This is a genomic window from Streptomyces sp. R41 (assembly GCF_041053055.1).
Classification (GTDB): domain Bacteria; phylum Actinomycetota; class Actinomycetes; order Streptomycetales; family Streptomycetaceae; genus Streptomyces.
In genome coordinates, this window is sequence record NZ_CP163443.1 from 1017240 (window position 1) to 1132582 (window position 115343).

Sequence of the window (115343 nt, forward strand, 5' to 3'; positions counted from 1 at the left end):
CCAGTGCCGCGGCGGGAAGTCCGCGAACGCGGTCAGATCCTCCTTCGCCTCCAGCAGCATCGCTTTGACCTTGGGGAACTGGGTGCCGAGCATGTCTGCGACGGTGTCCAGCTGCGTGCGCACGAGGCCGGCGGTGGGCTGGGTGAAGATCGTGCGGATCGTCGCGGCGACCATTTCACCGGAATCCCGGTCGATCACGCTGAAGGCATTTCGCAGGAAATGAACCCTGCACCGCTGCCAGGCGGCGCCGAGCATCACCTTGCGGACCGCAGCGACCAGCCCGGCGTGCTGGTCGGTGATGACCAGGCGAACCCCGGACAGGCCGCGCTCTCGCAGCGAGCGCAGGAATTCCTTCCAGAACGCCTCGCTCTCGCTGTCGCCGACCATCAGGCCCAGGACCTCGCGGTTGCCGTCCTCGGTGATGCCGGTGGCGACGACCACGGCCCGGGAGACGATCTGATGGTTCACCCGCGCCTTGCAGTAGGTCGCGTCCAAGTAGACGTAGGGGAAGCGGACGTGGTCCAGCGGGCGGGTGCGGAATGCGGTCAGCGGCTCATCCAGCATCGTGCAGATCCGCGAGACCTCGGACTTGGAGATCCCGCTGTCCCCGCCCAGGGCTTTGACCAGGTCATCGACGCTGCGAGTGGAGACGCCATGCACGTATGCCTCCATGATGACCGCGTAGAGGGCCTGGTCGATGCGGCGCCGGCGCTCCAGCAGGCTGGGGAAGAAGCTGCCGGTGCGGACCTTGGGGATCTCCAGGTCCAGGTCGCCGGCCAGCGTGGTCAGCACCTTCTCGCGGTGCCCGTTGCGGACGTTGGTCCGCGTCGGCGTGCGCTCGTTCCACTCCGCACCGATGTGAGCACTCGCCTCGGCCTCGATCAACTCCTGCACCATTCGCTCGGCGATGGCGCGGATGAGCTCGATTCCGTCGGTCGAGCGTAGTGACTCAAGCAGCCGTATCAGTTCAGACTGGGACAGGGCCATCGTGCACTCCTCGTGGTTGAACTGGGCGTTCACCAAGGAGAGTTACGCGATGGCCCACCTCCTGTTCAGGGAGCGGTCCTCACCCGTGGAAGTGCGCCCCGGGCAGACGCCCGCGCACTCCCAGCCACTGATCCCGTACACCACGACAAGGGACACCATCGCAGCCACGTAGTCCGAGTCGTCGATGTCTGCCGATCCTGCCGCGGCGATCAGCACGATCTCCTCCAGCATCGCCTGGGTCTCCCGCTGGTAGCCGCACGCCTCGCACAGGCCGGCCGACCGCTGTGCGCCGCAGTCCGCGCACGGCCGTGCCTGCCGGGCCGCCTCAGCGGCCTGGACGGCCGTGCGCTCCTGCTCCACCCGGATCTGCGCCACCCGCCTGCCCTACCGCGAGCGACGCGCCCGGCTGGAGGGGTGTTCGAGCGGCCCACTGCCGGAGACCTGCTCGCCGGGGGCGTGGCAGGACTGAGCCAGGTCCCGCCGGCCTGCTCGACCACCTCGGTGGACAGGATCTGCGGCGGCTTCCGGTGACTGGTCGGCCCGAGCCCGTTCGCGCTGCGCCGAGGCGAACGAACCGCGTGTGCGGGCTACTACGCCCACTGGCATGAGGCGACGGGTGTTACTTCTCGGCCGTACCGGGTTCCCCGCTGATGGACTCCTGATAGACGTCCGCATAGGTGCGTGAGTCCTTGACCAGGTCGTCGCAGAACGCGGCGACATCGTTGCCGATGAGTTCCAATACCCCCTTGCCCGCGGCGACGCCCTCCTCGAAGAAGTCGACGATCCCGGGGAGCAGGGGCCCGTCAGGCAGGTCGACCGGTCCGACCTTGAACAGGTACTTCTGCATCTCCTTGTAGACGATCTGGTAGTCCGGCGGGAGCGCCTTGACCCGAGCCATATGCGCCCGCCACTGCTTCTTGCCCTCGATGATGTCCTGGATGCCCACGTCAGCCTCCCAGCCGGTTCAGTTTCCTTGCGACGTTCCTGTTCAACTGCTCGCGCCACCGGTCGCGATAGGTTCGAGCCCCTTCTCCACCGGCCAGCGCCCTGCAAAAGCCTCGGATGTCGTCGCCGAGGACCTCGTGGACGCTCTGCCCGTCCGCCGCTGTTTCTTCGAGCAGCCCCAGGGCGGCATCGAGGATCGGCATCAGGTTGCGGCCGGTGAAGTCCCCATGGGGAAAGAGGTGGGCCTTGATCTGTTCCCACGCCGCCCGGTAGTCGTCTGGCAGGGCCTCGGCCCGGGCTTCGAACGCCTTCCAATCCCTGGTGAGATCGCTGCCTGTGATGGTCTCCCAGAAGTTCATCTCCCGCCCCCCTTGAGCCTGTCGATGCGTGATGAGACGTACTGCCATTTCGCCCAGAACTTCGCGAGTTCCTCGCGTCCGGCTTCGTTGAGCGCGTAGAACTTGCGTGGCGGACCGACCCCGGATGGTCGTTTCGTCACCTGGACGAGTTTGTTCCTCTCCAGTCGCAGCAAGATGGTGTACACCGTCCCCTCGATGACGTCGGCGAAGCCGATCTCGTTCAGCTGACGAGTGATGGCGTATCCGTAGGTTTCCTCGGTGCCGATGATTTCGAGCACGCACCCTTCGAGCGTGCCCTTCAGCATCTCCGTCAGGTCGTCCATCGCGAGTCCTCCTCGGCCTAGCAGTACTGCGTAGTACCGAGTACCACTATACGGTATCACCGAGTAGTGGAGGATGTCAGCGCGGCAGTCTTGCCTTCTGCAGGCTTGGGGCTTCCCCTACCGCAACACGCTGAACTTGACAGAGAATCCGCCGGCTGGGGCACCAAAGACACACTCGACACCACCCTTGTCGAACCCGAGATGGTCGTAGAGGTGAGCGCCGACATCTCCCTGGACGCGAGCGGACGGTGGCGGCACCCCGTCCGGCTCGAGCGCAACCAGGCCCGACCTGACCGCCGCCGACGTGGCCCCGTGGACTGCTTTCCCCCAGGGGTGGCGGCAGCCGCGCCGCCCTTCAGCGCAATCTTCAGCTCCAGGACCTGCCCTGATCACGTCGGCCCTGTCAGGGGCGGCCACCTGAGCGACGCCGCGACGGCACAGAGGGTGCATCGGCGCTGTCCGGGGCAGGGCGCGCATCCGGTCCTCGACGCGGGGCGTGACTACGGCGCCCCCGCGATCTGGCCGCCGGCTTTGTCCGAGGTGGGGACTACTCTCGCTCGTATGACCGACGCCTCCGCATCCGACCCGTTCGATTTCCCGGCAGACCTGATCAAGGCGCAGAAGGAGGCGGCCGACGCCCACGCGAAGCTGCACGGCCTCGTTGCCGTGGTCGCGCGAACCGCATGACGGGTGGGAGGCGCCGGAACCGGCGCACGGCGGCGTCCTGCACGGCTATCAGTCGTCACGCCCGGCCACCAAGGGATGGACACAGGCGGAGACAGCCGAGTACGCCCGGCTGTGGGAACAGTGGCGAGAGACCGCCGCTCGCGTCTACACGCACCAGTACTGGCAGCACCATCGCGGCGAGGACGCCATCAAGGCCCGCCAAGCCCTCAAGCAGGAACCCGGCGCGCAGCCCGTCCTGGAAGTCGAGGCCTCCAAGCCCGGCCAGGACGATTTCGCCGCCACTGGCTGACTTCAACCCCCGGCGCCTATGGGACGTCGCGTTGTTCGTACACCAGCACAGGCACCTCGGGGGCAAACGCGCGACGTTCGGGGCGGCGCCGACCAGATGGTCGGCGCCCCCGTCATGACCAGCGACGATAGCGAGATCCGGGGCCACACCGGACAGACCCGACGGAAAGGGCATGGCCCGTCGCTACGGGGGAGAGCGACGGGCCATGCCTGTCTCCACGGTGCCACGCGCACCTCGGGCGTGTGCGGTTCTGGGTGAGCTCGCCTGTCCTCACCCGCCATCACGGAACCGAGCGGCGCGATCGAGGGGACCTGGTGCTCTGCGAGGCACCGCTGAGCTTGGTCTTAGTAAGAAACGTGAGGGCTCGTGAGTGCGGCTCCGAAGTAGCCCTTGGTGCTACGGACGGTGATGCCGGCGCTCTTGCCGCACAGGTTGACCGAGCCGCTGAGGACGGGGCCGGAGGCCGAGCCGCGGGCGATCCACAGGCAGCCGTCGCTGTTCTCCCTGGGAACGCCGACGACCGTCTCGGCCTTGCCGTCCTTGTTGAGATCGGCGAGGTGGACGGCCGCGCCGAACAGGTCGCCGCTCTCGGCGGTGCCGGGCACGCCCGCCGTGTCCTGGGTGTATCCGACAGCCTTGGCCGTGGTCAGGCCGGAGGCGGAACCGCGCAGCAGGACGGCCGTCCCTGCATACACGCGTGTGCCAACCGCCTCGCTGGGGGAGCCGACGAGGACGTCGGCGTACCCGTCGGCGTTGACGTCACCGACGCTGAGCGACTGGCCGAACTGGTCGCCGTCCTCCGCGGTGCCAGGGACGCCCGCCGTGTCCTGGTGGAAGACCTTTGGACGCTGGTCGGCGGTGATGCCCTGCGCACTGCCGTAGAGGACCTGGATCTCGCCGCCGCGGTGTGCGGCGCCGGTCGCGTTCAGGAGGGAGTCGTCGTCCGCGATGCCAGTGACCAGGTCGCCGTAGCCGTCGCCGTTGATGTCGCCGATCTGGCCGGTGTGGCCGTCGGCGTAGGGGAGTTTGGTGAGGCCGGGCGGTGCCGAGTCCCCGTCGCCGGCGCCGTGGTAGAAGGACACCGGCCCGCGGAGATCGCCGGTCGTGGCGCCGGGCAGCCAGAACTGCTCCGCCTTGCCGTCGCCGTTGACGTCGCCCATCACGACGCCGCGGGTCTCCCCGAAGTACGAATCCCGGTAGCTGTAGGCGGCCTTGCCGGTGCGCGTGAAAGGCCCGCCGTAGGAGGCACCCTCGCAGCGCGAGCCGATACCCACCTCCGGATCACCGTCGCCGTCCATGTCGCCCGTGGCCAGGGACATCCCGAAGCCGCAGTACGTCCTGCCGTCCCCGTACCCGGCGGGCGGGGAAATGCTGGTGCCGCCCTGCAGCCCACTGGGCCCGCCCCACACGACGGTCACGGAGCCCCGGGAGTTTTTGCCGCCGACGCCTTCATCGGGCGTGCCGACGAGCAGATCCGCATACCCGTCCCGGTCCAGGTCGGCACTGGCGACTGTCGTACCGAAGGCATCCCATTCCTCGGGGTCGCCGGGGATCCCGGAGGTGGCCTGCGTGATGACCGCCCGGCGCGTGGTGCTCACCGATGACGCCGCCCCGTACAGGACGACGACGGCGCCCGCTTCCTCCACCGATCCGTTGGCAGCGTAGGGCGCGCCCACGACCAGGTCTCGGTAGCCGTCACCGTTGAAGTCGTCTTGGACAGCAGCGGTGTTGGCCCCCTTGTAAGGCGCAGTTGCGGAAGCCGTCGCCGGAGTGAGGGTGACGGCGAGGAGGGGGGCGAGCACGGCCGCGACCGTGACTGCTCTGTGCAACGGAACTCCTTGGCGGGGCGGCGGGGACTACAGAGTGACGAGAGCGACGGAGCCTGAAACTCAGTCGCCCCACTGGACACACGAAAGCCCCTCAAGGTTGTGCGCGACTGCCTACCCTCTCAGGGACGCATCCGCTCACTCAGACCATAGAGAACAAGCTAAGTGGGGCACCCGATACGTCTTTTAGAGGCGGCGGACGAGGCCGGCGGTGAACCACTGCACGAGGGTGACGGCGAGATGGACAGCCATCTCTGCCTGCTGCTGAGTTTCGTGCTGCGTGGGGTTCCTGACTGCTGCGGGTTTCGTCATCGAATCTCAGCGATTCTCAACTTCTGTTACAGCCGGGGTGTTGTCGGTGGCGGTCGGTAGGCTGACCGGGTGATCGTTACGCATGCCTACCGGTTCGCTTTGGACCCGACGGCTGGCCAGGTCGGGGCGCTACTGCGGCATGCGGGTGCGGGTCGGGTGGCGTTCAACTGGGGTCTTGCGCGGGTGAAGGCGAACCTCTCCCAGCGGGAGGCTGAGCGATGGTGTCCCTTGTCGTGGTGTACGGGATCAGTGGCTGGGAGTGCGCGGGCGTCTGCCCGGGGCGCACTTCCACGGGTGAGGACCGCTCCCTGAACAGGAGGTGGGCCATCGCGTAACTCTCCTTGGTGAACGCCCAGTTCAACCACGAGGAGTGCACGATGGCCCTGTCCCAGTCTGAACTGATACGGCTGCTTGAGTCACTACGCTCGACCGACGGAATCGAGCTCATCCGCGCCATCGCCGAGCGAATGGTGCAGGAGTTGATCGAGGCCGAGGCGAGTGCTCACATCGGTGCGGAGTGGAACGAGCGCACGCCGACGCGGACCAACGTCCGCAACGGGCACCGCGAGAAGGTGCTGACCACGCTGGCCGGCGACCTGGACCTGGAGATCCCCAAGGTCCGCACCGGCAGCTTCTTCCCCAGCCTGCTGGAGCGCCGGCGCCGCATCGACCAGGCCCTCTACGCGGTCATCATGGAGGCATACGTGCATGGCGTCTCCACTCGCAGCGTCGATGACCTGGTCAAAGCCCTGGGCGGGGACAGCGGGATCTCCAAGTCCGAGGTCTCGCGGATCTGCACGATGCTGGATGAGCCGCTGACCGCATTCCGCACCCGCCCGCTGGACCACGTCCGCTTCCCCTACGTCTACTTGGACGCGACCTACTGCAAGGCGCGGGTGAACCATCAGATCGTCTCCCGGGCCGTGGTCGTCGCCACCGGCATCACCGAGGACGGCAACCGCGAGGTCCTGGGCCTGATGGTCGGCGACAGCGAGAGCGAGGCGTTCTGGAAGGAATTCCTGCGCTCGCTGCGAGAGCGCGGCCTGTCCGGGGTTCGCCTGGTCATCACCGACCAGCACGCCGGGCTGGTCGCTGCGGTCCGCAAGGTGATGCTCGGCGCCGCCTGGCAGCGGTGCAGGGTTCATTTCCTGCGAAATGCCTTCAGCGTGATCGACCGGGATTCCGGTGAAATGGTCGCCGCGACGATCCGCACGATCTTCACCCAGCCCACCGCCGGCCTCGTGCGCACGCAGCTGGACACCGTCGCAGACATGCTCGGCACCCAGTTCCCCAAGGTCAAAGCGATGCTGCTGGAGGCGAAGGAGGATCTGACCGCGTTCGCGGACTTCCCGCCGCGGCACTGGAAGAAGATCCAGTCGACGAACCCGCTGGAACGGGTGAACCGGGAGATCAAGCGCAGGATCGATGTCGTCCAGGTCTTTCCCAACGACGACGCGCTCATCCGGCTGGTCACCGCCGTGCTCTTCGAGATGCACGACGAATGGATCGCCTTTCCCCGCCGCTACCTCCCCGAAGGCAGCATGGGCGAGATCTACCGCGAACTCCCCGAAAGCGACCCGGCGCTGCCCAACACTCCAAACACGCCCGCCAGTTGATCCCCAACACCACGACGAGGGACACGACCGGCTGAGCGCTCCTACGGCGTCCCGGATGGCTGACAGGGTCCGTCGATCTCGGCGGACCCAGCCCAGCCGTATGGAGGCCGTAACCTCTATCTCTATGCGCGGGGCTTGTCTGAGGCACGGGCGTACAGCCGCTCATAGAGCGTGCTGTGAGCTTGTGTGTCAGACCTGCGCGAGGCCTCGATCAGGTCTCGGGCACAAGCCTGGCTATGTTCACGAGTTACGGGTTCTGGCACAGATCTTGGGGAGCTGTCGCGGAGAGTGACGGTGTGTTCGATTGGAGGGAAGGTATACGAGCTCCAGGCACGTCAGCGTTCACGCATTCTGGTCCACCACCAGCCGAACGTCGCCAACTCGATGTAGTTGGGTTCAGGCAAAGTGCGGCGCTCGAATTCCTCATCGATGCGCGTGATCAGTCGGCCCAAGTCCCGCTTGGCTCCCAGAGGAAGGTGCCGCATCGCCCACTCCAGGTCATCACGGGCATCGTTTATCCCGGGCGAGCAGAACGCGGAGGCATCCAGGTATCGGCCAGGTTGCTCGAAAGCCCACTCGATACGAGAGAGCGCGTTAGCGACCGCGTTGGGCCACATCTCTTGGTCTTCGACCCTGCGGATCGCTGCACGAGTCCGCGCGGAGACACCGTGGACCTTCAGGACCGGACACTGCCATCGTGGCCGGCACCGCTCTGCGCGGACGGCCTTGGGACGCCTACGCGGCATCGCCCTTTCGGATCAACATGAGACCATCCTGCCACGGCTGGGCACCTACCTGGGCCTCGATCCGCACGCCCGCCGCAGGTGTTCCTGCTATCGGTCCCGGCGTAGATCTTGGGTGGCGTCTCGGGTTGCTATTGGAGCAGGATCATCTTGCGGAGTAGTTCGAATCCGGCTCGTCCGTAGAGCTGCCTCTTGATCTTCTTGATGCGATTTACCGCCCCCTCGATGCTGCCGGAGCTCCAGTCGAGGGTGAGTCCTGCTGTCACTGCGTCGAGGTCTCGGAGCAGGTGGAGTGCGAAGCCGGTGAGGCCGGGTAGTTGGCTGGCGTCGACCGCGTCGATCCAGGCAGGGAGCCTGGCCCCCAGACGGTCGCTGAGTATCTCGCCGAAGTCACGGACATGCCCGGCAGCCGTGTCCAGTTCGGGGCAGCGTGCCAGGACATCCTTCAGGCCGGCACGGTCGTCCTCGCTCAGCGCGGTGGGGTGCCGGGTGAGCCAGCCGGTCATCTGGCGCACCGTCGGAGGCCGGGGCGGCGCGCCGGTCGGAGCCCCGCGGAGGGTGGCGACGTGGGCGCGGACCATCTGGTAGGTGACGGGCGCGTTGTTGGCAACGAGTTCGCTGTGTAGGCGGGTGACGCTGGTGCATCCCTCGGCGAATCGGCGCTCCAGATAGGGCTTGTAGGGGTCCAGCCTGCTGGGTCGGGGACGGTTGTCGCGGATGGTGTCCTGCCAGCGCGTGGCGCTCGCGTACCGGAGTACGGTGTTCAGGCCCCAGCCCAGGTGCCGGGCGATCGCCCGGCGTGAGTGGCCTTGGGCGAGCATCTCGTGGACCAGGGTGTGCGCGGCCTTCTTACGTTCGGCCCGCCGGCCGAGGGGTCCCGAGCCGCTCAGCGGCCGGCCGGACTCCGGGCAGGTCGCCTCCGGCAGTGTGCCGCTGGTCGACGGGCTGCGCAGACAGTCTCGGTGGGCGGCGACACAGGTCTCCACGGCCCGGCCGAGGCCCTGCCACAAGTGAAACCGGTCAGCGACCTGCAGAGCGTCGGGGGCGCCGCGCCGGGCCCCCTCGGCGTAGGCGCCTGCCCGGTCCCGGCAGATGATCTCCACTCCTGAGTGACGGACCAGCCACGCGGCCAGCGGCCCGGCTGCACGTGTCGGGAGGACATCGACCACGCGATGGTCTTCGACGCTGGTCAAGACGGTGGAGTAGGTTTGGCCGCGCCGGATCGCGAAGTCGTCCACGCCCAGCACACGCGGCGTGCTGAACTGCGGATCGGGCAGTGCCATGACCCTGCGTAACAAGGTCATCCGTCCCGCGCCGAAGCCCAGCTGAGCAGCCAGCCGAGCACCGGCCCGCCCGGCCAGGGCGAGCCCCACTCGCTCCAGGGCATGGTTGAGCCGAGTGGTGAACCGTGCGTGCGGGGCGGCCAGCCGGGAGAACGGCTCGGCGAACGTCCGACGCGGGCAGTCCGCCGACCCACAGATGAAGCGCCGGACTGTCAGCCGGATCACAAAGCCCTGCTCAGCGAGCGGAAGGTCCTTCAGCCTGCGCAGATAACGGTCGTGGACACGGTCCGAGAAGCGGCTGCAGTCCGGACATGCAGCCCCGGCCGCGCGGCCTCTCGCCACCACCTCGACCATGCCGAACGCGGCCGTCATCGCCTCGACATCCACCTCGTCGATCCCCTCGAACACCAGCGAGTCCCAGAACAGTGCATCGGTCGACATGACCAGCACCATCACCGTCCACAGCCGACCACGGCAGAGACGGCCCAGCGATTGACGGAGCGTCAGTTCTGTCTTCTTGACGGCAAGGCGTACGCGGTCTCACGCGACCCAGCCCCTCGCAATCGAACACCGAGGTGACGCTCCGCAACTACTCCCCAAGATCGGTGCCTGATCCCGGTTTCGACAGCAGTTGTTCAGTGCTTCGGGAGGCACCCGGGCCGCGGCGTGTTCGATGTTCACGAGAAGCGACAGCACTCGCGCACGCCGATGAGGCGTTGCCGCTCCAGGCAGACCCTACGAACTACGGGATGCTCCAGCGGTGCGGATGGTCGGGATCGGTGGGCAAGCGAAGACGTTGAGCTCGCCGGAGCGGCCCACGGTGACCTCGGTGGGGGTTGCGGACCGAAAGGCGGGCCGGTCTCGGTCCTAGCGGCCGGCCCTCGGGTGCCACTCGCGGCGGAGGAGGCCGAAGACCCAGGAGTCGGAGACGTCGCCGTTGACGACGCAGTCCTCGCGGAGGGTGCCTTCGCGGACGAAGCCGAGCTTCTCCAGGACCCGGGCGCACGCCACGTTGCGGGTGTCGGTCTCGGCCTGGACGCGGTTCAGGTCCAGGGTGTCGAACGCCCACCGCAGGACGGCGTGCGCGGTCTCCGTGGCGTAGCCGTGGCCCCACGCGGCGGCGTCGAAGACGTAGCCCAGGGACGCGCTGCGGAAGTCCGGGTTCCAGCTGGTCAGGCCGCACCAGCCGATGAACGCGCCGTCGGAGAGGCGGTCGACGGCCACCCGCGATCCCGTGCCTTCCTCCTCGATCGTCCGGCAGGTCGCGATGAAGCGCTGGGCGCGGGCCGGTTCGGTCCACGGCGGGGAGTCCCAGTAGCGCAGCACGTTGGCGCTGCTGTGCAGCGCGTAGAGCGACGCCGCGTCGGCGTCGGTGAACGGCCGCAGTCGCAGGCGGGCGGTGTGCAGCTCGGGGGTGGGCAAGGTCATGCGGGGCATCCTGCCGCGTCCCGCTCACCCCCGACCATCCGTTTATCCGGACGGTCGGGGCCGCGTACGGCCGCGGTGACGCCGGACGCGCCGGATGGGCGGTGAGTGCATGGCGAGCAAACGGCGGCCGTACTGGCGCGCCTTCGGGACGCCGACCAGCCTCGTCCTGTACCGGACCCCGGACGGATGGAGGTACGCCGTCCACTTCACCGGGCCGGCCGGGATCGCCGACGGTACTCTTGCCGGTCCTCCGCCCTCGATCGAGCCGGACATCGCGCAGGCGGCCCTGGTTCAGAAGGTGGAGGAACTCATCCACCGCCGGCTCGACGTCCTCTGGCACGCACCCGATCAACCGGATTGGTGGACCGGCACGGTCACCGTCGCAGGGCCGCTTCCACCTGCCTGAAGCCGGCGCACCGATGCAGTCGGAGCACTAGACCCCGACGGCGTCGGCCATCGCACCCCAGCAGCAACTCTCCGTGCCAGTGCTGCTGTCGAAACCCGTGAACATTTCGATTCCCTCTCGGGCGGCGGCTGCCTCCCAAACCGGTGTACATCCGCTGCCCGTTCTCGGGCTCTGGTCCACTTCGTGTGGTCGCGTACGCAGCGTGACTGTCGATCTTCTCGTGATGGTGGCTGAGATAGCCCGAAAATCGCCCGGCCGGTGTGCAGTGTGGCCGACAGTGCTGCGCCGTGAACGAAGTACGGCCGCAACTCGCAGAGTTACTGTTCCCCTCGCTGCAGAACGTGTTGGTGGAGTCGGTCGAGGTGACCGACAGGGTCGTCCGAGTCGAGGCCCTGAGCACTGCCCGGCAAGCGACCTGCCCGGGCTGCGAGCGTCCCTCAGGGCGAATACACGGCTCCTATCTGCGCTTTCCCCATGACCTGCCAACTGCGGGCAAGTCCGTCGTGGTGGCATTGAGGGTGCGCCGGTTCGTCTGCGCGGAAGCCTCCTGTCCGCGCAAGACTTTCGCCGAGCAGGTGCCGGGACTCACCCGCCGGTTCGGCCGGCGGACGGAACGGCTGCGATCGACGCTCATCTCGGTCGGCCTCGCGCTCGCGGGCCGAGCCTGGGCTCGCATGACGGACATCTTCGGGACGCCGGTCAGTCGGAACACCCTGCTGAGGCTGATCGCCTCACTCCCGGATCCGCCCACTGTCACGCCCCGCGTGGTCGGCGTGGACGAATACGCCCAGCGCAAGGGACGGATCTACGGAACTGTGCTCATCGACGTCGAAACACGTCGTCCGATCGACCTCCTGCCCGACCGGCAGGCGGACACGCTCGCGGCCTGGCTCGCCGAGCGGCCCGGCATCGAGATCGTCTGCCGTGACCGAGCTCCCTTCTTCGCCGACGGCGCCACCCGCGGCGCCCCACAGGCCCTCCAGGTCGCCGACCGGTGGCATCTCTGGCACAACCTGGGCGAAGCCGCCGAGAAGTGCGTCTACCGGCACCGCGGCTGCTTGCGCCCCACGCCAGAACAGCCGGAGGAACCCCGGGAGGAGCCGGAGTCGGCCACGTCATCGCCCTGGCCGACAGGGCACCGGTTTGCCGAACGCACCCGCGCCAAGCACGCCACCATCCACGCTCTCCTCGCCGCCGGTCACAGCAAGCGGTCCGTCGCCCGACAGCTCGGCATGACCGGCAACACGATCTTGCGTTTCGCCCGCGCCGCCACCCCGGAGGAGCTGTTCACCGGCCAGTGGCAAAACCGTGCGACCAGGCTCGACGCCTATAAGCCCTACCTCGATCAGCGCTGGCAGGAAGGCTGCACCAACGCCTGGAAATTATGGGAGGAGATCAAGGAACAGGGCTATCCCCGCGGTTACGCCGGCGTCCGCGACTACGTCAGCAGGAACCTTCGCGGCAAACCCCAACCCATCGGCCCTCGTCCGCCGTCGGCCCGCGCCGTCACCCGCTGGATCCTCACCCACCCCGATGCCCTGCCCGAAGGCGACCCGATTCAGCTCAAGGCCGTCCTGGCCAACTGCCCCGAACTGACCGCACTTGTCGACTACGTGCGTTCTTTCGCCCACATGGTCACCGAACTGCAAGGCGACCGACTGCCGGAGTGGATCGCATCCGCCCGAACCACCACCGACCTGCCAAGCCTCAGCCGATTCGCCCAGCACCTCGAACGCGACCTTGACGCGGTCATCGCCGGCCTGACCCTGCCATGGAGCTCAGGCGTCGTCGAAGGACACGTCAACAGGATCAAGATGCTGTCGAGTAGCCGGGGGCATTTCAGCCCCCGGCCCTCACAGAACCGTACGTAACGATCTCTCGTTATACGGCTCTTGCTGCCCTGGTCACCAGACGACGGGGACTGTTGGTACCCAGGCCCAGTGGGCGAAGAACCGGGGCCGCTGGGTAACGGTCCTGTTCCACGCTTCCTGCGCCTTCTTCCGTCCCCGCAGTCGTTTGTATTTCTTGCGGATCCAGCGCATCAGGTAGGCGTTGATGCGCCCCAGGAGGGGATACAGCGCCGACCGGTAGAAGGCACCGTAGTACTGCATCCAACCTCGCACGACTGGATTGATAAGCCGGGCGAGATCCGCTTCAGAGACCTCAGTGTGCAAGTGCAGCCGCCAGGACCGCACCCGCCTACTGATCTTGTTCAGGGCGTCGTTGCTGATCGCCGGATTGAAGCCGGTGAACATTTTCCCGGTCTTCAACCGCACCTGACGGGCCCGGAACGTGAACCCGAGGAACGTGAACGCGGTGTGCTCGTGGGAGCCGCGCCGGTTGCTGTCCTTGCAGTACACGACCCTGGTTTTATCCGGGTGCAGTTCCAGTCCGACCTCGCCCATCCGCTGCTGAAGTGCCGCGAGCACATGGTGTGCTTGGGCCTCGCTGACGCAGTGGACCACCGCGTCGTCCACATAGCGTTCGAAGACGACGCCGGGGAATTCCCGGGTCATCCATGCATCGAACGCATAGTGCAGAAACAGATTCGCGAGCACGGGCGAGACCGCGGAACCTTGCGGGGTTCCCCGGTCCCGGACCTGCAACGAGCCGTCGGGCAGCATCATCGGCGCTTCCAGCCACCGCTTGACATACAGCACCACCCACGGCAACTCGGTGTTCGCCTCGACCGCCTTGACGACCAGGTCCCACGGCACAGTGTCGAAGAACTTCCGGATGTCCAGATCGATCACCCAGTCCGTCCTCCAGCACCGCTGTCGGCAGGCCATCACCGCGTCGAGCGCGGACCGCTGGGGACGATAGCCATAGGAGTCCGGATGGAAGATCGTCTCGACCTTCGCCTCCAGTTCCTGGGCCACGACCGTCTGCGCGATCCGGTCGGCAACCGACGGCACGCCGAGGATTCTCATGCCACCGCCGTGCGCCTTCTCGATCTCCACCGCGCGCACCGGCTGCGGGAAGTACGACCCTGAAGACATCCGATTCCAGATCTTGTAGAGATTGTTCTTCAGATCGGCCCCGAACTCCGCGATCGTCTGTCCATCCACTCCGGGTGCGCCCTTGTTCGCCTTGACCTTCTCCCACGCCTCCCAGACCGCCCGCTTCGAAATCTCGAACGGCTTGTCTGGTGCTTTCAGCTTGTTCACACGACTCCTCCCGGATCACTTCCGGTTGATCGAACAAACCAGCCACGGACAACCCGGTCCCTTCGCTCCACCCCCATTACAGGGACTTCACCGCTACTACGAACCAGTCCGCCGGCGCGCTCGGCGACGGTACTCAATCCCTTACGGGGTCACCGCTTGGGACACTCCCTCTCCCCCGCCCACACGGGCAGGGCATATCCGGGCGCGCCTTCTCCTGTTCCACACGGAAGCCGCAGACCGGGCTCACGTCGTCTACATGCCGGACACCGCCTGGCCAGTAAGCGGAACACCCGCCAGACTCCTCCCGGGATCCGCTTGACACCCCGGTTTTGATGTCGTCGGTATCTGTTTCGACACGTCAGCAACGATTCACTTGCGTTCGTCTTCCCGATCCCCACCTGACGCCTCATGGGCGCCTTTTCCTCATCGCTCACCACGACGGTCTTCAGCCAACGCAGCATGAGGTGGTTTGGAGCCTCCCTCCGCAGGGCGACTCCGAAGGGCCAAAACCTTCATCATCCGTGCAGCACCGCATCAAGAACTCGACCTACATCGACTCCCCTCTGCGTTCAGGACACACCAAGCGGCAGATGTACGGTCGCGCGGGCTTCAAGCTCCTGCGCAAGCGGGTACTGCTTGCCTCCTGACCTCACTGTCGGTGGCCAATGCGACGATCTCCCGACGGCCAAGCGAGGAGAGAAATGGGCACCTGGGACATCGGCCCCTTCGATAACGACACCGCCGCCGACTTCGGAGGTGACCTGGACGAGGCAGCACTGGAAGAACGCGAAGCCATGATCCGCAGCGCGCTCAAACGCGCCGCTGACCCTGCGGACTTCCTGGATGCCTCCGCCGGCGAGCGAGCAGTGGCCGCGGCCGCCCTAGTCGCTGCCCAGCACCCGGATGGCGAACTGACATGTTCCAACTACGGTCCGTCAGAGCCGCTGCCAGAGTTGTCCGCAGACCTTCGAACACTCGCCGTCGACGCTCTGGACCAAGTAGCCTCCGAGCGGTCTGAACTCGCCGAACTTTGGGACGACGCTGCGAACGGCTCGAAGTGGCGCCACGACATCACCCGCCTTCGCTACGTCCTTGACCCTCCGGTCCCTCCACAAGAGGAAACCCTCTTCGACGTCTAAGCGATCACCCACAGTGTCGGGTCACAGAAATCGGACCAGAGCCCGTTCTCGCGGACAGAGCCACATAGGGATGTCAGGCTTCTGTGTCATTGCCAGGAAGCGTTCGCAGGGTTCCAGTGTCCTTGCGCGCTGCCGTCGAGCAGCGGGTTCAGGAACGTCTCGGCAGCCTGGGCCGCTTCGGGGAAGGTGCCGCATCCTTGCAGCCCGATGACCAGTGCGGCGGCGGCTGGGTAGTTGTCGTGCCAGGCGGGCCCCGGCGCTTCGAAGGACTTGGGCAAGGTGAGGTCGATGCTGCGCTGGCAGCGTTGGTCGGCCTCCCGGTGAAGGTCTTGATAGACCGCCCGCCCGTTGACCTCCTCCTGCTGGCTGATCAGCAGCAGGTCGGCCAGGTCGCGGTAGCGGCTGGATGTCCCATCACCATGGCGCTCGTACAAGGCGCAGATCTTGTCGGCGATGTGGTCGATGAGGGGGTAGAGACGGAGACGAACAGTGGGCCAGTCGACGGGCCACGGCAGGTCGCCGGCGGAGGCCAGAGGACTGATTTCAGGGGTGCCGGCGAGGGAGCGGCGGACCGTGATGTCGACCTTGACGCTGTCGACTCGGGTGGGGCCAAGGAAGACCTGGAAGTGCTGCGAGCCTCCGCGGGCGGGGTCGGCTGCGGAGGTGCACTTGCCGGGTGCGAAGCGGAGGAAATCGTTGAGCGCGCAGGCGGCAGCCTCCAGGACGCGCTTGCGTGCCTCGTCCGGGGTCAGGTCGGGATGGGCGGCCTGCAGGTCTCTGTCGCCGCTGAGGCGGGCGGCTCCCCGGTAGCGGACGAGGAGAGCCTGGCCGCCTTTGATAAGCCATCCGTCGGGGTCCTGGGTGAAAACCCGGGCTGCGAGGCGGTTGAAGTAGAAGATCCGCATGAGGTCGGAGACGTTCATGCCCGTCTTGACATCTTCTTCGCTGACTGGTTCAGCGCAGCTCTGAAGGCCGTTGGAGTCGAGTAGGTCTTGCCCATCAATCGCCCCCCCTGGCGTGCTGACTTGAGTCCGCAGACTCTACGCCGGGGGGTGACCGTCGCTCAGCTTGGCTTCGTAGGTGACGGTTGACGCCACTTGTAGGTCAGTTCTGACTCCACCCGGTGCGTGGGGGTGCTGATTTTGTAGGTGAGAAATGACTCCACCTGGCGGCCCCGCTGTGGCGGGTTGAGCCCGTGTCGGGTCACCACTGGGTGACGAGCGGTGTGTCCGGTCCGTGCTGCCGCCAGGTTTCGGTGAGGCGGGCGAGGCGGGTGGGGGTGGCGATGCCGCGCACGGTTGCGATCCTGCCGCCTGTAATGTCGAATGTCACGGCGCCGATGACCTGGTCGCCGATCACGAAGAGAATGGCGGGGGCGCCGTTGACGAGCGCGTAGTGGATGGCGGGCATGCCGCCGGCAAGTCTCCGTTTCGCGGGTGTGGGTTTGAAACCGGCCCGTGCGATGGCGGCGATGCGCTGCGGAGTGTCGTACCGCAGCAGCGTCTTGGCCGGGCCGGCGGCGTTGGAGTCGGCGATCGCGGTCGCGTCGTCGGTGAGCAGAGCCACCAGACGTTCGGTGCGGCCCGAGGAGGCAGCGGCGAGGAATTCCTCGACGATCCTGCGGGCGGATGCCGGGTCGACTTCGCCGCCGCTAGGGCGCGCGGCGGTGATGCGGTGCCGGGCCCGGTGGAGGTGCTGCTGGCTTGCGGATTCGGTGATGTCGAGGATTTCGGCGATCTCGGCGTGGCTGTGGGAGAACGCTTCGCGCAGGACGTAGACGGCCCGCTCGAGGGGTGACAGGCGTTCCATGAGCGTCAGCACGGCCAGGGAGACCGATTCGCGCTGCTCGAACGTGTCGGCCGGGCCGAGCATCGGGTCGCCGTCCAGGAGCGGTTCGGGCAGCCAGGCGCCGACGGTGCGTTCGCGGCGGGCCTGTGCCGAGCGGAGCCGGTCGAGGCACAGGTTGGTGACGACCTTGGTCAGCCATGCTTCCGGCACCTTGATCCACTGCCGGTCGGTGGCCTGCCAGTGCAGGAACGCGTCCTGCACGGCGTCTTCGGCGTCGGCGGCGGAGCCCAGCAGCCGGTACGCCAGCGAGGCCAGCCGGTTCCGGCTGGCCTCGAACCGGTTGGTGTCGAAGCGATCAGTGGCGGTGCTGTCCACGCGGACCTTCCTCGTCAGGCGGCTACGCGACCGTCCTCTCGGCTGCCGCATCCGGTACGGCGGCCAGGTGGCGCTTGAGCTTGGGCAGGCCGAAGGTCGGGTGCGAGGTGGTCCACAGTGACATCTTGAGGATGCCCGCCTTGATCCGCGCGGCCTTGCGGCCGCCCACATACTTCGGCTTTGCTTGCGCTTCGTTGTCGACGATCTGCAGGATCCCGTCCCGCCGCCCGAGGCTGATGTGGTTGCCCAGGTACTCCAGCTTGGTGTTCGGGATCTTGCGGCCGGTCAGGCGTCCCACGATCGCGGCCGTGGCCTGCATGCCGGTGTAGCCGGCCGAAGCGCAGGACATCGGCAGCGGCCGGCCGTTGTCGCCGATGGCGTAGGCACTGTCGCCAGCGGCGTAGACGTTCGGGTGCGAGACCGACCGCATGGTGCGATCGACGACGATCCGACCGTTCTCGGTGACCTCCAGCCCGCTGGCGGAGGCGATGGGGCTGACCGCGAACCCGGCCGTCCACACGGTTGTATCGGATGCCAGGGCGATGCCGTCGGCGCACAGCACCCGCGTCGCTTCGACGGCTTCGACGCTGATGTGCTCCAGGACGGTGACGCCCAGCCGGTCGCAGGCCCGGCGCAGGTGGCCGCGGGCTCCGGCGGAGAGCGGGGCGCCCAGCTCGCCGCGGGCGACCAGCGCCACCGACAGGCCGGGCCGGGATTCGGCGATCTCGGTGGCGGTCTCGATGCCGGTCAACCCGTCGCCGACGACCAGCACACTCCCGTCCTCGTCCCGCCTACTCAGGCTGTCCAGGCGCTCGCGCAGGCGCAGCGCCGCCGGACGACTGGTGACGTGGAAGGCGTGCTCGGCCACGCCGGGGACGCCGTGGTCGGCGACGTGGCTGCCGAGCGCGTAGAGGAGGGTGTCGTAGCCGAGCTCGCCGCCGCCTTCGGCGTCGGCCACGGCGACGACCTGCCGCTCGGGGTCGACGGCGGTGACACGGGCCAAGCGAAGCCGTATCCCCGTGCCCGCAAAGACGTCGGCGAGCTGTGGAGCCTTGATCTCCTGGCCGGACGCGAGCTGGTGCAGCCGCAGCCGCTGGACGAAGTCCGGCTCGGCGTTGATCACGGTGATCTCGGTGTCCGCCGGGGACAGCCGACGGGCCAGGGTCCCGGCCACGTAGGCCCCGGCATAGCCGGCGCCGAGGACGACGATGCGGTGCTTCATGTGCTGCTCCTGTCGGTTCGCTTGGCTCTCCGTGACTTGAGCGGAACAGCGCCCCGATTACTGACAGGAACCACATGTGGCGTGCGTCACAGCACGGCAGTGGCTACCTTGCACCGTGAGTCACGGATAGGAGTCCGGTCCCCACAGCAGAACGGCGCCGTCTTCGTCAGCCCGCAGAGACCGCCGCGGCCTGCTGTGCGGCGCGGGCGCGGGTGGCGGCCAGACGGTAGGAGTCGGTGCCGGTCTCGATGATGTTTCCGCCGAACGTCAACCGGTCCACGATGGCCGCGCAGAGCCTTGGATCCGTAAAGGTTTTGGTCCACCCAAAGGATTCGTTGGAGGCGATCGCCACAGAATTCTTTTCCTCACGCTCCGTCAAAACCTGGAACAGCAGCTCCGCCCCGCGACGATCAAGCTCCATATGCCCTAGTTCGTCAATACAGAGAAGGTCGACGCGGCCGTAGCGGGCGATGGTCTTGGCCAGCAGCTTCTCGTCGGCGGCCTCCACGAGCTCGTTGACGAGCTTGGTGGCCAGCACGTACTTCACCCGGTACTCATGCATTGCCGCCTCGGTGCCCAGCGCGATGAGCAGGTGTGACTTGCCGGTTCCGCTGTCGCCGATCAGACACAGCGGCAGGCCCTTCTTGACCCAGTCGCACTTGGCAAGGGTGTGGATGGCGGCCGCGTCGATGACAGGGTTGGCGTCGAAGTCGAACTGCCGGATCGACTTCTCACGCGGAAAGCCGGCCGCCTTGATCCGGCGCTCCGAGCGGCGCCGTGCCCGGTCGTCGCATTCGGACAGCAGCAGTTCGGCCAGGAATCCGCGATACGTCATCTGGTCACGGAGGGCGGCTTCGGCCAGTTCGGGGTACTGGGTGCGGATGGTGGGCAGCCTGAGCATCCGGCATGCCTGGTCCACGGCGGTGTCGGCGGCCTGTTCGGTCAGTCCGCGGTTGCGCTTGGCGGTCACGGTGCCTCTTCCTGGTATGCCTGGCCGTCGGCGGCACGCCGGCGGAATCGCAGCAGCTGGTCGTAGGCGGCTACCGACGGCAGCGGCCTGGGGTCGGGCGGCAGCGCGGCCAGGCGCCGCTCGGTCAGCGAGGTCACCGTCGCCCCGCCATCCACCCGGCGCGGCGCAATGTCCTGGCTGGCCGACTGGTCGGCGCCCTGGTCGACCTCGCCCCACTTGCGGGCCTCCAGGGCGACCGCGTCGGCGGTCAGCGCGCCAGCCCGCAGCGCAGTCGCGATCCCGGCCACCACGTGCTCGTGGACCATGTGCCGGTGCAGCAGCAGGACGGAGATGAGCGCCCGGGTGCCCTCCGCGTCGCCGTGGGCGGTGCATGCGGCCTGCCACCAGGCGTCGTGGACCGGGGTGAACTTGCCCGCCGAGCGGGCCTGGTCCAGCGCGGTCGCCCCGGGCAGCGCGCCGGGCTTGCGGACCAGCGCTTCCAGGTAGTGGTCCAGCTCCAGGCGGGAGCCGCCCTTGGCGATCAGCCGCTCGTGGCGGGCGACTTCCTTGTGCGCGTCGTAGACCACCAGCTCGGAGGCGTGCAGCACGACCCGCACCATCCGGCCGATCAACCTGACCGGCACCGAGTAGTGGTTCGTGCGCACGCTGACCTGGCTGTAGCGATTCACCCGCAGCGAGGACACCAGCCCGGTCTCGAACTCCTCTTCCGGCAGCGCCACCAGCAGCGGGCGCTCGACGGCGAACATCTCACCGATGGTCAGCGCCCGCTGCATGATCCGGCGGGCGTCGTCCTCCTCATCCCAACGCTCCACCATCGCGTTCAGCTCGGCCAGCGAGGCGACTTTCGGGACGGGGACCAGGTGGTTTCTGCGGAACCAGCCGATCTGCCCCTCGACGCCGCCCTTCTCATGGGCGCCCTCGATGCCGGGATTGCAGTAGAAACTGTTGATCGAGAAATGGGACCGGAACGCCGTCCAGCGGTCGCTTTCCACCCGGCCCCGGGTGTGGCCCAAAACCTGGCTAACCGCGGCGCGCAAGTTGTCGTAGCGGACCTTGCCGCGCGGCACGCCGCCCAGCACTTGAAGCGCGTGGACGTGGCCTTCCAGGAACGCTTCCTTCCCGCACGAAGCGAAGATCTTGTGCACGGCCTTCCCGCTGAACGAAAGGCGCAGCGAGAACAGGAACACCTTGGTGGACACTCCGTCCAGGTGGATCCACACGTCCCCGAAGTCGACCTCCGCCTCGTCACCGGGGCGGTGGGTCTGCGGCACGAACGCCTGCGGCGGGCCGCGGCCCTCCTCCCTCCGGATCTCCGGACGGCGTCCGGCGATGCAGGCGCGGACCATCGAATACGTCACGCCCTGTGCGTCGTGCTCGTCGATCAGCCGGTCGAAGACCCGCTTGACGGTGTGCCGCTGCTTGCGCGGCGCGTCCAGGTCATCCCGCAGGATCTCGTCGATCGTCGCCTTGAACGGATCCAGGCGCGAGATCCGGGGTGGAAGCTGCTTGCGCGGCGGCGGCGCCACCGACTCCAGCGCCATCGCGACCGTCCTGCGGCCCACCCCGTACTTGGCCGACAAAGCCCTGCTGGACAGCCCTTCGACCCGAGCGTCATGGCGTATCGCCGCGTACAACTCGACCTTCGAATAGGGCACTTGAGCCACCCAGGGCTAGCTGATGCACTCCGATACTCTCACCGCAAGGCCCCCAGTGGAGTCAGAACTCACCGACATCAACTGTCCGCCGACAGCACTGGAGTCAAAACCCACCCACCGCTGGCCTCAAAACTGACCTACAAAGCCACAGGGGATTTGCTGATGACGCAGACTGTTGGGGCTGATGGGATCCCCGATGCACGATGGGCTTCGGGCTCCGTCTCACAGCTGCGGGTCCGCGTGGTAGCGGATGAGGGCCAGGCGGCGCCGTTCGAAGTCGTCGGCCTGCTCGGTGATGTAGCCGGTGGAGATGGGCTTGTTGTACTGGGCGGTGATCCCGCGGGCAGCGCACTCCTGCGCAATGGCGTCCGGCGACAGTTGGTCGCTGCGCATCCGGTGCTCGGCCCAGACGTTGTAGACACGGGAGGGCAGGAAGTAGCGGCGCAGGGTGGACGGGCTGACCGGCTTTCCACCGCGGCCATGCATGCCCTTCTGCACGAGGTAGGCGGACAGTTGCTCGGCGGTGGGTTCGTCGCCGTGCTGTGTCAGGTAGTCCATCCACGCGAGGTAGTACCGGTCGACGACGGTGAGGTCGCTTCCCTCGGCAGGGCTCTGCGGCGGCGGTTGCTCTTCGATGGCAGCGTTCACCCGCAGGGCTCGCTTCTCCTTGGCTGCGTGCGCTCCTGCGTCGGCGGGCACCGATTCAGGATCCCCCTCTGATGGGCGAGGCTCATCAGCGGTCTGCTCGCGGGGATCTGCAATCGCCTCGTCGACTGGCAGTTCAGCGTCGCCGAACTCACGCTCCTGGAAGCTCGCGACGAAGGCCGCCAGCTCCTCGCCCGTGAAGGGCCGGCCATCGGCGCCCGCGACGCCGTCCCGCTCGTACACATACGCAGCAAGGACGCCGGCATCGGGATAGGCCCCGTACTGCTGCGCGTACGTGAGCCAGGCGTTGTAGAAGTAGTCGTCCCACGACAGTTCATCGACCGCCTGCTGCGGATCACCGGAGTCGGTCCCGGCTTCGATCGGCAGGCCGTAGCGCTGCTTCAGGACCCGGAGCAGCGGCTGCAGTTGTTCATCGGAGAGCGGGCCGCCGGCTGCGGTGGAGATGCCGTACTCGTCTTGGAGCCAGAAGGCGAACTGAGCGGGCGTGGGCTCGGACTCGAAGTTGGCGAGCCAGGACTGGTAGGCGTCGGCAAGCCGCCCGACGCTCCGCTCGTCCGCCCCCTCCGGGCCGTGAGACTTGTCCAGTTCTGCGAGCGGGTCCTGCCGCACGGGGTGCGGCTCGGCGCTCCCCGGCTGCGCCAGTTCCCTCTCCTGGTCCGCGGTGGCCCGTACGGGGCTCTGCCTCTGGGCCGCAACCGGGGGCCGCTCGACGGTGAACTGGATCGGTGGCTCGTCGATGCCGGCGGCGGCCAGGCCGGCGGGCGCTGTCTCGGCGAGGGGGACGCCGTAGCGGGCGAGCCGCAGCGGCATCATGGCCTCGACCGGGGCCTTGCGCCGCCAGGCGCGGCCGAAGCGGGAGCGCAGGCGGGCCTGGTAGACGAGGCGCTCCTGCTCCAGCTTGATGACCTGCTCGTAGGAGCGCAGTTCCCACAGCTTCATGCGGCGCCACAACAAGAAGGTGGGGAGGGGGGAGAGCAGCCAGCGGGTGAGGCGGACGCCCTCCATGTGCTTGTCGGCGGTGATGTCCGCGATGCGGCCGATCGCGTGCCGGGCCGCCTCGACGGTCACGACGAAGAGGATCGGGATGACGGCGTGCATGCCGGTGCCCAGCGGGTCCGGCCAGGCCGCCGCGCCGTTGAACGCGATCGTCGCCGCCGTCAGCAGCCAAGCCGTCTGACGCAGGAGCGGGAAGGGAATCCTGATCCAGGTCAGGAGCAGGTCCAGGGCGAGCAGGACGCAGATGCCCGCGTCGATGCCGATCGGGAAGACGTAGGCGAAGTTCCCGAAGCCCTTCTTGACGGCAAGTTGGCGGACGGCGGCGTACGAGCCCGTGAAGCCGATACCGGCGATGATGACCGCACCGGTGACGACCACGCCGATGAGAATCCGGTGTGTCCGAGTCAGCAGGATCCGGTCTCCCCGAGCCGGGCGGGGTATTTCGCCGCTCCCCGTACTCACGTCCCACTCCCCCATCTGAGCCTCACAACTGAGCAGATCTCACACTCCCACGATGCGCCGCAGGTTGTGACTCTTCGGGTCCGCTTGTCGTGGATCGTCGACGAAAAGTGATCACTTGCGTGCTTGATGCGCACCAGTGTCAGCTGCGGGAGCTCACCCTCTTTACGCCGTAACTGGGTCGCCCAGATGTGCGCGACCGCGACCACCGACCGCGCCACCGGGGACCCGGGCCAGCCCGGTGTACGGATCCGCCTGTATGCCGACCTCCGGCAGGCTCTCCCCCTCGACCCGCCACGGCCGTAACTGAGTCCTCCAGCACGCAGTGAGGCCTGCTCCGCCACCACGGGGGGAGTGACGGACCAGGCCTGCGTCCACGGTGCCACACCCACCCTTAACGCGCTCGCCCTCTGGGGAAGTCGGCGCAGGTGCGGCTCCGTGACAGGAACAGGATCGGGATGGCGTCCCGCCAAGTGGTGTAGCGGGACATGACCCTTCTTGGGTGGACGTGGCTACCTGAAGGCGCCGTCAGGTGAACGCGGCTGCCGGCAGCTCTGCCTCCGTCTTCTCCCACGGGAGGTAGATGCCAAGCTCGCCCTCCAGGAACCGCAGGAACGCGACGTCGCCCACCTCGTTACCGCTGTGAACGAAGCCAAGCGCCACTTCGGCTGGGGCGCCGTTCGTAAGGTGCGGCTGGCCGGGCTCGAAGGACGTCACCGGCTCGCCGTGGAGGGCGTAGTCGACGCGGCTGAAGCCCTTCGCGTTGCGATGGATGCAAAACGCCCGCCCGCGCTGGGACAGCGCCGCCAGGTAGGTCCCCGTATGGCAGTGGAATTCCTCCAGCGCATACGCCCAGCCCGCCACCGAGCCCGCTCGGACGATGGTGTCCGGCGGGGCGGGCAGAAAACCCCCGTTCGTCAGCCGGGCAATCGCCGCTTCGTCTTCCCAGTCCAGGAAGTCGAGGTCACTGATGTGGTCCTCCTCATCCCTGAGCAGCAGCTCGTGTGCCGCGGAGCGGGTCAGCGGGACAATGTGACGCTCCTCGGCGCCGACGCTGCGCAGCAGCTCGTACGGCGAGAGACCCTCGCTGAGTGTGAGCGTGAAGCTGATGTTGTAGACATTGGCTATCCAGCGCAGCCCGTTCTCCGTACATCTCCGGTTCATCAAGCGGCCCTCCCTGCATGGTGGTCCGCCGCGATGGCAGCCCCCGCGAGCAGAACCTAACGCTCGGCGCTCACACCCACTGGCGGTAGGCCGGTCGCCCACACCACTTGGTGGGACACGACCAGGATCGGTGCGGGGCCGCATGCGGGCCCACAGCAGGGCAAGCACGGCGGCCGCGTTCGCGCGGGATCGGTCCCAGACGGCGAAGTAGTCGGTATGTAGCTGGTCGAACTCCTCATCTCGGCCGGGCTCGACGCGGATGCCGCGGCCGCGGCCGAACACGAGGTTGATCTGCCGGTTCTGCTCCAGGCTCAGGCCTCGGAGGGGTGGCACCGGCTGGACTTGGTGGTCTACCACCATGACCGGCCCGTGGCTCGCCAACAGTGACGAACCCGGCCGGTAAGAGCAGCAACTGCGCAACGAGCAACACGCCGACCCCGCAGCCGCGGAGGCCTGGCAACCGAGGTCAGGCGATGGAGTGAAGGAATGCTTTGGCAGCAGCCAATTTGCCTTTGTAAGCATGCGGCAGCCGTCCATGCAGCGCTTCGAAGAGCTGAACCGCTTCCCGCGCAGCATCAATGGCTTTCACCCGTTGTCCCACCCCCTGCTGTTGCACGCCAATGTTGTACAGGGCGGCGGCGAGGTCGGGAGTGTGGACGTTTCCTTCCACTTCAACCAATTTGCGGTATAGATGAAGTGCCTCCGCAGCAGCCTCTAAGCCTTCCATCCGTCGTCCTGCCTCGTGCAGCATGGCTCCGAGAACGAGCAGGGCACGGGCGAGATCGGTGGTGTATTGAAGCCCCCGCACCAGTCCCCGCCACAGTTCAACGGACTCTTGGATGGCTTCCAGCCCCTCCGCCGGCCGCCCTACAGCATCCAACAGCACCCCGAGGGTGTGCGAGACGGCAGCAAGTTTTGAGGCATGGCCCTTCTGCCCGATAACCCCCCGCAGCAGGGATGCAGACTCCTGGACGACTTGCAGTGCTTCCGCCGACCGACCTGCCTCACCTAGGTCCGTACCGAAGCTGTGCAAGACGCTGGCGAGACCGATGATGTGGGCGTCCGGGGCCACCTCCACCAGCCCTCGCCACAGCTCAACCGACTCCCGGGTGGCCTCAAGCGAATCGTCCCACCTCCCCAGCGCAGGCAGCCGCATTGCGAGCTTGTGTAGAGCGTCGGCAAGACCGATGGTGTGGGCGTCTGGGGCCACTCTCACCAAGTCCCGCCATAGGTCCACCGACTCCTGGGCAGCTTCCAGTGCTACCTCCCACTGCCCCACCGCAGCCCTCTGCTCTCCGAGCTCGCGTAAGGCGTCGGCAAGACCGGCGGTATGGGCGTCCGGGGCCACTTCCACCAACCCCCGCCATAACGCAACCGACTCCTGCACAGCTTCCATCCCCTTCGTCGGCAGCCCCATTGCAGCCTGCCGCTTCGCGAGCTCGCGAAGCGCTTCGGCAAGACCGGCGGTATGGGCGTCCGGGGCCACCTCCACCAAGCCGCGCCACAACGCAACCGACTCCTGAAGGGCCTTCAGCGCTTCCAGGGATCCCGACCACGATCCCGATCCCTGGGCAGCCAGCTGCTTCGCTAACACGTGGAGAGCGTCGGCAAGACCGTCGCTGTGGACATCCGGGGCCACCGCCGCGGTGCTGGCCGCGGCCCGTCTGGTGTGCTGAGGATCGCCGCCGCCCTCGACCAGCGCGTCTCCGTCCTCGTCGACTGAGCCCGTTACGCCTCGGCGCGCACCAGCAGCGTGCCGATGTGCCCCGGCTTCGGTGCGTCGATGATGCGCGCCTCCGCGCTAGTGAATCCGGCAGAGAGCAGCAGGCGCTCCCACACCGCGGGGCGGTAGCTGTAGCGATAGGTGAACATGGCCTTGCCCGCGAAGCCGCCCTTGTACATGCCCTGCGGACCGTACGCGCCCGGGATCGCGGGCGGCTGGGAGAATACGAAGACACCACCCGACGCCAAGTGCTCGCGCACGAGCGGGAACAGCCGGGACGGGTCGGTGAACCAGACCGCACCGAAGATCGAGTACACCGCGTCGTACCGGGCGCCGTCGGCGGTGAGCCAGTCGAGGACCTCGCCCTGCTCGATGCGCACACCGAGCGGCGCCCACCGCTCGCCCGCGAGTTCCGTCATGCGCGGCGACAGGTCGACACCGGCCGCCTTCACCCCCTCCTGCGCGAGGTGGGCGAGGGCGCGGCCGGTGCCGCAGCCGATCTCCAGCACCGATTCCGGGGTGCCAAGGAGTTCAGGGCCGGGGCCGTGGCCGGCGTACTGCGTCCAGCAGAACGAGGGCTCGGCGTCCGCGTCGAACGCGCTTTTGGCGTAGGTGTCCCACAGTTCGGTCTCGGCGGGGATGTCGTGGGGTACGGGCACAGTTGTTCCTCTGGTCGTCGGGATGCGGGAGCCCCCGCCCTCGGGAGCCGTGAGGACGGGGGCGACTGTAGCGGCTCAGTGGCTGTCGGGGACCTTGTCGTCGCAAGGTGAGCAGTCCGCGCCGTCGATGGCCCATAGCTCTTCGTCGATGGCCCATCCCTGGCTCTTGAGGAAGTCGCCGGTGCGCAGGCACAGGCCGTCGCTGCGGCGCTCGATGAACGGTGCGTGATGCTTGAACCGGCCGCCGTTGTAGAGGCGGCAGATGCCCCACCAGACAGGTGTGTCGAGGATCAGCTGGTGGACGCCGATGTCGACGAGCTTGCCGACGCCGAGGTGCACGTCCGGGTTTTCGATTGAACCCATGACGTACATCACGCCGTTGGAGAGGATCCGTTCGGCCATGTCGCGGACCATGGTGTGGTCGCGCAGAAGCAGCGCGATTTCGCGGTCCCAGATGCTCATGGCGGAGTCGAAGACGTTCACGGTCAGCTCGGTGATGTGCGGGGCGACCGCGTTGAGGAGTTCCTTCGGGTCCCGTGTACCAGTGCGGGCGGGTTGTTCGAGGGTGACGGTCATGGACGTTCCCTTCTGGGGTGTCGTGCCGTGCCTTGCGGAGGAGCCGCCCCGGGGCTCGACCTGTCCAGGGTTGGGGCCCGGGGCGGCGCTTGGCACCCGTCCCGCCGGAGTCCTTCCGGGACCTCCGACGGGACGGGCATCTGTGGGTGCGGCCCTGACCCGGACGGCCGCCTTAGGGCCCCTGTTGCCGGGGCGGGCAGGGTGCGCGGTCGTCAGTGACGGCGCACCGTGTTGGCGCAACTGCTGTGAATCTGGCCAGCTGTGGCTGCGCCTCCGGACTGGCTGACGTTGTCGTAGGGCTGCGAGTCCTCGCCCTGCCTGATCGGCTTGTCGCAGGTCAGGCACATCGTGACGCCGGTCAGCGCCTCGTAGTGGTCACACAGGGCAGCGAGCGAGCGGCTCAGCTTCCGGGCGTATGCGAGGGCTCCGTGTGCGCCGGGGCCAGGTGTGGCGCGAAGCTTTCCTCGGGCCTCACCGATGCAGGCGAGCGCGCAGTACCGGGGGATGTCGTCTTTGGGCTGCTTGAGCGCAGCGACCTCGACCTCGGGGATGAGGAGCTCCATGTGTCCGCGCAGGGTGTGCGTGAGTGCGCCCACGCCCTGGACGGTGGTCGCGTCCTCGTCGGGCGGCAGAAGAAGAGCGATGGTCTGGCGCATGGTGGCCAAGTCCACGGGACTGGCACCAGGCACTGCGACGGCCTTCACCGGATTCCACCTGCCTGCCCGTGAAGCGGGCAGGCGCAGTCCGGGAACCTCGTGTTCATCCCTTCCTGCTCAGGCATGTAGTCACGGGGCACGCTCACCGTGGCGCGCGGCGGGCTGACGATACCCTCGCGGGTGACCGTGTAGACCGAGATCGTCATCTTTGCGCCCTGTGGGCGCGGGTGATGCCGGGCTGTACCGTTCATCGCGTCGACGCTCCCTCGCTGGTTTGAGCGTTGGCCATGCCCCGGGGCCGTTCGCGCGGCTCGCGGGGACTGATGCTTTCCGCCGGGTGCGCAGGCGCCCTGCCAGGGCGGCAGCCGCAGGTGACGATGAGCCACTCGCGGCTGCTGCCGCGGACGACCACCACGCCGGCAGCGCGCAGGGGCAGGTTGACGGCACCGCAGTAGAAGCACGCCTCGCCGTGAAGGCGGACGATGCTCACTGAGGGGTCGACGACCGCCCGAGCGAGCGGGAGTGCATCAGGCATCCCCATTCCCATCTGCCGATTCCTGCGCGTGGGACAGATGGTGGGGGCATGGAGGAGCCACAAGTACCCCGGCGAGGGGTAGTTGGGGTACAGGTCAGGTGGCGGCGCACCACTCAGCGAAGTTGGTGAGCGTCTCGGAGTCGGCCCGCTTCAGCCGACGGAGCGTGGCGGCGTCTTCGCGGACCCAGGGGTGTTCGCGCGTGTGCTGTGGGGCGATGCGACGGGCGACCTTCAGCGACTCGAAGGCGTCATCAGCGACTCCCGCCCACAGCTGGGCACGGGCGAGTTCGATGTAGAAACCGCTGCGCCGCTCGGCTGGCAGGCTGGCGGGCGGCTTCCATTCGCGGGCAACGTCGAGCGCCTGGCCGACGTGGTCCCCACCGAGACTGACGGCAACGGACACCTCGTGGGTCCTTACGGAGTCGGGTCCGAAGGCTGTGCCGTAGTAGACGTCTTCGGGTACTCGATCGGCAAGGGCGCGGGACTCGCTCAGGTGTGTCTCTGCGGCGTCCGCGTCGGAGGACCGGCCGGCGATGACGGCGGCTCGCATATGGAGGGCTCCGCGCGCCGCGGTCTCCGTTGGGGTAGTGGGCTCCGGGGCGGCGTCGAGCGCGAGCTCCAGGGAGCGGAGCCCGGCAGCGTGCGCCCGCGCGGCGAAGTAGGTCTCGGTGCGGACGTAGGCGACGGAGGCGGCGAGCAGTGGGTCTTCGGCCTCTGGGCTGGCCCACCGCATGATGTCGACCATGCGTGCGGAGAGGTCGCGGGCGCCGAACTTGTAGGCGACAGCGTCGGCCGAGCGGTAGGCGCTGACCACAAGGCTGGCCGCGTCGGCCCGCTCGTGTGCGGGCGCCGCGTGGTAGGCGCGAGCGAGTTCACTGAGGAGTGCGGGAAGCCTGCGGGCGATGCGTGTGTACTGGGCGCCGAGTCGCCACTTGGCGGCCTCGTCTACCGCTATCCGCAGTTCATGCATGGGACGGACTGGCCCGTCTTCGGGCAGATCGTAGGTGACGATAGCAGCGGAGAGAGCCGGTAACGCTTCGCGGACCTCTGTGTGGGCGGGGCCGCGGTCGCTACGCAGGCGAGACGGGTCGACGCCGAGAGCTCCGGCGATGGCCTCCAGCGTCGCGCCGGTGACGCCTCGCTCTCCTCGCTCGATCTTGCGGACCGTCCCGAGGGCGACTCGGGCCGCATCCGCGAGTTCCTGCTGCGTCATCTTCGGACGGACGACGCTGCGGTAGTAGGCGATTCGTCTGCCTACTCCGCCGTCGGTGTGTGCGGGCATACTGTCTCCAGTTCGGGCATCCACTCCGAACGGTACTCGCGCGGAGACGCTGCGTGTACGCGAACGGCCCCACCAGCTCGGTGGGGCCGCTTCGTTGAGGTCAGCGTGCAGCAATCTCGATCAGCTGGCTCAGGGTCTCGATGCGCCAGTCCGCTTCCTTGACGACCGCCGGATCGTCGGCCCACAGATGCCCCCACGGTCCCCGCCGCAGATGCGCGACACGCAGGCCTGCCGCACGTGCGGGGCGGACGTCGTTCGCCGGGTGATCGCCCACGTAGAGCGCCGTGTCGGCCGGGGCCTGCGCGAGCTCCAAGGCGCGCTGGAAGAACTCTGGTGCGGGCTTGGCGACGCCCAGCTCCTCGGAGGTGACAATGAGGTCTGCTGGCAGGTCGAGCGCTCGCAGCAACTGGCCTGCTCGCGCCGTCTGGTTGCCTGCGATGACGACGCGGACTCCGTTCTCGCGCAGCGCGGTCAGAGTGGGGCGGACGTCGCGGTAAAGGTCCGTCTCATCGAGGTGCTCGCCGCGGCCGGCTGCCTCGCGGGCCGCGTACTCGGCGGCAATGTCGATGCCTGGCCGGATGAGTCGAAGTGCTGCGGCGTTGTCATGACCTTGGGCGACGACAGCCCCGACGAGGGCGGAGAGCGTGTGCCGCGATACGCCAAGCCAGTCGGCCCAGGAAGCCCAATAGCGGTCGTCTCGGGTGATCGTCTCGCCGACGTCGAACAGGATGGTGTCAATCACGCCTGGGAGCCTACGGTGTCACGCAGGTAGGCCCGTTGTCAGTGTTCGACCGTAGTCTGTAGACATGTCCCGCAGCCCCGAACGCCCTGGTTCCGCGCGGTCTGCTGCCGATCTGAACGAGCAGATCCGCAGCCTGTGACTGCGTGCGGGCGGCACTCTGTCGGCGGCCGAGCGGCGGGAGTACGAGGCTCTCCTCATCGAGTGGGCTGCCGCTGTGCGCGCCGAGGTCGTGAAGGCGCCGGTTCCAGGCGGCAGTGATCGAGGTGCACTCCGTGGCGAACATGATTCGCCTCGAAGGGCACCTCGATCCCGCGATCGTCCTCGGCCGCTTCGAGCGGAAGCTCGCGACGCCTGGCACTCTGGCCCGAGCAAGGGAGTATCTGAACTTGCTCCGCGCCACCCAAAGCGAGTTGCTGCAGGCGTACTTGGAGCTGCGCCTGGTCGCCAATCCTGAGCCGCTGGAAGCCGCGAACAAGGTCCTGACGCGAGTGTCCGCAATAGCGGCCCCTGGCCGGCGGTGGCCTACAGGCCGACGAAGCCATTACCTCGGTGGTCGAGGCGCAGCGCGAGTTCACCGACATCTGCCGAGATGATCTGTGGTACCTGCCGAAGTGGTGGCAGGTATACCGGCCCGCCTGGTGGAAGGCGCGCCGCTGGCGCAGACGCCGGACTAATTGATCGTCCCGGTCCAGTGCGGGTCTTCGGCCAGCAGGTCGGCTTGCTCGTCCATGCGGGTCATGGTGACCACAACCTTGGTCCCATACGTCTTGTCGAGGGCGCTCTCGCTGGTGAAGGTTCCGGTCTGCGCCGGCGCAATGCGTCCCGTCATGGATCGTGAGCCCTTCTCAACGGACAGCATGGTCACCTCGCCGCCGTTGGTGGCCCCCTGTTCGCTCTCGGACCGCTGGTCGAGGTCGAGTGGCTTCTTGGTGCCGTTAGTGATGCTCCAGGTCACGCGGTACCCGGTCTGACCGGCTTCGGGGCGGTCGTCCCACTCGCCGAACTGTGTGAGCCTGCGGATGTTGGTGATGGTGACTTTCACGCCGTCGTTGTAGGCGAACGTGTCGCCGACCGCGAGTTCGGTGTTCGGCTGCTTGTCGGCCGGTGTCGCGCTGGAACACTGATCGATCCAGTCGGACTGCGAGAGCGTCGAGTCGGGGCCGCAGTCGGGCGACTTGGATGAGCTGGGGGCGCCGGCCGTGGCTCGTTCGGCCTTGCCTTGCTGGTGGTCTGCCCCGGCGCATGCGGTGAGTGTCGCCGCGAGGATGGCGACGGTGATGAGCGCAGTTCTGGCGTGCATGGTCCCCCCAAGGACAGTACTGAGCGCCGCCAGTGTGGGGAGGTACCGCCCGTACGGCGAGGGTATGCGCATGAGTCGTGGCCGATTTGTGACGGAGGCAAGTTCCCGTCCCCACAAGGGCGTAGGTCTGGTGACCCTCAGCCGTAACCCGTGACGCTCCCGCCTCATGATCCGCTGAGGAGAGTGTGGCCCCCGGGCGGGGTCAGGGCGCCTGCTCTCCGGGGAGGTACGCGGGCGCCGACGTGCAGGCGCAGGCTCGTTTTCCCCCCCGTGACGGGTCTGCCTCTGCTCGCATGAGCCGCCCGGGCACCCACCCCCCTATCGCTGCCAAGGGCGCTCTGGGAACTCACGGGGCTCATCGGGCTTCGGATTCCTGGGGCCGCGCCAGACTTCGCGAGCGAACCAGGAGCAGTACGGCGATGACGCCGGAGCCGATGCGGCCTCCGATGCTGCCCCGCAGGAACACGCCGCAGGCGGCGCCCACTCCCGCAAACCCGATCCAGAAGGCGCACCGGGTACCCCGGTCGCGTTCACCCTGGCCGCCCCCGCCGTCGCGCGCCTCCCACGTGGATTCGGCCCCTGCGCGGCGGCTTGAGCCGGGATCTGACCCTCTCTCGGGTCGACGTCAGGCTCAAGCCGCGCCAGGACGCGCTCGCAGCCGAGCCCTGACACCTCAACTACGCCTGCGGAAGGCGGCCACGCCGTAGCCGGCGGGGCAGGGAGCGCTGTTTGTGACTTGGGACGTTGGAAAAGGCTCAATGAGCCACGACCTCGCCAGAAGACCCGCAGCGGCCTGCCGAAATAAAACGAACCCCCATCCCTGAACAGCAATCAGCTGCAGGGCCCTGGGGAGTGAAAGTGCCGGAACCCGGCGATGATCGGGAACCGCTCGCAGAGCTGTCGAGCTTTCGAGCGAACTTCTACAACTGCCTGACGGCGCGGGCAGACGCATTCTTCGACCTGACGGACGCCTTGCTGTGTGCGGACGGCCCGGCCCGCACACCGGTGGAGCTGTCGCTGACCGCTGAACACCGCCGCGGATACGGCTCCTTCTACGCGGCTTTGAATGACGGCCGCCTGGACACCGATCGACTCCGCGACCTGCTGACCCGCCTGCCGCTGCCGCGCTTCGAGAGTGGAAGGATCGTGCTGAGCGTTGACGTATCTCCGTGGTTGCGCAGCGACGCGGCCTGCTCACCGGAGCGACTGTTCTGCCACGTCCACGGCCGCTCCCGCAGCACCGCCCAGATCATCCCGGGCTGGCCCTATTCCCTGGTCGCCGCCCTGTCCCCGGGCCCATCGTCGTGGACTGCCGTCCTGGACGCGGTTCGCCTGGGCCCCGAGGACGACGCCACCGCCGTCACCGCCACCCAGCTACGCGCGGTGGTCGAGCGCCTGGTGCGCGAAGGCCAGTGGCTGACCGGCGACCCGGAGATGCTGGTGGTGATGGACGCTGGCTACGACGTGACCCGCCTGGCCTGGGTGCTGCGGGACCTGCCCGTCGAACTGGTCGGCCGTCTACGCTCCGACCGAGTGCTGAGGGTTCCGCCGCGGCCGCTGTCCTTCACCTACCAACCCTTGGGACGCCCGCCGAAGCACGGCGCGGAACTGCGGCTGGCCAAGCCGGATACCTGGCCCGTGCCCGCACTGGTGAGACTCAATGACACCGAGCGCTATGGAAAAGCCCAGGCCCAAGCCTGGGACAGGGTCCACCCCCGGCTCACCCACCGCTCCTCCTGGCTCGACCATGACGGCGAACTCCCCCTGGTCGAGGGCACTCTGATCCGCCTGAAAGTCGACCGCCTGCCCGGCGATCGTGACGCACCACCACTGTGGCTGTGGTCCTCGAAAACCGGTGCCACCACCACCGACGTGGACCAAGCCTGGTCCTGCTACCTGCGTAGATTCGACCTGGAGCACACCTTTCGCTACTTCAAACAGGATCTGGGCTGGACGCGTCCGCGCCTGCGGAACCCGCTGGCGGCCGACCGCTGGACCTGGCTCGTGATCGCCGTCCACACCCAGCTCCGCCTTGCCGCCCCCGCCGCCACTGACCAGCGCAAGCCATGGGAGAAGAGCACCCTCCCCGGCACCACCATGACCCCGACCCGGGTCCGCCGAGCATTCCGGAACATCCGGCCCCGCCTGACCAATCCGGCCAGAGTTCCCAAACCCACACGGCCCGGCCCCAGGCGGCCCCCAGGCTCGAAGAACCGCCACCCCGCCACCCGCTACGACGTGGGGAAAACCATCAAACGACCCGAGACGCTGATCGAACGCGATCAAGCTCGACGTTAAGGAACAAGCTTACGGGCGGTCGGTGCAGGCGTCCGTGCGTTCGTCTAACGGTGGTTTTGTCGGAAGGGACCGTGACGGTGCCGTACTGACCCGTGAAGCCGTGGCGAGTTGCCGGTGCCGGTGCTCTCGCGCTTGGCAGTCAGGATGGCTGGACTTGGTCGAAGAGGGCGAGGGCTTCGGCGGGGTCCGGGCTCACGAGGCGTTCCAGACCAGCCATCGTGATCTTCGCCCACCTGCCGGCCCGTGCCCACATCCGTTCCTCGAAGGCGCGGACGGCCTCGTCCAGATCTCCAGGGCCGGGGGCCGCGGCGATGGACTCGGCGAGTTCGGCGCCTTCCAGCATCGCGAGGTTCGCGCCCACCCCCAACGGGGGCATCAGATGGGCGGCGTCGCCCAGGAGCGTCACCCCGAAGACGTGGGTCCAGGTATGGGACACGGGCAGGACGTAGAAGGGGCGGTGGACGAACGCAGTGCCGTGGCAGAGGAGGTCGAGGACGGGAGCGGCCCAGCCGTCGAACAGAGCCAGCAGGCTCGATCGCACGGCCTCGGCGTCGGCCAGGTCCAGGTTCGTGTGCCAGTCCAGCGGGGCACGGAATTTGGTGTACACCTTCACGTGGCCGCCGCTGTTGCGCTGGGCGACGAGGCTTCGGTTCACGCCGTACACAGCCACGGAACCGTCGCCGATCAACCGGGCAAGGTCAGGGTGGCGGGTGTCGACGTCGTCGAGGGAGGTCTCGATCGAGGTGACGCCGGTGTAGTGCGGCGTCACCGATGTGACTGCCGGGCGGATCCGGGACCAGGCGCCGTCCGCGCCGACCACGAGGTCGAACGTCTCCTGTCGCCCGTCCGCGAAATGGACCAGTACGCCATCCCGGGACCCCGGCACCGCCTGCGTCACGCCCCGACCCCACTGGACGTCGAGAGGGCCGAGCAGCAGGTCACGGAGTTGCCCGCGGTCGATCTCGGGATTGGCCCGGTCATCTGGACGGGGTCGCCAGTCGCGCAAGACGGTCCCGTCCGTGTCCAGGATGCGCATGGCCTGCCCCTCGGGGCGAGACAGCGCCTGGAACTCCGCCAGCAGCCCCGCCTTGTCCAGCGCGAGCTGGCCCAGCCCTTCGTGCAGGTCCAGAGTGCCGCCCGGAGGGCGGGCGTCGGGGGCGGGATCGCGTTCGAGGACGGTGACGGGGTAGCCATGGCGGTGCAGGACGCGGGCGAAGGTAAGGCCGGCAGGACCGCTCCCGACCACGGCGATACGATGTCTCATGTCGATACACTGTATTTCCCTATTGCTCTGCATCGCAACAGAACGGTGTGACCATGACTGTGTGGGACCGGCCGGAGCCGCCGGCTCAACCTGTGCCGCTCGACCGGGAGCGGATCGTCGCCGCCGCCATCGTGCTGGCCGACGAGGGCGGGCTGGAGGCGGTGTCGGTGCGCAAGGTCGCCGCCCGCCTGAACGCCGGCCCGATGCGGCTGTACGGATACATCTCCACCAAGCAGGAGCTGTTCGACCTCATGGTGGACGAGGTCCAGGCCGAGATTCTCCCCGAAGAGCAGCACGGTGAATGGCGGGAGGCGCTACGTATCCTCGCCCATCGCACCAGGCAGGCCGCTCTCCGTCATGAATGGCTGGCCGACCTGCTCGGCGGCCGCCCAACCCTGGGCCCGAACGGCCTCGCCGTAACCGAGGCCACGCTGGCCGCCCTCGACGGCCTCGCCGACATCGACACCGTCATGCACGCCGTGGAGACTGTCAGCGCCTACTTCACCGGCGCGATCAGGCGCGAGATCGCGAACCTGCGGGCCGAGCGCGCCACGGGCCTGTCCAAGCTCGACTGGCAGCGCGCCTCCGGCCCGCATGTGACGAGAATGTTGGCCACGGGCCGCTTCCCGGCGCTGGCCAAGGCCGTGTACGACGGCACGGACGTGGACGCCGAGACATCCTTCGCGACCGGCCTGGACTGGGTCCTGGACGCCGTGGCCGCCAAACTCACCCGGCCACCGGCGTGACGCTCATCTCCTGCCGAATGTGAGCGAGGCCGAGGGCCGTACTGCTCAACGGGCATGACAGAGTCCTTCACAGAGAACGCGGTCAGGGCGGCTGTGCTGAAACCGGAGGCGCGGCCGGTCCTGGTCGCGGAGCTGGGTGAAGTCGACGTCGAGTTTCCGGTCGTACGCCTCGGGCTGGATGCCGAGTTCGTGGGTGGAGTACTCGCCGAACCATTTGATGTGCTCGGTCAGGTACGGCGAGATGTGGGCCAGGTCCTCCGGGTCGATCTCCCAGCCCTCTTCCAGGAGCTGGCGGACGATCTCCGCGATGTCCAGGGCGGCCGAAGAACCCACCCGGTGGGGACCCTGGGCAGCGCCCTGCCCGATCAAGGAGGCTGAAGTCTCCAACCGCAAGCGCGTAAAGCGGCGCAGGGCCCGCATGGACCAGCGAACGCGCGAGCGACTGCCCGTCCTGGAGACCTTCGTCCGGGCTGCGGCCGATCACCACGCCCAGCATTCGGCCCGTCTTCAGGCCCTGCTCGCCGTTCCGCCCGGTGCCACCTTCACGATCGGTGACGCGGTCTTCGTCCGTACCAAAAACGCGACGACCGCTGGCGCGAGGGACGAGCATGGCACTCTTCGCCATTTCGGCCAGGCCGAGCATCGCGCGTTCTGGGCCTGGGCCGCGGTGGAATTCCTCCGCCACACCGGCGCCCGCATCAAGGAGATGCTGGAGATCAGCCATCACGCGATGATCCAGTACCGGCTGCCGACCACCGGCGAGATCGTCCCACTGTTGCAGATCGCTCCCTCCAAGACCGACCAAGAGCGAGTCGTGCTCGTCAGCCCGGAACTGGCCGACGTCCTGGCCACAATCATCCGACGTGTCCGCGACCCGCGGACCGGTGCCCTCCCGCTCCTGTCCGCCTACGACTATGAGGAACGCGTCTGGAACCCACCGTCCCCGCTGCTGTTCCAGTGGGACCGCGGCGGCGAGAGATCCCGCATGTCGGGCGAGTTCATCCGCAGCGCGCTGGGAGAGGTCCTCGCCTTCATCGGCCTCACCGACTCAACCGGCCAACCTCTGGTCTTCGCGCCGCACGACTTCTGCCGTCTGTTCATCACCGATGCCATCCGCTCCGGCCTCCCGCCTCACATCGCGCAGGTCATCGCCGGTCACGCCAACATCAACACCACGATGGGCTACAACGCGATCTATCCGGAAGAGACCATCGAAGCCCACCGCGCCTTCATCGCCCGCCGCCGCACCCTCAGGCCGGCTGAGGAGTACCGAACCCCGACCGACGCCGAGTGGGAGGACTTCCTCGGCCACTTCGAACGCCGCAAGCTCTCCGTCGGCACCTGCGCCCGCGCCTATGGCACCGCCTGCATCCACGAACACGCCTGCGTCCGCTGCTCCCTCCTCCGGCCCGACCCGGCACAGCGCGGTCGGCTCGTGGAGATCCACGGCAACCTCCTCGACCGCATCACGGAAGCCGAGCGGGAAGGCTGGCTCGGAGAAATCGAGGGGCTCCGCGTCTGTCTCGCCGGCGCCCAATCCAAAATCGACCAGATCGACTCCTCATCCGGCGGCATGGCGATCAACCTCGGCATGCCGCGCAAGGCCCCGGCTCGAACCGCCCTGAAGGAGGGAACAGCGTCGCTGAGACAATCACGGGATCAGCAATGAGATCCGGTTCGACTGCCAGCACCGTGGCGACGGCGGTCCGCTCGTGGTCGTCCCCCACATCGACGGAGCACCACTCACCGGGCTGATCGACGGGTTCGAGATCGCGGCTGGGATGCAGCCTGCAGGTGATGCGTACGGCGGTCCGATCCCGAAGTTCTTCCGGTTCGGTCCGATGCAGGACCACTTCCTCGGACTGTCCACTAGGAGCGTGGGTCAGTAACGGGCAACCGGCCGGTGGTCGGGTCGGCGGTTCACTGCGGTCGCCTGGTGAGTGGCTTCGGGACTGGTGAGGTGGGCGGCGGTCCTGGGATTTCGGTGCTTGGGGCTGGTCGGCCCGGCTGGTCAGGCAATCGCTGCGGTGATGCCGGCGCTTCCGACGTGCCGGAAGATCTTGCGGAGGTTGTGGCAGGCGGCCAGCAGGCGCCACTCGCCTCGGGCGCCGTCTTCACCGCGTAGGAGGAGCTGGCGTCCGCTCTGGCAGGTCATGATCTGACCGAAGGCGGGTTCGACGATGGCCTTGCGGCGGCTGTAGGCCTTGCGGCCGGGCTTGGTCCGCAGTTTGCGTGCCATGCGCTCTTTCAGCGTGGCGTCCTTGGGGATGCGTCCGCGAGGTGCGGGCGTGACCTGCTCGTCGTGGGCGAGTCGGCCGGTGGCCATGAACGTGTCGGTGCCGCAGGCCAATTGCCGGTCCTTGGCGGCTTCCAGGTTGACCTCGGAGCAGTATCCGGCGTCGACGAGGGCCTGCTCGGGGTGGGCGCCAGTGTTGGCCGCGGACTGGTCGAGCATCGCGGTGTAGTTCAGCGTCGGAGGGATTGCAGGTCACGTCGGCTGCGGTGATCACCTGGTGGGCCTCGTCGACGACGGCCTGGGCGTTGTAGGCCTGGATGTAGGCGCCGTCGCTGTTCTTCATGATCCGCGAGTCGGGGTCGGTGAAGTTGGCTTGGGCCTGGCCTTGGCGGCGGCCTTCTCGCCGGCGTTGGTGACGGCCTGCTCGTCGCTGGTACCGGCTCGTTCTTGGCGGCGGCGTTCGGTGTCCTGCGCGTGGCGGCGGGCCTTGTCGGCGACCTCGGCCTCGATCTGGGCGCGAGCGGCCTGCATCCTGGCCAGGCGCTTCTCGCGGCGGTCGAGTTCGCCGGGGAGGTCCACGTCTTTGCCGTCGGGGCCGAATGCCTGGTCCTCGGCCGCATCGGTGGCCTCGGCGTCGGCCAGCAGAGCCCGGGTCTTGGCCTCCAGGTCGGCGATCTCGGCTTCGACGCGCTCTTCTTTGGTGACCAGGCGGCCGTAGCTCATCGCCTTGTGCTTGGAGGCATTGGCTTCGGGCTTGGTGCCGTCCAGGGCGACGCGGCCCATCTTGACCATGCCCAGCTTCTGCGCGAGGTGCAGGGACTGGGTGAACAGGTCGGCGAGAGCGTCCAGGTGGCGGCGGCTGAACCGGGCGATCGAGCGGTAGTCCGGTGCCTGGTCGGCGGCCAGGAACCGGAATGCGACATCGTCCACGCACTTGCGCTCGATCGACCGGGACGAGCGGACGCCGGTGGTGTAGCCGTAGATCAGCAGCCGCACCATCAGCCGCGGGTCGTAGGTCGGGTAGCCCCGCTTCTCGGTGTAGTCGGCCAGGACCGGTCCGAGGTCCAGCACGTCGTCGACCAGCTCGGCGACGAAGCGGGCCAGATGGTCCTGGGGCAGCCAGTCGTCCAGCGACGGCGGCAGCAGCAGGACCTGGTGCGGGTCGAACGACCTGAATCGCTTGTCCACCGCCGCCGCACGACGTGGCGGCTGTTTGCCCTCGACTGGCTCGACCTCGAACAGCCCCTCCTGATCGCGCATACCGGGATCATCCCGCACAACTGATCACCAGACGCACGCGGGTTGCCGGTCACTCTGAGCATTGCAGCTGGCTGGCCCACGGCGGCGCGTGCGCCAGCCGTCAGGCGTCGAAGCGGCGGCGGGCGGCCTCGATGTGACCGAAGTACTGGTGGGTCCAGCCGCACATTCCGTCGACCGTTGCGCGCAGGGCTTGACCCGGCTCGGTGAGGGTGTATTCGACCCGCGGTGGGACGGTGGGGTGCACGGTGCGCTCGACCAGGCCGTTGCGCTCCAGCATGCGCAGGTTCTGGGTGAGCATCTTGTGGCTGATGCCCTCGATCTCGTTCCGCAGCTCGCTGAAGCGCAGGGTGCGATCACCGAGACCCTCGACGATGAGGAACGCCCACTTGTTGGCGACGTCGGAGAAGATCTCCCGCGCCAAGGAGCCCGCACGCGCCAGGTCTGCATCCTCGGGCGAGCCTGTGAACTGCTTGGTCACCATAAGGTTCTCCAGTCACTGAAAAGTGCGTTCTTCCACGTCAGCGTCAACTCTCTTACAGTTCCTGAGTAACCACAAGAGAGTGAGCGTCTTGGTCGGCGCGGACGCAAGCCCACAGGCGCTCAGGACGAGGAGACAGGCAGCATGGCCATCACCTTTATGAACCCCAGCGGATTGCCCAAGATCGACGTCTACCGGCAGGTGTCGATCGCATCCGGGTCGAGGCTGGTCTTTATCGCCGGGCAGGTCGCCTGGGACGCCGAGGGAGTCACGATCGGCGAAGGCGACCTCGCCGCCCAGGTCGAGCAGAGCTATCTCAACGTCGGCACCGCCCTGGCCGAGGTCGGTGGCTCCTTCGACGACGTGGCGAAGCTGACCTTCTACGTCGTCGACTGGACCCCCGACAAGATGCCCCCGCTCCTGGAAGGGATCTCCCGGGCAGCCGCGAAGCTGGGGATCACCCCGGCCCCGCCGACCACGCTGATAGGCGTTGCGGCACTGGATGTCCCCGACCATCTGGTCGAGATCGAAGCCACCGCGGTCCTCGACTGAACAGGTGCTCTCTGCCACTGAGCCAACTACGGCGCTCAGCGGCCAACCAGCGTGCTCAGTCACAGTTACTGACCCACGCTCCTAGCGCGATGGGGCCGAAGACACCCGTTCTCGGTTGTGAATGCGGCGAGTGGGGGTGCTGGCCGCTCATGGCCCGCATCACCGCGACGGCGGACCTCGTAACCTGGGATGCCTTTGAACAACCGCACCGCAAGACCCGCGACTACGTGGCATTCGGTCCGTTCCAGTTCGACCGTCACCAATACGATGACGCCTTGCGGGCCCTGAGCGCTGTGATCGGCTCCGACGCCGACGGCACGCGCGCATGAGCACTGCCGTCAGCCCGTCTTGCCGCAGATGGAGTCCAAGGGCAGAGAACAGCGGCGTGGGGACTCGTCATCACCCGCCGTCGACGGGCAGGTTGTGCCACCAGTGACCGCATCCGCCGGAGCAGAAGCGTTCGCGGCGCCGTTCGTCCGCGACCGCGAGTACCGCGACCAGCAGCCGGAACGCCTTGCGGCGTTCATCGACAGGGGTGAGGCCGGCGATCTTCCCCAGTTGCTGGTCGATCGAGCCGAAGGTGATCAGAACCGCAGGCGTGTGCGTCGGGCGCAGCCCGGCACGGCGGATGCTCTCCGATCCGTCTTCGGTGACGGCGCGGGCCTGCACACAGTGATGGCGCAGGACAGGAGTACCTCGGCCTGCTCCTCCGGGCCGCGGGTGTCGAACCACTCGATGCCCTGTGACATCGGGCGCAGGCCTTGGGCGAGTTCGTTGAGGATGATGTCTCGCTCGGTCATGATCAGCTCCCGCAGTCCAGCGAGACGAAGGCCTCAGCGCTCTCGTCGACGAAATCGCAGAGTTGCTGCACGGCCTGTCGGCAGTGTTGCGGGTCGAGGGCCGCCACGGCCCGGACTTCGAGCCATGGGTCCCAGGGACCGCCCGGGCCGAGGAACCGTGTTGTGTACTCGGAGCCGAGGATCTCATCGAGGTACAGGAGCGTCCCAAGGACGACTGCCTGGTCGTAGTCGAGGTCGGGACGCAACAAGTAGTGATCAAGGTAGGCGCTGAGTAGTTCGGCATCCGCTGCACTGCCGAACTTCGCAAGGGCGACGCAGTATGCCGCGCCCGCATAGGGCCCCTCGCTGGCCAGTAGGAGCCGGCCGATGAGGTCGCGGAACTCGGTCCTGTGGGCCACAGCCACCAGCCAGGCGGCAGTCTTGCACTCGCGCCATCCACCCCTCGAAGAGGATGCTGAGCTCCGCCGGAGTGATCTCGTAGGCAGCCTGAGCCAGATCCCGCACAAACGCGGTGCGCTCGACCGGGTTCAGCCGCAGAAGGCCCCCGCCCAACCGAAGGTATCGCCGATCAGGCGTGACGAACCGCCGAACCAGATCCTGCAACTCGGGATCGCTCTGGACATGACGCATAGCCGCATCCTGGCCCGGGACGGTACGCATGCGCCACAGGTTTGCCGACTGCCTCGACGGACCGCAATTACTGGTTCAGAGAAGTCACCAAACCGAACGAGATGGCGCCTGACCGATGATTCGGGGCATGGAAGACCTCCGCGAACGTGCCCCGAGAAAACCAGCCTATGGGCGGCGGCACAGTACGACATGCGCAGCAGGGAGGGCCTTCGCCGACAAGAAGTTGGGCAAGAACGCGGAGCGTAAGGAACTGTGGAAGTGCCTCGACTACCTCCGGCCCGGCCGCCTTCCTGGTGGTGCCCTCCCTCGACCGGTTGGGCAGCTCGATCCAAGACCTGATCTCCATCGTGTCTGGGCTACGCAAGCGCGGTTTGGCGGGCCGGGAGTCCGGCGAGCGTGCGGTCAGTAGGTGGGTCCGTAGGGGCTCCAGCCCGCATTGCCGATGCCCCAGTACACCAACTCGATCTGGCACCGCGCGCACGAGGACTACGGCATCACCCCGGATCCAGGACTCCTCACCTTCCACGGCTCCCGCCACAAGAACACGATCGAGTCCCTGATGCACGAGCGCAGCGTCACCCGGGCCGCAGGTGCATGCCCAGCATGACGTTCTGGTCGCTGTACATCGGGTCGCCGCTGTGACCGCCGCTCCCGCTCACGTCTGGCTCCGCCACCTATTCGCTGCGCCTGCTGTGCGGCCGTAGACACGGGCCCGAAGGGCACCGTGGCCGTTGCCTGGCAGAAATTCGTGCGAAACACACCCTTCCTAGGGTCGCCCCCACGTCGGTCATGGCTGCAACGGCCGACGGGTGACCGGCAGTCCGGCGCTAACCAGCCACCTTTCACCGCGTTTTGAGGAGGAAGGATGGCTGTGCAGCCTCCTGCCGACACGCGCGCCCCAGAAGCCGCCGCGCACCCCGTCGACGTACGACCGCCCCTGCACCGCATGGTGCCGCTGAGCCTGCAGCATGTGCTCGTCGCTTACTCGGGCCTGGCCACCATGCCGCTGCTCGTGGGCGTCGCGCTGGATCTGCCGGACGATCGGATCCGGCTGCTGATCAGCGCGAACCTTCTGGTCAGCGGTCTGGCGACGCTGCTGCAGACACTCGGTTTCAAGTGGTTCGGGGCGCGGTTGCCGATCGTGATGGGGTCGACGTTCACCGCGATCACTCCGGCCGTGCTCATCGGCCAGGAGCACGGCCTGGCCGCAGTGTTCGGGGCGACCATCGTCGCCGGGCTCGTGACGGTGGCGGTCGCGCCATGGTTCGGGCGGATCCTGCATCTGTTTCCGCCGCTCGTCACCGGCTCGGTCATCGCGGTCATCGGGTTCTCTCTGGTGCCGTCGGCGGCCGGGCTCATCACCGGAAGCGGGAACGAGGGCGGCAGCGGCGCGCGAGGGCTCGCCCTCGCCGCCGTCACCATCGCCCTTGTCGTCCTCGTCGAACGGCTGGCGCCCCCCGCCATGGCCCGCTTCTCCGTGCTGGTCGCGATGGCCGCTGGTGCGCTTCTGGCCGTACCCCTGGGCCTGTTCGACGGTTCGGCGGTCGGCGAGGCGCAGGCCCTGTCGGTGCCGGATCCGATCGCGTTCGGGGCGCCCACGTTCGTCGTGCCGGCGATCGTCGCCCTGCTCGTCGTGCAGGTGGTCAACATGGTCGAGTCGGTGGGCGACACCCTTGCCGTGGGACAGATCGTGGAGCGCGGCGACGACCCGGGGACCGTGGTGAGGGCGCTGCGCGCCGATGGGGCGGCCACCGTGGTCTCCGGCGGTTTCTCGTCGTTCCCGATCGTGACGTTCGGGCAGTCCGTCGGTCTGTTGAGCGTGACGCGGGTGATGAGCCGTCATGTCGTGGCGCTGTCCGGCGCGTTGATGGTGCTGCTCGCCTTCGTTCCCGTATTCGGGGCGGCAGTTGCGGCGGTACCGGGACCTGTGCTCGGCGGGGTGTCACTCGTGACGTTCGGCACCGTCGGCGCGGTCGGGCTGCGAATCCTGAGCCGCGCCGAACTCTCCGACGGGCGCAATCTGCTGACGGCGGCACTCGCGTTCGGTCTCGGCATGATCCCGGTCGGCGCGCCCGACTTCTACGCGCCGCTGCCGTCGTACCTGCGCACCGTCCTGGACAGCGGCATCGCGGTGACCGGGATCATCGCCTTCACGCTGAATCTGCTGTTCCACCACACGGGCCATACCTGTCGCGTCCCTTGTCGCAAGGAGCAGTCCTGATGTACGTCGACACGATCACCGACGTCTGTGTGTGGAGCGGTGGGCGGTGGCTGGACGCGCGGGACGTGCACGTGGCCAACGGGCGGGTGACGGCGGTTGTCGGGGCCCGCGAACTGCCCCGTGGACAGCGGGTGTTGGCGGCCGATGGCGGGCATCTGATCCCGGGCCTCGTCAACACGCACACCCACCTCCACCAGGCGTGCATGCGAGGCATCGGCGAAGGCGAGCCGCTGCTGTCCTGGCTGCGAACCGTCGGCGAGGAGACCGTCGCGCTCACTCCCGATCGCGCCTACGCAGCGGCCGCCGCCGCGGCGACGGAGGCCCTGCGCAGCGGCACCACCACCCTGGTGGACCACATGTGGCCGAACCCGTCCGCCGAGATCCACGACGCGGTGCTGCGCGCCCTGCACGACTCGGGGATCCGCGCGGTGCTGTGCCGCGGCGTGGCCGACCGGGCGGACCCGTCCCGTAAGTGGGGCTTCGATCCACGTCTCATGCAGTCGCTGGACAGCGCCTTCGCGCACACCGACGAGTTGGTGGACGCCACGGCGGGCAGCCGCGTCTCGGCGGGGCTCGCCGTGCCCAATCCGCGCAGCCTTACTCCTGCGGGAATGCGGCAGGTACGGACGTACGCCGAAGAGCGGGATCTGCCGGTGTCGATCCACCTCCTGGAGACGGCGACGGACGACTTGATGTGCCGGGAGCACACCGGTCAAGGTGCCGTGGAATACCTGGAGACGGCCGGATTCCTGTGGGAGCGGCTGCTCGCCGTGCACTGTGTGGAGCTGGACGCGGCGGGCCGTGCGGCGCTCGCTCAGCATGGAGTCGGCGTCTCCTACAATCCGCTCAGCAATATGCGGCTGGGCAGCGGCATCGCCCCCGTGATCGCCATGCGGGAAGCGGGACTTCGGGTAGGGCTCGGGGTCGACGGGGCCGCCAGCAACGACACCCAGGACATTCTGGAGGCCATGCGGATCGGGGCGTATCTGCAGCGGGCCGCGCACCGGCGGGCCGATCTGCTCGGCTTCGCGGAGATGCTGGCCATCGCCGCCGGCGGCGTCAACGAGGTGCTCGGGCTCGATTCCCGCGCGGACGGTGTGGTGGCCGGTGCCAGGGCCGACCTCGTGCTGCACCGCTTCGAGCGGGACTACGCGTGCCTTCCGGTGCGCGATCCGGGCGCAACGCTGCTGACCTGCGCGAGCAGCAGGACCGTGGACACGGTCCTGGTGGCGGGCGAGGCGGTGGTGTGGGAGGGGCGCAGTGTGCGCCTTTCCGAGGCGTTCCTCGTGGACGTGCTGTCTCGGTAACAGAACTGGTTCCTGGACGAAACACGGTGCCGCCAGGCTGACTTCATCGCGCATGGCCCCTGTCGACGGGGCGTATGCCAGCCCACGGCGCCGGGCCCAAGGACGGGTCCGAGGCCGACCGTGCCCGCGGACCTCTGTGTGTCCGCGGTGGGGGTGCAGGGGCGGTGACTGCACCCCGTAGGACTTCGGAGAACACCACTCCGACGTACTTCAGGAGTACTTGCCGCGATGACTGACATCACGACGCGTGCTGTGCCGCACACGACGCCTCAATCGACGTACGACCTCGCCGAACTCGACAAGGAAACCCGCATGGGCGGGGCCGGAACCGAGACCACGGCGCGGGAGATCCGCCGCATCGACCTCTGCGACTTCGAGGCCCGCAAGGCCGAGATCACCGAGGAGCTGTGGGCGGCAGCCACGGACATCGGGTTCTTCCAGCTCGTCAACCACGGCATCGAACAGGCCCTGGTGGACGAGGCGTTCACGAACGCCGAGGAATTTTTCGCGCTGCCCGAGGCCCACAAGGCCCGGCATGGGCTGAAGAAGGGCCTCAACTCCGGGTGGGAGTCCATGACCCAGGTCAGGCCGTCCGTCGGGACACCGGACCAGAAGGAGTCGTACCAGGTCACACGCCCTCACATGAAGGGGCTCTGGCCCGACGACGTCCTGCCCGAATTCCGGCTGCGCGCCCTTGACTTCGAGACGCGTTGCCGCGAGGTGGCCATGCGGGTCCTGTCCTGCTTCGCCGACAAGCTGGGCTTCGCCGGCGACTTCTTCACCCGCGCCCACGACCCTCAGAGCATGCACTACCAGTCCACCCTGCGGATGCTGCACTACTTCGCACTCCCCGAGGACGCCGAGCCCGACCCGAACGTGTGGCGGGCCGGTGCGCACACCGACTTCGACTGCCTGACGCTGCTCTTCCAGCGGGACGGGCAGGGCGGGCTGCAGGTGTGCCCGGGAAAGGAGGCCGAGGCCCAGGAGTGGACTCCCGTGGTGCCCTCGGCCGACGCCATCACCTGCAACATCGGCGACATGCTGATGCGGTGGAGCGACGACCGGCTTCCGTCCAACTTCCACCGGGTCAAGTCCCCGGGCCCCGGCGAGGACCGGGGCGCCCGCTACAGCATCGCCTTCTTTGCCCAGGCCGACCGTGACGTGGTGATCGAGGGGCCGGATGGCCGGTATCCGCCGATCACGGCGGAGCAGTACATCCAGCAGCGCATCGCCGCCAACTTCGCACGATAGAGGTGCTGTTGTGATGATGTCCGCGAAGAAGCGGGCGCCGTTCGGGCGGCTCGCGGTGCTGGGTCTCCAGCACGTTCTGGTGATGTACACGGGCTGTGTCACGGTGCCGCTCGTCTTCGGCGCGGCCGCCGGGCTCGATGCCACGACCATCGCTCTGCTCATCAACGCCGACCTGCTCGTCGCGGGCGCCGTCACCATGATCCAGGGCGCGGGCGTCGGGCGCGTGCTCGGCGTCCGCATGCCCGTGATGGCCGGCGCGGCCTTCACCGCCGTGACGCCGATGATCCTGATCGCCGGTGAGTACGGGCTCCAGGCCGTATACGGTTCGATGCTCGCCGCAGGACTCTTCGGCCTGCTCGTCGCCTGGCCGTTCGCCAAGGCAGCGCGCTTCTTCCCGCCGCTGGTGAGCGGTGTGGTGATCACCGTGGTCGGCCTGGCGCTGATCGGTGTCGGCGTCAACCTTGTCGTCGGCAGCGACCCCAAGGCGGCGGACTACGCGGCGCCGTCGCGCCTCGCCCTCGCCGCCCTCGTCGTCATCGTGATCCTGCTGGTGGCGAGGTTCGGCCGGGGCTTTCTGGCCCAGACCGGTGTTCTGCTCGGGCTTTTGGCCGGTACCGCGGTCGCGGTACCGCTGGGTCTGGTGGACCTGTCCGCCGCCCGTGGCGCCCACTGGATCGGGGTGAGTGCTCCGTTCCACTTCGGCGCGCCCGAGTTCCCGCCCGTCGCGGTCATCTCCATGTGTGTCGTGATGCTGGTCCTGTTCGCCGAGTCGACCGCGGACCTGATCGCGGTCGCCGAACTCACCGGCAAGGAGTTGACGACCGCGGACATGGCGCGCGGGCTGGCCGCCGACGGCCTGTCCGGGGTGCTCGGCGGAGTGATGAACGCCTTCATCGACACCGTCTTCGCCCAGAACGTGGGCCTGGTGTCAATGACCCGGGTGCGCAGCCGCCATGTGGCCACCGTCGCGGGCGCCATCCTGGTTGCCCTGGGCCTGGTTCCCAAGCTGGGGGCGGTGGTGGCCGGGCTGCCCGGACCGGTCGTGGGCGCAACGGGACTGGTCATGTTCTCCACGGTCGCTGCCGTCGGCATCAGCACACTACGGAAGGTCGAGTTCGAGGGAACGCACAACCTGCTGATCGTCGCCGTGTCGATCGGCGTGGGCATGGCGCCCGACGTGGCACCGGACCTCTACTCCCGTTTCCCGGACGGTGTGCGCATCGTGCTGGGCTCACCGGTGACGAGCGCGACCCTGATCGCGTTCGGGCTGAACCTGGCCTTCAACCGCAACCGCCCTGCACCCACGGCGGACGACGAGGCAGAGAAGCAGACGCGACCGACTTCCACCACCCCGGCGGAATACGTCCTATAGCGCGGGTGCCAGGGCGACCGCGCACGTCATCAGCGCGGCCTCGGTCCAGTTGCATCGGCGAGATCAGCCAGCAACCGTGCCCCTGCATGCCCGATCAGGACCCGTCCCGTCAGCGGACACCATGACCCTGGGACGGGAACCGATAACCTGGACGCAGAAAGTGCCTTCCGCCAGCGACGATCAAACCCCTCGACAAGGTTCATCGTCCCAGCTCAGGAAGGTACTTTCGCGTGTCGGCCAACATCCGCGCCAGCCCTGGGCCGCGGCATACAGCAGCGTGCGACTCTCCCGCGCCGACTCCTGGACGAAAGACTCGGCGTCCGGGTCGGCCAGCAGCTGATGGAAACGAGTAAGGAGTTGCGGTTCCGGGAGGCTCTGGCCCGACAGGTAACGCGAAAGCTGGGTGGGATCCACACCAAGCCCCTCCGCCAGGTCTGCGGAGATCATCCCCGCCCCCTCGCGCAGGCCACGAAAGTGCTCAGCGAAGGCTCTCTCCTTCTTCCCGAGTTCATCACTGAGTGGTGCCAGCGCAGGCGGCCGCGGCACGACGGCTCGTTCCGGCGACTGCTTCACTGATCCTTCTCCCCCCGGATTGTCTGCCCGCAAGATGCCTGGAGCACCGCAAGATGATCTTGCTCTCGGCCACAACAGGTGTGCGGCGCGGTGGGGTTGACCCTAGCCGGACCGCCCGGCCGGAAGGAGATCCCCATGCCCACCACCCCCTCACCGCAGCAGCCCCGGCCGTTCCCCGAGCTACGAGTCGGAGGCCTGCGCCGTGTCATCAACCGCCTCCCGCACCGACTGCCGGCACTGCTCAGTCGCACTGCCGGTCCGTGCCGGACGGGCGAATCCGACGGACGCGGACAGCGGTACCGCCGCCGGGTAAAGGCGCTGCTGTGGCGCGCAGCGCTCGGCGCGGCGTACGCCATCGGCGCGGTCACGATCGCGGTTCGCTGGGTCGTTGCCTCGCTCTGACAGAGCGTCGGCCGGCATGGGGGGATCAGCCCGCGCCGGCCGACGCTCGCGCTACAGGACGAAGCTCCTGCGCCGCCCCGACCGGTTGGACGGCCCCCGAGGACGACCGCACCCCGGACGCCGACCGCGCCTGGTGGGACCTGAACGCTGTCAGCCTGACGGTCCTGTTCGGTCTGGATGCCGACCGTCACCTCGCCGAATTCATCACCAGCCAGTACGCCGACAAGACCGGAGCCCTCGTCTTCGCCTGGCGGCCGCCGGGGTGCTCAGGTTCAGCGGGGAACGCGATCCCGCCGCGCTGACACGGTTCGTGCGGCTGCGGGTCATCGACCCGGAGGGTGCGTACTGGCGGCGGGGCATTGAGGGCGCGACGCGGTGGCGGCGCGAGACAGGCGCGAGCGAGTTGCGGGTGCCGTACACGTACGTTGCGCCGATGGAGTGGGGCGCGGTGGGTGGTTATCCGCTGGGGCGGTGGATCGCGGGCCAGCGGCGCTACTGTGCGGCCGGGAACTTGGAAGCCGAGCGCGTCGCTGAGCTGGAGGCGTTGGGGATGGTGTGGTCGGCGTGGGAGACCGCGTGGGCCGAAGGCCTCGCCGTGGCCCGCGAATGGGCGGCCGTGCACGGGCACTTCCTGCCGCCCACCACAGCAGTGTGGGACGACGGCTTCCCCATCGGCGTGTGGGCCAAGAACCAGCGCGCAGCCGCCCGCAAGGCGCGTCAGAACGCTGAACCGCGCGAGTACGGGGAAAAACACCGTCACGGGGGCTGGGGAGCTGCCACAGAGCCGGATGGACGCATTGGACGCGGTGGATCCGGCCTGGTGCCCCGTCTGGGGGATCGACTGGCAGCGTGCCTTCCACCTCACACATGCGCACCTGCGGGCCGGCGGGACACTGCCCGTGCGGGCGGGCGAAGTGATCGTGCAGGGCGAAGACCTCGGCGCCTGGACGACCACGCAGCGTGCGGGATGGGACAAACTGACGCCAGCACAGCAGTGGATGCTGGACAGGGTCCTCGGCCTGGCACCGGCGGACGAGGCAGAGCAGCAGCCCGCACGGCGGACACAGGCCGGCCGATGGGCCACCCACCTCGCCGCAGCCCGCCAGTTCCACACCTGCGAGGGGCACTTGCGCGTTGCGAGGAAGCATGTCGAAGAGATGGCAGCCGAAGACGGAGAGATCACGGCGGTTCGGCTTGGGGGATGGCTCGACAACACCCGACGCCGGGCAGACAAGCTCGCGCCGGAACGCCGGGCGGAACTCGATGAGCTCGGCATGCGCTGGTAGGTCGGTTGTTGCCTCCCCGCAGGCGTGTGCGTCGCCCAGATGCTTTGGATTCAGCAGTGAGCCAGCGTGGTGCGGGTCGCGGCAGAGGATGGATTCGTATCGTGATCCGCATGGCATCCCCGGCCGTCGGGGCTCTGGAGATTCCCCGCTCTCCCAGGGCCCCGATGCGTCTGCAGCACGGTTTCCTCTGCCGTGCCGTTCGCCTTGCTCAGGGCCATCAGTACCTGGGGATGCGGTGGGCAGATTGCTGCCCAGCCTGAGCGCTCGTGCGGGCGGCTGCCGAGCACGCATCCGCAGCGAGAAGGGCATCCGCTGGGGCGGACGCCCGCTCAAAGCCGCAGCCTGACCCAACTCAGCGAGCCGATGCGGTCACAGCACCTGGCGGACATCGACAGCGCCGCCCGTGGCATCGACACTCCAGTGCACGCCGTGCTGGACGAGGAACTCCAGGAAGTCGGCGGGTGGGTAGACCTGGGCCGGGGCGAGGACACCAGGCTTGGCGCCGTCGGCAACGAGCCGACGCGCGCTTTCGACCGCGATGACTGCTGTGCTCCCCTGCATGTCGGTGCCCTGGACGATGCCGCGAGCGTACCGGCCGTCCTCGCTGGTCGCCTCGACCACGATGATCCAGCGCGCAGTGCGGCGGCTGTCCACGGGCGGTCCTTCGGGAACGCTGTCGACGAGCGCGGGGGTGATGTCGGCGAATGCGGTCGCCAGTTCCGCACGGACCACACCCTCGACCCTGCGTGCCGCGACGTGGTGGGGAACCGTGACCACCGCCGGAAGAGGGAACTTCACCACCGGCACCGCGTCGGAGCCGTCGGGAAAAGTGAGTGCCGTGCGCCGTGCGGCGATATCGGGATGCCAGCGGCCGTCTTCGTAGCCGAGGCCGCCGCCGGTGAACGTGTCGATGTTCTCCAGCGCCGACCGGAGAGTGCCGCGGGACGGCATCGCGCCACTGCGGACCAGCTCCAGGCCGATGACGAGTTCCCGTACAGGACGGACACGTTCGGCGACGAGGTGAGCGAGCAGGTCGCTGGGCAGGCCGTCGTCGTTGGTGCCCGGGACCACTGTCACCCCGGCCGCCTCGGCCGGCGCGGCGAAGGCGCTGAAGATCCGATCGAGGTGGCGCTGTTCACCAGCGATGTCGACGTAATGACACCCGGCGGCGATGGCGGCCCGCACGACCGCTTCGCCGGACAGAACGAACGGGCCCGCGCAGTTGATGACCGCGGCGCAGTCCTGGAAGGCATGGACGAGTGCGGCGTGGTCCCCGGACGCGGCGCACCGTATTGCGGCGCGGTCGACTGCGGCGAGCCCAGCTCGGGCGGCTGCCTCGCCGAGGCGTTCGACGTTCCGCCCAACCAGCACCGTCTCGATGTCCCGCCGGGCCAACTCAGCGACGACGAGCTTGCCGGTGTAACCACCGGCGCCGTATACCGCGATCCGCATGTCCGATGTCCTTTCGACGACCTCCGAAGGCAGCGTATGGCTCTTGGACGAGACGGTTAATTCGTCAGCGTCTCCTCTGCATACGCAATCCTCTCGGGCACCAAGGATCCGAATACGCTGGCCGAATGGACCTGCTCAGTGACGTGATCGCCGCCATGCGCATGGGGCGGCCGCACTATGCGCGCAGCGAGCGGCGTGCGCCATGGGCGGTACGCCACCGGCCCCTCGCCGGTGCCGGCTTCCACCTCGTCCTGGAGGGCAGGAGCTGGCTGATCCCTCCGGACGGCGAACCGATCGAACTCCAGGCCGGAGACGTTGCCTTCCTCCCCCACGGCAGTGCCCACTCCGTGGCCGGTGATCCCGCCGTGCAGGTGGCCGACCTCCCCTCCTCGCCGCTCGCCGGTCCCCTCCAAGACGATCACCCCGACGGCACCGGGGCGGGGTCCCGGACCGTGATGCTCTGCGGCGCCTACCTCATGGACCGGGCCCGGCCCCACCCACTACTACGGGAGTTCCCGGAGCTCGTTCACCTTCCAGCCCGCCTCGGACACCACTCGTCACTGCGCGGAGCCACCGAACTCCTCGCGACCGAACTGGCAGAGCCCCGTCTCGGCAGTGACGCCCTGCTGCCCGCACTGCTCGACACCCTGTTGCTGTACGTCATGCGGGCCTGGCTCGATGAGCGGCCCCGGCACGATGCAACCACCGGCTGGACCGCAGCCCTGCACGACCCGGCCATCCACGCCGCACTCCAAGGCATTCACGGCGCCCCGCATCGGCCGTGGACGGTGGAAGAGCTGGGAGCACTGGCCGGGCTGTCCCGAGCGGCATTCGCACGGCGGTTCACCACCTTGGTGGGTCAGCCACCACTGTCGTACCTGACCTGGTGGCGCATGACCACCGCAGCCCGGCTCCTCCGCAACTCCGATGCTCCGCTGAAGACCGTGGCCAGCCGGATCGGATACACATCCGAGTTCGCGTTCAGCACGGCCTTCAAGCGGGAGCACGGCGTGACCCCCGGCGCCTACCGCCGCCAGACGACATCCACAGATCCTGATACCACGGACGCCGACCGCCGCGTCACCGGATCCGGCGAACGTATGCGGTCAGAGCACTAGGGGGCGGTGTTGGCGCAAATGGCGAAGAGATCCATCGTAATAGGGACGTCGTCGCCGTTGTAGATGCGCACGTGCCAGGCGGTACCATTCGTATTTGGTGCGGATGTTGTGACACTTAGCAACCCGAGTTGTGCCGTCGTGGGCGAAATATCATATCCTCCGCCCAGCACATGCTTCGTGCCCGGGCAGGGAACTTGAATGTCACTCAGGCTGGATCCGGGTTGCGTCTGTGTGCTGGTGACCACCTGGTAACCGCTGACCGGCCGAGGTGGCGGCTGTGCCTGGGCGTCAGTCGCCCACGTGAAGACCGTCAGCATGGCGCCCGCCAGTGCCACGGCGACTTTCCTCCGCTTCATGCTCAGCGCTCCCATCATGTGTTCGAAGGTGGCCCCACATAACTACTGCCTCGGTAACGACGCGCAGTTCGCCACGTCATATCGTCAGAAGAACACTCATTGGGAGCACTTCGAGGCATCGCGCGGGTGCCGGGTCGGTGGCGAGAGGTCGGCTTCAGTGCTCCGCGACGGCGGAAAGTATGAGGTCACGTGCGTGGTGACCTCACCCACGCACGGGCATGGACCACGACGAGACCCGCATTCGCGCGTGGGCTACCACGCCTGGGCGGGGTCCAGGGGCGCGCCGTAGCGCCCCTCGTACCACCAGCCTCGATCGTGTCCCGCGAAGTGGTGTAGTCAGTCGAGCTCGTTTGGTTCCGCTTGGGCAGGGATCTGCCGTTGCGGGGTCGGCTTGTCGCTGAAGAGCTCGGCCATGGAGCCTGGAGAGGTAGCGGAGGTCGAAGACCTGCCACTCGTCATGGAGTTCGGCCAGGACCGTGGCGGCGAGCCGGTCCAGGGCGGCGGGGTTGGGGAAGACCTGGACGACGTCGGCCCGCCGTTTGATCTCCCGGTTCAGCCGCTCCAGCGGGTTCGTCGACCAGATCTTCTTCCAGTGCGCCGGCGGGAAGTCCGCGAACGCCATGATGTCTCCGGCCGCCTCCAGCAGCATGGTCCTGACCGGAGGAAACTGCCGTCCGAGCATGTCGGCCACGACGTCCAGCTGGCTGCGGACCTGCTCGGCGGTGGTCTGCGCGAAGATGGTGCGGATGGTCGCGGCAACCATCTCCGCCGAGCTCTTTTCGATCACGGCAAAGACGTCGCGGACGAAGTGGACCCGGCACCTTTGCCAGGCCGAGCCGAGGAATACGGTGCGGATCGCAGCCACCAGCCCGCTGTGGCTGTCGGAGATCACCAGCTGGACGTTCTCCAGGCCGCGGGCCCGTAAGGAACGCAGGAACTTGGTCCAGAACCGCTTCGACTCGCTGTCGCCGATCACCAGCCCGAGGATCTCGCGGTGGCCGCTGGCGGAGATGCCGGTGGCGATGACCACGGCCTGCGAGACGATCCGGTGATTCACGCGGACCTTGTGAAGCGGTCCTGACAGCCGGTGGCCCGCCGCGCGGGTGGAGAGCTCGACCAGGTACCAGCACACCAGCAGGCACGGGACGATCAGCATGACGGTGCGCGCGGTGTGACGGGCCTGGGTGATGGTCAGTTCATGCTGGAAGCTGGGCGCGAGCTCGGCCACGGTGCCGAACTGGCGGATGACCTGGCGGGCGGCGTCCCGGCCGGGTTTCGGCATCGGGCGACAGGTCCCGCGCGGTATCCAGGAGCCCTGCGCGCGGTTCGTCCACCATCTGGGTCTTGAGCCGGGCCCGGGCCGTGCAGGTTGGCCGTCAGGTCCGCGAGGTGGGCTTCGATGGGCCGTCGGCAGGGATCTCGGGCGCCTTCACGTGGCGTGTCCGGGGGCCGGTGCGGGTTCCAGTACCGAGCCGATCGCTGCGGTGAACTCCCGCCAGTGGGTCCGCTCGGTGGCCAGGCTGCGCCGTCCGGCGTCAGTGAGCCATAGCAGCGCCGACGGCGTTCGCCCACCGACTCCCAGGCGCTGCTCAGCAGCCCGATCCGCTCAAGCCGGTTGAGGGTGGCTCCTGGACCGCGGCGATGATCGCGTAGCCGTGCAGGGGGCCGGATTCCAGTACGGACAGCAGCAGTCCGTCCAGGTGGCCGCGAACTGCGTCAGGCTGACTGGCCAAGTACCGCCACGGCCACCGCCCGGGCATAAGGGTTGATGACGCCCTCGTCATCCCCGCCTGCAGCGTCCTCGAGCAGCTCCACGAGCGGGCCGCGAAGCTGGGCGATGTCGACCGGGTTCCCATTGCGGAGTGACTCAACAGCACGGAGCAGCAGTTCGGAAGCCTGATCCGACTCGGGCGAACTCAAGGCTGACCTCCGTTGGCGAGAGGGCGGGGCATGACGAACCCGTATGGTCTCAGAGCCACCGCGCCGAGGTCAGACCTTAAAAATCAAGCTCAGGTTCCTTTTGAGCTGCGGAGAGCGGGCCTGCTTGCCGCCAGCGGGCGTACCACCGGGCAGCGGCGGGAGATCCCAGCCTCGGCGACCGCTGATCTCTGACAAGCGCGCCGTCGCGGGCCCCCAAGCCCTCCTGACCGCCTCTGCCGCGCCGGTCGCGCCTTCGGCCACCGCAGTCTGCAAAGCACTCACCTCAAGCGGACAGGGCCGTGACTTCTGCTTCCCCATGAGGTTAGGATCCCCCGCCGACCTGCGGGAAGTCCGAACAGGGGGCTTCCGGAGGTGTGGGGTGGACAGGACAGCGCAGTCGCCGGGCGGGCTGGCCCGATGGACCTGCGGCGTGCTCGCCGCGTACGCGTTGTTGACTGCGGCGGTCGGGGTGGCGGCGTGGCACAAGTACCAGGTGTTGCTGGCACCGCCACTGCCACCCCAGCCGGACGGCAGCGAGGCACTACCGCTGCTGAACGCCGACATGTGGTTCGGAAATCTGAGGGGCTGGTGGAACGGCGCCACCATTGCGACCGCGCTGTTCTTCATCCTCTGGATGGCCCGCATGCGCGACCTCGCGGAGCTGGTCTGGCCCGAGGGCCAGCGCCGCCACCGTGCCTGGCTGTTCTTCGGCTGGGTGGTTCCAGTGGCCGACCTGTTCATACCCAAGATGGTCGTCAACGACCTGTGGGCCGCCGCCCAGCCGGCGCCGCGGCGTGATCGCGGCCATCCCCTGCTCACCCTCTGGTGGCTCTCCGTCCTCGTCGCCGGCGCCACGGGCGAAGACACCCTCTCCGCGCTGAAGCACGCACACACAACCGGAGAGACCCTCCAGGCACTGCAGCAGGTCATGCTCAGCGACGTCCTCTACATCTGCGCCGCCGCGCTCTCCATCGCGGTCGTCTGGCGGCTCAGCGGCCTGCTGAAGCGCGCCGTGCAGGCGGCCCCGGCGTAGCAAGGCCGCCTCCGTCGGGCCGACACCGACCACAGAGCGTCGGCCTCAAGCATCACCTGGGACCAGACAGCCCTTGGGGCGGCCTTGAGGCCTTCCACCGGCGTACAACCTTTCGCCGACCTGGGAAGTCTGGAGACAGGCGCGGGGGCGGCTGACAGGTGACGGCAGATCCCTCCCAGGCCTGCCGCCCCTTGCAACCACCTCAATGGCACTGATGCCCACAGGCATCCCAGCATGCACTGGAGAAAAACCGCATGCACAAGCGCATACGCCGCGCTCTGGCGGCCAGCACCGCAGCCGCTCTCACCGGCGGCCTGCTGACGGCTGCCGCGAGCCCGGCCGCCGCCGACCCCGCCGCCAAGAACGACTTCAACGGAGACGGCAGAAGCGACGTCGCCGTCTCGGCCGGAGACGCATACGTGGCCGGGCACAAAGGGGCGGGCCAGATCGTCGTGCTCTACGGCGGTCTGACGCCCGACCGCCACAAGACGGTCAGCCAGAACACCAGCGGGGTTCCCGGCACCGCGGAAGCCTCGGACGGCTTCGGCTGGGGGAGCGCCATCGGCGACTTCAACCACGACGGCTACAGCGATCTCGCGGTCTCCGCCCCGTACGAGGACGTCGGCTCCGACGTCGACGGCGGCACGGTCGCCATCATGTGGGGTTCCTCGAGCGGCCTGTCCGGCGGCACCACCATCTCCGACCCCGCACCGAGCAGCCACGACAAGTGGGGCCGTGCGCTGGCGGCCGGTGACTTCGACGGCGACGGCAAGGACGACCTGGCCATCGGCTCCACCTCAAGCACCGTCTACGTCTACAAGGCCGGCATCAGCAAGAGCGGTACAGCCGGAGGTCGTTACACCGTCAAGGCGCCCGTCCAGTCCGGCGGCTCGGCCGGCCCGCTCAATCTCACTGCGGGAGACGTGAACAACGACGGCCGCCACGACCTGATCGTCAACGGCTACGAGGCCACCGGCACCAGCCACTGGAACACCAACTACTTCATCCCCGGCTCCGCCACCGGTCTGCGCGTCTCCTCCGCCGTCAAACTCCAGGGCGGCATCACATCCGCCATCGGCGATGTCAACGGCGACACCTACGGGGACATTGTCATCGGCGTCAGCTGGGACGGTACGAGCGGCGTCCCCGGGGCGGTCAAGGGCGGCAGGGTCCACGTCATCTACGGATCCGCCACCGGCCCGTCCAGCACCACGGCGTCGATCAGCCAGGACTCCGGTGCCGTCCCCGACTCGTCGGAAGCCGGCGACGGCTTCGGCTACGAACTGTCGCTCGGCGACGTCAACAGCGACGGATACCAGGATCTGGCCGTCAGCGCAGTCGGTGAAGACACTCCAAACGGCATGAAGGACGCCGGCGCCGTGACCATCCTGTACGGCTCCGCCGGCGGCCTGGACACCACCAACAACGTCCAGTTCTTCCACCAGGACACCCCGGGCTTCCCCGGAGCCGCGGAGGGCGGCGACCAGCTCGGCTCGGATGTCCAGCTCGCGAACACAGACGGTTACGGCGGCGCCGACATGGTCATCGGCGCCATGGGCGAGAACGGCAACGGGACCATCGTTTCCATGGAGAACAGCCTGGCCAGCCCCACATTCTCCGCCTACCGTGCCTCCGTCATCGACCCCTCCGAGGTCGGCGTCTCCACCACCGGCAACCCCTACTTCGGCGCCAACTTCGGCAACTGACGAGCAGTCGCGGGCCGGCGAGAAGCCGGCCCGCTCCCCCGCTGCTTGTACACGCTTCGCACTGTCGTGGGCGCTCCGTCCACAGAGGCGTTGATAGGCGCCGCTGCTCTGCTTGACGCACAGAGGGCCTCAATCCCATGCACTCTTGAGGACGCCGCTGCCGTAGGTTCGCCCGCTATCCAAGCGCTCATCAGCGCGTGGCTCGCGAACATGCTTGCGGCTCCCTTGGTCGCACGCTCCGAAGGCGCAGTAGTTCCCCCGGGCCTGGTTCAGGCTCAGGGAGCCGTTCGGGCCGCCTCGGACGACATCGGCGTCATGGTCGTCCTGCCCGTCGTCCTCCCAGAAGCAGACATCACAGATCTCGAAGCCTCCACGCTCGCGCAGGGTGAGATACCCACAGCACGGGCACTGATATGGCCCGGCTTCCGGGGCGCCAGCGATGTTCATGAAGGGTTCGAGCATGACCGCATTCTGGCTGATCAGGCGACGATGCGAAGGTTCAGAACGATTGTGACCATGACAGCGCGTCCTCCCCACCCGCCTCCTGGAGTCGGGCTTCACCTTCGCGTTCCCGTCGATCGAGGGGGCGTTGCGGGCGGCCGTGGGCTGACAGACGCACGCCGGGCCGCCCATGCCCTCTGACAGAGCGTCGGCCGGCGTGGGGGGACCAGCCCGCGCCGGCCGACGCTCGCGCTACAGGACGAAGCTTCAGACGCGTCTTTAGTCGGAGCACAGGATCAGATGAAGGCCGTGTTCACGTCCCCGGAATCCCCGCACGGGCGGTCATGTTCGGGGCATCGTTCGAGGCCAGACCACAAGAACAAGCTGAGCTCACACCTCATTCATGACACTCCCGAAGCCCTTTCTTGACCCATTTACCCTATTCGCCCTTTTGAAGTGCTTTTGCGTCTGTTAAGTGTTCGCAGCGAAACAGTTCGTCAGCTGACAAAAGGAAGCGAGGGGCCCTCGAGTGGTGTGGCGAGAATGGGTTAAGAAAGGGCCGCAGAGATTGGCCACCGTCTCCGCGCTGGTGGCCGCGACGCTGGTCGGACTTCCGTCCGCAGCGCCGTCCGCGGCCGTGCCCGTGCAGGAGGCTGCTGCGATGGGTGCGTATGTGGTTGTGCTTCATGACTCGGCGCGGGGACAGCTCGACGCGATCGTGAAAGAACACCGCGCGCGCTATGGGGAGGTGACGGGGTTCGTTTACCGGCATGCCCTGGTCGGCTATTCGGCCCGGATCCCGAACTCCCAGGTGTCGCGCCTGCAGAACGACCCCAGAGTGGAGATGGTGGCGCCTGACAGGCCTGTCCACGCCACCCAGCAGAGACTGTCGATCGGCGTGGACCGCGTGGACGGCGACGTGAGCAGCACGCGGTCCGGGAACGGGTCCGGGTCGGTGGATGCCGGTGTGGCGATCCTTGACAGTGGGATTGACCTCGACCACCCCGATCTGAACGTGGCCGGCGGGGTCAACTGCGTGAATCGCGGCAAGCCCCCTCAGGACGACCAAGGACATGGCACCGGCGTCGCCGGCATCGTCGGAGCCAAAGACAACGACGCGGATACGGTGGGCGTCGCGCCCGGCGCCCGGCTCTATGCGGTCAAGGTGCTCAACACCCGCCTGGCCGGGAATGACTCCAGGATTGTGTGCGGGCTCGACTGGGTGGCCCAGCACGCCCAGGGCAGCAACATCAACGTGGTGAACATGAGCCTCGCGGGAATCAGTCCCGACGACGGAAACTGCGGGCGCACCAAGCGCGATGTGCTGCACCTGGCGGTCTGCAAGGTCAACGAGGCCGGGGTAACGGTCGTGGTCGCGGCCGGCAACGACAGCACCGACTTCGCCAACACCTCCCCGGCCAACTACAACGAAGTCCTCACCGTCACCGCCATGCAGGATGCCGACGGCCAGCCCGGCGGCCTCGGCACGATCGCGCCCGGATGCCAGACAACGGTTCCGTACGACGACGCGGCGACAGACTTCTCCAACTTCACCACCATCGGCTCCGCCGATGCCGCCCACACCATCGCCGCCCCGGGCCTGTGCCTGCGGACCACCGCCCTCATCGACGGCCCCGGCGGGGGCAACGTGATCTGGTTCGGCGGAACCTCGTTCTCCTCGCCCCACGTGGCCGGCACCGCCGCCCTCTGCATCACCACGAGCTGCGCCGGAATGACCCCCGCCCAGGTCATCGCCAAGCTCCGTGCCGACGCCGCAGCCCAACCCGCCAGCTACGGCTTCACCGGCGACCCCCACACTCCAATCGACAACCGCTACTACGGCTACCTCGACTACGCAGGAAAGTACTGACCTGGGCAACCGCCCGGCTGGGTCACCCAGTGGCTCCAGGTATCGGTGTCCACGGCACTGTGCTCTCGCAGGCGCAGGTGGTGCAGTGCCGTCGACTTGCCTGTGCCGGACATCCCCGTGATCAATGGCGGGCACCTCCGTGTAGGTCCCGGACACGCCCTTCCAAAGGCTGCCCCAGCGCCCCTGATTGCGACCGGCCGTGGTTCTCGCCCAATGCCCGCCTCGGTCGCCCGGCGGGCTTCCCGCCGAACATTGCGATGCAGCAGACTCACCTCTGGCGGCCTTGGTCCTGACAATGTGAACGCGCGCTCTGGACAGCACCCAGGATCACGCCACGGCCGCCACCACGTCCCCTGAATCCCCAGGTGAGTGATCAAGTTCGAGACGCCGTTCGAGGACCGGAAGAAAAAGATCAACGGCGTGCGATCGCGTCCCGCGGTGGTCACCCGACCGCGTCGTCCTGTCGGCGTAGTTCGCCGCCCGCCAGAACGACACCGGCGGCCGAGGCAGACATCAGGCCCGCGATGGCGAGCATCATGCGCTGCTGGCTTTCGATGACGGCCTCGTACTGGCTCCGCGAAAGCTCCACCTTGACTCGGGGCGAGGTGGATTGGTCGTAGGAGAAGTACCGGCCGCCCTCGGCCGTGGGCGACTCCAAGGCCCCTTCCCCGCCCGCCGCGTTGATGATGATCATCGCGACGCCCAAGGCGATCAGCAGCCCGGGCACCGCCTTCACCCGGCCGGGCAGACGCAGGAAAACGGACCACCTCGACCGCGCGTTCGATCCGGTCCCGGCCATGGGCACGACGGCGGTCCCCAGGACCAGAAAAGCCAGCAGGATCACTGGCACCGCCCACCCTGTGCCGTCGACCGGCGACGGCCCCGGTAGCCAGGTGAGCGCGACAAACGACAGCACGACGGCGCTCAGCCCCGCCGCGAACCCGCTGTGCAGCGTGAAAGTCCTTCTCATGACCCGGAGCCTCGCACTTGCACCGCTCCGGGTCATTGCCCTATCCCGCAAAAAACAGCGCGGTACGCAACGTTCCTCGCCGGACTGTTGGCAGCGCATAGCTACGCTGCCCGGTGCTGATCCTCAGGCCACCGCGCGGCCGGGCCGCCCCTGGGCGTGCCGGCGGGGCCGATCGTAGTTCACGTGGCCCGCCCACGGGACGATCTGGTGGACCGAACTCATACAGATGATCTTTCCCGCCGAACGGGAAACCTCCTCCACCACGCCGCGCCGGATGAACTCCTTGGCGGCCTCCCGCGCGCACAGGAACTGGCCGGTCAGGTTGACTTCAATGACCTTGCGCCACTGGGCGAGCGTCATCTCCGTCACGGCTGCGTCCCGCTGGAGGCCCGCGTTGGCCACCATGATGTCGATGGTGCCGAACTCCTCGACCATCCGCCCGACCATGGCCACCACTTGGTCCTCGTCGGACACGTCAGCCTCATGGGCGTAGGCGCGGACCCCGAAGCCCTCGATCTCCTTCACAACGTTCTCTGCCTCATGCGCACCGACGACGTAGTTCACCACGACGTCCGCTCCGGCCCGGCCCAGGGCAACGGCGGTCGCCAGGCCGATGCCCGAGTTGGCGCCGGTCACCAACGCCTTCTGGCCCTTGAGGAGCTGCGCGGACATCGTCCCGCGGTTCTCGACTTTTGCTGCCACCACAATCTTTCCTTGGGTGTTTCGGACGGCATGCCCTCTGAAACGGGCGACGCGCGTGAGGAAGGCCGGGATTCGGCGGGCCCGCCAGGACAGACACAGGAGCCGTCGCACACCCGCCCCCCAGACGAAAGCACCCCCCGGCGCGGGTGAACCCGACCGGCACGCGCTGCCGCCGATTTCGGCGGGGCCGGTCACACGATCAGGCTACGAGCCGCCCGGGCCCCTTCCCTGGCCGGCGTCCTGCGGGCCCGCCGAGGGACATGGGATGAAGCTATGAACGATATCGCCCCAATCACTTTCAGGACGGCGTGAGTGCTCGTTGGGCCGGTGCAACCGTTCCCGCTCCATTTAATTATCGGCACCCTAAGAGCGGCCATTTTCAAAATGGGTGACCGAGTGGTGGTCGATTTCAATCGAGACTCCTTCTGCAATGCGCGAAATATGGAATGCCGGAGGCTTACGCAGCCTGGGTATCGGCGATAAAGAGGCTGCCATATTCGTTGCGGCAACAGTGGTGGATGTGAAGGAAGTTGTGGATCGCTGCGCTTCGTCGGCGTGTGCTTCTCAGAGTCAAGCTCTGGAACTGATTGAATCGTAGGCATGACGAAGAGAGACGTCGCGGAGCTGTTCGGTAACCGTTTCCTGACCCTGCCTGCCCCGTCGGAGAAATTCCCTGATGAGGGGATGCCGGCGACGGATGCCATGAGGCTGCTGGATGAGGACCTCGTCATGGAAGGCGACCCTCAGCGCAATCTCGCCACGTTTGTCACCACCTGGATGGAGCCGGAGGCGCAACGCGTCATCGCCGAGAACCTCCACCGCAACTTCATCGACCACGCGGAGTACCCCATCTCCGCCGAGATCGAGCAGCGCTGCGTGCGCATGCTCGCCGACCTCTTCCACGCACCGGGCAAGACCACGGGATGCCGGACCCAGGGTTCGTCCGAGGCGATCATGCTCGGTGCGCTGTCGCTGAAGTGGAAGTGGCGGGAACGCCGCCAGGCGACCGGCCTGTCGGTCGACCGGCCCAACCTTGTTTTCGGCGGTGACGTCCACGTCGTGTGGGAGAAGTTCTGCCGCTACTTCGACGTCGAGCCGCGGATCGTGCCGCTTGCCGAGGACAAGTACACGATCGGCCCGGAGGACGTGCAACCCCACCTCGACGAGAACACGATCGGTGTCGTCGCCGTGGTCGGCACCACTTTCACCGGTCACATGGATGATGTTGTCGGGATCAACAAGCTCCTGCGAGATATCCGTAAGGAGCGGGACCTCGACATCCCGATTCATGTCGACGGTGCCAGCGGCGGTTTCGTGTGGCCCTTCCTCTACCCGGATTCGAAATGGGACTTCCGGCTCGAGCAGGTCCGCTCCATCAATGTCTCGGGCCACAAATACGGCCTGGTCTACCCCGGCGTCGGCTGGCTGGTCTTCCGTGAGGAGTCCGACCTGGCCGAGGACCTCGTGTTCTACGAGAACTACCTCGGAAAGACCGACGCGACCTTCACGCTGAACTTCTCGACCGGCTCGGCGATGGTGCTCGCGCAGTACTACAACTTCGTGAGGCTGGGCCGCGAGGGCTACACCTACGTCATGGAGACGATGCAGAAGAACGCCCGTGCGTTGGCGGACAACCTCCGTAACAGCGGTCGCTTCGAGGTGATTGGCAGCGACCTCGAGCAGCTGCCGCTGGTCGCCTTCCGCCTCGCCGGCAAGCACGCCTATGACGAGTCCGACATCGCCTGGCAGCTCTCGGCCGAGCGCGGCTGGATGGTGCCGGCGTACACGCTCCCGCCGAATGCCGAGCGGGTGAAGATCCTGCGCGCCCTGGTCAAGGAGACCCTGAGTCGTGAGCAGATCGAGCGTCTGACTCAGGACATCGCTGACGCGTGCAGCACCTTGGACCACAAGGGTGCGACCACCGAGGTCGAGCGGGCTCAGGTCCACCGCAGCACCGGCTTCTGACGCAGCAACCGGCACCTTCAGGAAGAGCCACAGAGCTGGCCTCTCCTGGTCGGCACAACGTTGCTGGGCTGGATCCCACCGAGTTCGAGCGTTCCGTCGTAGAGACGCATGGTCGCTGAGGAGCAGCCGGCGCTCGGTAGTCCTGCTGGCCCTGTAGATGGCCCTCGTCGGCGTTCTGGCCCTCAGCGCCATCTGGTCGACCGCTCGCCTGGTCGTCGACCTCGTCCACGGCGGAACGGAGACCAGCTCCGCCGTGAGCTCAGTCCCTCGTCTCTCTGCTGATCCTCGGACTCCTCGTCGCCCGGGCGGTCAACGTGCTTGCCTGGCAACGGCGCGGACGGGCCGGGTCACCCGGACGGCTTTGCGGCGGTGCGTGCCGTACGCAGGTGCAGTGGAGTGGACCTCGACGTAACCGCCTCATGCCCACGGTCGGTCTGGGTACGGGCGTGCTCGGCGGATGTCCTCAAGGCACCCTCATCGGCGTCGAGTCGGGCACAACTGGTTCCAAGATCCCCCTGTAGGCGGGCGCAGGACTTGTGGACGCGCTTGAAATCCCACGTCGCCGAGCGGTGGAAGGAGGACGACCGTCATGACCGACGAGGACATCCTCCTGGGCATCGCCCTGACCGTCGCCCTCGCCACGGGCTCGCAGATCCTGGCGAACAAGCTGCGTGTCCCCGCGCTGATCATCCTGTTGCCGGTCGGCTTCACGGCGGGCGCCCTGACCGACATCATTCACCCCGAGCGGCTCATCGGTCCGGACTTTTCCGCACTGGTCTCGCTGTCCGTAGCCGTGATCCTCTACGACGCGGGCCTCGGGCTGAACCTGCGCAACCTGACCGGCCGTACCCGCGGAATCGTCACGCGCCTGCTGATCATCGGCATCCTGGTCACCTTCTTCGCCGTGGGGGGTATCGGGCCGGCTCTGTTCGACATCCCGCTGCGGGGGGCCGCGATGATCGGCATGATCCTCGTCGTGTCCGGTCCCACAGTGGTCGGACCCCTGCTGGAATATGTCCGGCCGACGGACAAACTGCGGCGCATCCTGATCTGGGAAGGAACGCTGACCGACCCGATCGGCGGCATCCTCGGAGCCGTCACCTTCCACGCCGTCGCGACTTCTCACCGGATCGACATCGGCCGGGGCTACCAGATCGGGCAGTTCCTCATCAGCATGGGCGTGGGCCTCGCGGGCGGCGCGGTGGGTACAGCCATCCTCTGGCTGACGCTGCACAAGCTGCGACTCGGCGAGACACTCGGCACCCTCGCCCAGTTGGCGACGGTGATCCTCGTTTCCGCGATCTGCGACATCGTCCGCGACGACACCGGACTCATCGCCGCGATCGTCACTGGACTGGCCATCGCCAACCTCCCGGGGATGGACATGCCGGCTCGTCGGCCCTTCCTCGAAACACTCGTACAGATGATCATCGGCCTGCTGTTCATCTCCATCTCCTCCGCGGTCACCCCTGCGTCCGTTGTTCCCGTCCTCGTTCCCTCGCTCATCCTGATCGCCGTGCTCGTCCTCCTGATCCGGCCGCTGATCGCATTCGCCTCGTCCAGGGGGTCCGATTTGACGGTGGGCGAATGGGGCTTCATCGGGTGGATGGCGCCGCGCGGCATCGTCGCGGCGTCAACCGCGTCCGCCTTCTCCGCCACCCTCGTGGCGAAGGGACTGCCCGGCGCGTCCAAGATCCTTCCGATCACCTTTCTCGTGATCGTGGGGACAGTCCTGCTCTACGCCCTGACCGCTGCGCCCGTGGCCCGGAAGCTGGGCGTCGTCCGATCGGCGCGGACGCGGCCTCTCCTGGTGGGCGGAGCCCCCTGGGTGATCGGCCTGGGGAAGGCTCTGAAGACTGCCGGGCTCGACGTCCTGATGTGGGCTGGGCTCGACGAGGAACGCAAGCGAATCACCACAGCCGGAATCGAACTCGCTCACGGAGAGATGCTGGCGAGCGCGACCAACCCCCGAGCCCGCCTGGAGGGCGTATCGGCGGTGTTCCTGCTCACCGACGACGACGATTTCAACGCCCTCGCCTCCGTGGTTATCAAGGACAATGTGCAGGGGCCCGTCTACCGGGTCGGGCCACCGCGGGACAGCCACGGCGTGGTCGCCCCCTACACCGGCGGCGACATCCTCTTCGGCCGCGCGCTCGTCCGGCACCGCCTGGCGGCTCGCTATGAGCAGGGCGCCCGCTTCCACGTGCAGCCCGGATCCGAGCCGATCCCTTCGGGCTACGACATCTTGTTCGTGGTCCGGGCCGACGGCCAGCTGGCCCCGGTCACCGGGGCGCAGACGATCACACCTAAGCCAGGCGACACCGCCGTACTGATGGGCTCCCCATGACCTCGTGGGCCGCACGCTTCCGACTACGGCAGTACGCCAAGGCGAGTCTGTGGATCGTCCCCCTGTTCGGGCTCGTGCTCGGTGTCGCCCTCGCCGAAGCGGCCTCCGCCGTGGACGGGGCCTCCTGGCTGCCGAAAACCTGGGACTACTCCGCGTCGACCGCGAGCGGCGTCCTCAGCTCCGTCGTCGGCGCCATGATCGCGCTGCTCGGCTTCGTCGTCACCATCGGGGTCCTCGTCATCCAGCAGGCCACCGGCGCCCTCTCACCCCGCTACATGCGGCTCTGGTACCGCGACCGGTTACAAAAGGCCGTGCTGGCCACCTTCACCGGCACCTTCGCGTTCGCCTACACCCTGCTGCGGAGCATCGAGACCAACTCAGTGCCCAACCTCGGTGTGACCCTGGCCGGTATCGCCGTGTCCGTGAGCCTCCTGCTCCTGCTGATCTACCTCAACCGCTTCACCCACAACCTGCGGCCCGTGGCCATCGCCGACATCGTGGGACGCCAGGGCGAACAGGTCCTCGACCGTATGGCGGCACATGTACGGAGCACCGCGGCGCACGCCAGGGTGCCACTGGCGGACGGCCCGGTGACCCGCATCCGGTCAGAACGCGGCGGTGTCATCCAGGCATTCGACGCACCCGGCATGGTCTCGCTCGCGGCGCGGCACGAATGCGTGCTCGTGCTGGCCGCCTCTGTCGGAGACTTCGTGCCACCCAGCGGCACCATCGTCGAGATCCACGGCGGTACGTCCTCCCCTGCCCCGCGCCACGTGACCGAGCTCCTCGCCCTCGGTCCGGAGCGGACGATCGAGCAGGACCCGGCCTTCGCCCTGCGCATCCTGGTCGACATCGCCATCCGCGCCCTCTCGCCCGCGGTCAACGACCCCACCACAGCCATCCAGGTGCTGAACCACATCGAGGCGTTCCTGCACGCCATCGGACGTGCCGGAACCCGCAGTCAGTACGTGCTCGCCGACGACCGTGGCAGCCCACGCGTCGTGCTGCCCGGCCGGCCCTGGGAGAGCTACCTGGAACTCGCCGTCACCGAGATCCGCGACTACGGTGCAACCTCCGTCCAGGTCTGCCGACGGCTCCGGGCCCTCCTCGAAGGTCTCCTCTCAACAATGCCGGAGGAGTGCAGGCCCGCGCTCCGTGCCGAACTCGCCCTCCTCGACAACGCGGTCGAAAGAGAGTTCGGCGACGCCCCTCGCCGCACCGACGCACGCACGGCCGACCCCCAGGGCATCGGGGGGCGCCGCCGCCCCGACGCCTCACCGCCCGGCCAGCCCGGCCCGTAGGACATCTACAAGGCATCCCCCCCAACCGGCCGCCAACCGAGGTGCCGGAGACAGACCCCCTTACGCCCGTGCCCCTGCCGGATGCATAGCAGCGGGTCGTGAGAGGCGTACTGCGGCGATGCGGTCGCCGACTCGCAGGGCGTTAGCCGTGACGGTCAACAACGGGTTCACCGCACCAATGCTCGGGACGAAGCTGATGTCGGCAACATAGAGCCCTGAGGGCGGGATCCCGCGGTGTCCGCCTGCTGCCGCAGGCGCGCCTACCGGGCATCGAAAGCTGCCCTGCTCTGCGGGCGGCCGGCAGGGTTCGGCCGCCCGGACCCTGCGGCCCATGCTCCGACTCAGTCACGCTGCCGCTGCCGGTTAATGGCCTCGTCCAGGGTCGATGCCGCCATGATGAGCGACAGGTGTGTGAACGCCTGCGGGAAGTTGCCGAGTTGCTCGCCACTTGGGCCGATCTCCTCAGCGAACAGGCCGACATGGTTGGCGTAGGTGTGCATCTTCTCGAAGGTGTACCGGGCCGGACGGAGCCGTCCGGCCCGGGCCAGGGCGTCGACGTAGAGATAGGTGCAGAGGCTGAAGGTGCCCTCCGAGCCGCGCAGACCGTCCGGGGAGGCGGCCGGGTCGTACCGGTACACAAGACTGTCCGATACGAGCTTGCGCTCCATGGCGTCCAGTGTGGACAGCCAGCCAGGGCTCTTCGCGGGGAGAAACCCAACACGCGGGATCAGCATGAGGGAGGCGTCCAGGACGTCCCCTCCGTAGTGCTGCACCAGGGCGCGCTCGGACTGGCTCCAGCCCTTGTCCATCACCTGTTCGAGAATGCTGTCACGGGCGTTGCGCCAGCGCAGAATGTCGGCCGGCCGGCTCAGTTCGGTCGCCAGGCGGAGGCCCCGGTCGAAGGCAACCCAGCACATCACCCGGCTGAACGTGAAGTCGTTGCGACCCCCGCGCGTCTCCCAGACCCCCTCGTCCGGACGATCCCAGTTGTCGGAAAGCCAGTCCAGGGTCCGGGCGAGCCCCTTCCAGCCGTGGTATCCCAGCTCCTCGCTGACATCCATGCCCTCGGCCATGGCGTAGAGGGCCTCGCCGTAGATGTCGAGCTGCAGCTGGTCGGCAGCCGCATTCCCGGCGCGAACCGGGTACGAGCCGCGGTAGCCCTCCCAGTGGTCGAGGATCTCCTCGCTCAGGTGCGGGTCCCCGTCGACCCGATACATGATCTGTAGGCGTTCACCGGGCAGATCCTCCCTGTCGCGCATCCGCTCACCCAGCCACTTGGTGAACGCCGACGCCTCCTCGGCGAACCCGAGGTCGAGCAGGGCCCTCACCGACAGCGCCCCGTCCCTCACCCACGAATACCGGTAGTCCCAGTTACGCTCACCGCCGACCTGCTCCGGAAGACCCATGGTGGCGGCGGCGACCGGCGCACCGGTCGGGTGGTAGGTCAGGAGCTTGAGCGTGATGGCAGAGCGGTTCACCATTTCAGCCCAGCGACCCCCGTAGTGGGAGGTGTGCAGCCACTTCTGCCAGAAGTCCACCTCACGCCACAAACTCGAAGTCACGCTCTCGACCGTGAGCGGAGGCGGCGCCTCACCGTCCACGTCGCACGTCGTGAACACGGCGACGGCCGACTCACCGACTCCGAGAGTGACCGCCCCCTTCACGTCCTGGCCATCCCGTACCAACGGAAAGCTGGCCTGCAGATGACCCGCGATACCGGGGCTTCGGAACACTGCTCCCTGCGGCCGCAGGTCGAGCTCGTGGTCGGCCCGGCCGTAGTCGAACCGCGGCCTGCACTCCAGAACGAATCGCACGGTGCCGCGCACCACGCGAATCACCCGCATCAGGCTGTGGCGGTCGCTGGGGACCCGCTTGGTGTTCGCCGGCATCCAGTCGACGACCTCGCCGACGCCCTCCGGCGACATGAACCTCGTGACCAGCACGCCGGTGTCCGGGTAGTAGAGCTGTTTGCACGTTACGTTCGAGTGCTCCGGTGCAAGCCGGAAATATCCGCCGCGGTCGTGATCGAGCAGCGAGGCGAAGACACTCGGCGAGTCGAACCGCGGCGAGCAGAACCAGTTCACGACGCCCTCAGAGGACACCAGGGCGGCGGTCTGCAGGTCGCCCACCAGACCGTGGTTGGCGATGGGTGGATAGCGGTCCATGAGTGTCCAATCCGGGAAGTGTCGGCGCAATCCACTATCTGACAGGCCATATGCGGCCGCCTCCCGGAACCTCGGACGGCCCAATCGGACCGAAGCCGCAGCTCGAACGGAGGCAAACATCACGCCCCTGATGCCAACCACGGCCAGCGGGGCGACGACACCCAGCCGACAGGGACGGGAACGCCATGCCTCACATGACCGCCTTCGCCAAACCAGTGGTTCTTGGTACAAGCGGTCAGTTCGCCAGAGCGGCTGGACGTACAGCCTCCGGTCCGAAGCGCCGACGGGCGCGGTCTGCGGCGGCTTCAGCCGCGCGGGCACGGGCATCGCTGGGGTCCAAAGAGAGCTGGCGATAGGCCCTGCCAGTTGGCAGCAGGTTGTCTGCGCGGATCACGAAGGCGCGTACTCTCGCTCGCTGCAATCCGAGACCGGCCAGCAGGCTCAGCACAGCCGCGGCGAGGGCGGGCGAGTGGTTGGTGGGTTCCGGCAGGGTGCGGGTACGTGTGGTGGAGCTGCGGTCGGCGTACCGCACCGTGAGGGTGAGTCGGCTGGCAATCTGGCTCTCGCCTCGCAGGCGTTGGCCGATCTGGTCGGCAAGTCCCAGAACTGCGCGGTGGTGCTGTGCGGGGTCGAGGCAGTCCCGCTCCAGCACGCGGTCGGCGATCAGATGCGCTGCCGGTTCTGCGGGGACGACCGGACGAGGGTCGTGGCCGCGGGCGCGCTCGGCCAACAGCCGCGCCTGGCCGACGCCGAGGAGCCGCTGCAAGGCCACCGAAGGCAGGTCGGTGATCTGGCCGATGGTGTGCAGGCCGTATCTGTGAAGCGTTTCCGCCACGGTGCGCCCGACTCCGGGCAGCGCGGTGACGGGCCGCGGGTACAGCCAGTCGGCCACGTGATTGGCAGGGACCCAGGTGGTCTCGCCCGGCGCGGACGCGTCGGCCGCCATGGCCGCCAGCATGCGATTGCCCGCAAGCCCTGCGCTGCTGTCGATGCCATAGAGAGCCTTCAACCTGAGCTTCCCCAGTTGCACGACGTGGTAGGCGGACAGATCGAAGTATCTGAGTGCCGAAGTCAGGTCGAGCTGGACGGCGTTGGGCGGGACAGCTTGGACGTGAGGAGTAATACCAGACATCAGTTCGATCACGTCGTCGAGCTGGTCCTCGGTCAGCCCAGCGTGCAGATGGAGGTGGGCGATGTGCCGCTGACGTGTGCTCATCCCGCGCTCCCGGGGCTTCGGTGGCCGAACTTCTTCAGGTCGGCGGAACGGGTGCCGGCGGGCTGGAGGTCGGCGTACGGATGCAGCCGTGCGCCCGCGGTGCCGTCGACCAGGGTGCGCTGCGGCGGGGCGGGGGTCGGGTGCGGGCGGCTCTCACCGAGGAGAGCGAGCGCGGCCTCGGGGCCGTTGTCCCGGCGGGCGGCGGCAATCTCGTCCAGGTCCCAGGCCATGGAGCCGACGACAGTACGGCGGGTGCCGCGCACCTGGACCGTGCCGCGCACCAGCAGCAGCCCGCTGTGGAAGACGGTGTGCGCGCAGGCCGGGTGGGAGTCCTCGAAAAAAGCCAGGTCGACCAGCCCGGACCCGTCCTCCAGCGTGACGAAGATGATCCGCTTGCCGCTCGCGATCGGCGGCGTCTGAGTCGAGGCCCGCACACCCGCCACGAGCACCTGCTGCCCCGCACGCATCCCGGCCAGATGCGCCGCATCGGTGGCGCCGATCTCGCGCAGCAGCCGGTGATGGTGCTCCATCAGATGCTTGGAGACATCGATGCCAAGGTGCTCAGCTCGGCGCTCAGCGCTTCCCGCCCGGTCATCTCCGGCAGCCCGCTCGGCTCCGCCCCGCCGACGGCGCCCGCGGCGATGGGCAGTTGCCCCTCGTGCGCTGACCTGGTCCGGGACTGCCGGTGCAACTCCGTGATCTGGAGCAGCAGATCACGCCGAGTGAGCCGGCCGTCGTGCAGGCAGTTCAGGGCGCCAATCTCCGCCAGGCGCTCGGCGACCGGCCTGCTGGGACGGGCCCGCTGCCGGAAGTCCGACAGCGATCCGTACGGCTGACTCTCCTCGATCCGCGCGCACTCGTCCTCGCTGATGCCGTGCACCGCGGACAACGCCAACCGCACGCCCCACTGCTCCCCGTCGGCCTTCTCCACGGTGTGCCGCACCCGGGAGCGGTTGATGTCGACGGGCAGGACCTGTACACCACCCCGGCGGGCGTCGGCGACGAGCACGCGCTTGGGCCACATCCCGGGGTCGTGTTCGAGCAGGCCCGCCAACAGGAACGCCGGGTAGTGCGCTTTGAGCCAGGCGCTCTGGAGAGCCGGTACGGCGAAGGCGACCGCGTGCGCGCGGCAGAAGCCGTACGCGCCGAAGGCCTCGACGGTCTTCCAGACCTCGTCCCGCACGGCCGCGCTGTAGCTACGCGCGCGTGCCCGCTCATGGAACCAGTCCTTGATCCGGGGCAGTCGCTCCTTGTCACCGAGCGCCCGCCGGGTGATCTCCGCGAAGGCACGGTCGCAGCCGGTTATCACTGACAGGGTCTCGATGATCTGCTCGTGCCAGATGGTCACGCCGTAGGTGTCGGCGAGGACCGGCTCCAGATCCGGATGGGCATACGACGGCCTGCCGCCATGGCGGGCAGCGAAGTACCGCTCGGGCATGCCGCCCGCGACCGGACCGGGCCGGAAGAGACTGATGTCGGCGATGACGTCCTGCGGATCGCGTGGCTGTTCGACGTACTGGAGGTCGCCGGGGCGGTACTTGTGGCCCGGCCGTACCGCGAGCGCCGCGCGGTGCTCGAGGACCTCTTCGCCCGCGATGTGCTCACCGCCCCGTTCACCTTGTGCCCCGCCACCACGGACCGGGCGACCGCTGTGGACTGGTTGGACCCGGCCTGGGGCACAGTCGGCATCGAGGGCGTCGTGGTGAAGGGGACCGAACAGGCCTACGCCATGGGCAAGCGCGGCTGGGTGAAGGTGCGCGCCCGTACGACGACCGAAGCGGTGGTCGGCGGGGTCACCGGGTCGGCGACGTCGCCGGGCACTCTTTTGCTGGCCCGGTATGACGCGTCCGGACATCTCCGGTTGATCGCCCGCACCACCCCGCTCGCCACCGCCGTACGGCGGGAACTCGGCGCGCAGTTGCCCCTGGGCGGGCCCGAACACCCTTGGCGCGGGCGCCGCTTCAGCGCAGGCTGGGGCACCCGCGGCGAGCTGGAGTACCACCCCGTGCACCCCGAGGTCGTGGTGGAGGTCCTCGCGGACACCGCGGTCGACGACGGCCGCTACCGTCACCCGGTGCAGTTTCTCCGAGTACGCGATGACCTCACCCCCGACCAGCTGCCGCTCTTCAGCACCTGACCGTCGGCCCACCGCAGCTCCGGTACGGGTTCAGCCGGCGGCCTCTCCGGCCGCTGCCGCTTCCGGGCCGACGACCTTGCTGAGAATCAGGTCGCGGACGGGCGGCGGCACCACCGCCGGGATCTGCAGGACGTGCCACTGGCAGCCGGGCACCAGGCTGTCGAGCATCACGAACATCTGGCACTGGAACAGCAGCATCAGCGCCGAAAACGCGCCCTTCGATGGCGACCAGCGGCGATCGCGCAGGGTCTCGATGACGGAGAGCCCGGACAGCAACTGCCTGCCGTGCACCCACTGGGTGACGGCCTCGCCCAGCTGCCCGGCATCCAGCTCGCCCTCCACCCGCTCGCACAGGTCGAGGGCCCACTCACGCACCTGCTGCGCCGTACGCCAGCCGGTGGCGAGGTCTTCCAACGACGCCGTGTCGGCCAACGCCCGGAGGAGATCACGGGCGTCACCGTCGGGGAGGAAGGCCAGTGAGCCGTCCTCTGCGAGGACCCTGTCCGCGGCCTCCGGGACATCGTCCTGGGTGGTCTCGACGAGCGAGGCGAAGGGATGGACGGGCATGCCCGGGCTCATGGCGCGCAGCAGGGCTCCGATGTCCTGGACGGGAACGGAGCCGCCGAGCGTCGCGGACACGGCGGTCAGCGTGGCGTCCTGCGGGGTGAACTGCGACGGCTCGGCGTTCTGGTCCAAGTCCACGATTTCGGCGGGCAGTTCACCGAGGATGCGGGCGATGCGCTCGTCGATGCGGCGTGCCCGGGCCGGGACCAGGGTGACGGTCTGGCCGCTGTCGGCGAGGGCGTTGGACAGCTGGTTGAGACGCTCGTCCAGCTCGAGGTCGTCGGAGGAAGGTTCGTCCTCGCCAGGAAGAGCGACGGCGTCCACGGCGGCGCGGAAGGCGGCACGGACCGTCGCTTCGGGTACCGGCACGCCCTCGGCGAACAGCAGCAGCGCCAGATCTGCTGGCCGCTTGCCCCGGCCAGCGAGGCGGGCGAGAGCGACGACCAGGTCGAAGCCCTCTGGCGTCGGCGTGGACGTGCTGCCCCAGCCCCGGCCGAGGCCGCCGCCGGGGATGTTCCCCGGCAGGAGTCCGGCCCGCCGCCAGACGGCGAGCTGCTTGACGGTGATGGTGAAACCGTGACGCGCCGCGTGCTCGATGAGCTGCTGGTCGGCGACGCTGGGCGGCTTGTGGGAGGCCATGGCGCGACGCTAGCGGAGCGCATCGGGTGCGCGCGGCTTTGGAGACCCCCCACCTTCGTCCAGTCATTGGCTGCTCGCGCTGCAGTGCGCACTGCGCGCCGACGGCCACGGACAGGTACACCTGCCGGGCGGACTCCTGCGCGGAATGCGCCTCGGTGGTCACGCCATGCCCTGGCAGGAACTGGAACACGCTGGCTGGCTGCGCTACCTGCCGGCGGGCATGAACAAGGGGCAGGGAGGCGTGGAAGCACAACTGCTCGATGCGGCGACCCTCGCGCCAGCGCCCGGCCGGACGGGCCGGGCACGAGCCGCGCACTGGGCACTGCACCCAACCCCCATGGCCGTTACCCGAACCGCACCGCCAGCGATACAGCTGACCGCTCTCGTGCTCGCCGCGCACACAGAGCCCGACGCCGGATGTGCCGATGCCGAACACCTCACTCGCCTGTGCGGCCTGTCGCAGCCCCAGTTGGACGACCTCTTCGACCAGCTGATCCGTGCGAACGTCCTGGAGACGTGGAACTGCGACGATGACGCAGGTGAAGTCCACTGGAAGCCGCGTCCGGGGCGCCAGCGTGAGTCATGGCTGTGGCCGCCTCGCTGTAACTAGTGCTGGGTTCCTCAAACGGTGTACACATATCGGCGCCGTAGTCGGCGGGTTGGCGGTGCAGGTCTGCCCCAGATCCAGGGGTTGGCAGGGGAGTTGAGCTGGCTGGTTGCAAGGGTGGTGGCGTGTTCGATGTCGTCGCGGTTGGCGAATGAGCGGCCGGCGAGGGTGGCTTTGCGGAAGATGCGCCACCAGCCTTCCTGCAGGTTGAGCCAGCACGCGCCGACGGGGATGAAGGCGTGGTGGATGCGGGGATGGTCTTCGAGCCAAGTCCGGGTGGACAGGCTGTTGTGACTGGACAGGTTGTCGGTGACGATCCAGAGCTCGCCGGTCGGGTTGGCGTCTTCGATCTGTTGCAGGAACTGCTGGTAGAAGACGCTGTTGCGGGAGGAAGCGGCCATGGTGATCTGCTGGCCGTCCCGGACGCGTAAGGCCCCGTAGACCCGGGCTTTCTCGGGTCCGCGGCTGTAGTCGAGTTCCGCTTTCTCGGACGGTCCGCCCATCATGCTCCCAGCCTTTCACAAGGAGCTGCGCACTCGGCGGGAAGTGCGCTAACGCCCGGACGACGCGGTGGGATGGCTGACGATGTAGGGCCACCTGACGGCCAGTTCATCCAGCACGCAGCGCACCACACAGCGCGTCGTTCTCGGGCAGATGAGCACGCGCGTAGTCACGGCCCGCGGCGGGCTCGCCGCCGAATGCGGTCGTGGCGTGAGCTCGAGAGTCGTTTCAGAGCCACCCGGGCCCTTCCGCGGCCGCACTGGGGCACCCTTCGCAGTCGGCGCAGGGGCACACCGTTAGGAACGGTGGTCCGGGCCAGCACGCCGTTGGGCCCCTGCCCGGGGGCAGTGGCCCAACGGCGTGCTGGCGGGAGCTCACCCGATGGCGATGCGGGTCTGCCAGTAGTCCTTGGCGGTGATGATTTCGGTTCCGGTGCCGGTGAGGGCAGTCTTGCTGCCGGGGTGGAAGCGTACGGATCCGTCGGAGCGGATGGCCCAGATGTCGGGGACGGTGTCTCCGTTGGCGTCGGGGGTTCCGATGAGGAGGGGGACGCTGCTGCTGTACCAGCCGGAGGAGCCGTACTCGGTGTCGACGCCGCCGGAGGAGTTGGCGGCGGATGCCAGCGAGTTGAGGTCGACGCCGCCGCTGGAGGCGGCGATGCCCTTGCGCAGCAACAGGCGCCCGGAGACGTCGGTGCGGTATATGAGGTCGGCGATTGCGTCGCCTGAGACGTCCTGGGCGGTGACGATGTCCCGGTCCTTCCAGGCGGAGGCGGACAGGCGGATGGCCTGGTCGATGGTGGCGCCGTGGTAGCCGGTGAGCGCCCACAGTTCGTCGTCGGTGCCGCCTGCGTTCTTGACGGTGGCCAGGAAGTCGATGCGGCCGTCGCCGGTGATGTCGCCTGCTGCCACGATCTGGGTGAGGCTGTCGGGGCTGGGTGCGCCCGCGGGCAGGAGGATCTCCTGGCGTTTGTCGGTGTTGACGGCGCCGTAGCCGTCTCCGGGGTAGACCCAGAGTTTGCCGTCGAGGCGGACGACGAGGTCCTGGAGGCCGTCGCCGCCGGTGATGTCGCCGTTGTGCGTGATGAGGGCGCCCTTGAAGTGGCCTGAGGGCGCGGCGACATAGGGCGGCAGGTCGTCGCCGTTGGGGTCCTTTTCGGGGTTGGCCCGGTAGGCGCCCGGCATGGAGTAGTCCAGGTCGCCGGTTCCCTTGTTCAGGTCGTCCTTGCTGGCCTGGGAGGGGTAGAGAGCCAGGTTGCCGCCCTCGGTGACGACCATGAGGTCGGGCAGTTTGTCTCCCGTGAAGTCGCCGGGCGCGTCGGCCTGGTCGCGGGGGGTGACGTAGAAGAAGTACCTGGTCGGTTCCGAGGGGTTGCCCGCGCCGTCGACGGTGCGGACGTAGAGCACGTTGGGTCCGGCAGTGGGGGGCTTGGCGTCGGTGATGGTGGCGCTGACGCTGGTGGCCGTGCCGGCCATGCGCGTGATCTGGCCTGTGTAGCTGGGGGAGTTGAAGCCGTACTCGTAGCGCACGACGTCCGTGTTGAGGGCGCGGAAGGTGAAGGAGCCGAGTGTGCCGAACTTCTTGGTGCTCCAGATGGCGTCCTCGGCGCCGCTGCCGAAGCCGTTCTCGTCGCCGTCGGCGTTGGGGAAGTCGGTGGAGCTGACCTTGGGCGGCCGGGGCGCTGCCGTGTCCAGAACGAAGCGGCAAGGCGTCTTGGCCGGGTAGTAGGCCGACGAACTTCCGGCGTCGTCGACCGCGCGTACCCGCCAGGAGTAGGTGGTGCCGTTCTTGAGCCCGCTGGTGGAGAAGCCGTTCGTCGTTTTCAGTGCCGTGTCGGTGTCACCGCCGACGGATACCTTGCCGGTCGATTTGAGCAGGTCGCCGGTGGTGTCCCACTGGCCGGTGGGCCAGAGGTCGAAGTCGAGGTAGTTGAGGTTCTTGTCCTTGTCCGTGGCCTTGGCGGTGAAGGTCAGGTCGCCCGAGCCCATGCGGACGTACTGCTTCGTGGTGGTGCACTTGCCGTCCGGGCCGAGGTCCAGGGAGTTGGGGACGATCGCGGGCTTGCGGTTGTAGACGAGTTCGAGGACGGGCGCGTTGTCGCCGTTGGCCTGGAACTTCTTCCATGCGTACTGGGAGTGTTCGTCGCGGGCGCGCAGTCCGAAGGTGATGGTGTCGTCGCCCTCGTCGGCGGTCTTCTGGGCACCCTTCTTCACGTCGAAGGCTTCATACGCGTCGCGGCATCTGGATGCCTTCCAGCCGTGCGCGAAACTCTTGCTGGCGAGTTTGTTGCCGTCGTGGAGCTTGGGTGCGTTCTTCCAGTTGGTGTGCGAGTTGATCTCGCTGGTGAGGTGCACGCTCATCGAGCGGTCGCTGCAGGACCAGGAATAGGTCTCCAGCATCCGCAGCTTCGCGCTGGTGATTTTGGTGCCCTTCAGGTCCTTGTCGAAGGTGATGTTGAAGAACGAGCGGGAGGTGCCCCAGGTGTCGGACTCGAAGCCGACGCGGGCCTCGTGGGTCCCTCCCCTGTTGAAGCCCTTGCCGTTGTAGAAGGTCGCCCTGGGGTGTCGGTCGTAGGCGGTGGTCCAGTTCTGGGTGTGCTTCTTGACCGAGGGGTCGATGAATACCGGGTAGGTGGTGGCCGGGTCGGTCAGGAAGTCCTGACCTGGGGTGATCGTCCACTGTCCCGCGGACAGATCGGTCTCAACGAGGTCACCGTGCGAGTCGGGAGAAGGACCGTCGAGTGAGGGCAGGCTCAGCGTGGCCGCTGAGCCGGTCTGTGAGGGCTCCGGGGTCGGCTCTGCAGGCGCGGACGGCAGCGGAGACTCCGAGACCGTCGGCTCGGGGCCGTCGCTCGCGGAGGGCAACGCCTCGACGTCGGTGTCGCTCTGCTCGTCGGATTCGACGGGGTCTTCTGCCGTGGCGGTCGGGGTGTCGCTGGGGTCTGGCTCGGCGGAGTCCGAAGGATCCGGGGACTCGGACTCGGTCGGCTGGGCGGTTTCGCCCACAACGCCGTCGGTGTCGGCCGGGGAGCCGCTGCTGTCCCACATCAGCGGTGTGGGCGAGACCGCGACCTCTTCGCCGTAGGGGTTTTCGGCGCTGATGATGCCGGAGGCAGGGTCCAGGCGGAAGGTGAGCTCGGCGGAGTGCAGACCGTAGACCAGCTGCTGCACATGCGGGTCGGAAGCCGCCTGGCGGTTCTTCAGCACGATGAGCTGCCCGAAGCCGTCATCGTCGGCGGTGAGCACCAGGTCGCCGCCCGGGAAGATCTCCGGGTACAGGGCGCGGTTGCCGTCGATGATGGGTGCAGGGACCGCGCCGGGCCAGGTGAGCTGGATGTCGTAGGCGCCATCGCCGACATGGAGGGTGACCAGCGGGGTCCCCGTGTCGGCTGCGGCCGCACCCTTGAGGAGGGAGACCCGGCGTGTGGTCGAACGGGACGCACGCTGCTGACCGTGTGCCGCGGAGCCGGCTGAGAACACCATGCGGGTGTTGGTGACTGCCGGTTCCCAGCCGTCCTTGGTGCGGTGCAGGTTCGGGTCGATCTTCTTCCACTCGCCGCCCACCTTGGCCCGGATCGGCGACGAGTACAGCTGCTTCATCATGAGGCCGTCGGGGCGCGCCCAGGTGGTGGAGTGTGCGGTGCGCGCGGAGGTGACCTCGACGGGCTTTCCGGTCCTGGCCGCCTGGTTGATGGCTGCGGTTTCGGTGACGGTCCTCGCGCTTCGGTCGCGTCCGGCGTCGCTGCCCTTGGCGTCGCTGTCCAGCCGGAGCCCTGCGTAGACGATGCCGGTCGTGGCGACTGCGGTGGCGAGTAGTGCCGCAGTGGTCCGGCGGCCAGGCATGCGGCGCCAGTTGCGCGTCATCGGGCGAGTTCCCCTTCCCCCATGGAACCGGCGCGTGACAGAGCGCTGCCGGGCCTGCCGATGATGACCTATGGAGGAGCTGTCGTCATCCTGTGCGGAATTCGCGCATATGGCGGGCGTGACCGCGGTCGGCGTTCCGTGAGCAGGAAATGGGCCGTTGACAGTGCACGAAAGTTGATGAGTCGTCAATTTTCAAAAGGGGCAGTGCTGCCCCAACCAGCCCGAAGTGCCTGACGATATGTCGGGAGAAGTTCATGCACACACCAAAGGGCATCAAAGGGCGGACCGACACCCCGTGAAGGGTTGTCCCGCATTCAGGCCTATTCGTTGCGTAGCAATGCGTTACGTTCCGTGATGATCATCACACAACCTCCCCATGTCTGGCGTTTCCTCACAGAGTGATCACAGAATCTTCGCTGTCTGATACATCGTCATGCGTGGTCCTTCACCGGTCCCGCTCCAAGTGGTTCGGGGGGACCTCGCCGTGTTCGGTGGACTTCCGCACGTCCGTAAGCGCCGCATCGCGCGCGCAGCCGTGCCCGTCACGGCAGCCGCATTGCTGGTGGGACTGCTGCCCGCGCAGTCGCTGGCGCTGCCTCCGGATCCGGCGACGGCGGAGACGGGGCGCGAGACGCTGAATCTCGAGGACCTCGGACGTGATCTGCCGGTGCCCGGCAAGGTGTTCAGCAGGCACCTCGGCACGCTGAAGGCCGAGGTCCCCCAGGACCTGCTCACAGCCCCCACGGGGACGACGACTCCGCCCTCCAACCTGACGGGCTCTGTCACCTTCGGCTCGACCACGACGACGGCTTCGGCCCGCACAGCCTCCACCACCGCCAGCCCAGCCGCCCTGTCTCCCGTCGGCACCCTGCCCGTCAGCCTCGGCCAAGCCCCCGACCAGCCCGCCCCGAGCGGTACCTGGCAGGTCACCATCCCGGACCGCACCTCGCCGGTGAGCCAGGGGGTGGACGGCTCCGTCCTGGTGGTCCAGCCCCCTGCCACCGGCTCGGTCCCGGTCTCCGTCAAGCTGGACTACTCCAAGTTCAAGAGCCTCTACGGCGCCGACTGGGCCTCACGCCTGCGGTTCGTGCAGTTCCCCGACTGCTACCTGACCACGCCGGACGACGAGGCGTGCCAGACGTACGAGGAACTGGAGACGGTCAACGACCCTGCGTCGCAGTCCCTCACGGCTACCGTCGACCCGGCAGCCGACGACACAGTGACTCCGGCTTCTGCGGCGTCATCGGGTGCCAAGAGCTCCGGCGTGGCACAGGCGGCCTACCGGACATCCGCCTCAGCGACCCCCGCGGCCGCCGGCGGCGCAGCGGTCGTCGGTGCGGTCGACTCCGGTGGCAGTGCGGGCGGCTCGTTCAAGGCGACACCGCTCGCCTCTGACGGCAAGTGGGCGGCCGGAGGCTCCTCGGGCGCGTTCAGCTGGTCCTATCCGCTGATGATGCCGCCCCCGCCTGCGGGGCCGGCGCCCAAGATCTCGTTCGAGTACAACTCACAGACCGTGGACGGCCGTACGGCGGTCTCCTCGCCGCAGGCCTCGTGGATCGGCGAGGGCTGGTCCTACGACCCCGGGCACATCGAGCGCCGCTACCGCACCTGCAAGGACGACCGCAAAGCACTCAACGCCGGGACTCCCAACAACACGGCCAAGAAGGACAAGACGTCCGACCTGTGCTGGGTGTCGTACAACGCGGTGATGTCGCTGGCCGGCCGGACCACCGAACTGGTGCGGGACGCCGCGTCCGGCAGCAAGCCGGAGGAAGACACCGAGATTTACCGGCCCCAGCAGGACGACGGAACCAGGGTGGAGCACCGGGTCGGCGGGAGCAACGACGACAACAACGGCGAGTACTGGATCGTCACCACCACGGACGGCACCCAGTACTTCTACGGCCTGAACAGCGTCGGCGGCGGTCACGCCGACACCCACTCGGTCTCCACCGTTCCCGTCTTCGGCAACCATCCCGGCGAGCCCTGCCACGCCGATACTTTCGCCGACTCTCGCTGCGGCTCCGGCAAGCAGCAGGCCTGGTACTGGGGCCTGGACAAGGTCGTTGACGTGCACGGCAACGCGATGGTCGTCAACTGGAAGCAGGAGACGAACTACTACTCGGTGAAGAAGAAGTTCAAGTCGCCCGAGCAGTACGACCGCAACGCGTACCCGACCACCATCGAGTACGGCATGCGCTCGGACCTGACCAAGCCGTCCGCCACCGTCGACTTCGGGGCCAAGCAGCGATGCCTGAAGTCCGAGACGGCCTGCGACGCCGCCAACTTCGCCAAGACCGACGACCCGGGCGCCTACCGCCCCTGGTGGGACACCCCCGGCAACCTCAACTGCAAGTCCACCTCCAAGCTGTGCGCGCCGTTCCCGTCGTTCTGGACGCAGATGCGCCTGGACACCGTGACGTCAAAGGCAGCCCGCGCCGGGCAGACCGGTCTGGGCCTCGTCGACCGGTACACGCTTCACCAGTCCTTCCCCGAGGACTGGTACGACACCTCACCCGGCCTGTGGCTCAACTCGATCACCCGCACCGGATACGCGCCCGGTGACACTACCGGCACGCTGCAGTCCGCGGACGGCATCAGCTTCGCGCGCTACACCGTCGGCGCCGACTCCCCCCTGCGCACCCGGCTGAAGGACAGGCAGCTGCCGAATCTGGTGCTCAACGGCAAGAGCGACCAGCGCCCCGGCTTCACCCGCCCCCGCATCGGCACGGTCTCCACCGAGTACGGCGGGGACATCGAGATCGAGTACACCGGCGGCTGCGCGGCCGAACCCGCTGAGGACAAGGGCAAGAGCAACGGCACCTGCTACCCGGTCCGCTGGTCACCCGACGGCGACGAGAAGACCCCGGCGAAGGCCTGGTTCAACAAGTACGTCGTCGACTCCGTCACCGAGACCGACAAGGTCACCTCACACGGAAAACCGGTCTTCACCAAGTACAAGTACAAGGACGCGGCCTGGGCCAAGAGCGACGACGAGTTCATGCGTCCCGCGCTGCGCACCTACAGCGACTGGCACGGCTACCGGCAGGTCACAGCCATCAAGGGCAGCAAATCCGCCTCCGAGGAAGGTGTCCCGCAGTCCCAGTCGTACTCCGTGACCCGCTACTTCCAGGGCGTAGGCGGCGCGGTCAAGGACTCCACCGGCGCCTACACTCTGCTCGCGGACGACGCGCCGCAGTACGCCGGCATGACCGCGGAGACCATCACCTACCGCGACTCCGACGGCAAGATCCTCAAGCAAGGCCTCACCTTCCCCTGGTCCAAGCAGACCGCCTCCCGCTCCCGCGAGAACGAAGACGGCACCGCGGGAGACCCGCTTCTGGCCCACCGGGTGGGCGTCAAGCGGAGCGACCAGATCCAGTGGGTCGACACGAGCTGGCGCGCCGTGCGCACGCTGACCACCGTCGATGACATGTACGGGCTGCCCATCGAGGTGGAGACGGCTGTCGTCAAGCCCAACGGCACCGGCGAAACCCTCTCCGACCAGTCCTGCACCAAGACGTCGTACGTGCACAACACCACGGCCTGGCTGATCGGCCTGCCCAAGGAACAGCGCACCACGGCCACGTCGTGCGCCGGCTATGACACGGCGGACCCCGCCACCAAGCTCAAGTCCGCGGCGCAGAACACCTACGACAAACTCGCCTACGGCGCGACACCGACCAAGGGACTGGTCACCTCGGCGGGCCAGATCAACGGTGCCGGCACCTCATACTCCGTCGTCATGACCACGACGTACGACCCGCTGGGCCGGGTACGCACCGTGACGGCACCGGGCCTTGCAACCACCGAGAAGCAGTACACCCCGGGTGACGCGGGCGGCCCGGTCACCTCGGTCAAGACCATCGATGCCAAGGGGCGGGCAACCACCACCACCTACGACCCCGGCCGTGACCTGCCCCTGACCGTCACCGACCCCAACAGCCGCGTGACACGCAGCGAGTACGACGCGCTGGGACGCCTGGTGAAGGGCTTCTCCGCGTCGCGTTCCTCGGGTGGCAAGTCGCCGAACGTCGAGATCGCCTACCAGACGGCGATCGCCACGCCCAAGGAGAACCGTCCGGCCGCGGTGACCGTGAAGACGCTCAAGGACGACGGCTCCTACGCCCGCCAGGTCACCCTGTACGACGGTCTGACGCGTCCGGTGCAGACCCAGTCCGAGGCCCACGGTCCCGGCCGGGTCATCACGGACACCACGTACGACGACCACGGCCTGGTCGACCAGGAGACCAGCGCCTACCTGGCCAAGGGTGAGCCGAGCACAGAGCTGTTCGCCCCCAAGTCGAAGTCGCTGATCCCCAGTTGGATCAAACACCGCTACGACGGGCTGGAGCGCGAGGTCCGCTCGTCGGTCTACCACGACGGCGACTACAAGTACGCGACGTACACCGACTACAACGACACCAGCACCTGGGTGAACCCGCCGGGGTCGACGGCCCCGACGACACTGACGTCGTTCGACGCGCTCGGGCGGGTCACGTCCGTCAAGCACTACACCACGACGGATTCGGACGCGAGTGCCGGGCGTACCACGACGTACGAGTACGACGCGAGGGGCTACCGGACCAAGGTCACCGACCCTTCCGGGAACGTCTGGTCGTACACCTACGACGCTCGCGGCCGGGTGACGTCCGCAACCGACCCCGACGCCGGCACCACGGACACCTGGTACGACGACGCGGACCGCCCCACTCGTGTCAGGAACGCGCGTCAGCAGGAGACCTTCACCGAGTACGACGATCTGGGACGTGTCCTGAAGGTGAGACAGGGCTCCGCGACCGCGACCCCGGTCAAGGAGTACACCTACGACACCCTGCCGGGCGCGGTCGGGCAGCCGGTGGCTTCGATCCGGCACACCGCGAACGGCGACTACATCAACCGTGTCACCGGCTACGACACCGAGTACCGCGCCACCGGCAGCGAGACGGTCATCCCGGCCAACTCCATGACCACCGGCGTGGCCGGCACCTATTCCTACGCCTACACCTACACGCCCACGGGCGCGCAGCAGTCGGTCACACTGCCTGCCACGGGCGGCCTGGCGAGCGAGAAGGTTGTCACCCGCTACAACGGGGACGGCCTGCCGGAGTCGACCTCCGGCCAGGCCTGGTACACAGCTGACGCCACCTACTCACCCTACGGTGAGCCGCTGCGCACGGTCTCCGGCTCGCAGCCCAACCGCGTCTGGACGACCAACTTCGTCGACCCGCACACCGGCCGGCTCCAGCGCACGGTGGCGGACCGCGAGACGTCCGGCCCGCACCGCATCACCGACAGCTACTACTCCTACGACACCTCCGGCACGATCACCTCCAACGCCCGTCAGCTCGGCGACCCGGCAGACAGCACCTGGGACAACCAGTGCTTCACCTACGACGCGATGGGCGAGCTGGTGCACGCCTGGACGTCGAAGACCACGCCTGATGGAAGCGGCACGGGCTGCAAGGCCGCGAATGGCACCACATGGGGTCACCGCACCTCCTACGCGGCCTCGTCAGGTCCTGTGGCCGAGGCCTCGGACGAAGCGGCCGACGCGACGAGCCCCAACACCTCGCTGACGTCGACGCTTGCGGCCGCGGCGCCCGACGCGGGGACCGTCTCGACGGGGGCAACGGCCTACCGCCAGTCGTTCACCTTCGACTGGCTCGGCAACCGGGCCACGGCGACCGAGCACGACACGGCCGATCCGACGAAGAACGTCACCTTCACCTACCGATACGGCAAGACCGTCACCGGCAACGGCACGACCCCGACGTACACGAAGCAGCCGCACACGGCCACCTCGATCAGTTCCAGTCCCTCCGGCAAGGGCAGCGCCTACACCTACGACGACAGCGGCAACACCACCGTCCGCGACCTGTCCAACACCACCCAGAACCTCGTCTGGACGTCTGAAGACAAGCTCGACTCGATCACCGACGACGGCAAGAAGACGGCCTACGTCTACGACGCCGACGGCAACCGCATCCTGGAAAACTCGGCCTCCGGCTCGACCCTGTATCTGGGCGAGACAGAACTGACCACCAACGCCACCGGCACGATCACCCGCGCCTCGCGCTCCTACACCCAGCCCGGCGCGCCCACCGTCGTCCGCACCACCACCAACGGCGCGACAACAGGCCACAAACTCAGCGTCCTGATCGCCGACCACGTCGGCACGGCGAACACATCCGTCGACCTGTCCACCGGCCAGCCGGTCACGCGCCGGGCCTTCAAGCCGTACGGCGAGATACGCGGAGCCAAGCCGGCCAGCTGGCCCAACAAGCGCAGCTATCTCGGCGTGGGCATCGACGACGCCGCCACCGGCCTGACCCACCTCGGAGCCCGCGAGTACGACCAAAACTCCGGCCGGTTCCTGTCAGCCGACCCGGTCATCGACCTCGCAGACCCGCTGCAGATGAACGGCTACACCTACTCCAACAACAACCCGGTCTCACACTCCGACCCCTCCGGCCTGTGCATGGCGGACGCCTGCGGCATCGGCTACCCGATCGGCGGCACCGGCTCCAACGGCGGCGACAAGGAGTACGTGACCACCGCCCCCAAGCACGCAGGCGGAGTCGGAGGCGACCACTACAGCGGAGCCGGATACACCGGAGACCTCCCCGCCGCAGCCCACGGCGACTCCAACCAGCTCGTACGCCTCAACAACGAGTGGTACCTCACCATCTACCCGGGCATCTACCTGCCCGCCCACCACAAGCAGATCGACTCGATCGCCGCAGAAATCCGCGACGAGATGGCAAAGACCTGCGACGGCCTCTCCTACGACTGCGCAGCCCCACGAGCGGACAATACCGACCCCCGAGCCCAGGCCCGCATGGTCGCCAAAATGCGCGCCTGCCCCAAGAGCTGCCACGGCGGCAAATACTGGGTCAACCCGGCCCTCATCGCAGACGCTGTGATAGCCAGCGGACTGCCCGGCCTCGGCAACAGCGTTCTGGGGGGCGGCAGCCGGGCGCCCGGGAGACTCCGGAGTGCCTCGGGGCGGACAATCCCCTGCAAGTGCTTCCTCGCCGGCACCGACGTCCTCATGGCCGACGGCTCCACCAAGAACATCGAAGACATCAAACTCGGCGACAAGGTCTTTGCCACCGACCCCGAGACCGGTAAGACCGGCCCCCGGAAGGTCACACGCCTCATCAGGACCGAGGGCGACAAGTACTTCAGCGAACTGTCCATCGCCACAAAGGACGGCATCGAAAAGCTCACCGCCACACACGAACACCCCTTCTGGTCCCCCTCCCAGCACGACTGGATACCAGCAGGCAGCCTCAAACCCGGCATGACCCTGCGCACCGACGACGGCCACACCGTCATCATCACCGGAAACCACCCCTTCACCCACCGCGCACGGACCTACAACCTCACCGTCGACGGCCTCCATACGTACTATGTGCTGGCTGGGGACACGCCGGTCCTGGTTCACAACAGCAATGGAGCATGTGGTGTCACCGGTATCTCCAACCTTCACGGGAAGAGTTTGGCCGACGCCGAGCTGGACATGTTTGGGCAAGGCTTCTCGTTCGCGTCGGAGACCAAGGGTGGATATCGCCGCTATGACCACCCTGACGGTAGCCAGATCTGGATCAGGCCGAACGGCGAAGTACAGAGGCTCGGCCCCTCGATTGATCCTGGTCCGAACCAAAAGAACTACCGTCAGAGGTACGGTCCGGATGGGCAGGTTACGCAGGAGCATTCCACGGGAGAGATGGTGATCCGGTGAGCTCACTTCAGACGTTTCTCGGAGTCGCCCCAGATTGCCAGGGGTACTTCCTGGACCGCCTCTCGCTAGAGCGCATCGACGACGTCGATGCGCTGGAGATAGGGCTCCGCTGGGGGCCCGAGAAGCCGGATATGACGCTCGCTTTTCGTGACGTCTACTTTTGCTCGATTGAGCGGCCTCCGGGCCCTGGTGACGCGCCGCTGGATCAGGTGACGGCAACACTTCTGGAGCCGAGCGATTCACCTTGGCCTGAAGGACTGGCTCTCGAACTGATCCGCTCATCGTCGCTCCCGGCGTTGATCTGGTTCCGAGCGGAAGGGCCAGTTCAAGTCAGTGTGCTAGCTGCGATCGCAAGCGTGTCGCTTGAGATTATGTAAGCGACCGCAAATCTGAAGTACCGTCAGGCAGCGCCTGGCGGTGCTTCAGCGTGGGGTGACGGCAGTAGTTGACGGCAACGTCAGTGGACGAGGGCCGTCGGGTGGCGGCTCGTTGCAGGTCGGTGCGTTGTTGGATGCGGCGCAGGCCGCTGCGGACGGCTTGGACAAGGTGGTCGCGGTCGCGGAAGACGACGTTGGCGGTAGTGCTGCGCCGGAGCAACGACCAGATGCCTTCGACCGGATTGAGATCGGGCGCATAGCTGGGCAACTGGACGATGGTGAGCCAGTCATGCGCCGCCGCGTACTCACGTAATCGACTGCAGCGATGCACATTCAGGATGTCCCAGATCACCACGACGGGACCGCCGAGCTGAAGGTGAGCCCGCACGAGAAGATCACGGTAGTCCTGCCAAGTGAAGCCACGCTGGGCACCTCGGTGATGGCCCTGGATGCGAGGACGGTAGATCAGACGGCTGCGTTCGCCGGCCTTGAAGCACACCAGCGCGGCCATCGAGATGCGGCCGCGGGAAGCGCCGTTGAACCGAACCACAGGCGTGCTCCCTCTGGGCGCCCAGGTGCGTGCCCGGTGCGACGTCATCGAGACAGCGGCTTCGTCCTCGAAGACCAGCCATGCCCCGAGCGCCGCCGCGATGGCTTTGCCCGCGGCCACGTCTCCTTCACCCATCCGGACACCGCCGCATCGTCCCGCTCGACCGCCCGCCGGGCAGGCTGCTGGCACGACCAGCCGTGCCGCCGCAACAGCTCCCACACTCCGCGGATCGACAACGACACTCCCAACTGGTCTGCAATCAGCAGCCGCACCCGCGAGAGCGTCCACCGCTCATCCGCCCAGCCCTGAGCCATCGCGCCTTCCAGCAACAGTGGCTCGAGCACGGCGACGTCACTGTCGCCGACCTTCGGCCGTTTGGCCAGCCCCGAAGGGCGCACGGCCTGCCGCCCTCCCTCACGCCATGACCGGCGCCACCGCTCCACCGCTCCACCGCTCCACCGCTCCACCGACCGGACACTGACCCGCAGTTCTCTCGCGATCACCGTGTTCTTCTCACCCCGCGCAAAGCCATCGACGGCCAGCATGCGCACCCCCTCCCGCACGGCCTGACCCTGCGGAGTGAGACCACCGCCCTGCGCATATCTCATGGCCACGGCGTACCGCAGGGATCTAGCAATGTCAGCCCCGACAACTGAACGGAAAGGTCAGTAGGTGTCAGGCGACGTTGACCCGAGTGACGATGGCGTGCAACCTGGAGATCGGCAACATGGACTTCCACGAGTTCGTCGCCGTGCAGGGCGTGGAGCCGTGGTGGGAGGGATGACCAGTGGTTCTCCGGGCGGATTAGGTTCGGCCGTGGTCGCCGGGGACGTATCGGCTCCAGGTTCCGCCCGCTTCCGTGCCACAGACCAGACGCACCATGGGCTCTTCGGCTACCTGGGACTGACACTGGTGAGCTCGCGTGTCGAGGAGTCCCGCATCCTGGTCGTGTGCGCAACCTCGTCACTTTGCATCAGCCGCCCGAGCGGGAGCCGGGGATAGGTGCTGACGGCGAGCACCCGGCGCCCTGAGGACCCTCGGAACTCTTGGAGCCCGAGCCGACCTTTGGCCGTCAGAAAATGTCTCCCTCATCGATCCCCGCCTCCCGCAACTGCGCGCGGAATCGCCGGAATCGCTCGTCCCGGTGCGTGCGCAGTTCGTCCAGCGGTGTCTGGCAGCCCAGTTCCTCCAGCAGGTCGAGGAAGCGTGGATCCGAGTCGACGCCGAGTGCCGAGTGCGAGCCGAAGTGGATCTCCTTCGAGGTGAACCACCGCGTCATGTCGAGACTCGTGTGGTACGCGCGGTAGGGGCGGGTCTGCGACGAGAATTGCAGGTTCTCGGGGTACTCCGTGCCGTCGAGGTTGTACGTGAGGAACATGCCGCCGTCGAACATCTCGCACCGGAAGAATGGCAGGTCACGGTGGAGGTAGACGTGGGTCGGGAGGGACGCGCGCAGATCGTGCAGGGCAGTGAGTGAGATGAAGACCTGCCGCCGTAGAGCCTCGATGCCCTCCTCGATGGAATCCGGCGTTCTGGTGCCGCGTTGTTCGCGCTGACGCATGATCACATGGGCCCGCAGGCATTCCTCGGCGCGCGGATCGAGGATGCACAGTCTGATCTCCAGCCGGCGAAAGACACGTTTCTGACTGCCTTGGGCCAGACGAAAGGTGGCGAACTCGGCGGCCGAGCCCTTGCTGTCGTACCGCGTGGACGTGACGAGCAGTGCCTCGAAGGCCTCACGGAAAGCCAGTTTCGGCACATCGGCCGACTCGAAGACCCCACTAGGCAAAGAGGCTTCGAAACGCTCTTGGAACTGGGAATGAGCGACGTCGATGGCATAGCCGGCGAGTTCCTGGGCCTGCAGTCGCTGTCGTATGGGATCGAGAAACAGCGACACCATCACATAGACGAGGACCGAGGCGATGACAGATTCCCCGATCGCCGCGAGCGCGGTCGAGAGGTCCTCGTCCAGGTCGAAGAAGACGCCCCACATCGTGAGGAGAACTCCCACCACAGTGGACGCCAGCATCACGATGACGGCCCATAACCGCGCGTACTTGGCGAATATTCGGACGCCGTCGATACCACCGGAAGCGGAAGTGGTCATGCGACCAGCCTTTCTGCCACCCATTCCATGAGATCCATGACGTCTTCGGAGCCGAGCCGGGTGACCGTGGTCGACTCGGTGCGCTCGGCGGCGGGGACGACCGTGGTGGTGCGCCGCACGTCTCTGCCCTGCAGAACGGCCGTGATGACGGGGTATCCACCCGCGGGATCGGCGCGGTGCAGGACACGGTGGTCGAGGGTGTACGACTCGCCCGGAGTGCGCCGGGTGCGGGACGTCTCACTCAGGCGTCCCACTCCGTCGGGCATGTACCGGTACTCGCCCGATGACGCACCCTTCGCCAATTCGAAGACGGGCGTCGTACCGGCGTCGCGGTCAAGGGCGAACTGCGTTTCCAGCAACTGGCCGGACAGGATGTACGAGGAGAAGTCCCATCGGTGGTCGTGCACATCGGATTGCGCCACGGGGCCGTCCCAGATGTGAACTCGCAGGGCCCAGGAGTCGGCGCCCGGAGAAAGCAGCTTCATTTTGTAGAAACCGTTGGGATGCCGATAGCACAGTGTGTCGGAAAGGTGCGCTCTGTCCTTCGTCGCTGCCGTCAGATGCTCGCGCAGCCAGCCATCTTCGCATACCGTCACGATGATCTTTTCCGGGTCGTGCGAGCTGGACATGGCGTCGTCGATGAACGCGAACAACTCGGTCATGGGCGCCATGCTACTCGGCAATCCTGAAGCGTCGTCAGGAACGAGAGAGTGACGCGATGACGGGTTGTTCGCAAGGGCGCATGAGGGGAGCACGGAACGCACAGGCGCCCCGTGCTGCTTGTCCCGCCCACTTGCCGGGCGCCGTCTGCCAGGAACTACGGGCCTTTATCGTCAGTTCGTCCAGTTCGGCGCGGACCCGGTCTTCAATGTCGCGGCTGCGCGCGAGTTCGTCCCGCACCCAGGACGGGACGGAGGCCGTCGTCTCAGTGCCGGCCCTTCCACGGCCACCCCGTGCCGGGCTCGCCCTCGAGGTCGATGCGGGCGGCCCTGAACCCGCCGCCGGGCCGGGCGAGCAGCACCTGCCGGTCCACGGCCGGGGACCGGGGCCGGCGAGCACGGTGTGCCATGCCCGGGCGGGGCTGTCGAAGACGCAGGCAGCTCAGTCGCGTGTGGGGGGTGAGCTGGAGGGTGGTGGCACGGGCGCCTTCGGCCGTCAAGGGTGGCACATAGTCGCTGTAACGGGCGTACTTGGACCGGTATGCGGCGTCGATGCGGTCATTGAGCGCACTGTCGTCGCCGCTCTCTGTGAGTGTGACGTCCGTGGCGATACCGCCGCAGTCGATGCGGGCGCGGTGGCTGGCCGTGGCGGGACCCCATATCCGAGGGGGTGTCAGGCATGTTGGCCATGTCTGGCAGGCGCCGGCTTCGGGTCGGTCGAGCCGAGTCGAGCGGGCGTTTCGTTTCGATCGAAACAAGATCGTGAGCCATGGGACGTCTAGGCGGTCGGCGGTGTACCCCATGCTGCGGTGCGTCGCCCCGGGCGGGAGTACAGAAACTGGTTCGGCCGAACCACTTCGTGGACACGCTCGCCCGATCCGAACGCGAGTGCAGGAAGTGTTTCGATCGAAACACCTTCCCGGCCCTGTCCTCGTGTAGCAGGGCATTCCGGCTCCGTCGGCCGCTGGCACGATCGCCCACACCGGGGCCCCCTCGGACTGACGGTCCACGGACGTAAAACTCCTACGCTCACCGGCTGAGCACGCCGACGAAGCCACCGCCAGACCATCAAAGTTGAGAATCAACCTTGGCCACTGACTCCAGTGTTGCCCGACCAGCAGAGCGAACATAGCTACGGACGGCCTAGGCCACCCTCAACTGACCTGCGCAAACAACGACTTGCGGCGCTAACCGTCAATCCTTCATCGTCATCACATCGGGCCGCTGGCCCACCGCGCTGCAGGGCTCCTCGGCCCGGCTGAGCCTGACCGGGCATCGGGCCGGGGGCCCTGGCGGCGGACCGAATCCCACCGATGAAGGAGATCCGTCATGAGCGACGGTAGCAAGACGGAGGACCCCGGCAACACGCCCGACGAGCCGGAGAGCCGCACGGCTCGGCTTCGTCGGCGGATTCGAGAGTGGCAGATCCGCCAGCACGTCGTCCGCGGCATGGCCTACGGCGTCGGCAGCGGCGCGGTCAGCCTGATCGTGCTGTGGGTGCAGACCCGGTACTACTGACTTTTGCGGCGTGATGTCGTTGAGGGATGACGATGTGTGATCGTCGCGGTATGCCGGTTGTGTGAGATATCCGCAGGGTGGTGGGCTGACGCCTGAACGGCAGGCGTTTCGCGAGCGGATCCGGCTGGAGGCCGCGGAGCGCTTCGCAGTCGGTGCCTCCACCGCCGAGGTCGCCAAGGAATTACGGGTGAGTGTGCGCTCGGTGCAGCGCTGGCGCCGGGCCTGGCACGACGCCGGCGCGGAGGGGCTGCGGTCTGCCGGACCGGTATCGCTGCCCAAGCTGAGCGAGAAGCTGTTCGCCGTGCTCGAGCAGGAGCTGGCCAAAGGGCCGGTCGCCCATGGCTGGCCGGACCAGACGTGGACGCTGGCGCGGATCAAGACGCTGATCGGGCGCCGGTTCCACAAAAGCATGACGCTGTCGGCGATCGCGCGGATGCTGCACCGGCACGGCTTCAGTCACCAGGTCCCAGCCCGCCGAGCCATCGAGCGCGACGAGGAGGCCGTGGCGGGCTGGGTGAAGGAGACCTGGCCGCAGGTGGAAGGGCCGTGGCGGCGCTCGACGCCTGGCTGTGCTTCGAAGACGAAGCCGGGTTCTCGATGACGCCGCCCACCGCACGGACCTGGGCCCGACGCGGCCACACACCCGTCATCCGGGTCCGGGGACGCTCCCAGCGCCGCTTCTCCGTTGCCGCGCTCGCCTGCTACAAGCAGGGCGAACACTCACGGCTGATCTACCGGCCCAAACGGCATCTCGATCACAAACGCGGTGGCAGACGCAGTTTCACCTGGACCGACTATCGCGACCTGCTCATCGCCGCCCACCGGCAACTCGGCGCACCGATCGTGCTGGTGTGGGACAACCTCAACGTCCACAAAGACCGCCGATTACGGGAGTTCATCGACACCCACGACTGGATCACCTGCTACTTTCTGCCGGCCTACGCACCCGACCTCAACCCCGTCGAGGGCATCTGGTCCCTGCTGCGGCGCAGCAGCCAGACCAACACCGCCTTCACCGACCCCGACCACCTCATCAGCACGCTTCGGCACGGTCTCCGCAGATTCAGTACCGCAGCAAGCGCATCGACGGATGCCTCGCCGAAACCGGCCTCACCTTGACGACATCACAGCGACAACGTCAGTAATCCACGGCATGGCGCTGGGTGGGCTGTCTTTGCATCCCCGCTCAGCGAGGCCTGGCCACCCGCGGACACCACCATCATTCCTGGCAGTCACGCAGCGCTGTCTGTTCGCCGTAGCTATGTCCAGCCAAGGTGAGCCCAAAAGCCGCCACGGGATGATCTTGGCCGATGAGGGCTTCCGTAGCGTGACGTAGAGCCGTCATACGCACGGGTCACCTTAGACGCCATCTCAATTGGTGACGAGTGGCGTCGATAGTCGCTGGCAGACGTGCTGTGGCGGCGGTTGAATGTCGTGGTGAGCAACTTCTGGACAACACCTGCGCATCACGCGGTCGAGCACGAGGATGCGGAAACCCTGGCCCAGATGCTGGCCGACGGCACCGATCCCGATGAGGTCTTCAGCAACATGACGCTGTTGACGCACGCGATCGATGCCGAGGGCGACGGCTCCCTGCAGAGCGGCAAACCGTTGACCGTGCACACCACTGCTGTGCTGCTGGCCTTCGGGGCTGACCCGGAGCTCGCCGACCCAGACGGTCGCACCCCCATGGACGTGGCCGAGTACTACGGCCACGACCTGGCGATGAAGCTACTGCGGGCCCACATCAGCGGCCGAGCCGCCGGTAACAGATGAGCGTGCAGGCGATACTCGTGAAGGCGAGGAAATGCTCGGCCTTGCGCTCATAACGACGGTGGAGGCGGCGGCAGCCGGCGAGCCAGGACATGGTGCGTTCGATCGTCCAACGGTGACGTCCCAATCGCTGGGAGGTCTCAACTCCTTTGCGGGCGATGCGGTGCCTGATGCCGCGGCTGCTTAGACGTCATCTCATTGGTGAGTCTGCGGTAGCAGATGAGGGTGCAGGCGATGCTGGTGAAGGCTAGGAAGTGGTCGGCTTTGCGTTCGTAGCGGCGGTGGAGTCGGCGGCATCCGGCGAGCCAGGACATGGTGCGTTCGACGGTCCAGCGGTGGCGGCCAAGTCGTTGTGAGGTCTCGATGCCCTTGCGGGCGATGCGATGCCGGATGCCTCGGCTGGATAACCATCGCCGCAGGTGGGCGTAGTCGTAGCCCTTGTCGGCGTGAAGTTTGTCGGGCCTGCGGCGTCGGCGTCCCCGGCGGGAGCGGATCGGAGGGATGCCCTGTACCAGGGGAATCAGCGCCTGGCTGTCGTGCGTGTTGGCGCCCGAGATGCCGACGGACAGGGGCAGGCCGGTCCGTTCCGTGATCAAGTGGATCTTTGACCCGTACTTGCCCCGATCTACAGGATTCGGGCCTGTCAGATCCCCCTTTTCAAGGCCCGCATGTTGACCGAGTCGATCGCGCACCGGGACCAGTCCAACTCACCGCGGGACCCGAGTTCGTCGAGGACCAGGCGGTGGAGTCTGGCCCAGACTCGGGCCTTCGTCCACTCGGTGAATCGTCGGTGAGCCGTCGCGCCGGACGGCCCGAACGACGCGGTCGGCAGCTGCTGCCACGTGCATCCCGAGGTCGCCACGAACACGATTGCGGCCAACACTTCGCGGTCGCCGTGCCGGCGCCGACCACCACCCTGAGGCCGCGACGGCGCCTCCGGCACCACCCGCTGGAACAGCTCCCACAACTCGTCCGGCACCAGCCGCTCAACGATCCCCGCCATGGTCGACAGCGTACTCAACCAAATGAGATGGCTTCTTAGGCGGCCCTGAGCTTGCTCCGCTTTGACGGACACCATCGGTGTGGTGGTCAGGCCGCGAGTGCGGTCTCGTACTCGGCGGGACTGCGGTAGCCGAGGCTGCTGTGCAGCCGGTGCAAGTTGTACCAGCCCTCGATGAAGTCGAAGATCGCGGTGCGGGCTGCGGCCCGACTGCGCCAGGAGCTCGTGTCGAGCAACTCCCGTTTGATGGTGGCGAAGAACGACTCGGCTAGCGCGTTGTCCCAGCACTGCCCGGTGCGCCCGACGGAAAGCCGAACGCCCAACTCCCTTGCCAGGGCGGCGAATTGCTGACTGGTGTACTGACAGCCGCGATCCGAGTGAAAGATCACCGGCCGGGCGGGACGACGCAGGCGACAGGCGGACCTGAGAGCGTCCGCGACCAGTTCGGTCCGCAGGTGGTCGGCGGTGGACCAGCCGACCACGCGGCGGGAGGCGATGTCGATGACGGTGGCCAGATAGAGCCAGCCCTCGTCGGTGGCAACGTAGGTGATGTCACCGCACCAGCGGGTGTCGAGGCCGTCCTGGGCGGGAGCGAAGTCGCGAACGACGAGGTCGGGCCGAGCGGCGGCCCGCGGGTCGGGGATCGTCGTCAGCTGCCGCCGCCTGCGGTGCCGGCCCTGCAGTCCGGCGCTGCGCATCAGTCTGGCGATGCGGCGGCGGCCGCAGCCCTCGCCCTGCCGCTGCAGGACGGCGTGGATGCGCGGGGCTCCGTAGGTTCCGCGGGAGGTCTCATGGACTTCGGTGATCTTCTCGGTCAGCTCGGCATCGCGGACCGCCTGCGAACCGGGCCTGCCACTGCGACGGGCATAGAAGGCGGCTCGGGAGACCTTAAGCAGTTCACACGCGCGCTTGACGTTGTGACCGTCTCGCTTCTCCGCCTCGATGAACGGATGCACCGTCACCGGGTCTCCTTCGCGAAGAAAGCCGTGGCCCGCTTGAGGACCTCCACGTCCTCCCGCAACCTGCGGTTCTCCCGCCGCAACGCGGCCAGCTCCTCGCGCTCGCTGCTGGTCAGCCCGTCACGCTCGCCCGCGTCGACCTCGGCCTGGCTGACCCACAGCCGCACCGCCGTCTCCGTCAGATCGAAGTCCTTGGCGACCTGACCAACCGAACGGTCACCGCGCCGGCACAGCTCGACGATCTCGGCCTTGAACTCCGGCGTGAACGAACGGCGAGGCCGAGGCTTCTTCTTCCCCATGCTCTCCATGATGGACATCCTTCCGGGGCAGAACCCCTGATCTCAGATGTCCGTCAAAGCGGATCAAGCCCAGCCCGGCGGTAGCGGTCGCCGTGGTGGCGGTCGAACACCCAGTGGTGTGCTTCGGGGGGTTCGTCGCAGTCTTCGCAGATGCCGGGGCGCAGGGCCACCTCAAAGTAGTTGTGAGCGAAGCCGCCGGGGCCGTCGTAATCGCGTTGCGCGGCGCTCTGGCAGTCCCGGCCGGGCCAGCAGCGGCCGCAGCAGTCGTGACCGAAGATGGTCGGATCTACCTTCTTCGCACACCCCATGTGACTGCACACGAAGTAGCCGCCTACATGGTTGGTCCACCGGCGGGTGATGAGCAGGTCGGTGTCCTCCGCCTCCTCCTCCGACGCGGAGGGCGCAGTCGCGCGGGGGTTGGAAAGGGAGATAAGGATGACTCCGGCCACTGCAACGGCCACGCCGCCGATCACAACACCTGCTTGGCGCACGTACCCGAGGCTGTTCCATCTGTCCGCGATGCGCTGGCGCAGGGTCCGTTGGCCGTCGCTGCCGTCTGGCTGCGGGTCGGAGGGCTGAGGATCACCACTCTGGGATGTCGAATCGTCCGGCGCAGCCACCTGACGGGCCGTCCTCTCTGCTCTGGGAATCGAGAGTTTAGAGGCGTGCCAGGGGCAGCGGCAGCCGCTAGTGGCTTCGCCGTCGGTTGAGGGAGTGGCATGTCCACCAGCACTTGATGCGCGGCATGGCCCATGGCGTCGGCAGCTCTACCTATCTAGGTGTGGTGGTCCACTGGCGCAGGTCATGTGGATAGCGGGCGATTAGGCACATGAGGCATGTAGATGCCTGGGCGACGAGGTCGGCTGCAACCAGTCGTACACCTTGCTCAGTCTTGTCGGTCATGAGCCCACGTCTACCCCGGCGCCAGGCTGAACGGCGCGGCCTGCGCCTGTGGCCCGTCGGCATCGTCTTGGTCCTGGCCTTCACCATTGCGGTTCTGGTTGCCGCCGCAGTGTTCTACACCGGGTGGGATCTGCTCGGCGCACGCGAGTTGAAGCCCGAACGACGCATCGACTCCAAGACGCTGTTCGACCTGGTCAAGCTCGCCTTCGGTGTGGTCGCTGGCGCGGGCGCCCTGGTCGCCCTGGTCGTCGCCTACCGCCGCCAGCGCGTCGACGAGGACGGAGCCCTGCGCGACGCCACCCGCCTGCACACCGAACGCTTCACCACCGCCGTCTCCCAGCTCGGCGACGAATCCGCCGCTGTCCGCCTCGGCGGCGTACACGCCTTGGCCGGACTCGCCGACGACGCCCCTACCCGCGCACTGCGCCAGACCTGCATCGATGTCGTGTGCGCGTACCTCCGACTGCCTTACATCGCCGAAGCCGATCTGCCGGCAGACGACGCGGAAGCCCGCCACACCTACCTGGCTCTGCTGGAAGTCCGGCACACCGCCATCCGCCTCATCCGCAACCACCTCCGACTGCCACTCGAGCATCACCACTCGTGGCAAGGCCACGACTTCGACTTCACCGGCGTCATGTTCGACGGCGGAGACTTCAGCGAAGCGGTGTTCTCCAGCGGCGTGGTCGACTTCCGAGGGGCAACGTTCTCCCCCAGCGGCGGGCTCAACTTCAGCAGAGCGGTGTTCTCCGGCAGCCTGGTCGACTTCCGAGGGGCAACGTTCTCCCCCGGCGGCCAGGTCAACTTCAGCCAAGCGGTGTTCTCCGGCGGCATGGTCGACTTCATCGGGAATATCTTCCCCGACGACGCGCTCTTCTTCGGCTCGGCAACGTTCTCCGGTAGCACGGTCAACCTCGGCGCGACGTTCGACGGGCGGGTCTTGTTCGGCGGGGCAACGTTCTCCGGTGGCACTGTCGACTTCACCGGAGCCACGTTCTCCAGCGACTCGGTCAACTTCCACTACGCAGTGTTCTCCGGCGGCACAGTCGAATTCCAAGAGGCGAGGGGGGCCGTCCCGCTTGGCCTGATTCCGGCAGCGGGATCTCCCCTGCCGGATGGGGTCAACCTGGCGACAGCCTGGCAACCGACAGGCTCCTAGTTGGGGTCAGGGCCGCATATGGCTAACGTGCCTCATGACCCCGTGTATACCCGTGAGGCAAGTACGCGATTTTGGGCGGTGCCTCACATGCCTCACGCCTTCTCGAAACCCCAGATAGCGGCGCCGTAGGCCTCATCATCCTTTTGGTCCGGGGCCACCTTTGACCTGGTGGGAACGGCTGTGCCCCACAAGGCGGGGCCCAGCACATTGCACTAGGCCCTCCCGCCCTCCCGGACGCGCGCCCCGAAGCAGACGGCGGTGCGGTTCTTACCGACACCCCTTCTTCCGGGACCAAAAGATCTTGCTCAGGCTTTCAACCGTTCTGGCTCGCTGGCCTTGTAGTGGGGAGGACTGTGGCATGGGGCCACGGCGGGATGCAGGCGGAGTCGCCCGGTGAGTGTTGAGGTTCTGGTCCCGATAGGGACTGTACTTCTGGCCGTAGTTGGGCTGGTCTTGCGGTCCCGCGCTGGAAGCTCGAATCTCTGGGACGTCCTGCACGAGCTCGCGCGAGGCCGGGCCAGAGCTGGACTGGAGCGGGAGCGCCGGGCCACTTTGGTCGCCATGCTCGATCGGCTGCCCGGCAACGGGTTGAGGGTGGAAGATACAGCCCAGGGTCGCCGCACGGTCATCGCCGGAGACAGCGTCAGAGAGCGGTCTCCTGGTTGAGCGGGCGGCAGGGGGAGAGGGGTACATGCGTGGAGCCGGGAGCGGAGGAGTTCGCTCGATTCTTCACCCAGTGGGAACCTCAAGTCCGGCGCTATCTGATCTGGTTGGAAGGCGATCTCGCCTTGACCGACGACGCGGCCCAAGAAGCAATGATCGCCGCGCATCGGTACTGGAGCCGGATCCAAACGCTGGAGAACGTGAGGGGCTGGCTGTTCAAAATCGCCCGCCAAAGGCTGAGCCGAGAACAGATGACCAGGCAGCGTCAGGGCCTGAGCACGGATCCGCATGAGCTTCCGGGCCAGACGGCAGGCGGTCGTGACGCCCTGGCGTTGAGGGAAGAACAGCTCACCATTCTGGAAGCTGTCCGCAAGCTGCCTTCGCGGGACGGCAATCACGCGATCGGCTTACGCAGCCGCTGCCTCACGTCCGCCAGGATTTCGCCGGCAGCCCGCTCCCCCGTCTCGACGGCCCCGTTCAGGAAGCCCTGGAAGTCGATCGACGTGTGCTCGCCGGCGAAGTAGCAGTTCCCCTCCCGCTCGCGCTCGACTCCTGCGAACTTCGTGTACTGACCCACCTGCCAGTACGCGTACGACCCCTTCGTCCACGGGTGGCCGAGCCAGAAGTCGATCGTCGCGAGACCGTTCCACTGCGCGCTGATCCCGGGCAGGACGGGCTCGATCTGGCGGAGGAACCGACGCGCCCGGGTCTGGGGCGTGCCGGTGCCGAAGCTCGCCCCGATCGTGCCTCCTGTGTAGTCGACGAGGATGCCGGAGGCTCCCGGCTGGGCGCGGCTCACGTCCCATGTGCTCTGGTAGCCGGTGTCGGCGAACGTCTCGCCGTTGGAACCGAGGCCTTCCCAGTGCCTTGTCCTGAACTGGAGGTGGAGCTTCGAGTTCGTGCCCATGCCCAGCTCGGCGATCGCCGTCTGCTTGAGGGCCTTGAAGCCGGCCTGTGTGAAGTCGACCGAGGAGCGAAGGATCGAGAAGGGCAGCGTGAGCACGACCTGGTCGGCCGTGACGTCCTTCACGTTGGTCCCCTGCTGGAAGGAGAGCGTGTAGGTGCCGTCCGTGTTCAGCCTGATCGCGATGAGTTCGGAGCTGAGGGTGATCTGCCCCGGGAGGGTCTCGGCGAGGCGGGCCGGGATCTGATCGTTGCCGCCTGCCACGTGGTACTTCTCGTTTGAGGCGCCGAAGATGTGCAACTGCCCTTGACCGTGATAGCCGAGCAGGTAGAGCAGGTTGAGCGCGCTCTGCTGGGTCGAATCGCCCCCGTACTCGATGGTGTAGGCGACGTCCAGCAGTTGCCCGAGCTTCGAGCTGACTCCACCGGGCACGCTTTCGTTGATCCAGTCGACGATCGACATCTGGTCCAGCTGGCGCCCGCGCGGGGTGCTGCTCGTGTAGAGCGTCGGGTAGCCGGCTGCCACGACGTCCGAATGCAGTTTCCTCCAGACCCGCCGCAGGTCAGCAGCTGCCTGCGCGAATGTGTAGGGGGCGCCGTCGAAGAAGCCGAGCGACTCGGTCCCGTTCTGCTCCGCGACCAGGAGATTGTCCAGCCTGAGGCCGAGTTCCTGCGCAAGGTGGCGGATCGCGGTATGGCCCTGGTCGATGAGCTCGCCGCCGTGCTCGGCCTGCTGCCCGTCCGCGAACGCCCCGCGCAGGGTCCAGCAGCGACCGCCCACCCGGTCCGAGGACTCGTGCACCTGCGCGGTGTGGCCGGCCTGCTTCAGCCGGTAGGCCGTGGTGAGGCCCGCGAGCCCCGCGCCGACGACCACGATCCGGGGGGCGGTCGCCGCATTCGCCGACGGGGCCAGCCACCCCAGAGACTTCGCGCTCGCGGCGGCGAGCCCCAGCATCCCCGCGTCTCGAAGCAGCCCCCGCCGCGTCAGCCCGCGCGGAGCGCTCAGCGTGGCGGCCAGATCCTGAAGCGACTGTGCAAGCGGCGTGCGGGCCATAGGTCTTTCCTAATGATCAGGTTTCATAGGAAGTGCGAGGGTTCTACGCAATTCTCCCCCTGCCATGCCAGAGACCCGACTGCGACACCTCAGGCAGATCCACTTTTTCCAGCGCGCCAAAGGCGGCCGTGGGGACCATCGGTACAGCTGGTTGGCGCTAGACACTCGATCTTGGTCGCGTAGCACGTCGGACGCACGATCGTGGGGCCTTGGCTGAACCTGGGCGGTGGGCCAGCGGGGGGCGGCTGACGTCGGCGAGTCTGTTGCCGTACGAGAGGACCCGTGCGATGCCCGGCGGATCTGTCACCCCATGAGCAAGCTGGAGTTCTTCATTGACCGCACCCGGCGCTGCCTGGCAGATCGCCCCGAGCGCGACGGCAGGCATGGTGTCCGGGCCCGCCTACGGCCCCTCACCAGCCACGAGTGTGAAGGGCTCCCACGCCGCAGGAAGCCCCTCACGCATCGGGCCCATCATGTGGAGACCCGGGGCCGTCTACGTGACGGGTCGCGCCACACCACTTTCGTCGACGATGAACCGCCCGTTCGGGGCACTGTTAAAGGTTCCACTCTTGATCCACTCGATCAGCGCCGCCTTGAACGTGGCATGAGGTCCGGCCCAAGGTTCATCGGGGCGCCCCGCCGTAAGGGGTTCCCGATTCTGGCGTGCAGCGTGGGCCGGAGCAGCCCTGCTGCAGGAAGACGTGACTTGCGCACTGCACTTGCAGCAGCACCTTGTTCGTCATCGATGCCGGGAGAGCGTTGTAGATGGTGGTCGCGTTGGCCGGCGCCGCGTACAGCTCGGTCCTCGACTTCAACATCATCGGCGGCCCCCAGCGGTATGGAGCACCCCCATGCTCCCACCGCAAGCCCCCAGGTGTTGCTGGAACTCGTCAACACTGTTCCCCGCGAACTCCCGGCGTTGCCCGCGCTGAACGACAACCGTTGCTGGAACTCCCCTACATACTCAGCCCTGCGCACGCTGCGGCCAGCCCACCCACCGGTACGGATCGGGCGGCGGCCCGCTGTGCCCGGTGTGCCGACCTGAAGTCGAGCAGACCCAGCGGAAGTAACCGGGCGAGCAAACGACGAAGACCCGCACATAGTGCGGGTCTCGCCGGACGGAGACACTGGCGACGAACGGCGGGCGCGTCGCGAGGGCCTACACGGAATCAACGAACCGTCCGGCAAGTGGTCACTGGCCGTCAGAGTCCTGGCTCGGACACCAGGGAGCAAGCCGCTCGCCACATGTGTGAGGGGCTCCCACGATGTGGGAGCCCCTCACACATTTTGGGGCGGCACTCATCTGGAGGCCCGTGAGCGGCTCTATGTGCCGGAGCTCGCCACGCCACTCGCGTCGACGGTGAACTGTCCGTTCGCGGCGCCGTTGAAGGTCCCGTTCTTGATCCACTCGATCAGTGCCGCTTTGAGCGTGGCATGGGGTCCGGCCCAGGGTTCGCCGGGGCGCCCGCCGTACGGGGTTCCCGATTGTGGCGTGCAACGCTGGCCGGAACAGCCCTCGTTGAGGAGTGCGTGGCTCGCGCATTGGACCTGCACGAGCACCTTGTTCGTCATCGATGCCGGCAGAGCGTTGTAGATGGCAGGCGCGTTGGCCGGCGGCGCGACCGTGTCCTCGAAACCGTGGATGACCAGAGAGGGCGTGGTCAGCTGTCCCGCGACGGTGGTGTTCCAGCCGTAGCTGGAGAACACCGGTGATCGGGTGAGGCCGGTCGGGTTGTTGGGGTCGGTCCCTCCCCACTCGCGCCCCACGGTTTCCTGCTCCAGCATCTGCGACCGCAACTGCTCCGGGCTGCCCGGTACGACGTGGCCGGTGCAGGCCGCCTCGCGCTCTGGCGGCATGCGCCAGAGCGCGGCCGCGGCGGATGAGGGGTCGCTGACGCGCAGCGGGAACGTGGCGAAGCCGGTCGGCGGCGGCGTTTCCTCGGTCGGGAAGCCGAAGGCCGACGACAGGAAGACGACGCGATTGACCTTGGCGATGTAGCCGGCGCTTCCGGGAAGGACCGGATTGGCCGCGTACAGCGTCCGGGCGGCGAGCTGCCCGCCGAACGACCAGCCGAGCAGGGTGACCTTGCCGTCCGTCGGCTTCGAGCGCGCGATGGCGTCGTCGATGACCTGGCGGATGTCCCGCACGAAGGTGTCGACGCGTGCGAAGCGGACGTTGCTCGAGTGAGCGCGCCGCTCCCCGCCCAGCGAATTCGTCAGGAGCAGCGTCCCCTGCTGATCGAGGGGGAACGGGACATGAGTGCGGTCGCACCCCTCGGGGTGGGGACAGGTGCCATCCGCGTTGTAGGGCCTGAGGCTCGCGTTGCCGGGATCGTCCAGACCGTCCTCGAAGTGCGTCGAGCGGCCGAAGCCGATCAGATTGGGGGCGAAGGTGTCGACTCCCGCCCGGGCGAGGGCCTTCTGCACACTCAGCTCGCCGCCGCCGGTGGCGGGGTGTCGCAGGTCGAACACCGGCGGCCCGGTTTGGGTCCCGCCGTGGATCAGCACCGCAGCCCTGTTGGGCACCGACCGGCATTTGCCGTTCGCGTACACCGGGCTGACGCGGTGTACCTGGAGCCTGGCCGGGCGCCCGTCGAACTGCGGGTCCGGCATCAGCCCGGGCGGCACCCTGAACCTCAGCCAGTGATCCCGGACTGCGACGCCGGTCGGTACCTCGTCGCAGAGCTTGGACAACGGTACGAGGCGGCTGGAAGCAGCCATTGATTCGCCAGAGCCGACGGCACCCATGATCAGGCACAGAGACAGCACGAGCCACCGCTTCCGGGCCCCGGCCCCGCGGAGCCTCCCGGAGCGAAGGGTTCCGGACAGCCATGCCCGTCGCCGGTTCCGCAACCTCGGTCTGTGGTTCGCGTACCCGTCCGTCGGGCGCTCGTGACTGTCTGGTCTGGCGTGCATTGCATCTCCTGCCTGGGCTGTTGCGCATCGGGCGGGTACGGCCGCCCTCGTGCCGTACCCGCCTGTCGTCCGGGGTGGGCCGTCAGCAGCATCCTTCGGTGGGGCGTGGCACCCTGCCAGGCAGGCTCGGCCGATCGGACGCGGACCCGCACAGGCAGCCTCCCGCGCAGATGGGCCCGGCCATCGACGCCGCCCCGGAGGTCGCGACGAAGCCCACGAGAGTGGTGGGCTACGTGGTTGACGACGAGGTGTTGGTCGACGAGGTGGTCGATGGCAGTTCGCAGGCGGCGTCCCCAGGGGCGTCAGCCGAAGCCGCAGGCCCCCAGCTGTGCGTATCTGGCGGACAAGTGGGCCATGTCCCGTTCCGCGCCCTCGTGCAGCCATCGCTGATACATCCCCGCCGCCTGCTCCGCCTCCAGGGCCCGGTCGGCGACCGCCGCCGTCAGCGAGCCCGCCGTCCAGCCGGACAGGAGGGCCCGCAGCACCCCGTGCGAGGAGGCCGGGTCCAGCAGGACACCCGCGTCGCCGGCCAGGAACCAGCCCGGCCCGGCGGCGGCCGGACACAACCGCCAGCTGACGTCCGCCGCCCGTGCCGGCCCCTCCGGCACGAGGCCCGCGAACTCCTCCGGCAACCCACTCCGCTGCGGCTGCACCGGTACGAAATCCAGCCGCATCCACTGGTACCGCTCGGGCGCCACCCGCGCGGTCCACGTCCAGCCGGTGCGGTCCGCGACGATCGCCGGTGCCGCGTCCCGCTCCGGGCAGGACCCGGCGGCGTACCCGTACCGGATCAGCAGCCGGGGCGAACGCAGCGGGCCGGTCAGGCCGAGGGCTCGGCTGAGCCAGCGGGCCCGGCCCGTGGCGTCGATGACGGTACCGGTGCGCAGCGGTGCCGCGGCCCCGTTGAACCGCACGCCGGTCACCGCACCGCCCTCCACCACCGGTTCCAGGACCCGGCAGCCGAGCCGGACGTCCGCGCCCGCCTGCCGGGCCCGGTCCAGCAGCAGCGCGTCCAGCCGCTGCCGGTCCACCTGAAAGCCGCGCCAGGACCCGTTGCCGTCCTGCCCGAACGGCTCGAACCGGGACGCTGCGCCCCACCCGACCGTGATGCCCTCGTGCCGGGCCCCGACCGCGTCCCCGAAGCCGTCGGGCAGCAGCCGGGCCAGCAGGGTCTCGGCGCCCGGATGCAGGGCCTCGCCCGGCCGTGCCCCGGGGCCGGGCGCGCGCTCGGCGAGGACCGTCCGCAGCCCGCCGGCTGCGCAGACGATCGCCGCCGCGCACCCGGCGGGCCCGGCCCCGGCGATCAGGACGTCGGCGTCGGCACCGACGCGTCGCGCGTCCATGGGCCTCCGTCCCTACGCAGCAGCACCGCCCGGCCGTCGGTGTAGGCCGTCACGTCCTCGGCGATCTCCACCAGGACCTTCTGGATGTCGCCCGGATCCCGGCTCTCCGCTCCCGGCCGGTAGACCCTGAAGCGGTAGCGGCGCGGGCCGGCCAGCCGGCTCCTGGTGGCCTGCTCGGCTTCCGCCAGGCCCGCGTCGCCCGCCTCCACCACCGTGAACGACAGGACCGCCCACGCCGACTTGGCCTTGAGGATCTCGATGACCGCGCGGTCCCCGAACCGGGCCGCGAAGTCCGGGTCGTGGATGCCCAGACCCCAGTACACCGCCGACATGGCCAGCACCCGCGCCTTGGTCTCGGCAAGGTCCACGCGGGCGGTGAGGTGCGCGGTCAGACGGTCCTGGGTGGTGATGTAGTCCGCCCGGTCGATGTCCTGGTACCGCGACCACCTGGCGCCCGCCGACGGTCTTGGCCTCAGGCCCGCGGATCCCGTCCCACGGCAGCCGGCCCAGCCCGCGGACCACTTCCATGCCGATCTCCGCGTCCGTCAGCGGCACGATCGTCGGCCATGGATAGGCGAAGCCGGGCGCGTCCTTGAGCGGGCTGAAGGTCCGGGTCGCGTCCGGCGCCACGGACGGCCAGTAACTGCCCAGTGCCGCACACAGCTTGGCGTCCTCCAGGAAGGGCGTGCCCAGGCTGTACGCCTGCATGTACCGCTGGAGCGGTGCTCCGGGCTCGTTGTAGACGAGCCCCTGGCTGACTTCCCAGCCCGGGTCGGTCACTCCGGCCGCCGCGTCCGGCAGGCCCGTGTACCGGCCGCGCGCGTCGTCGGGCAGGGGCCGCGTCACCGGTTGCCCGGGCGCAGGCTGTCCGACCACCGCGGTGAGCGTGTCGTCGTAGATGTCGAAGCCCTTGGGGAGGGTGATGTCGCCGGCGAACCGGAACTCCGAGAGCGGGCGCGGCGATACCGCCCACAGCGCGTCCCGGATTGCCTCGGGAACGGCCGTACGCCACCACACCGCGAGATCGTGCTGGTTGACGTACGGGAAGAAGTCGGGGGGCGCGACACTGCAGAAGGCCGGCTTGAAGATGTCGATCTCCCGGCTGAGCTGCGGGCAGTGGACGGAGACGAAGCCGTCTCCGGCGAAGTCGATCCAGTGCTGGGCCCGGTAGCCGCCTTCCCGGATGATCGCGTCCATGTCCGGGTCGAGGTTGAGGTCCTCCAGTCGACCGTCGTCGTTCAGGCGGTGCCGGATGTTGACGTACTCGGGTGACCGCCGGTCGTTGTCGGGTGCGCTGCCCTCCTCGTACGTCGGCTCGGTCTCGACCGCGCCGGGGATCAGCTGGACGGAGGAGAAGTACAGGATGCCTGGGTCCTGGACCAGGTCGGAGGAGACGTTGAAGGTCAGCCACTCCCCTTCGAACCGGGCCCGGTTGGCGAACGGGTGGGGCCGCGGGGCGAGGACCCCCGAGCCGTGTGCCTGCTGCGGGGGCAGCAGGGCCGCGATCTTGTCGCCGTTGATGGTGAAGGGGAACGCGTCCAGGTCCTTGCCGGTCCACTCGGTCGGATAGCCCTGCTCCCGCAGGAAGAGGTGCATCCGCTTGAGCTTCTCGTTGACCAGGTGGGAATCGAGGGAGAGCGACAGGTCCAGGCCGGCCACGCACTCCCGGCCGGGGAACAGCTTGTGCAGCGGCACCCAGAAGGACCGATCGTCGTCGCCGGACACGACGTCCCGGGGCCCGAAGAGACGGTCGTCTGCGCCGGTCACCTGCATGGCGATGTACGGGGCGAAGCGCTGCGGCACAGTCCGGAAGACGAACGGCCGCTTCGGGTCGAGCGGGACGAACTGGCGGTTCCGGGCGTCGTAGTGCGGCCCGGTCTTGCCCATGCGGGTGATCCCGGTCCGGGAGAAGCAGAGGTCCGCGTGCCGGCCGTGCACGGAGCCGGTGGCGTCGCGGTAGTCGAGGGCGAAGACGACGACGCCGAGCGGGTTCTCCCCGGCAGTCTCCCGGAGCTTGTCCAGGGTGGGTGGCCGGACCCCGTAGACGTAGTTCTCCACTGCCTCGATCTCGGCGAGGGTCGGGAACGCGCCGAGGGTCCGCCCGTGGCCGTCGGTGAGTACGGCCGCAGAGGCGAACGCGTGGTAGAGCAGGCTCCGTGCCGGGTTGCCCGGCTCGATGCCCCGGGCCGGGAGCGTCGGGGCGAAGTCCCCGAAGCCGGGGACCGCACGGTCGAGGTCGGGGATCGGCTTGGTCAGCTCGGCCGCCAGATCCCGGGCCCCGATGTCCAGCACGCCTCTCGTCACGGTGCGCAGGAGCGTGCGCCAGCCGTGGTCGGCGAGCCGGGCGCAGGCGCCCGCGACCGGCTCGGCCAGGGGTCTTGAGGGTGACGCGGCCACTGCCTCGTACTGCACGGTGAGCCCGGGAAACCCGAGCAGGAGCCCGCCGGCGGCGGCCCCCTTCATGAGATCGCGCCGCGAGAGCACCACGCCGTCTGCCTCCTGGGGTGTGGCCCCCCTCACCGATCGGTGATTCTGGCGGCTCGCAGGCGGGGAGTCCGCGACCGACGCGGACTTGCCTCCTAACGGCCTAACTAGTGCGGGAAGCGGCGAGGTGGGCGAGTGACTATGGATTCGCGGAACTCGGCAATCCGCGAGTGGACTTGGCGCATCAGGTGGGTGTCCTCGATCCGATCCAGGTAGAGCCAGCGGGCTGCCAGGCCCGGAAGGTCGAAGGCGAAGTACAGGGACATCAGCGGGTTCACGAACAACTCGCTGCCCCGGGTGCGGTCATTGAGCCCTCCCCCCGCTGAAGCAGGAGGGATTCCTGGCTCAGGCTGCCTGCGGGTCCAGCGGACCTACGGGTCTTACACCCTCAACACCAGCCGGGTCGGAACCTGCCCGGTTTGGCTACAAGCAAAAGAGTTGCTGTGCCGGCTTGGCTCTCGCTCAGCACGGTGTGCGCGCTTGGTTCTCGCAACGCACATCGAGCACGTTACCCGACGGTCTTTCGCCCTGGAGGCGAAACCCCGTTCCCTGCCCTGCTCCGCAGGAGTCCGATTCCTCCCCGGCCTGAAGGCCGGGGCATCCTCGGAGAGAGCAGGTGAAGTCGCCGTGCTGCAGGGCGAGTTCGTGCTCAGTGCCCCGGGCACGGCGGCGGAACTCCATCTTGGCCAGGCGTGGGACGGTGCCGGTCAGGCGCGGGCTTGGAGCAGAGCGAGAACGGCGGCCGCGTATGCCCGGGAGCGGTCCCACACCGCGAAGTAGTCGGTGTGCATCTGGTTGGCCTCTTCCATCCGGGCGCTCGGGATGCGCATGCCGTCGCCGCGTCCGAGGAAGAGGTTGGCGCGGCGGCTCAACTCCGGGCTCAGTCCGCGGGTCGGCGGCACCGGCTCGCCCTCCCCCTCGGCGCCACTGAGGACGTAGGCCTCGTACAAGGAGTCCCGCTTGCGGTAGCCGAGGAGGCTGGCCTGCAGCAGCCGGGCCTGCTTGGCAACCTCCTGCACCAGCAGGTCGTCCGGGCTGCCGATCCTCAGCTCCGGTCCCGGGGACGGGATCGCCCGCCAGATGCCCGCGTACGAGGAGTTGATACTGCTCATCCACCACTCGGGCACATAACCGCCAGGCAGCACGCGCGGCTGCGGCAGGCGCCGGGGAGGACGCTTTCCCTCCGCACGCCGGGCGAGCAGCCTGCGCGCCGAACGCAGCAAGGCAGCGTCGTGGGCCTTCATCAAGACCACCGCGACCCTCACCGCAGGTGGCTCCACCAGCCGTAACCAAGATCGGCTGGACGGTCGCCGCTGGAGAGCGCGGAGCGTCCGGAAGGATCACGTATCACTTGCGAGTCCGCAGGTCTGCGCTGGTGAGGCGGGCCCTCCCAAGGAGCTGCACCCATGGCACAACCCTCCCGCATGCCAGCAGGGCACGCTGCTCCGCAGCTCCCCGTTGGCGGAATCCTGCCGTCAAAACCCCGGCTTCGTGTTGGTGGCAGGCACTGCTCTCCCCTCGGGTCCCGGTGGCCGCCGAAGGCGATCCTGTCCGCGGCAATCGTCCTCCTGTCCACCGGATCGTTCGGGAAGGCTCAGCCGCCGGTCAACTCCGAATCGTACGACCCAAGGCCGTCCGCGGGTCCCGCTCAGGAAGGTCCAGGGGCATCAGCAGTGCAGGGCGGGTCCAGGCTTCACTCCCTTCACCAGCGACTTCACCAGCGTGAACAACTCGCCGGTCTGGGGGGCGTGCTCCAGTCGGGTGTCGACCGGCGCGACCGCCACACGGTACGCCGCGAGCTGCGCTGGACTGGCTTGCCCCACGACCAGCCCTCCCGCGCAGAGTTGGGTGAGCTCATCCGCATCCTCTGACTGCAGTTCCGACATCGTGTCTTCGAAGGCGGCGGCCGCGGCCTGGGTGAGCGCCTGGCGTTGCTCGGGACTCAGGCGCTTCAGCGCGGTGTCACTGATGAAGGGGACGACCATGCGGGGCCACAGCACCTGATTCCCTGTGAGGTACTTCTTGGAGGAGACGTAGCCCTCGTGGTTGAAGGAGGCGATCGAGGACTCGATGCCGTCCATGTCGCTGACCGACCCGGACAGCGGATACCAGCGGGTGCGTGCGCCCAGAGCGTGGAAGGTGTCGTCTGCCAGCTTCGACTGTGCCACGCCGACGAGCCGCCCGTGCAGACCGGTGGGGGTCGGGGCCGAGCGACTCGCGGTGAACAGGTAGCGAAACTGGCCCGGGAGCAGGCCGAGGCCAGTGATACCGGGGACGCTCAGTGCGGTAGCAAGCCGCTTGTAAAGGGGGCTCTTGAACAGCCGTTCCTGGGCCGCGTAACTGGTGATCAGCTCTGGCGCGCTGAGCATCCGCACCGGGCCGGGGAAGGCCCGCGTGCCTGCCACCCCCAGATCCGCTTTGCCCGCCTGGACGTCCGCGATCGTGCCGTCCTCGTAGGCGAGCTGGCCCGTCCGCCACTCGAGCTTGGCGTCGATCTGCAGGGATCCCCCGGTCGCCTCGCCGACCTGTTGGATGAACCGGTCAACCGAAGACGTGGTGCCGTAGGGCACGGCCATCGTCAGATGGACCACCTTTGGGGACGCCCCCGCCGAGGCGGATGTGGACTGCTGCGCCTTCGGTGCGCCCGACGTGCAAGCGGCGAGCGCCAGCAGTGGCGCGAGCAGCAGCGCCGAGACTCCCAGGACCCTTCTCACCTTGACACCTCCTTGCGCCCTCGGGCGCTCCCTCGTTCACAGTGCAGTCACCGCGTCGGGCGCAGGCTCGCCCGTGCGCGCCGTGCCGGGCACTCCGACCGCCCCCGCAGCACCAAGTCGTGCAGCAGGAGCGTGGATACCTCGTTCAGCAGCTGCGCGTCGTCCACTGCCACAAGGAGCTACCCTCATCGGAATTTGAGGGTTCGGAGCATGCCTTCGAACCGTGTGACGGCGGCCGAATGATCCTGGACCTGAGTGAGATCTATCGAGGTCCATGCCACCAGCGGCCTGCTAGGAGCGTCGATGACGACCACTCGAAGCTCGTAGTCGTCGAATGTGAGGGCTTAGCGGCTCGTCCTGCGCCGCCACCGCAGGCCGCCACAGCGAGCAGGGCGCACGCGCCCACAGTGGAAACCACTATTTGACGAGCGCGCGTACGCCTCATCCGGCCACCCCCCAGGTCGTGCAGTACAACTTTGGGGTCGCTGCATCGGCTGCGGCAAGAGCGAAGACGGGTAAACCGATCGTCACGGTTTCGGTGCTGCACGGGTTATCACCCAAACGTCGTGTCCCAGATACGCATGGACGGCCGGCGGCACGCATCATGCGGTGGCAGTAGCCCTCCGGCCGGCCGCCCCGCCCCTGAAACGACGCCGGAACGTGCAGCAACGGCCGAATGACCCGCCACTCCGCGTCTGTCAGATCCGAGCCGTAACACCGCACGCGGTCGGAGATGGGTGCAGCTCTCCTCCGGGGAAGCCTTGAGCTGGGAGAACGCTGGTTGAGGGTGTGGGCGGGGTAGGTGTCCTTCTACTGTGGCGGTGGAGCCGCTGTCGATTCCGGCCCAGATCCGTTCCAGGAAGTGCTGGAGCCTGAGCCGTTGGGCGTGGTGCATCGGCAACCGCTCGATCTCTTCCGGCGGCACGAACCGGAGCTCGGTGGACTCGTCGGAGATTGCCAGCGTTCGGACGCAGGCCGGATGAAACACGGAAAGGGCCCGCCAGTATCGCTACTGGCGGACCCCCGCGAACTTCACCGCCGGTGTCGCTTCACCGCCGGTTTCCAGCGACCGTGGTCAACTCGCTCCGTTCGTCACCGGCGATCCCGTCAGGCTCTCGGCGGCCCGATTCCTCAATGAGCTGAACCATCCCTTTTGAGGTTCGCAGAGGACACCGGTTCGGATGAGCTCGTGACACTGTTGGAGGAGAGCGGATTTTTGCGGGACGGGGGTCACACCCGCACTCGCCGCGAACCTCTCCAGCCGCCAGATGTCAAACGCCTCCCAGCCACCCGGCAGTAGGTCAATGTCGACCTCCATTCCGTCCGGACCGGTCAAGCGGCATCCTCGCCCGTGAACGGAATAGACGAGGCCGTCGGCTGTCCGCGCCGTCCGTGCGAGCGCTCCAGAACGAACACCCTGCAGCACGACGTCCAGCCTCTCGAACTCCGGAAACTCTCGAAGCATTGCGCTCCTGTTGTGATCAAGGACATTCAGGAATCTCTCGACCACTGGTACGACCGGATTCTCGACTGAACTCACCATCCCCTACGCTCCCTTCGAGCTGCGAAAGGAAAGTCTCGGCCCACTTCGACCGCCGACCAGGTGACATGATCAGCGTCCCTGTAGCCGTAGGCCTTCACCTCTTCGAGCGAGATGGACCGATACTGGACATCGATACCTGCCTTCTTGGCGGCAGCAACCCGATGATGCCCGTTGATCACATACTTGCGGTTGTTCTGTTCGAAGACCTCGATGGGGTCACCCTGCCACCCTGCTGTCGGCGATCTCATCAACGCGCTGACGCGAGGCAGCTCTGTCGGCGTACACCTGAACGTGGCTCTGGCAAGATTTTCGTAGCCGGAGATCATCTCGGTGTGGCGGTCACCGGAGCCGCGTATCGGCGGCGTAGGTGGGCGATCAGCACGACTCGGTGACGCAGGAGCGGGACCCCAGCGCGTCCCGCGATGATGCGTTTCTGGAGCTTGACGTCGGTGATGCGGCCTTCGTTGACCCTGGAGTTGTAGGGCGTGGAGATGCCCTGGGTGACCGCCTGCTGGTCTTCGCGCAGGGCTGTGGCAATGCCGGCGAGGGGCGCCAGCCCGCTGGAAGCGAGCTGGTCGAGCCAGCCGGGCAGCAGTGCGGCATCGCGGGCGCCGAGCATGCCGGCGAACTGGCGGACCAGGTCGTGGGTGTGGCGGAGTTCCGGGCAGTGTCCGAGGAGCCGATGCAGGCTCTGTGCGGTCTGTGGACCGTGCCTGTCGGGTGCGGTGATGATCCAGCGCGCGGCCTCACGCGGGGAGGGCGGGCGTTCACGCGGCTCGTCCAGGGGCAGGCCCCGCCGCAGGGGTGCGACGGCCATTTTCACGCGCTGGTAGTGGCCCAGGTAGCCTTTGGCCAGGAGTTCCTGGTGAAGGATCTTGGCGCTGTGTTCGCCCTCGTCACAGCGTTGTTGCAGGTAGTCGAGGTAGGGGTCCAGGGTGGACGGGCGGCGCATCACCTCGTGCCAGGTGCGGGCCCGGGCGTACTTGCGGACGGTGCGTCGGTCCAGGCCGAGTTCGCGGGCCGCGGCGCTGTAGGCAGATGGAAGCGGTCGCTGACCTGGACAGCCTTCGGAGCACCGTTCGCGATGCCCTGCCGGTAGGTCAGCGAGCCGCCCCGGCAGGCGACTTCGACACCGGGATGCGCATGCAGCCACCGGCTGAGCTGTTCGGCTTCCCTTCCTTCCCAGAGCGTCAGCGGCAGCCGGGTGGTCGCGTCGACCAGGAGAGTGCCGTAGGTGTCGCCGTAGAGCGCGAAGTCGTCCACCCCCAGCACTCTCGGTGTGACCAGCGGAGGCAGGGGTATGCGCATCAGCTGGGAGAGCACGGTGCACCGCGAGAGCTCGATGTTGAGGACGCGCAGCATCCGGGTCCCGCCTCGGCCGGCCAGCATCACACCGACTGCCTCGACCAGGTGCTGCAGCAGCGGCGTGCGCCGCTGATAGCGGACCGTAAGCTCCGGCACCTGTTCGGCAAAGGTCACCTTCGGGCAGACCGTGTTCTCGCAGTACAGACGGCGCACGCTCAAGTCGATCCGCACCGGGCGGCCGCCGAGCGCGGTGTCAGCGAGATGCCGCACATAACGGCTGTGGCACCACTCGCTTCTCGTCCCGCACCCCGTACACCCCGTCGAGGTGCCGGATCTGGTCCGGGCCCTGACCACTACGCAAGGGCCGGAGACATCGACCGTCTCCACCAGCACATTCGCCAAATGCGGTAGCACAGAGGGAAGTTCAGCAGACCACAGCCTGACACTGCCCGTTATGCAGCTCCGGTGACCGCCACACCGAGATGATCTCCGGCTACGAAAATCTTGCCAGAGCCAGAGAAGTCCGTACGCCGACACAGCTCCATCCAGCGACTCGGTCCGCTCCAGCGAATGAGGACTGACAGTGCAGTTGTGGACGAGCACGGGCGTGGCCCCTGCCAGCACATAGTACGTGTGGAGGGTGCCCGCGGTGAGGTCGTATGTGGTGGTGTGCTGGTGGAAGTTGCGGACGCCGAGAATGACGACGGTAGTGCCGTCGGCCTGGCCCAGTTTGTTGCCAGGGCGGCGACCGATAAGCGTCGGCGGGAGCGGCCGCGGACCCGCACGATCGGCGTGTGGCCGCGACGGGACCAGGTGCGATTGGTCGGCGGCGTCATCGAGAACCCGGCCACGTCCTCAAACACGAGCCAGGCGTCGAGCGCCGCCGCGGCATTCCACGTGCGGCCAGGTCTCCTTCACCCAGCCCGCCACCGCTGCCTCGTTACGCTCGACGGCCCGACGGGCCGGAACCTGGCAGGTCCAGCCGTGCCGCTTGAGCAGTGCCGCGACACCCTGAACGGTGTAACTCCTGTGGAAGCGGCGCCCGATCAGGGTCTTGATCCGCGACAGCGTGCAGGTATGGTTTGGCCAGCCGTGCGCGAGAGGACCTCCAGCTCGAGGACCGCGAACAGCTCATCGCTCAGTAGCGGCAGCGAGGCCGGGCCCTTCGAGGCCAGGGTCTGTGGTCCGTCCTCGCTCCACGCCTTCCGCCAGCGCTGCACCGAGCGGACGGTGACGCGCAGGTCGCGGGCGACAGTGGACGCGTCGTCACCTCTGGCGAATCGCTCGGCCGCCTCCATGCGCAACCGCTCCCGAAACGCCCGGCGCTCAGCGGTCAGTCCGCCACCCTGCGCGTACCTCATGAAGATGGCATACCGCGGGGATCACCAATCGTCAGCCTCCCCGACACCACGCCTTGAAGGTCAGTAGTATCACCTCAAAAGGAACTCAGCCTTTTCAGAGATCTCAGCTGCAAGCGGAGTCTCCAAGACCGATGAGAATCTCGCTCCGATATCCTCGATAACATCGTAGAGAAACCGAC

Annotated in this window: 93 protein-coding genes and 20 pseudogenes (2 of these 113 cut by a window edge); 40 read left to right on the top strand and 73 right to left on the bottom strand. The window is 67.7% G+C overall.

The genetic code is table 11. The features are described 5' to 3' along the window. The 5 genes from AB5J53_RS05025 to AB5J53_RS05045 form a co-directional block, all read right to left on the bottom strand. Positions 1-987 carry the 5' portion of an IS256 family transposase gene (locus AB5J53_RS05025; RefSeq protein ID WP_369251977.1) on the bottom strand. 252 nt of this gene lie to the left of the window's left edge, so only the first 987 of its 1239 coding nucleotides appear in the window; its start codon is at positions 985-987; the stop codon falls past the left edge of the window. A gap of 42 nt (positions 988-1029) precedes the next feature. After that, positions 1030-1362 (bottom strand): hypothetical protein, encoded by a 333-nt coding sequence (locus AB5J53_RS05030; protein WP_369244416.1) that lies wholly within the window; start codon positions 1360-1362, stop codon positions 1030-1032. A gap of 244 nt (positions 1363-1606) precedes the next feature. Continuing rightward, complete coding sequence (locus tag AB5J53_RS05035) at positions 1607-1933, bottom strand: DUF1048 domain-containing protein (RefSeq protein ID WP_369244417.1); 327 nt, start codon at positions 1931-1933, stop codon at positions 1607-1609. A 1-nt stretch (position 1934) separates the two neighbouring features. Next, positions 1935-2291, bottom strand: a complete 357-nt coding sequence (locus AB5J53_RS05040) for a DUF1048 domain-containing protein (RefSeq protein ID WP_369244418.1) — start codon at positions 2289-2291, stop codon at positions 1935-1937. Continuing rightward, the gene (locus AB5J53_RS05045) at positions 2288-2614 is read right to left on the bottom strand and encodes a PadR family transcriptional regulator (protein ID WP_369244419.1); all 327 of its coding nucleotides are present in this window, start codon (positions 2612-2614) and stop codon (positions 2288-2290) included. Before AB5J53_RS05045 ends, AB5J53_RS05040 begins: the two co-directional genes overlap by 4 nt. Before the next feature lie 561 nt (positions 2615-3175). Between AB5J53_RS05045 and AB5J53_RS05050 the strand changes: the two genes are divergently transcribed. After that, entirely contained in the window at positions 3176-3301 is a 126-nt protein-coding gene (locus AB5J53_RS05050; RefSeq protein WP_369244420.1) for a hypothetical protein, read from the top strand. Next, on the top strand, positions 3276-3590 hold the full coding sequence (locus tag AB5J53_RS05055) for a hypothetical protein (protein WP_369244421.1): 315 nt from the start codon (positions 3276-3278) through the stop codon (positions 3588-3590). The genes AB5J53_RS05050 and AB5J53_RS05055 overlap by 26 nt, the downstream gene beginning before the upstream one ends. Positions 3591-3934: 344 nt before the next feature. Here the strand turns inward: AB5J53_RS05055 and AB5J53_RS05060 are convergent, their stop codons facing one another. Beyond that, complete coding sequence (locus AB5J53_RS05060; protein ID WP_369244422.1) at positions 3935-5419, bottom strand: FG-GAP-like repeat-containing protein; 1485 nt, start codon at positions 5417-5419, stop codon at positions 3935-3937. Positions 5420-5797: 378 nt separating this feature from the next. Between AB5J53_RS05060 and AB5J53_RS05065 the strand changes: the two genes are divergently transcribed. Then, positions 5798-6040, top strand: a complete 243-nt coding sequence (locus AB5J53_RS05065; RefSeq protein WP_369244423.1) for a helix-turn-helix domain-containing protein — start codon at positions 5798-5800, stop codon at positions 6038-6040. 65 nt (positions 6041-6105) lie between these two features. Further along, positions 6106-7344 (top strand): IS256 family transposase, encoded by a 1239-nt coding sequence (locus AB5J53_RS05070; protein ID WP_369251977.1) that lies wholly within the window; start codon positions 6106-6108, stop codon positions 7342-7344. A gap of 335 nt (positions 7345-7679) precedes the next feature. Here AB5J53_RS05070 and AB5J53_RS05075 read toward each other — a convergent pair whose 3' ends face one another. The 3 genes from AB5J53_RS05075 to AB5J53_RS05085 all read right to left on the bottom strand — a co-directional run bounded on the left by AB5J53_RS05075 (position 7680) and on the right by AB5J53_RS05085 (position 10798). Further along, the gene (locus tag AB5J53_RS05075; RefSeq protein WP_369244424.1) at positions 7680-7829 is read right to left on the bottom strand and encodes a hypothetical protein; all 150 of its coding nucleotides are present in this window, start codon (positions 7827-7829) and stop codon (positions 7680-7682) included. Positions 7830-8218: 389 nt separating this feature from the next. Then, positions 8219-9811 carry an ISL3 family transposase gene (locus AB5J53_RS05080; protein WP_369244425.1) on the bottom strand — a complete coding sequence of 531 codons (1593 nt, stop codon included), beginning with the start codon at positions 9809-9811 and terminating at the stop codon, positions 8219-8221. A gap of 426 nt (positions 9812-10237) precedes the next feature. Further along, entirely contained in the window at positions 10238-10798 is a 561-nt protein-coding gene (locus tag AB5J53_RS05085) for a GNAT family N-acetyltransferase (protein WP_369244426.1), read from the bottom strand. A gap of 109 nt (positions 10799-10907) precedes the next feature. On the opposite strand from AB5J53_RS05085, the gene AB5J53_RS05090 reads away from it, so the two are divergent. Beyond that, positions 10908-11204, top strand: coding sequence for a hypothetical protein (locus tag AB5J53_RS05090; protein ID WP_369244427.1), 297 nt, complete (start codon positions 10908-10910; stop codon positions 11202-11204). Positions 11205-11491: 287 nt separating this feature from the next. Next, the gene (locus AB5J53_RS05095; protein WP_369244428.1) at positions 11492-13075 is read left to right on the top strand and encodes an ISL3 family transposase; all 1584 of its coding nucleotides are present in this window, start codon (positions 11492-11494) and stop codon (positions 13073-13075) included. A 33-nt stretch (positions 13076-13108) separates the two neighbouring features. Here AB5J53_RS05095 and ltrA read toward each other — a convergent pair whose 3' ends face one another. Continuing rightward, on the bottom strand, positions 13109-14371 hold the full coding sequence (ltrA, locus tag AB5J53_RS05100; protein WP_369244429.1) for a group II intron reverse transcriptase/maturase: 1263 nt from the start codon (positions 14369-14371) through the stop codon (positions 13109-13111). A gap of 521 nt (positions 14372-14892) precedes the next feature. Between ltrA and AB5J53_RS05105 the strand changes: the two genes are divergently transcribed. Further along, positions 14893-15018, top strand: coding sequence for a hypothetical protein (locus AB5J53_RS05105; RefSeq protein WP_358950878.1), 126 nt, complete (start codon positions 14893-14895; stop codon positions 15016-15018). A 54-nt stretch (positions 15019-15072) separates the two neighbouring features. After that, entirely contained in the window at positions 15073-15510 is a 438-nt protein-coding gene (locus AB5J53_RS05110; RefSeq protein ID WP_369244430.1) for a DUF4259 domain-containing protein, read from the top strand. A gap of 86 nt (positions 15511-15596) precedes the next feature. Here the strand turns inward: AB5J53_RS05110 and AB5J53_RS05115 are convergent, their stop codons facing one another. The 6 genes and pseudogenes from AB5J53_RS05115 to AB5J53_RS05140 form a co-directional block, all read right to left on the bottom strand. Continuing rightward, entirely contained in the window at positions 15597-16433 is an 837-nt protein-coding gene (locus tag AB5J53_RS05115; RefSeq protein WP_369244431.1) for a nucleotidyl transferase AbiEii/AbiGii toxin family protein, read from the bottom strand. A 280-nt stretch (positions 16434-16713) separates the two neighbouring features. Then, the gene (locus AB5J53_RS05120) at positions 16714-17673 is read right to left on the bottom strand and encodes a sigma-70 family RNA polymerase sigma factor (RefSeq protein WP_369244432.1); all 960 of its coding nucleotides are present in this window, start codon (positions 17671-17673) and stop codon (positions 16714-16716) included. A gap of 22 nt (positions 17674-17695) precedes the next feature. After that, the gene (locus AB5J53_RS05125; RefSeq protein WP_369244433.1) at positions 17696-18895 is read right to left on the bottom strand and encodes an NAD(P)/FAD-dependent oxidoreductase; all 1200 of its coding nucleotides are present in this window, start codon (positions 18893-18895) and stop codon (positions 17696-17698) included. A gap of 166 nt (positions 18896-19061) precedes the next feature. Then, entirely contained in the window at positions 19062-19865 is an 804-nt protein-coding gene (gene istB / locus AB5J53_RS05130) for an IS21-like element helper ATPase IstB (RefSeq protein WP_369244434.1), read from the bottom strand. Beyond that, positions 19862-21520 (bottom strand): IS21 family transposase, encoded by a 1659-nt coding sequence (gene istA, locus AB5J53_RS05135; protein WP_369244435.1) that lies wholly within the window; start codon positions 21518-21520, stop codon positions 19862-19864. The genes istB and istA overlap by 4 nt, the downstream gene beginning before the upstream one ends. Positions 21521-22918: 1398 nt before the next feature. Continuing rightward, a pseudogene (locus AB5J53_RS05140) lies at positions 22919-23596 on the bottom strand (DUF2637 domain-containing protein); the annotation flags it as partial. A gap of 174 nt (positions 23597-23770) precedes the next feature. On the opposite strand from AB5J53_RS05140, the gene AB5J53_RS05145 reads away from it, so the two are divergent. After that, positions 23771-23947, top strand: a complete 177-nt coding sequence (locus AB5J53_RS05145) for a DUF6207 family protein (protein ID WP_369244436.1) — start codon at positions 23771-23773, stop codon at positions 23945-23947. Positions 23948-24169: 222 nt separating this feature from the next. Here AB5J53_RS05145 and AB5J53_RS05150 read toward each other — a convergent pair whose 3' ends face one another. From AB5J53_RS05150 to AB5J53_RS05185, 8 genes are all read right to left on the bottom strand, one after another. Continuing rightward, positions 24170-24805, bottom strand: coding sequence for a DUF6461 domain-containing protein (locus AB5J53_RS05150; protein ID WP_369244437.1), 636 nt, complete (start codon positions 24803-24805; stop codon positions 24170-24172). A 466-nt stretch (positions 24806-25271) separates the two neighbouring features. After that, on the bottom strand, positions 25272-26399 hold the full coding sequence (locus AB5J53_RS05155; protein ID WP_369244438.1) for a hypothetical protein: 1128 nt from the start codon (positions 26397-26399) through the stop codon (positions 25272-25274). A 134-nt stretch (positions 26400-26533) separates the two neighbouring features. Beyond that, complete coding sequence (locus tag AB5J53_RS05160) at positions 26534-27187, bottom strand: class I SAM-dependent methyltransferase (RefSeq protein WP_369244439.1); 654 nt, start codon at positions 27185-27187, stop codon at positions 26534-26536. A 75-nt stretch (positions 27188-27262) separates the two neighbouring features. Next, positions 27263-27763: a hypothetical protein gene (locus AB5J53_RS05165; protein ID WP_369244440.1), complete on the bottom strand. Its 501-nt coding sequence runs from the start codon at positions 27761-27763 to the stop codon at positions 27263-27265. 212 nt (positions 27764-27975) lie between these two features. Further along, entirely contained in the window at positions 27976-28434 is a 459-nt protein-coding gene (locus AB5J53_RS05170; RefSeq protein WP_369244441.1) for a DUF6415 family natural product biosynthesis protein, read from the bottom strand. 614 nt (positions 28435-29048) lie between these two features. Next, complete coding sequence (locus AB5J53_RS05175; RefSeq protein ID WP_369244442.1) at positions 29049-30236, bottom strand: helix-turn-helix domain-containing protein; 1188 nt, start codon at positions 30234-30236, stop codon at positions 29049-29051. 100 nt (positions 30237-30336) lie between these two features. Continuing rightward, positions 30337-30978: an HAD family hydrolase gene (locus AB5J53_RS05180; RefSeq protein WP_369244443.1), complete on the bottom strand. Its 642-nt coding sequence runs from the start codon at positions 30976-30978 to the stop codon at positions 30337-30339. 670 nt (positions 30979-31648) lie between these two features. Further along, the gene (locus AB5J53_RS05185; RefSeq protein WP_369244444.1) at positions 31649-32278 is read right to left on the bottom strand and encodes a hypothetical protein; all 630 of its coding nucleotides are present in this window, start codon (positions 32276-32278) and stop codon (positions 31649-31651) included. A gap of 858 nt (positions 32279-33136) precedes the next feature. On the opposite strand from AB5J53_RS05185, the gene AB5J53_RS05190 reads away from it, so the two are divergent. After that, on the top strand, positions 33137-34576 hold the full coding sequence (locus tag AB5J53_RS05190; RefSeq protein ID WP_369244445.1) for an NF041680 family putative transposase: 1440 nt from the start codon (positions 33137-33139) through the stop codon (positions 34574-34576). Between the two features lie 139 nt (positions 34577-34715). Here AB5J53_RS05190 and AB5J53_RS05195 read toward each other — a convergent pair whose 3' ends face one another. Then, the gene (locus tag AB5J53_RS05195) at positions 34716-35840 is read right to left on the bottom strand and encodes an FAD-dependent oxidoreductase (RefSeq protein ID WP_369244446.1); all 1125 of its coding nucleotides are present in this window, start codon (positions 35838-35840) and stop codon (positions 34716-34718) included. Between the two features lie 53 nt (positions 35841-35893). On the opposite strand from AB5J53_RS05195, the gene AB5J53_RS05200 reads away from it, so the two are divergent. Next, positions 35894-36586 carry a TetR/AcrR family transcriptional regulator gene (locus tag AB5J53_RS05200; protein WP_369244447.1) on the top strand — a complete coding sequence of 231 codons (693 nt, stop codon included), beginning with the start codon at positions 35894-35896 and terminating at the stop codon, positions 36584-36586. 45 nt (positions 36587-36631) lie between these two features. On the opposite strand, the gene AB5J53_RS05205 is transcribed toward AB5J53_RS05200, so the two are convergent. Beyond that, positions 36632-36919: a Tn3 family transposase gene (locus AB5J53_RS05205; RefSeq protein ID WP_369244448.1), complete on the bottom strand. Its 288-nt coding sequence runs from the start codon at positions 36917-36919 to the stop codon at positions 36632-36634. A gap of 85 nt (positions 36920-37004) precedes the next feature. Here AB5J53_RS05205 and AB5J53_RS05210 point away from each other — a divergent pair, with 85 nt between their 5' ends. Further along, positions 37005-38255, top strand: a complete 1251-nt coding sequence (locus AB5J53_RS05210; RefSeq protein ID WP_369244449.1) for a tyrosine-type recombinase/integrase — start codon at positions 37005-37007, stop codon at positions 38253-38255. A gap of 342 nt (positions 38256-38597) precedes the next feature. On the opposite strand, the pseudogene AB5J53_RS05215 reads toward AB5J53_RS05210, so the two are convergent. Together AB5J53_RS05215 and AB5J53_RS05220 are read right to left on the bottom strand one after the other, a co-directional pair. Continuing rightward, positions 38598-40064, bottom strand: a pseudogene (locus AB5J53_RS05215) (IS1182 family transposase). A 118-nt stretch (positions 40065-40182) separates the two neighbouring features. After that, a complete protein-coding gene (locus AB5J53_RS05220; protein WP_019074009.1) occupies positions 40183-40563 on the bottom strand; it encodes a helix-turn-helix domain-containing protein in 381 nt (126 codons plus the stop codon). A gap of 141 nt (positions 40564-40704) precedes the next feature. Between AB5J53_RS05220 and AB5J53_RS05225 the strand changes: the two genes are divergently transcribed. Together AB5J53_RS05225 and AB5J53_RS05230 are read left to right on the top strand one after the other, a co-directional pair. Continuing rightward, positions 40705-41112, top strand: coding sequence for a RidA family protein (locus AB5J53_RS05225; RefSeq protein WP_369244450.1), 408 nt, complete (start codon positions 40705-40707; stop codon positions 41110-41112). Positions 41113-41261: 149 nt separating this feature from the next. Further along, complete coding sequence (locus tag AB5J53_RS05230) at positions 41262-41441, top strand: hypothetical protein (RefSeq protein WP_369244451.1); 180 nt, start codon at positions 41262-41264, stop codon at positions 41439-41441. Positions 41442-41511: 70 nt separating this feature from the next. On the opposite strand, the pseudogene AB5J53_RS05235 reads toward AB5J53_RS05230, so the two are convergent. The 3 genes and pseudogenes from AB5J53_RS05235 to AB5J53_RS05245 form a co-directional block, all read right to left on the bottom strand. After that, positions 41512-41912 (bottom strand): annotated as a pseudogene (locus AB5J53_RS05235) (DUF5958 family protein). Positions 41913-41914: 2 nt separating this feature from the next. Further along, entirely contained in the window at positions 41915-42310 is a 396-nt protein-coding gene (locus AB5J53_RS05240; RefSeq protein ID WP_369244452.1) for a DUF6000 family protein, read from the bottom strand. 88 nt (positions 42311-42398) lie between these two features. Beyond that, a pseudogene (locus AB5J53_RS05245) lies at positions 42399-42572 on the bottom strand (hypothetical protein); the annotation flags it as partial. Positions 42573-42984: 412 nt separating this feature from the next. Between AB5J53_RS05245 and AB5J53_RS05250 the strand changes: the two are divergent. From AB5J53_RS05250 to AB5J53_RS05270, 5 genes are all read left to right on the top strand, one after another. After that, a complete protein-coding gene (locus AB5J53_RS05250) occupies positions 42985-43149 on the top strand; it encodes a hypothetical protein (protein ID WP_369244453.1) in 165 nt (54 codons plus the stop codon). A 258-nt stretch (positions 43150-43407) separates the two neighbouring features. Further along, complete coding sequence (locus AB5J53_RS05255; RefSeq protein WP_369244454.1) at positions 43408-44763, top strand: uracil-xanthine permease family protein; 1356 nt, start codon at positions 43408-43410, stop codon at positions 44761-44763. After that, entirely contained in the window at positions 44763-46070 is a 1308-nt protein-coding gene (locus tag AB5J53_RS05260; RefSeq protein ID WP_369244455.1) for an amidohydrolase family protein, read from the top strand. The genes AB5J53_RS05255 and AB5J53_RS05260 overlap by 1 nt, the downstream gene beginning before the upstream one ends. A 228-nt stretch (positions 46071-46298) precedes the next feature. Beyond that, complete coding sequence (locus AB5J53_RS05265; RefSeq protein WP_369244456.1) at positions 46299-47321, top strand: isopenicillin N synthase family dioxygenase; 1023 nt, start codon at positions 46299-46301, stop codon at positions 47319-47321. Between the two features lie 13 nt (positions 47322-47334). After that, a complete protein-coding gene (locus tag AB5J53_RS05270) occupies positions 47335-48693 on the top strand; it encodes a nucleobase:cation symporter-2 family protein (protein WP_369244457.1) in 1359 nt (452 codons plus the stop codon). Positions 48694-48873: 180 nt separating this feature from the next. Here the strand turns inward: AB5J53_RS05270 and AB5J53_RS05275 are convergent, their stop codons facing one another. Beyond that, positions 48874-49266 (bottom strand): helix-turn-helix domain-containing protein, encoded by a 393-nt coding sequence (locus tag AB5J53_RS05275; RefSeq protein WP_369244458.1) that lies wholly within the window; start codon positions 49264-49266, stop codon positions 48874-48876. Positions 49267-49401: 135 nt separating this feature from the next. Between AB5J53_RS05275 and AB5J53_RS05280 the strand changes: the two genes are divergently transcribed. From AB5J53_RS05280 to AB5J53_RS05290, 3 genes and pseudogenes are all read left to right on the top strand, one after another. Then, positions 49402-49668: a hypothetical protein gene (locus AB5J53_RS05280; protein WP_369244459.1), complete on the top strand. Its 267-nt coding sequence runs from the start codon at positions 49402-49404 to the stop codon at positions 49666-49668. Positions 49669-49684: 16 nt separating this feature from the next. Further along, positions 49685-50329: pseudogene (locus AB5J53_RS05285) on the top strand (helicase associated domain-containing protein); the annotation flags it as partial. A gap of 127 nt (positions 50330-50456) precedes the next feature. After that, positions 50457-50954: a helicase associated domain-containing protein gene (locus tag AB5J53_RS05290; protein WP_369244460.1), complete on the top strand. Its 498-nt coding sequence runs from the start codon at positions 50457-50459 to the stop codon at positions 50952-50954. Between the two features lie 369 nt (positions 50955-51323). Here AB5J53_RS05290 and AB5J53_RS05295 read toward each other — a convergent pair whose 3' ends face one another. Then, complete coding sequence (locus tag AB5J53_RS05295) at positions 51324-52406, bottom strand: trans-acting enoyl reductase family protein (protein WP_369244461.1); 1083 nt, start codon at positions 52404-52406, stop codon at positions 51324-51326. A gap of 125 nt (positions 52407-52531) precedes the next feature. Between AB5J53_RS05295 and AB5J53_RS05300 the strand changes: the two genes are divergently transcribed. Then, on the top strand, positions 52532-53524 hold the full coding sequence (locus AB5J53_RS05300; RefSeq protein WP_369244462.1) for an AraC family transcriptional regulator: 993 nt from the start codon (positions 52532-52534) through the stop codon (positions 53522-53524). Here AB5J53_RS05300 and AB5J53_RS05305 read toward each other — a convergent pair. The 4 genes and pseudogenes from AB5J53_RS05305 to AB5J53_RS05320 all read right to left on the bottom strand — a co-directional run bounded on the left by AB5J53_RS05305 (position 53521) and on the right by AB5J53_RS05320 (position 55800). Then, positions 53521-53898, bottom strand: coding sequence for a hypothetical protein (locus AB5J53_RS05305; protein WP_369244463.1), 378 nt, complete (start codon positions 53896-53898; stop codon positions 53521-53523). The two genes, AB5J53_RS05300 and AB5J53_RS05305, sit on opposite strands and share 4 nt — an antisense overlap. Before the next feature lie 318 nt (positions 53899-54216). Further along, positions 54217-54946 (bottom strand): annotated as a pseudogene (locus AB5J53_RS05310) (IS256 family transposase); the annotation flags it as partial. Between the two features lie 363 nt (positions 54947-55309). Beyond that, positions 55310-55640, bottom strand: a pseudogene (locus AB5J53_RS05315) (PadR family transcriptional regulator). Continuing rightward, the gene (locus AB5J53_RS05320; RefSeq protein WP_369252949.1) at positions 55597-55800 is read right to left on the bottom strand and encodes a hypothetical protein; all 204 of its coding nucleotides are present in this window, start codon (positions 55798-55800) and stop codon (positions 55597-55599) included. The pseudogene AB5J53_RS05315 and the gene AB5J53_RS05320 overlap by 44 nt, the downstream one beginning before the upstream one ends. A gap of 379 nt (positions 55801-56179) precedes the next feature. On the opposite strand from AB5J53_RS05320, the gene AB5J53_RS05325 reads away from it, so the two are divergent. Both AB5J53_RS05325 and AB5J53_RS05330 read left to right on the top strand, forming a co-directional pair. Continuing rightward, positions 56180-56833, top strand: a complete 654-nt coding sequence (locus AB5J53_RS05325; RefSeq protein ID WP_369244464.1) for a DUF4328 domain-containing protein — start codon at positions 56180-56182, stop codon at positions 56831-56833. 254 nt (positions 56834-57087) lie between these two features. After that, positions 57088-58539: an FG-GAP-like repeat-containing protein gene (locus tag AB5J53_RS05330; RefSeq protein ID WP_369244465.1), complete on the top strand. Its 1452-nt coding sequence runs from the start codon at positions 57088-57090 to the stop codon at positions 58537-58539. A gap of 129 nt (positions 58540-58668) precedes the next feature. Here AB5J53_RS05330 and AB5J53_RS05335 read toward each other — a convergent pair whose 3' ends face one another. Then, on the bottom strand, positions 58669-59001 hold the full coding sequence (locus AB5J53_RS05335; RefSeq protein WP_369244466.1) for a CPCC family cysteine-rich protein: 333 nt from the start codon (positions 58999-59001) through the stop codon (positions 58669-58671). 61 nt (positions 59002-59062) lie between these two features. On the opposite strand from AB5J53_RS05335, the pseudogene AB5J53_RS05340 reads away from it, so the two are divergent. Together AB5J53_RS05340 and AB5J53_RS05345 are read left to right on the top strand one after the other, a co-directional pair. Then, positions 59063-59149: pseudogene (locus AB5J53_RS05340) on the top strand (DUF1731 domain-containing protein); the annotation flags it as partial. Between the two features lie 399 nt (positions 59150-59548). Then, positions 59549-60850, top strand: a complete 1302-nt coding sequence (locus AB5J53_RS05345) for a S8 family serine peptidase (protein ID WP_369243625.1) — start codon at positions 59549-59551, stop codon at positions 60848-60850. A 442-nt stretch (positions 60851-61292) separates the two neighbouring features. Here AB5J53_RS05345 and AB5J53_RS05350 read toward each other — a convergent pair whose 3' ends face one another. Together AB5J53_RS05350 and AB5J53_RS05355 are read right to left on the bottom strand one after the other, a co-directional pair. After that, positions 61293-61820 carry a hypothetical protein gene (locus AB5J53_RS05350; protein WP_369243626.1) on the bottom strand — a complete coding sequence of 176 codons (528 nt, stop codon included), beginning with the start codon at positions 61818-61820 and terminating at the stop codon, positions 61293-61295. A gap of 174 nt (positions 61821-61994) precedes the next feature. Next, positions 61995-62492 (bottom strand): annotated as a pseudogene (locus tag AB5J53_RS05355) (SDR family NAD(P)-dependent oxidoreductase); the annotation flags it as partial. 630 nt (positions 62493-63122) lie between these two features. Here AB5J53_RS05355 and AB5J53_RS05360 point away from each other — a divergent pair. From AB5J53_RS05360 to AB5J53_RS05370, 3 genes are all read left to right on the top strand, one after another. Then, positions 63123-64487, top strand: coding sequence for a glutamate decarboxylase (locus AB5J53_RS05360; protein WP_369244467.1), 1365 nt, complete (start codon positions 63123-63125; stop codon positions 64485-64487). 589 nt (positions 64488-65076) lie between these two features. Next, a complete protein-coding gene (locus tag AB5J53_RS05365; RefSeq protein WP_369244468.1) occupies positions 65077-66834 on the top strand; it encodes a cation:proton antiporter in 1758 nt (585 codons plus the stop codon). Continuing rightward, positions 66831-68135, top strand: coding sequence for a DUF2254 domain-containing protein (locus tag AB5J53_RS05370; protein ID WP_369244469.1), 1305 nt, complete (start codon positions 66831-66833; stop codon positions 68133-68135). Before AB5J53_RS05365 ends, AB5J53_RS05370 begins: the two co-directional genes overlap by 4 nt. A 60-nt stretch (positions 68136-68195) precedes the next feature. Here the strand turns inward: AB5J53_RS05370 and AB5J53_RS05375 are convergent. From AB5J53_RS05375 to AB5J53_RS05390, 4 genes and pseudogenes are all read right to left on the bottom strand, one after another. Next, positions 68196-68348 (bottom strand): annotated as a pseudogene (locus tag AB5J53_RS05375) (hypothetical protein); the annotation flags it as partial. A 128-nt stretch (positions 68349-68476) separates the two neighbouring features. Further along, a complete protein-coding gene (locus tag AB5J53_RS05380; protein ID WP_369244470.1) occupies positions 68477-70300 on the bottom strand; it encodes a glycoside hydrolase family 15 protein in 1824 nt (607 codons plus the stop codon). A 235-nt stretch (positions 70301-70535) separates the two neighbouring features. Then, positions 70536-71516 carry an ImpB/MucB/SamB family protein gene (locus AB5J53_RS05385; protein WP_369244471.1) on the bottom strand — a complete coding sequence of 327 codons (981 nt, stop codon included), beginning with the start codon at positions 71514-71516 and terminating at the stop codon, positions 70536-70538. Next, positions 71513-73023, bottom strand: a pseudogene (locus AB5J53_RS05390) (OB-fold nucleic acid binding domain-containing protein); the annotation flags it as partial. The gene AB5J53_RS05385 and the pseudogene AB5J53_RS05390, both read right to left, overlap by 4 nt. Between AB5J53_RS05390 and AB5J53_RS05395 the strand changes: the two are divergent. Beyond that, complete coding sequence (locus AB5J53_RS05395) at positions 72907-73653, top strand: ATP-dependent DNA ligase (protein WP_369252058.1); 747 nt, start codon at positions 72907-72909, stop codon at positions 73651-73653. The pseudogene AB5J53_RS05390 and the gene AB5J53_RS05395 sit on opposite strands and share 117 nt — an antisense overlap. Positions 73654-73683: 30 nt before the next feature. Here the strand turns inward: AB5J53_RS05395 and AB5J53_RS05400 are convergent, their stop codons facing one another. Next, positions 73684-74856, bottom strand: coding sequence for a hypothetical protein (locus AB5J53_RS05400; RefSeq protein ID WP_369244472.1), 1173 nt, complete (start codon positions 74854-74856; stop codon positions 73684-73686). Positions 74857-75022: 166 nt separating this feature from the next. Between AB5J53_RS05400 and AB5J53_RS05405 the strand changes: the two genes are divergently transcribed. After that, positions 75023-75466, top strand: coding sequence for a hypothetical protein (locus tag AB5J53_RS05405; protein WP_369244473.1), 444 nt, complete (start codon positions 75023-75025; stop codon positions 75464-75466). Positions 75467-75477: 11 nt separating this feature from the next. On the opposite strand, the gene AB5J53_RS05410 is transcribed toward AB5J53_RS05405, so the two are convergent. Both AB5J53_RS05410 and AB5J53_RS05415 read right to left on the bottom strand, forming a co-directional pair. Then, entirely contained in the window at positions 75478-75969 is a 492-nt protein-coding gene (locus AB5J53_RS05410; protein ID WP_369244474.1) for a transposase, read from the bottom strand. 369 nt (positions 75970-76338) lie between these two features. Continuing rightward, a complete protein-coding gene (locus AB5J53_RS05415; RefSeq protein WP_369244475.1) occupies positions 76339-79827 on the bottom strand; it encodes a DNRLRE domain-containing protein in 3489 nt (1162 codons plus the stop codon). 535 nt (positions 79828-80362) lie between these two features. Between AB5J53_RS05415 and AB5J53_RS05420 the strand changes: the two genes are divergently transcribed. Together AB5J53_RS05420 and AB5J53_RS05425 are read left to right on the top strand one after the other, a co-directional pair. After that, the gene (locus AB5J53_RS05420; protein ID WP_369252060.1) at positions 80363-87574 is read left to right on the top strand and encodes a polymorphic toxin-type HINT domain-containing protein; all 7212 of its coding nucleotides are present in this window, start codon (positions 80363-80365) and stop codon (positions 87572-87574) included. Beyond that, positions 87571-87951: a hypothetical protein gene (locus tag AB5J53_RS05425; protein WP_369244476.1), complete on the top strand. Its 381-nt coding sequence runs from the start codon at positions 87571-87573 to the stop codon at positions 87949-87951. The genes AB5J53_RS05420 and AB5J53_RS05425 overlap by 4 nt, the downstream gene beginning before the upstream one ends. Here AB5J53_RS05425 and AB5J53_RS05430 read toward each other — a convergent pair. The 6 genes and pseudogenes from AB5J53_RS05430 to AB5J53_RS05455 form a co-directional block, all read right to left on the bottom strand. Further along, positions 87944-88549 (bottom strand): transposase, encoded by a 606-nt coding sequence (locus AB5J53_RS05430; RefSeq protein WP_369252062.1) that lies wholly within the window; start codon positions 88547-88549, stop codon positions 87944-87946. The genes AB5J53_RS05425 and AB5J53_RS05430 overlap by 8 nt on opposite strands. Beyond that, complete coding sequence (locus AB5J53_RS05435) at positions 88546-89109, bottom strand: winged helix-turn-helix domain-containing protein (RefSeq protein WP_369244477.1); 564 nt, start codon at positions 89107-89109, stop codon at positions 88546-88548. Before AB5J53_RS05435 ends, AB5J53_RS05430 begins: the two co-directional genes overlap by 4 nt. Before the next feature lie 464 nt (positions 89110-89573). Beyond that, the gene (locus AB5J53_RS05440; protein WP_369244478.1) at positions 89574-90608 is read right to left on the bottom strand and encodes a hypothetical protein; all 1035 of its coding nucleotides are present in this window, start codon (positions 90606-90608) and stop codon (positions 89574-89576) included. Continuing rightward, positions 90605-91270 (bottom strand): hypothetical protein, encoded by a 666-nt coding sequence (locus AB5J53_RS05445; protein WP_369244479.1) that lies wholly within the window; start codon positions 91268-91270, stop codon positions 90605-90607. Before AB5J53_RS05445 ends, AB5J53_RS05440 begins: the two co-directional genes overlap by 4 nt. A gap of 263 nt (positions 91271-91533) precedes the next feature. Next, positions 91534-91677 (bottom strand): hypothetical protein, encoded by a 144-nt coding sequence (locus tag AB5J53_RS05450; RefSeq protein WP_369252951.1) that lies wholly within the window; start codon positions 91675-91677, stop codon positions 91534-91536. A 63-nt stretch (positions 91678-91740) separates the two neighbouring features. Next, a pseudogene (locus AB5J53_RS05455) lies at positions 91741-92397 on the bottom strand (DUF2255 family protein); the annotation flags it as partial. Positions 92398-92596: 199 nt separating this feature from the next. On the opposite strand from AB5J53_RS05455, the gene AB5J53_RS05460 reads away from it, so the two are divergent. The 4 genes and pseudogenes from AB5J53_RS05460 to AB5J53_RS05475 all read left to right on the top strand — a co-directional run bounded on the left by AB5J53_RS05460 (position 92597) and on the right by AB5J53_RS05475 (position 94561). Continuing rightward, on the top strand, positions 92597-92785 hold the full coding sequence (locus AB5J53_RS05460; RefSeq protein ID WP_369244480.1) for a hypothetical protein: 189 nt from the start codon (positions 92597-92599) through the stop codon (positions 92783-92785). 61 nt (positions 92786-92846) lie between these two features. After that, positions 92847-93386 (top strand): transposase, encoded by a 540-nt coding sequence (locus AB5J53_RS05465; protein WP_369243776.1) that lies wholly within the window; start codon positions 92847-92849, stop codon positions 93384-93386. Next, positions 93383-93930: pseudogene (locus AB5J53_RS05470) on the top strand (transposase). The gene AB5J53_RS05465 and the pseudogene AB5J53_RS05470 overlap by 4 nt, the downstream one beginning before the upstream one ends. A 292-nt stretch (positions 93931-94222) precedes the next feature. Next, a complete protein-coding gene (locus tag AB5J53_RS05475) occupies positions 94223-94561 on the top strand; it encodes an ankyrin repeat domain-containing protein (protein WP_369243649.1) in 339 nt (112 codons plus the stop codon). Here AB5J53_RS05475 and AB5J53_RS05480 read toward each other — a convergent pair. The 6 genes and pseudogenes from AB5J53_RS05480 to AB5J53_RS05505 all read right to left on the bottom strand — a co-directional run. After that, positions 94533-94739: pseudogene (locus AB5J53_RS05480) on the bottom strand (transposase); the annotation flags it as partial. The gene AB5J53_RS05475 and the pseudogene AB5J53_RS05480 sit on opposite strands and share 29 nt — an antisense overlap. Further along, positions 94699-95154 (bottom strand): IS5 family transposase, encoded by a 456-nt coding sequence (locus AB5J53_RS05485; RefSeq protein WP_369252927.1) that lies wholly within the window; start codon positions 95152-95154, stop codon positions 94699-94701. The gene AB5J53_RS05485 and the pseudogene AB5J53_RS05480, both read right to left, overlap by 41 nt. Positions 95155-95201: 47 nt before the next feature. Further along, positions 95202-95561, bottom strand: a complete 360-nt coding sequence (locus AB5J53_RS05490; RefSeq protein ID WP_369252929.1) for a transposase — start codon at positions 95559-95561, stop codon at positions 95202-95204. 86 nt (positions 95562-95647) lie between these two features. Next, positions 95648-96520 carry an IS3 family transposase gene (locus AB5J53_RS05495; protein ID WP_369244481.1) on the bottom strand — a complete coding sequence of 291 codons (873 nt, stop codon included), beginning with the start codon at positions 96518-96520 and terminating at the stop codon, positions 95648-95650. Between the two features lie 17 nt (positions 96521-96537). After that, positions 96538-96834, bottom strand: a pseudogene (locus AB5J53_RS05500) (transposase); the annotation flags it as partial. A gap of 35 nt (positions 96835-96869) precedes the next feature. Next, entirely contained in the window at positions 96870-97436 is a 567-nt protein-coding gene (locus AB5J53_RS05505; RefSeq protein ID WP_369244482.1) for a hypothetical protein, read from the bottom strand. 281 nt (positions 97437-97717) lie between these two features. Here AB5J53_RS05505 and AB5J53_RS05510 point away from each other — a divergent pair, with 281 nt between their 5' ends. Next, positions 97718-98878, top strand: a complete 1161-nt coding sequence (locus AB5J53_RS05510) for a pentapeptide repeat-containing protein (protein WP_369252064.1) — start codon at positions 97718-97720, stop codon at positions 98876-98878. Between the two features lie 695 nt (positions 98879-99573). Then, a pseudogene (locus AB5J53_RS05515) lies at positions 99574-99789 on the top strand (RNA polymerase sigma factor); the annotation flags it as partial. 146 nt (positions 99790-99935) lie between these two features. Here the strand turns inward: AB5J53_RS05515 and AB5J53_RS05520 are convergent. The 14 genes and pseudogenes from AB5J53_RS05520 to AB5J53_RS05585 form a co-directional block, all read right to left on the bottom strand. Beyond that, on the bottom strand, positions 99936-101498 hold the full coding sequence (locus AB5J53_RS05520) for a flavin monoamine oxidase family protein (RefSeq protein ID WP_369244483.1): 1563 nt from the start codon (positions 101496-101498) through the stop codon (positions 99936-99938). Between the two features lie 1323 nt (positions 101499-102821). After that, positions 102822-104111 (bottom strand): alpha/beta fold hydrolase, encoded by a 1290-nt coding sequence (locus tag AB5J53_RS05525; protein ID WP_369244484.1) that lies wholly within the window; start codon positions 104109-104111, stop codon positions 102822-102824. 605 nt (positions 104112-104716) lie between these two features. Then, a complete protein-coding gene (locus tag AB5J53_RS05530) occupies positions 104717-105757 on the bottom strand; it encodes an NAD(P)/FAD-dependent oxidoreductase (RefSeq protein ID WP_369244485.1) in 1041 nt (346 codons plus the stop codon). 12 nt (positions 105758-105769) lie between these two features. After that, the gene (locus AB5J53_RS05535) at positions 105770-108244 is read right to left on the bottom strand and encodes a twin-arginine translocation signal domain-containing protein (RefSeq protein WP_369244486.1); all 2475 of its coding nucleotides are present in this window, start codon (positions 108242-108244) and stop codon (positions 105770-105772) included. Positions 108245-108348: 104 nt separating this feature from the next. After that, positions 108349-108546: pseudogene (locus tag AB5J53_RS05540) on the bottom strand (hypothetical protein); the annotation flags it as partial. A 402-nt stretch (positions 108547-108948) separates the two neighbouring features. Further along, on the bottom strand, positions 108949-109485 hold the full coding sequence (locus AB5J53_RS05545; RefSeq protein ID WP_369244487.1) for a hypothetical protein: 537 nt from the start codon (positions 109483-109485) through the stop codon (positions 108949-108951). A gap of 423 nt (positions 109486-109908) precedes the next feature. Next, on the bottom strand, positions 109909-110955 hold the full coding sequence (locus AB5J53_RS05550) for a TRAP transporter substrate-binding protein (RefSeq protein WP_369244488.1): 1047 nt from the start codon (positions 110953-110955) through the stop codon (positions 109909-109911). Positions 110956-111811: 856 nt separating this feature from the next. Then, positions 111812-111916: pseudogene (locus AB5J53_RS05555) on the bottom strand (DNA mismatch repair protein MutT); the annotation flags it as partial. A 575-nt stretch (positions 111917-112491) separates the two neighbouring features. Next, positions 112492-112824: a ParB N-terminal domain-containing protein gene (locus AB5J53_RS05560; protein WP_369244489.1), complete on the bottom strand. Its 333-nt coding sequence runs from the start codon at positions 112822-112824 to the stop codon at positions 112492-112494. Further along, the gene (locus AB5J53_RS05565) at positions 112821-113450 is read right to left on the bottom strand and encodes a hypothetical protein (protein WP_369244490.1); all 630 of its coding nucleotides are present in this window, start codon (positions 113448-113450) and stop codon (positions 112821-112823) included. The genes AB5J53_RS05560 and AB5J53_RS05565 overlap by 4 nt, the downstream gene beginning before the upstream one ends. Next, positions 113450-114073: a transposase gene (locus AB5J53_RS05570; protein WP_369244491.1), complete on the bottom strand. Its 624-nt coding sequence runs from the start codon at positions 114071-114073 to the stop codon at positions 113450-113452. Before AB5J53_RS05570 ends, AB5J53_RS05565 begins: the two co-directional genes overlap by 1 nt. Positions 114074-114540: 467 nt before the next feature. Further along, positions 114541-114639, bottom strand: a pseudogene (locus tag AB5J53_RS05575) (DDE endonuclease); the annotation flags it as partial. Then, positions 114636-115164, bottom strand: a pseudogene (locus AB5J53_RS05580) (winged helix-turn-helix domain-containing protein). The pseudogenes AB5J53_RS05580 and AB5J53_RS05575, both read right to left, overlap by 4 nt. Positions 115165-115233: 69 nt before the next feature. Further along, positions 115234-115343, bottom strand: the end of a protein-coding gene (locus AB5J53_RS05585; RefSeq protein WP_369244492.1) for a hypothetical protein. Its footprint extends 367 nt past the window's final position; 110 of the gene's 477 nt are visible here — the last part of the coding sequence; the start codon falls outside the window, past its right edge; its stop codon occupies positions 115234-115236.

Bases quoted from the DNA above. Each gene is read 5' to 3' on its own strand.
- AB5J53_RS05040 (WP_369244418.1), bottom strand. From the start codon at position 2,291: ATGAACTTCTGGGAGACCATCACAGGCAGCGATCTCACCAGGGATTGG.
- AB5J53_RS05380 (WP_369244470.1), bottom strand. From the start codon at position 70,300: ATGGACCGCTATCCACCCATCGCCAACCACGGTCTGGTGGGCGACCTG.
- AB5J53_RS05295 (WP_369244461.1), bottom strand. From the start codon at position 52,406: ATGCGGATCGCGGTATACGGCGCCGGTGGTTACACCGGCAAGCTCGTC.
- AB5J53_RS05175 (WP_369244442.1), bottom strand. From the start codon at position 30,236: ATGCCCGCACACACCGACGGCGGAGTAGGCAGACGAATCGCCTACTAC.
- AB5J53_RS05330 (WP_369244465.1), top strand. From the start codon at position 57,088: ATGCACAAGCGCATACGCCGCGCTCTGGCGGCCAGCACCGCAGCCGCT.
- AB5J53_RS05185 (WP_369244444.1), bottom strand. From the start codon at position 32,278: ATGCACGCCAGAACTGCGCTCATCACCGTCGCCATCCTCGCGGCGACA.
- AB5J53_RS05305 (WP_369244463.1), bottom strand. From the start codon at position 53,898: ATGATGGGAGCGCTGAGCATGAAGCGGAGGAAAGTCGCCGTGGCACTG.
- AB5J53_RS05270 (WP_369244457.1), top strand. From the start codon at position 47,335: ATGATGTCCGCGAAGAAGCGGGCGCCGTTCGGGCGGCTCGCGGTGCTG.
- AB5J53_RS05115 (WP_369244431.1), bottom strand. From the start codon at position 16,433: ATGAACGTCTCCGACCTCATGCGGATCTTCTACTTCAACCGCCTCGCA.
- AB5J53_RS05460 (WP_369244480.1), top strand. From the start codon at position 92,597: ATGAGCGACGGTAGCAAGACGGAGGACCCCGGCAACACGCCCGACGAG.
- AB5J53_RS05525 (WP_369244484.1), bottom strand. From the start codon at position 104,111: ATGCCGGACCCGCAGTTCGACGGGCGCCCGGCCAGGCTCCAGGTACAC.
- AB5J53_RS05125 (WP_369244433.1), bottom strand. From the start codon at position 18,895: ATGAAGCACCGCATCGTCGTCCTCGGCGCCGGCTATGCCGGGGCCTAC.
- AB5J53_RS05405 (WP_369244473.1), top strand. From the start codon at position 75,023: ATGCCCTGGCAGGAACTGGAACACGCTGGCTGGCTGCGCTACCTGCCG.
- AB5J53_RS05085 (WP_369244426.1), bottom strand. From the start codon at position 10,798: ATGACCTTGCCCACCCCCGAGCTGCACACCGCCCGCCTGCGACTGCGG.
- AB5J53_RS05290 (WP_369244460.1), top strand. From the start codon at position 50,457: ATGGACGCATTGGACGCGGTGGATCCGGCCTGGTGCCCCGTCTGGGGG.
- AB5J53_RS05560 (WP_369244489.1), bottom strand. From the start codon at position 112,824: ATGATCTCCGGCTACGAAAATCTTGCCAGAGCCACGTTCAGGTGTACG.
- AB5J53_RS05210 (WP_369244449.1), top strand. From the start codon at position 37,005: ATGGACCAGCGAACGCGCGAGCGACTGCCCGTCCTGGAGACCTTCGTC.
- AB5J53_RS05225 (WP_369244450.1), top strand. From the start codon at position 40,705: ATGGCCATCACCTTTATGAACCCCAGCGGATTGCCCAAGATCGACGTC.
- AB5J53_RS05075 (WP_369244424.1), bottom strand. From the start codon at position 7,829: ATGCGGCACCTTCCTCTGGGAGCCAAGCGGGACTTGGGCCGACTGATC.
- AB5J53_RS05415 (WP_369244475.1), bottom strand. From the start codon at position 79,827: ATGACGCGCAACTGGCGCCGCATGCCTGGCCGCCGGACCACTGCGGCA.
- AB5J53_RS05230 (WP_369244451.1), top strand. From the start codon at position 41,262: ATGGCCCGCATCACCGCGACGGCGGACCTCGTAACCTGGGATGCCTTT.
- AB5J53_RS05145 (WP_369244436.1), top strand. From the start codon at position 23,771: ATGCGCACCAGTGTCAGCTGCGGGAGCTCACCCTCTTTACGCCGTAAC.
- AB5J53_RS05530 (WP_369244485.1), bottom strand. From the start codon at position 105,757: ATGGACGCGCGACGCGTCGGTGCCGACGCCGACGTCCTGATCGCCGGG.
- AB5J53_RS05445 (WP_369244479.1), bottom strand. From the start codon at position 91,270: ATGACCGAGTTGTTCGCGTTCATCGACGACGCCATGTCCAGCTCGCAC.
- AB5J53_RS05565 (WP_369244490.1), bottom strand. From the start codon at position 113,450: ATGCGCCGCCCGTCCACCCTGGACCCCTACCTCGACTACCTGCAACAA.
- AB5J53_RS05435 (WP_369244477.1), bottom strand. From the start codon at position 89,109: ATGAGATATGCGCAGGGCGGTGGTCTCACTCCGCAGGGTCAGGCCGTG.
- AB5J53_RS05250 (WP_369244453.1), top strand. From the start codon at position 42,985: ATGCCCCAGTACACCAACTCGATCTGGCACCGCGCGCACGAGGACTAC.
- AB5J53_RS05350 (WP_369243626.1), bottom strand. From the start codon at position 61,820: ATGAGAAGGACTTTCACGCTGCACAGCGGGTTCGCGGCGGGGCTGAGC.
- AB5J53_RS05545 (WP_369244487.1), bottom strand. From the start codon at position 109,485: ATGAAGGCCCACGACGCTGCCTTGCTGCGTTCGGCGCGCAGGCTGCTC.
- AB5J53_RS05265 (WP_369244456.1), top strand. From the start codon at position 46,299: ATGACTGACATCACGACGCGTGCTGTGCCGCACACGACGCCTCAATCG.
- AB5J53_RS05165 (WP_369244440.1), bottom strand. From the start codon at position 27,763: ATGACCGTCACCCTCGAACAACCCGCCCGCACTGGTACACGGGACCCG.
- AB5J53_RS05300 (WP_369244462.1), top strand. From the start codon at position 52,532: ATGGACCTGCTCAGTGACGTGATCGCCGCCATGCGCATGGGGCGGCCG.
- AB5J53_RS05370 (WP_369244469.1), top strand. From the start codon at position 66,831: ATGACCTCGTGGGCCGCACGCTTCCGACTACGGCAGTACGCCAAGGCG.
- AB5J53_RS05410 (WP_369244474.1), bottom strand. From the start codon at position 75,969: ATGATGGGCGGACCGTCCGAGAAAGCGGAACTCGACTACAGCCGCGGA.
- AB5J53_RS05260 (WP_369244455.1), top strand. From the start codon at position 44,763: ATGTACGTCGACACGATCACCGACGTCTGTGTGTGGAGCGGTGGGCGG.
- AB5J53_RS05195 (WP_369244446.1), bottom strand. From the start codon at position 35,840: ATGAGACATCGTATCGCCGTGGTCGGGAGCGGTCCTGCCGGCCTTACC.
- AB5J53_RS05520 (WP_369244483.1), bottom strand. From the start codon at position 101,498: ATGGCCCGCACGCCGCTTGCACAGTCGCTTCAGGATCTGGCCGCCACG.
- AB5J53_RS05110 (WP_369244430.1), top strand. From the start codon at position 15,073: ATGGGCACCTGGGACATCGGCCCCTTCGATAACGACACCGCCGCCGAC.
- AB5J53_RS05365 (WP_369244468.1), top strand. From the start codon at position 65,077: ATGACCGACGAGGACATCCTCCTGGGCATCGCCCTGACCGTCGCCCTC.
- AB5J53_RS05335 (WP_369244466.1), bottom strand. From the start codon at position 59,001: ATGCTCGAACCCTTCATGAACATCGCTGGCGCCCCGGAAGCCGGGCCA.
- AB5J53_RS05385 (WP_369244471.1), bottom strand. From the start codon at position 71,516: ATGAGCACACGTCAGCGGCACATCGCCCACCTCCATCTGCACGCTGGG.
- AB5J53_RS05280 (WP_369244459.1), top strand. From the start codon at position 49,402: ATGCCCACCACCCCCTCACCGCAGCAGCCCCGGCCGTTCCCCGAGCTA.
- AB5J53_RS05450 (WP_369252951.1), bottom strand. From the start codon at position 91,677: ATGGCACACCGTGCTCGCCGGCCCCGGTCCCCGGCCGTGGACCGGCAG.
- AB5J53_RS05440 (WP_369244478.1), bottom strand. From the start codon at position 90,608: ATGACCACTTCCGCTTCCGGTGGTATCGACGGCGTCCGAATATTCGCC.
- AB5J53_RS05490 (WP_369252929.1), bottom strand. From the start codon at position 95,561: ATGGCGGGGATCGTTGAGCGGCTGGTGCCGGACGAGTTGTGGGAGCTG.
- AB5J53_RS05200 (WP_369244447.1), top strand. From the start codon at position 35,894: ATGACTGTGTGGGACCGGCCGGAGCCGCCGGCTCAACCTGTGCCGCTC.
- AB5J53_RS05360 (WP_369244467.1), top strand. From the start codon at position 63,123: ATGACGAAGAGAGACGTCGCGGAGCTGTTCGGTAACCGTTTCCTGACC.
- AB5J53_RS05090 (WP_369244427.1), top strand. From the start codon at position 10,908: ATGGCGAGCAAACGGCGGCCGTACTGGCGCGCCTTCGGGACGCCGACC.
- AB5J53_RS05430 (WP_369252062.1), bottom strand. From the start codon at position 88,549: ATGACGTCGCACCGGGCACGCACCTGGGCGCCCAGAGGGAGCACGCCT.
- AB5J53_RS05070 (WP_369251977.1), top strand. From the start codon at position 6,106: ATGGCCCTGTCCCAGTCTGAACTGATACGGCTGCTTGAGTCACTACGC.
- AB5J53_RS05150 (WP_369244437.1), bottom strand. From the start codon at position 24,805: ATGAACCGGAGATGTACGGAGAACGGGCTGCGCTGGATAGCCAATGTC.
- AB5J53_RS05050 (WP_369244420.1), top strand. From the start codon at position 3,176: ATGACCGACGCCTCCGCATCCGACCCGTTCGATTTCCCGGCAGACCTG.
- AB5J53_RS05255 (WP_369244454.1), top strand. From the start codon at position 43,408: ATGGCTGTGCAGCCTCCTGCCGACACGCGCGCCCCAGAAGCCGCCGCG.
- AB5J53_RS05220 (WP_019074009.1), bottom strand. From the start codon at position 40,563: ATGGTGACCAAGCAGTTCACAGGCTCGCCCGAGGATGCAGACCTGGCG.
- AB5J53_RS05400 (WP_369244472.1), bottom strand. From the start codon at position 74,856: ATGGCCTCCCACAAGCCGCCCAGCGTCGCCGACCAGCAGCTCATCGAG.
- AB5J53_RS05510 (WP_369252064.1), top strand. From the start codon at position 97,718: ATGAGCCCACGTCTACCCCGGCGCCAGGCTGAACGGCGCGGCCTGCGC.
- AB5J53_RS05045 (WP_369244419.1), bottom strand. From the start codon at position 2,614: ATGGACGACCTGACGGAGATGCTGAAGGGCACGCTCGAAGGGTGCGTG.
- AB5J53_RS05080 (WP_369244425.1), bottom strand. From the start codon at position 9,811: ATGTCGACCGATGCACTGTTCTGGGACTCGCTGGTGTTCGAGGGGATC.